Below are 115,343 nucleotides of genomic sequence, written 5' to 3' on the forward strand. Positions count from 1 at the left end.
TCCCGGGTCACACTGCTGGCGGGCACCACGGCGGCGGTCGTGGTGCTCATCGCGACACGCGGCCGGCTGGGTCACCGACCCGCCGGAGACCCCTGACGAGGAAATGAAGGCCCAGCCCCTGTGGCGCCGCCCCCGACGCCGGGAGGTGCTCGCCCACGGCCGCTCAGCGCTCAACGCGCTCGAACACGTCGTCCTTTCGCGCGGTGAAACGGACCTTAAGAACGGCCCCGGGGTGAAGGGTGCACGGGTGATCGACAGGCGCAGCCTGTCGGACATACGCCGATCGGGTGTTGATCACGCCCTCGTACTGGGCTGTCATGAGTCGGCGGCCTCGTATCACCTGGTCGGCACACTTGATCGGTCCGCCCCGGCAAGAACCGTCAGGTCGAGGTCTCGGATTCCCCCGGGTCGTCAGGGCCGTACCGCAACGCCTTCGATTGGAGGACCCATGAATCGGCTCCGAACCTGCACCACCGCTGCCGCGGCCATCATCGCCCTGGTGGGCATCACATCCACCGGGACGGCGAACACAGCGAGGGCATCCCTCTCCCAACCTGGGAGCGGAATTCCGTAGACGGGCACCGAACTGGCCTCGTGAACGTATCGCTCGCGCCGGCATCATGCGCCCTGCCGACTCAGGCGCCGACATACCAGCCGTTCGGGCTAACACCCACCCGAGCCCTTCACATCGGTGATCGTGATCACGCTCACCACTGTCATCACCGTTGTGAGGGCCGCCGGACCGGCCGTCACATTCAGCATGTCCCGCCATGATTTGCGCTGTCGCTCGCACATTTGAAGAGCGCTATCGGAAATGGAGATCATGTCTCTTTTATCGCCCACTATGGGGTCCTGCCCGGCCGTGCGACCACCTTTGCGGAGATGGCGACGCCGGATGGCCGACCTGCTGGCATTGACGCTCGTCGCCGGGCTCCTCGCAATCGTACCGGCGCCGTCCGCCCAGGCGGCCATCGCGCAGGGCGCGATGACCTGGAACCTTCAGGGCAAAGGGCAGAACGCCTGGGAAGTGCCCGATTTGATGGAGACCAATGACGTCACCGTCGCCGCCCTACAGGAAGTGGCCAACGGGCCCTTCATGGGACTCACTCCCACGAATCACAGGGTGAACTACGTCGACCCGGACGGTACGCCGTCGAGCCCGCCAACGTGGCAGGTCGAGCAATACACGCTTTCGGACGACTATGGAACCGCCTTTGTGATCCAGACCGGCTCCAACAATCGACGTTTGGCGATCGTCACCACCTTGGACGTCGCCAACGTCGCCACGGACGTGCATGTCCTCAACGTTCGGGAAGACTGGAAAGGCAAGCAGGGTTTTCCCGCCCTGGGAGTGAAGGTGGACGGCGCCTGGTACTACTCCATCCACGCCACCACGCAGCCGAGACGCGCCGACAACAACGCGAACACGCTGGTCGAGGACATCTCCAGTCTGCACGACAACACCGACAAAGGCGACTGGGCCGCGATGGGCGACTGGAACAGATATCCCAGCGAGGAGTCGGACGCCTACAAGGCTGCGGAGCGGAAACTCACCGGTAGCGCGAAGACCAATTTCCCCGGCCATCAGGCGGCCCTGGACACCGTCACGGACCTCGAAGACGACGAACGCATCATTTGGCAGGGCGCGAGGACCCACGATCACGGTGCCGAACTCGATTACATGGTGGCCAAGGGCGCGGATGACGGCTATGTCGCCACGCGAGCGACGTCCAAGTCGGGCTCCGATCATTGGCCGGTGTTCTTCAATCCTGCGGGCGATGACGATTCCGATACCTGTATGGGCGGTACATCACCGGCTCCGGCGAACGCGCCGCGCGCGGCCGCGTTGGAGGCGTGTCCCATCAACGACCTGCCGACCGCGGCCTTCTCGATGGGAGACAGCTACATCTCCGGTGAGGCGGGGCGCTGGCAGGGCAATGCCAACACCAGCTTGGGGGGTGATTCCTGGGGCACCGACCGGGCCGCCGGCGGCAGCCAGATCTATGAGAAGAACCGCGACGGCAGTGACGCCTGTCACCGCTCGGACGTCGCGGAGATCAAGGGCGCCGAGATCGCCGGGATCCCGCGCGATCGCATGTTCAACATCGCGTGCTCGGGTGCCGAGACCAAGCACCTGCTCTCGGAGTCCTTCAAGGGGGAGGCGCCGCAGATCGAGCAACTCGCCGGCTTCGCCGAAGAACTCGACGTGAACACGATCGCGGTGTCCATCGGCGGAAACGACCTCGGGTTCGCCGACATCGTGGAGAAGTGCGCGAAGGCCTTCATGCTCGGCCAAGGGGCCTGTCGTGACAGCGCCGACAGGTCTCTGCGCGACCAACTCGACGACGTGGGCGACGACGTCGGTCGTGTCCTGGCCGCGATCCGTGACACGATGGCCGAGGCCGGGCAGGACGAGACCTCCTACCGGCTCATCGTCCAGGGCTACCCGGCCCCGTTGCCTCCCGCCGATGAGATGCGGTATCCGGGCGACCACTACGACCGGTACACCCAAGGCGGCTGCCCCTTCTACGACGACGACCTGAGATGGACGCGCGACGGCGCCATCGACGGGATCAGCGCCATGCTGCGGAAGGCGGCCGATGACACGGGCGCGGCCTTCCTGGATCTGAAGGACGCGTTCGCCGGGCACGAACTGTGCGCGAAGACCGCCAGGCAGGCGAAGTCCGGCGAAACGTTGGGCAACCCGATGCCGAAGAACGAGGCCGAATGGGTCAGATTCGTCAACGGTTACACCACGCCGGGCGACAAGGCGGAGGGCATCCATCCGAACGCGCACGGCCAGGCCGCCCTCAGCGGCTGCCTCTCGGACGCCCTCCAGAGGATGGGAGTCTCGGAAGACACGCACCTCTCATGCGCAGGGCGGCGAGACTTTAAGATCCGCTCAATGGCTCTGGGCTCGTCCACCACCTGGGGCCAGGGCAGTTCACACGGCAACGGCTACCGGGAGGTCGCCGGCTTCGGGCTTCAGTGGATCGTCGACCACCAGAGCGGAGGCGGCGGCTCCACCTCTCTGGTGGACTGGGTCGGTTCGGTGAAGGTCGGCACGATGGCCGACCGGGACGTGGAAGGCTGGCGCGGGTTCCGGATCCACGAGATCGCCAAGAAGGCGGAGTGCGCCGTCAAGACCTACCAGCCCAACCTCATCACGTTGATCGCCGGAGGCAACGACGTCACCCAGGACTATGAGATGGGCGGCGCGATCGGGCGGCTGGAGTCGCTGATCGAGCAGATCAGCCGCGACGCTCCCGGCACCGTCGTGCTGGTGGCCGGGATCCAGCCCTACCACGACGCCGCCACCAACGCCCGTGGCAAGGCCTACAGCGCCCAGATCCCCGGCCTGGTGAACCGGCTGGCCGGGCGCGGCCTGCGCGTGGTCTACACCGACATCACCGCCCTGACCGGCACCGACACCGGCCCCGACGGCGTCCATCCCAACGACCAGGGCTATGAGAAGATCGGTGAGGCGTTCGCCAAGGCCGCGGTGGAGGCGAGGGACCGGAACTGGATCCGGCCGCCCAACCCCCAGGCGCCGGACGCCGGTTCCAACCCGTGTGGGTCCTGGGACGACGGCAGCGGCGGTCCGGAGACGGATCCGTACGACCTGGGCCAGTACTGGGAGGGCCGCGGCATCATCCAGTCTCAGGTACGGCCGGACGCGGTCAAGCTGTGGATGGTCGACATCGACCGCGACCGCAAGGCCGAGCAGGTGGTCGTCAAGCGCGACGGGTCATTCAAGTTCTACTGGAACGGCGGCCCCGATGGCGACGACTGGAAGCCGTTCACCGAAGGCGAGCACCCCTTCCGGCCGCACGCCGGCGCCAACGGCGACCTGTTGCGCTTCCCCGACCTGGACGGCGACGGGCACCCCGACTGCGCGTTCGTCAACACCGACGGCACGATGACGGTCTATCGGTGGGACTGGTCCAAACCGAAGGGCCAGCGGATGTGCGCGATCCGCTATGTGGGCGACCCTCACGTCCAGAACGACGGCAAGACGGGCGGCAAACTGACGCCCCCGGCAGGGGTGAAGGTCCGCTTCGCCGACGTCACCGGCGGAGGCCGCGACGACTTCGTGATCATCCGTCCCGACGGCACCACCACCGCGTGGTTCAACGAGAACTTCAAGACCGACCGCACCCTGCCGTACCTGGACTGGCAGCCGCTCAACCGGGTCGCCGCCAGTCGCGGCGAGTCCAGCGAGATCAGGAACGCCGACCTCAACGGCGATGAGCGCGACGACCGGATCCTGATCACCCCCGGTGGCGGCGCCAGAGCCTGGATCAACGAAGGCCCGCGGGGAGGGTTCTCCCACTATCGCGACATCGGCAAGATCGCCGACGATTCCGGAATCTCGCCTTTCGACGTCCACTTCCCCGACGTCGACGGCGACGGCAAGGCCGACTTCGTCCGCATGACCTCCGACGGCAGGATCAGCGCCTGGATCAACAAACTCCCGGCGGACTACTTCGACGCCTTCCACGGTTCGGGCGAACCCATGAACGAGCCGCGCAAACTCGGCCCGCACTGGGATCCCCGCGGTGTCATCCAGCCTGATACGCGTGCTGACGCGGTGAAGCTGTGGATGACCGACATCGACCGGGACCGTAAGGCCGAGCAGGTGGTGGTCAAGCGGGACGGGTCGTTCCAGTTCTACTGGAACAACGGTTCTTCCGGCGGGAACTGGAAGCCGTTCACGCCGGGTGAGCATCCGTTCCGGCCGCATGCCGGTGCCGACGGGGACAAGCTGCGTTTCCCGGACCTGGACGGTGACGGGCACCCAGACTGCGCGTTCGTCGAAACGGACGGCACCATGAAGGTCTACCGATGGGACTGGTCCAAACCCAAGGGCCAGCGGATGTGCGCCATCCCCTACGACGGCGACGCCAACGTCTACAACGAGGGCAAGACAGGAGGCAAGCTGGCACCTCCGCCAGGGTCGAAGGTTCGCTTCGCCGACATCACCGGCAGGGGCCGGGACGACTATCTGATCATCCGGCCGGACGGCACCACCGCCGTCTGGATCAACCAGAACTTCCAGAACAACGGCGAGCTGGCCTGGTTCGAGCCCATGCGCATCTTCGACGGCGGCGATGGCGACCGCGAGATCAGGCACGCCGACCTCAACGGCGACAACCTCGACGACCGGATCCTGGTCACCCCCGGCGGCGGCGCCAGAGCCTGGATCAGCGTACCCGGGGAACTCTTCTCCGCCTTCCGTGACATCGGCAAGATCGCGGAGGACTCCGGCGCCTCCCGCTTCGACGTCCACTTCCCCGACATCGACGGCGACGGCAAGGCCGACTTCGCCCGCATGACCTCCAACGGCCAGGTCACCGCCTGGCTCAACAAACTCCCCGACAACTACTTCGACACGTTCCATCCCTGATCCGCACCCGGCGACAGTAGAACCCTCGGCCCTCGGCGCTCCCCGCGCCGAGGGCCGAGCCCGGTCTGGATTCGCACGCCCTGCTCATCGGTGGAGCGGGTCGATGACGGCGTATCCGATCGGAGCGGGCTCGTCGGACGGACATAGGCCGAGGTCGTCCCCCGCCTCCGGTCGCCGGGGCTATCCGATCGGATGCTCAGGGGTGTCCAGCCAGATCCGCTGCCCGTCCTGGGTCACCATCATGCCGAACCGCTCTCGGCCGGCTCGCCCCATGCCACCCACCGGAAGTAGGCGTCGGTGACCTCGTCCCACACCGCCCGGTCGCCAAGCTGGTACACCTCGAACTCGTCGGCCCCGGTCTGGTAGGTGACCGCCGCCCATCGGCTCGGCGTCTCGGTGTCGACCACCCACAGCCGATACCCGTAGTCGTCCTCGGCGAAGGCGCGAAGCCCGCTGATCGCCGCCCTGGCCAGATCCGCCCCGGCCGGGGCGTCGCCGATGGTTCGGGGGTCGATCCTGGTGGTGGACCGGTGTCCGGTGCGGTCGTCGGCGTGCCAGGCGGGCATGCGCTGGGAGCGTATGGGCATGTAGGAGGCGAAGCCGGGGAACCGGCCGTGTGCGGTGCCGTCGGGCATGACGGTGAGGCGCAGCGCGTGGTCGGTGCCGAACTCCGGGCACCACGGGAGGACGATGATCCCGCCCGGCCGGGTCTGCTCGACCCAGGTGTAAGGGACGCGGCGGATGCCGCAGGTGACATGCACACGGTCGAACAACGCGCGGCCGGGGCAGCCGTCGGCGCCGTCTCCGATGACCAGGTGCGCCTGCCGTACGACGGGCTGGCCTATCTCGGGGGTCTGTGATCTCGGAGGTTCGAGGAAGCCGTGGGTGGGGTGCGGGGCCGGGGCCGCTGGCGACGAACCGGGGGTGAGCGGCCGTGGGCTCGCGATCGTGAAGGAACTCGCAGTGGACTTCGCCCATAACGAGCACCCCGTGACCGGGTACACCGTTTGGGTTCACCTGGACCTCACGGTGGCGCGGATTGGGTCAGACGCCACCGGAGATTGAGGGGCGTGATCGATCGGAGGTGGGTTCCGGAACCAGTGGTCTGTCTTCGGATGTCGGGCTCGTATATCTCTTGAACTGGCCGCTGAGGATGATCCAGGCGCTGAGCGCGGCGAGTGGGGCGGTGACGAGCAGGGTGACCGTGTTGATGTCGATGTTGTACAGAAGCATGCCGGTCAGTAGGAACAGCACCATGTTGTTGCCCGCGTGGGCCAGGCTCGCCGCCCAGATGGTGCCGCTGCGCAGTCGTAGCCAGGCGAGGATGATCTCCTGGAAGAGAAAGGAGATGGTCCAGACGAACAACCCGAGGGGGATGTTCCCGAACTCGATGTAGCCGACGAAGGCCAGCGGGTAGTGCCACACCGCCCAGATGAGCCCGGTGACGGTCACGGACAGAAGCGGGCGGTCGGTGAATACGCGCAACCTGAGATAGCTGGTCCAGCCGAATTCCTCTCCCCAATAGACTGGGATGAGGAGGACGACGACGGCCATCAGCAGGGAAAGCGATGCCCAGGCGGGCAGCCCCGCCACCATGGTGTTCAGTGGCGACAGATCCGGACGCCACAACCCCAAGGCCGCCGCCAGCCCGGCGGTCGCCATGACAAGGAGCAGCGGGCCTGCCCAGGCGGCGAGATAGTACGGCCACCCCGCGCGGAGCCGGAGCGCCAGTCCGGCGTCGCGGAACCCCTCTCTGGTGACCCAACGGCGGACGATGATCGCCGCGATGGCTGGAAAGAACCCCATCGGTAGTTGCACCAGGGGATTTACCAGGGACAGGTCCAAGAGGTATCGGGCCCCGAAGATGTAGGCCCAAGTCGCCCCGAAGCAGATGATAAGAAACGCCGCGATTCCTCTATTTTTCGTGCTCATTCGCAACCCTTTCGGCGCCTGGTATACAACGAGCACAGATCGTTTCAGGGGGGATTGTGTACCCGACTCGGCTTTTCGACCGAGAGTTGTCGGGGATGCATCGACCGTTCGGCCAAGTGTCGTGCCGGTGGCGCGAGCGTCGGGCGCAGCCCGACATAAGAAAGGCTGTCCGAGCGGAGCGAGGGCGATTGCGCGCGGAGCGCGTCCTCCCGCCGTCAGGCGGGGTGGGGGGGACCACAGAGCGTGTGCCTCCGGAGGTATGGCAGAACGCGTCCTCTCCGCCATCAGGTGAGGGAACGGGGAGCCTATCGCCGTCAGACGGGCCGGGAGGTGTGGGCCGCCCCTGGGGTGGGGCGGCCCGGGTGTGGTTGGGGCGGGGGAATCAGCAGTCGCGGGCGGCGAAGGCGAGGAAGCGGGTGGTCTCCGTGGGATCGAAGTTGTCGTCGGAGCCGAGCACCAGGGAGCATTCGCCGCTCGCCAGGCGGGGGCCGAAGGCGAGGGATTCCATGTTCTGCGCGGGCGGGCGGAACCGCGTGAGGTCGAGGACCAGGCGCTTGGTGACCGGCCGGTAGGCGGGACCCGTGGACAGCGAGTCGCGGGCCAGTACGTTGGTCGCGCCGCGCAGGTCGATCTCGTAGAGCCGCGCCGCGTAGCCCGCGCCCTCGATCCAGGAGCGTTCGAGGGCCAGGTAGCGGTGGGAGTCGAGGGCCAGGATCTCCGAGACCCCGGAGTCGCTCAGGCGTGCGGGCGGGACGGGCGCGGCGGGCAGCGGGTCGAGCGGGTAGGCGTACTGGGCGCGCGGGGAGCCGCCGCGGTTCCAGACGGTGATCCGGGCGGGTGCGCCGTGCTCGGCGGTCACCGGCTCGCCGTCCTGGTAGAGAGGGCCCTCGACGATCGCCGCGATGCCGTCAGGTGTGAACGTCAGGCCCTCGAAGCCGAAGTTGCGGCGCGGACCCCGGTCGGTGTCGGTCATGGTCAGATTGCGCGGCACCCGCAGTTCGCCGGCCTCACGGCCGTCCCGGCCCGCCCAGCGCACGGTGAGCCGGGACACCGGCACGGTGGTGCGCTCGTCGGGACGGTCGCCCTCACTGCCCCACAGCACCCGCCCGCTGGCCGGGTCGAAGCGGATCGTCTCCGGGTCGGGTGAGCCGGGCTTGCCGTACTCGGGGTAGGAGGACCCGTCAGGTGGCCGCAGGATGGCGACGCCGGTGAGGCGGACGCCGTCGAACCGGCCGGTCCTGCGATCGATGTCGAGCGCGCCGGTGTAGAAGCGCGGGGGCTGGTAGCGCCAGCGGTCGTCGGAGATGAAGTACCAGGTGCCGGTACGCGGGTCGCGATCGATGCCGGACAGCCCGCCGACGGTGGTGTCCTGGAACGGCATCTTGTGGGGGAGGGTCTGCTCGCCGAGGAACCGGGTGACGCGGAGGGCCGGACGGGTGTCCTCGGCGGGTACGGCCGCGCCGGTGGTCGCCAGCAGTACGGGCAGCAGGGCGAGGACCACTACCCTCCGCTTTGTTGACCGAATTCTCATTCTTCTCCTCGTGTCTTGGGAGACGGCGAAGACGATGAGATCGCACGGTTGGGAAGAAGTCCACGAAGCCATGCCGTCCGTTTGCGGAAATCGGCTCTGGCCTGTGGTTTCGCACCCCCAGAATCCCCGACCTAAAATGAAATAGCCGACAAATCCCATAAATGGGGGATTGTGTCATCCCGTCATTCGTCCGCCACCACCATGCCGGTGCGTACGAGACCGCGGCCCCCAACCGGGCGCGAGCGGCGGGACGCCGCCCGCGTACGCCGGTCATGGCGAGCGACGTCATGAGTGCGGTGATGTCGTTAGTGCGGTGATCGTGATCGGCGGGCGGAGCGGCCGGAGCCGCTGGTGTAGTCGAACGTGGCCACGAAACCGGGATCGACGGCCGGCGGATGCCGCCGGCCGATCTCCTCGGCCAGTTCACGCCCGAGCGCCCGCAGAAGATCCCCTCCGGCTTCGACGCCACCAGAGGGCAGTTCCTCGATGCCGCCCATGAAGTCGTCGGCACTTCGGCGCAGAATGAGCACCCGTCCACCGGAGTGGACGACAGCGCCGACCACGAGTTCGCCGATGCCATCACGGCGGGCATCGTCGATCAACAGCTCCAGCCGGATCACCACCTCACCCTGGTGCGGCAGTGGCGGCTGGTCCGGGGAAACGGTCACTGTGTCGCCGAGCATGGGGTGAATTGGGGCCTTGTTGGCCCTGACAGTGCCGGTTACGATGCGCAAAAGATTAGTAAAGTTTCCTAACGGAAAAGCCCTTTCGCTCTCTGTGAGGCCGCTCCACTCCGCGTTCCCCCTCCCAGGCGGCCTTGCCGTTCGACCAGCGGGTCACGCGATGCCGACCAGGACCTCGGCATGGCGGCGGCCCGGTGGTGCATACGACCCGGCCCGTGGCCGCCCGCCTGTGCACGGGGGGACGGCCGTGCGGGCGGGCATCGGCGCACTCCACCCCCCCTCTCCCAGGGAGTGTCACGTGAGATTACGTGTACTCATCCTCACGGTCCTGGCCGTCCTCGTGACGGGCCTGGGCCCTCCCGCGCCGGCGGAGGCCGACGCGGCACCGCAGACGAGCGTTCAAGGCGCCGCGGTCGAATGGGCGCCCTGGATCGCCTACACCGCCGGCACGATCGTCACCTACAACGGCGTCCAGTACCGGTGCCTGGTCAACCACACCTCCCTGCCCGGCTGGGAACCCCCCAACAACACGGCGATGTGGGAATCCCTCCTGCCCACGGCTCCGGCGAACCCGCGCGTCACCGGTGTCACCGCCGGCAGCGTCTCGCTGGCCTGGGACGCCTCCACCGGCACCGTCACCGGATACCGGGTCTACGAGGGCGGCACGCAGCGGGCGCAGGTCACCGCCACCACCCTCACCGCCACCTTCTCCGGCCTCGGCAAGTGCGAGACCCACAACTACACGATCAAGGCCTACAACGCCTACGGGGAGTCCGTGGGCGGTTACGTGAGCGCCACCACGCTCGGCTGCGTCCGGGTGCCCTGGGATCCCGCGACCGCCTATACCGCCGGGACGGTCGTCATCTACGACGGCGTCGTCTACCAGTGCCAGCTGAGCCACACCTCCATGCCGGGCTGGGAGCCTCCCAACGCCAGTCCGCTGTGGAAGGCCGTCCGCGCCTGGGAGCTCGCGGTCGCCTACGCCGCCGGGACGGTGGTCACCTACAACGGTTTCATCTATCAGGCCCTGCAGAACCACACTTCCGCCCCGGCCGGTAGGCCCGACGCCGAGCCGTCGCTGTGGCAGCGCGTCCCCCACAGCGACGACGTCGATCCCTCGTTCCCGGCGAACCTGCGCGTCACCGGCACCACCTTGAGCAGCGTCTCGCTGGCCTGGGACGCCTCCACCGACAACGTCCGCCTCGCCGGATACGAGGTCTACCGCAATGCCGCACTGGTGACCACCGTGACCGGCACCGGCTACACCGACTCGGGCCTGACCCCCTCCACCGCCTACACCTATATGCTGCGCGCCCGCGACAGCTCCGGTAATCGCTCGGCCGCCTCCTGGCTCACCGCGACCACCGCGCCGGTGGCGCCCGGCCAGCCCGGCAACCCCTGGGCGACCGCGACCGCCACCGGCATCACGCTGAACTGGAGCACGGCCGGCGGCGTCGTGGCCGGGTATCGGGTCTATGAGGGCGCCACGCAGCGCGCGCAGGTCACCGCCACCACCCTCACCGCCACCCTTGCCGGACTCAGCCCGTGTGAGACCCGCAAGTACACGATCAAGGCCTACAACGTCAGCGGGGAGTCGCCGGGCCGTGACTTGAGCGCCATCACGACCGGCTGCACCGGCCCCAACCCGAACCCCGCCAAGCTGCCCGGCGCCCCCTACCTGTCCATGGGCGTGACGTCCCCGTCCTACGTGCCCGCGATCATGGGCACCACCGGCGTCAAGTCGTTCACGATGGCCTTCATCCAGTCCGCGGGCGGCAACTGCTCGCCGGCATGGGACGGCGCGCGCCCGCTGACCGGCGGCCCCGACGCCGCCGCGATCAGCGCGATCACGTCCAGGGGCGGCCGAGTGGAGATCTCCTTCGGCGGCCCGTACGGCAACAAGCTCGGCCCGAACTGCTCGACCCCGACGGCCTATGCCAACGCGGTCCAGCAGGTCATCAGCGTTTTCGGCCCGGCCGTGACCGTGGTCGACTTCGACATGGAAGACATCGAGTGGGGGGACTACCTCGTCCAGGACCTCATCCTCAACGCCCTGAAGATCGTCAAGACGAGGAACCCGAACGTCAAGATCTCCGTCACCATCCCGACGCTCAAGACCGGCCTGCATGTCCAGGGCCTTCGCCTGGTCAACCAGGCCAAGGCGCTGGGCGTTCCGATCGACGTCTACACGATCATGGCGTACGACTTCGGCGGGAAGGACATGTACCAGGACACCGTCAACGCCTCCGAGGGGCTCAAGAGCACTCTGAAGAGCGTGTTCGGCTGGAGCGACGCCGAGGCCTACGCCCACATGGGCATCTCGGGCATGAACACGATGTCCAATAGGGGAGAGCCCACGACCCCGGCCATGTGGACCCAGATCCGCGACTGGGCCAGGGTCAAGGGCCTGGCCCGGCTCAGCTTCTGGGCGGTCCACCGCGAGCCGTCCGGATGGCCGTTCTCCAAGATCACCGCCGACTTCTGACGGCACGACCACACCACGACACGACACCGGGGGGCGGGCACTCACCCGCCCCCCGCCGAGCCGTCAGGGTCCGGTGGGCGGGGAGCGCATCCGCCTGCCGGAAGGCGGGTGTTCGGGGAGCGCGTCATGCCTGCCGGGGGCGACGCGTGTGGGCGCGTGGTGCAACCGGGCGCGGGCGGCGTTCGATTCCCCTACGGTTGGACAACGTGGACATGTCCGAGGGCGCGCTCGAACGGCTCGACGCCTACGCGTACCTCAGCGTGCCCGACCACGCGTCCAGGGCCGCCTACATCGCGATCATGCGCGTGTTCACCTCCAGCCTGCTGGCCGACCTCGCCGCTCCCGAGGTGGCCGCGCGGGTCGCCGAGCGCGGCGTCGTCCTCGACGCCGACGGCGCGGCCGATCGTCTCGCCCAGCTCGCCCGGTGGGGCAACCTCGCGCCCAGCGGCCACGCGGTGCGGGTCACGAGCATCGCGGAGTACCACAGGTCCCGTTCCCGCTACCAGGTGACGCAACTCGGCGAGCGCATCCAGCGGCACGCCGACGAGGTGATGGCCGGGGCCGACGCCGCCCGCGAGGTCAGCAGGGAACTGCTCGGCCTGGTGGCGAGGGGGCTGGCCGAACTGGCCGGGCTGGTCGCCGCCCCGGGCGGCGCGGAGGCCCAGGAGGCGCTTGAGCGGATCTCGACGCTCTTCGCCCAGTTCGCCGGGTTCGCCGACTCGGTGCGCGACTTCTACGCCTACCTTGGCCAGGTGCTGTTCCGGTACGACCTCGACGGCGCCGAGTACATCGGTTTCAAGGAACTGCTGCTCGACTACGTCGAGTCGCTCACCGACGACGTCGGGCACCACGCCCCGCGCATCGCGGCGAGCATCGAGGAGCTGTGGCCCGCCCTGCCCGCGCTGCTGGCCCGGGTCGACGCCGCCGACCGCGGTCTGTCCGGGCTGGCCGAGGCGGGCGGCACGCAGGTGCTGCGCAGCCGGGGACGAGCGCTCGACGACTGGCGGGAGCTGCGCGCCTGGTTCCTGGACGACGGCACGGAGATCAGCCAGGTCGCCCAGCTCCGCGACGCCACCCTCAAGGCCCTGCAGGCGCTGCTGGCCAACGCCAAGCGGATGATCCGCTCCTCGACCGGCGAGCTGTCCCGCAGGAAGGACCTGCTGCGCCTGGCCAGGTGGTTCGACGAGGCCGACGACGCCACCGCGCACGACCTGATGGTGGCCGCGTTCGGCCTGTACGGCTCGCGCCACCTCGGCGTCGTCGGCGACCTCGACGCCCCCGCCACCGCGAGCTGGTGGCACGCCGCCCCGGTAGAGGTCCCCGTCTCGCTGCGCGAACGCGGCAGCCGGGGCGTGCGCGGGCGCACCTCCGGTGTCGAGGACCACTCCCGGCAGAAGGAACGCCTGCGGGCGCGCGCCGAGCAGGAGGCGAACGCGCGCCAGGCCGCCGCCGCCGAGCTGCGGCGGCTGCACTCCGTACGGCTGTCGCCCGCCGCCACCGGACTGCTGCTGGAACTCCTCGCCAAGGCGATGTCCGCCGCGGCTCCCGGCTTCAGCGAGGCCGAGGCGGGCGACCTCGATCTCGACCTGATCCTGCGGCTCCGCCGCGCGGCCCACGACACCACCGTGCCCGGCGCGGACGGCGACCTGGTGCTGCACGACCTGGCCGTCGAAGTGGCCGCGCTGAGCGCCGCCGGTGACACCGGATGAGTGCGGATCATGACGTGGCGCTGGCCGCCGAGCGACGCGCGGCCGTGCGTCTGCTGCTGGCCGAACCACTGGTCACCGCGCGCTCGCATCCGGACCGGTTCCCGCTCGTGCGGCGGCACGCCGAGTGGCTGTCCGCGCAGTTCACCCAGGTGCTCGGCTACCGCCTGGTGGTGGAGGCGGGCTTCGCGCGGCTCTACAAGGCGGGGCTGGGGGCCGGCTCAGGCCGCCGCCTGACCCGGCGCAGCGGCGCGCCGTTCACCCCGCGCGCCTACGCCTACCTGGCGCTCACCCTGTCGGTGCTGGTCACCGCGTCCGAGCAGCTCCTGCTCAGCGAGCTGGTCGCGCGGGTCAGGTCGGCGGCGGCGGAGGCGGGCATCGATCCCGGCGAGCCGAACCGCGCGGCCGAACGGCGTGCGCTGGTCGCGGCGCTGCGCCGTCTCGTCGCCTGGGAGGTGCTGGCCGAGGACGACGGCACCGTCAACTCCTACGCCGACGACGACCGCGCCGAAGCGCTGGTCACCGTGGACCGGGAACTGGCACGCCGGATGGTCGCGGGCCCGATCGGCCGGGCGTCGGGCGCGGCCGGCCTGATCGAGCTGGCCGCCGACCCCGGGTACGGCGAGGCGCGGCACCGCGTGCGCCGCCTGCTCGTGGAGACCCCCGTCGTCTACCAGCACGACCTGACCGAGGCCGAATGGGCCTGGCTGCGCCGCAACCAGCGGCGCGAGGCCACGGTGATGGCGGGCTTCTGCGGGCTGGAGGCGGAGATCCGGGCCGAGGGGGTGGCGCTGGTCGATCCCGAGGAGGAGCTGACCGACGTGGAGTTCCCCGGCGGCGGGACGGTCGCCTGGGCCGCGCTGCTCCTGGCGGGACGCCTGGCCGACGAGCTGCGCCCGCCGTCCGGGGAACCGGTGACCGGGGTGCCGATCCCGCCGGACCTGATCCGGCGGGTGCTGGCCGAACTGACCGCCAGGTACGGCACCGCGTGGAGCGGCGCCCACGTCGGCGACCCCGACCTGCTGGCCCGCGAGACCCTCGACCTGCTCGCCCGGATGCGGCTCGTCGGGCGAGGTGACCCGCCCGTGCTGCTGCCCGCCGCGGCGCGCTACTCACCGAAAGTGGGGGAGAAGCAGTGACCGACCAGCCCGCTGACCGTTCCGAGCCGGCCCCGGCCCAGGGCCGCTACCGGCTCTCCCGGGCGGGCATCCTGAACGTCTGGCAGTACGACCACCAGGAGTTCGAGTTCGGCGGCGGACGGCTGCTGCTGCGCGGCAAGAACGGCGCGGGCAAGTCCAAGGCGCTGGAGATGCTGCTGCCGTACCTGCTGGACGGCGACGCCCGCCGCATCGACGCCGCCGCGACCGGCCGCACCACGCTCAAGTGGCTGATGCTCGACGGCTGGTCCGGCACCAACAAGCTGGGCTACCTGTGGGTCGAGTTCCTCATGGACGGCGGGACGCGGGTGACCCTCGGTGCGGGGATCAAGGCGTCGGCGGCGTCGGGGCAGGCCAAGGCGACGTTCTTCGTCACCGGCAAGGTGGTGGGCACGGACCTCGCGCTGGTGCGCGACGGCCGTCCGCTGCCGCTGGACACGCTGCGGTCCGAGGTCGGCTCCGACAACTGCTTCGACTCCGTCGCCGAGTACCGGGCGCGGGTGGCGAAGGAACTGTTCGGGCTGACCGACGCGGGGCGCTACCGCAACCTCACGCACCTGCTCTACCGGCTGCGCCAGCCGACGATCGGCGACCGCATCGAGGACGGCAGGCTGGAGGCGGTGCTCGCGGACGCGCTGCCCCCGGTGGACGACGACGTGATCGACAAGGTCGCCCGCAACCTGGACGACCTCGACGACGTGCGCGACCAGCTCGGACGCCTGGAACAGACCGACACGGCGCTCGCGGCGTTCCTCACCTCCTATCGCGGCTACCTGCACGGGGTGCTGCGGCGCAGGGCGGGCGTGGTGCGCGAGCACCTGTCGGCGCTGAGCGCGGCCCGGCGGCGGGCGGGCGACGCCGAGCGCGAGCTGACCAGGCGGGCCGAGGAGGAGCGCGAGGCGGAGACGGCCCACGCTGAACTGCTCAGGGGGCGGGAGGAGGCCGAGGCCGACCTGCGCGCCCTGCACGACAGCGCGGCCTATCGGGGGCTCTCCGAGCTGCGCGAGCGCCGCGCGACGGTGCGGGCGCTGTCGGCGGGGGCCAGTGCGGCCTGGGCCACGGCGGCCCTGGCCAGGGACGGCGAGGCCGCCGCCGCGTCGCGCCTGGCGGACGAGACCGAACGCGCCGCCGCCCAGCTCGGCGAACTGCGCGGCCTCCTCCGCGAGACCCGCGCCACCGCCCGCCGCGCGGGCATCGAGGACGCCCACTTCGGCACCGTCCCCGACCCCCTCCCCGCGCAGCACGGCACGGCCGGGAGGCGCGCGAGCGGCGCGACGGCCCCGCCGCCGGCAGACGACCCCACCGACGGCCCGGCGCATGGCTCGGCCGATGGGGCGGATGGTCCGGTCGGTCGGGTGGCCTCCGCGTCTGCGGGCGGGCCCGTAGACCGTGGCGTGCGTAGAGCGGGCGCGGGGATGCGGGGGCGGCGGTTGGTGGACGTCGAGGGGGAGGTGCATGAGTTCGCGGAGCATCCGGTGCGGGCGTTGGACGGCGCGGCCGTGCGGGGTGGGCTGGGGGAATGGCGGCGGGCGCTCGGAGACGCCGGGCGCATCGTCAGGCAGCGCGACCGGCTGGCCGCCGAGCTGGCGGAACTGCTGGGAAAGGCGGCGCGGGCCGAGGCGGACGCCCGCGAGCTGACCGCCGACGCCGAACGGCTGGGCGGCCAGCTCGAAGAGGCCCAGGACCGGCGGCTCGCGCGGGAGGAGGAGGCGTCCACCGCCGCCTCCGCCTACCGTGACGCCGTCCTCACCTGGGCCCTACGGCTGGACGCGATGACCTCCGGCCTGGGCGGCGAGGTGCGGGAGCTGGTCGCCGACGAACCTCCGCGCGACGTCGCCGGGCACGTACGGCGCGCCGCCCGCGCCGCCGTGGACCCCCTGCTGGCCCGGCTCGACCAGGACCGCGACGCCGTCCGCGACCAGGAGCGCCGGCTCGTCGACCAGCTCGCCGGGCTGCGCGCCGAACGCGCCCACATCGAGGCGGTGGCCGACCCCGAGCCGCCCCGCTCGCGCTACTCGACCGCCGCCCGCGACACCGGCGGTCTGCCGTTCTTTCTGGCCGTCGACTTCCAGCCGGGTGTCTCCGACGACCACAGGGCCGGGATCGAGGCCGCACTCGAAGCGTCCGGCCTGCTGTCCGGCTGGCTCACCGCCGAGGGTGTGACGCCCGACCCCGATACCCCTGACCTGCTGGTCGGGGCGGTCCCTGCGGCGGAGCGGGTGGACGGCCCGACGCTGGCGGGCGTGCTGCGCCCGCTGACCCCGGCCGCCGCACGCGTGCTGGAGGCCGTCGGTCTCGGCGAGTCCGACGACGCCGAGGAGCAACTCGCCGTGACCGGTCTGGGCGACCGCACGGTGAACCACGCCGCCCCTGACGTGTCGGTGTGGCCTGCGGGCGGCCCGGCGCGGCGGCCCGCGAGCTGGATGGGCATCGACGGCCGGTGGCGTCTCGGAGTGGCGAGCGGACGGCACGCCAAGCCCGCCGCCGAGTACATCGGCGCGGCGGTGCGGGCCGAGACCCGCCGCAGGCGGCTGGCCGAGCTGGCGGAGCGGATCGCCACCGTGGAGGCCGAGGTCGAGGGGCTGCGCGCCCGCCGTACGTCGGTGGAGCGGCAGCGGGCCGACGCCGCAGAGGCTCTGGCCGCCCAGCCGGACGCCCGGGGCCTGGAGGCGGCTTGGATCCGCCTGGACGAGGCCCTTCAGCAGGCCGTACGCCTGGCCGCCCAAGCCGAGAAGGCCCGTCGCGAGGCCGAGCGGGCCAGGTCAGGGGCGGGGGCGCTGCGGATGCGGGCCGAGGCCGACGCTTCGGCGAACGAGCTGCCCGCCGACGAGGGGCCGCTGCGGGCGTTGCGCGGCCTGCTCGACCGCCTGTCGGGCGCGGTGGGCCTGCTCGACCGTGACGCCGCCCGCACGCTCGCCCAGCTCGACCGGCATGACGCCGAGCTGGCGGCCTTCTCCGCGGCGGTGGAGACCCGCGACCGCAGCGAGGACGCCTATACCGTGGCGCACGGCGAGTTGACCACCGCCGCCAGGGAACTGGACCAGCTTGAGCGAACCGTCGGCGCGGGCGAGCGGGAGCTGCTGGCCCGGGAGGCCGACGCGCGGGGACGCCTGGAGCGCGCCGTGCGCGAGCTGCCCGAGCTGGACCGGCGCACCCGCCGATCGCGTGATGACCGGGTGGCCGCCGTGGTGCTGCGCGACACGCGGATCACCGAGCTGCGCGACCAGGAGCAGGCGGTGATCGCCGGGGGCTCCCAGTTGCGCGACCCGCTCGGCGCGTCCGGTCTGGCGTTGGCGGCGGGGCTGGAAGAGGGCGGCCCAGAAGGCGGCCCAGAAGGCGGCATGGAGTTCGTCGAGGAGTACGACCGGGCGCAGGAGGGCGAGGTCAGGTCGCGGGTGCAGGCGTTGCGGGCGTTGGCCGACGCCGTGGAGGGCAGGCTCGGCAGAGCCGCCGACGACGTCGGCGACACGCTGATCCTGCGGCGGGCAGAGGAACTGCGCGACGGCCTGGCCGGGGGCTACGACGCCGAGGCCGCAGAGCACGACGGGATCAAGCGGTTCACCCTCAACGACGACACCGGCGCGCACGACGTGGCGATCGTGGGCCGCCGGATCCGGGTCGCGGCGGCCGAGGCCCGTGACAAGCTGGCGGTGCGCGAACAGGAGGCGTTCGAGCGGTTCCTGCTGGGCGAGCTGGGCGACCACCTGTCCCGCCAGGTGCTGGCTGCCGAGCAGCTCATCGCGGCGATGAACGACACGCTGCGCGAGGTCCGCACCTCGCACGGGCTGGGCGCGCGGCTGGTGTGGCGGCTGGCCGAGAGCGCGGACGCCGACGTGCGGGTGGCGTCGGAGCTGCTGCGGCGCGCGTCGGCGCTGCGCACGAGGGGGGAGTCGGAGCGGCTCCGCGACGCGCTGCGCCGCCGGATCGAGGACTTCCGCCGCGCCGATCCGACGGCGGGCTACGCCGTCCACCTGAAGGGCGCGCTGGACTACCGGTCGTGGTTCGAGTTCTCCGTCTTCGTGACGGACGCCGCCCACCCGGACCGCGAGCGCAAGCTGGGCCGCCGCACCGCGATGAGCCAGGGCGAGCAGCGGGTGATGGCCTACCTGGTGCTGTTCGCCGCGGCCGCCGCGCACTTCTCCTCGCTCGGCAGGCACGCTCCGCACACCCCCAGGCTGATCCTGCTGGACGACGCGTTCGCCAAGGTGGACGAGCCGACCCACGGGCGGCTGCTCGGCCTGCTCGTCGATCTCGACCTGGACTTCGTGCTGACCAGTGAGCGGCTGTGGGGCTGTTTCGCGACCGTCCCGGCGCTGCACGTCTATGAGGTGCTGCGCGACCCGTCGGCGCGCGGGGTGGCCGCGCTGCACTACCACTGGGACGGCAGGCGCAAGCATCTGATGGGGGAGTGAGCCGGTGGAGCCGCTGGCGTTCCTGGCGCAGCCCGCGTTCGCCAGGATGTGGACGGCGGTGCGCCACCGTCTGGAGCGGGAGGGCCTGGCCGTCCGGGGCAGGGTACGGCTGGCGGACCCGGCCCCCGAGGAGCGGGAGGCGATCGGGCTGCTGCTCGGCCCGGTGCGGCACCGTGGCGACCTTTGGGTGTCGCTGCCCGACCTCGACGCCCGGCTGCGGGTGTCGGCGGCGGGGGCGGGGCTGCTCGATGTGGTGCCGCTGCTGGGCGGCGGCCCGTTGGTCGATCGCCCGGGGCTGCGCGCGGCGAAGGCGTCGGCGCGGGAACAGGCCTGGGCGGAGGTGGAGGCGGCGCTCGCGCCGTCCGGACTGGGGGAGTGGGCCGGGGAGTGGATCGCCGAGGTGCGCCGCGCGGGCGTGGTGGCGAGGCTCACCCCCGAGAACGCCGTGCGGCTGCTCCACCAGGCGGTCGCGGTCCTGGCCGAGCTGGAACTCGCTCAAGACGCCCGGCGGGGGCGGGCGGAGCTGGCCGCACGGTACACGGGCACCGCGCACGGCCTGGACGACGACACCCCGCTGTCACGGGTGGTGCTGCGCGGGCTGGCCGCGCGTGCGGGCCGGGCCGTGCCCACGGGCGCGGCCGAACGGCGGGCGTTGTGGGCGGAGGCGGGCGTGGCGGTGGACGCCGTCTCACAGACCGTGCTGACCTACGGCCTGCGCCCCACCGGCCGGGATCTGCGCTCCCGGCAGCTCGCCGAACGCTCGCGTGCCTGCGCCGAGACCCACCTGACCGCCCGTGACCTGCGCGTCCAGCCGATCGCGCTGCCGCCGGGCACGCTGGTCCGGATCTGCGAGAACCCCAGGGTCGTCGAGGCCGCCGCCGACGCGGCGTGCGCGGCCCCGCTCGTCTGCGTCAACGGCAACCCGGCGACCGTCGTGTTCACCCTGCTCGACGCCCTGGCCGCGACCGGCGCGCTCTTCGCCTACCACGGCGACTTCGACTGGCCGGGCATCGCCATCGCCGCCCGCGTGCTGGCCCGCTACCAGGCCGTACCGTGGCGTTTCCGCGCGCGGGACTACGAGGACGCCGTGGCCGAGGTCCGTGAGCGGGACGCCCCGGAGCGTGCCCTGTCCGGCCCGGCGGCCCCGACCCCCTGGGATCCGGCGCTCGCCACCGCGATGGAGGCGGCCGGGGTCGCCGTCCACGAGGAGTCCGTCCTCGCGACGCTACTCGCCGACCTGGCCGAGGGCGAACGCGAGGGTCTTGGCCGTGCCGACGTCCATGGCCGGTGACTTGGCCACGACCAGGTTCCCCCCGGCGTTTCGGCGGCGGCGGGCGTCAGCGTCAGGCGCTCGGGCGGCCCGCCGTCCTCGGCCCACTCGCACACCACCGACCGCACCCGCGCCGACGCGCGCACCCGCAGCTCGACGTCCTGGCCGTCCATGGGCAGCGCGGGGACGCGCTGGTCGCCGGTCTCGGCGTAGGGATGGCCCGACCCGAACGGGCGGTGCCGGATCATCCGCGTACCCCCAGCTCGGCGGCGAGGATCAGGTACATGCCGTGCGACCAGAGCAGCGGCGTGCCCACCGGCCCCCAGCGCTCCTCCCACTCGGCGATCATGCCGGGGGCGAGCGGCAGGTCGGTCACCTGCTCGGGCAGCTCGCCGTCCGGGGTGGCCTGGGCGGCGATCCAGTCCAGGCAGCGGGCCGCCTCGGCGGCGCGGCCCGCCGCCGCGTGGTTCCAGCCGAGGAACCCGGTCAGCAGCGGCCACCGGCCGCCGCCGTAGAAGGTGTCGGCCGCGTACCGGTAAACGCCGCGGTCCTCGCTCAGCGACTCCTCCACGGCGGCCACCGTGGCCGCGCCCAGCGGGTCGTCCGGCGGGACCATCCCGAACGGCTCGACGCAGGCCAGCAGGCTCGCGTCCACCGCGCCGGAGCCGAGCCACTTGGCCAGGTGGCCGCCTGTCGTGCCCTCGGCGCGGACCAGCTCGCCGATGCCCCGGACGGCCCCGCGCGCGGCCTCGGCCTCCGCCGGGGACAGCGCGCCACTGTCAACGGCGGCGCGCAGCCCCGCGTGCAGCGACCCGAGTGTGGAGACGTGCCGCTGTTCGACGTGCTCCTCCCACCAGTCGTAGCAGGGGGTGTCCCAGAAGGCGGTCAGGTAGCGCGCGGCGACCCGGATCGCCCGGTCCGCGCCGGGCACCGCCTCGCCGTGCCTGGCCGTGTGCGCGGCCAGTGCCCACAGCCAGGTGCCGTAGCCGTCGAGCTGGAAGTCCCACCACTCGTCGCTGCCCTCGGCGCCGTCCAGGGTGAACCTGGTCGGCAGCATGTCCCCTGGCGGGATCGCCTCGCCCCGCCCGGCCCGTTCGACCAGCGCGTCCACCCGGCCCTCGTGACTCGCGATCACGTGGGCGCACCACGCGTGGAACGCGCCCGCCGCACGCGCCTGCCCGTGCCTGCTCACCCCCTCGGCGATGAACGATCCGTCGCGCAGCCAGCAATACCCGCGGTAGGCGGAGAACGTCGGCGACGCCGGATACGCCCCGCTGGGGGACTGGTGGCGGGCGATGAGGTCGATGCTGCGCCGTACCAGCGCGGCGTGGGACATGCTCACAGGGATCCTTCCGTCGTCAGCCGAGCAACTCGTTGACCTTGCGTTCCGCGGCGGCCGGCGCGTCCTTGACGGACTTGCGGACCCCCGCGGCGTTCGCCGGCTCCTCGGTCACCGCGTCCTGCATCTCCTGCTGGCGGGCGATGACCGGGGCAGCGCGATCGACTCCAGCGAGTCGAAGACGGCCTGCCGGTTGGCGGGCTTCGCCTCCTTGAGATATCCGGCGAGCGGGGTCATGGGGTCGCGCCGATCAGGCGGGCGCGGACGAGGCGGCCCTGTTCGCCCGCCGTACCGGCCTCGTCGAACGGGGTGGCCAGCACCAGCGCCGCCGCGCCCTGCGCCCAGCTCGTATCGTCCCAGCTCTCCACCTCGATGGGGATGTCGCGGCGGCCGGGCAGCAGGTGCCGGCGCACGGTGGCGTCGAACCCGGCCCGCCAGTACGGCCAGGCCGCGATGCCCTCGCCGAGCAGCACGACGACCTCCGGGTCCACCACGTTGACCAGCCCGGCGGCGGCCCGCCCCAGGATCTCCCCGGCCTCGGCGAAGATCGCGCGCGCCGTCTCGTCGCCCGAGGCCGCCGCGCGGCGCAGCTCCTCGACGGCCGCCTGCGGGTCCTGCCCGGCCGGGAGGGCGATCTCCGTGGCGCGGGCGGCGGCGAGCAGGCCCGCCGACCCGACCAGCGCCTCCAGGCAGCCGGGGGTGCCGCAGCCGCACACCGGGCCCGCGGGATCGATCGGCGTGTGGCCGAACTCGCCCGCGCCGCCCCTGGCGCCCCGGTAGATGCGCCCGTCGGAGACGATGGCCGCGCCGATGCCGCGCCCGATGGTGACCACCAGGAAGTCGCGGTGGGTGCGGCCGGTGCCGTACAGGCGCTCGGCGGCGGCCAGCGCGTTCACGTCGTTCTCCACCAGCACCGGCAGGCCCAGCCTGCGGCGCAGCCGATCGCCGACGGGCATCGCCTGCCAGCCGAGGGTGGGCGCGTTCACCGTGCCGACGGCCTGGTCGTCGGTGTTGCCGGGGACGCCCACGCCCACGCCGAGCAGCGGCGGGCCGTCGGCGCTCTGCTCGCGCAGCGTGCCCTCGACGGCCGCGCCGAGGTCGCCGAGCGCGTCCGGCGCGGTGGGGTCGAAGGGCCGCTCCCACGACCCGAGGACCTCGCCGTCGAGCCGGACCTCCACGATGACCAGGTGGTCGGCGGTGACCTTGACGCCGATGGCGCGCCCGGCGCCGCCGACCAGGCCGAGCCGCTGCGCGGGCCGTCCGCCCCGGGAGGGGGTGAGGTCCAGCTCCTCCAGCAGCCCGTGCCCGATCAGCTCCTTGGTGAGCTGGGTGACGGTGGCCGGGCTGAGGTCGAGGCGGCGGGCCACCTCGGTACGGCTGAGCGGCCCCACCGTGCCCAGCACGGCGAGGATCGCCGTCCTGGTGAGGTCTCCCCGATCCGTGCCGGCCATGCTCCTACTTTCTTCGGGAATAAAGTTAGTGGTGAAAATATGAGCCGGCGCGGGGCCGTTGTCAACACCCACGAGGCCCCGAGGGCTCCCGGCGCACACGAAGACGGCCGCCGGATGGCGTCCGGCGGCCGTCGAGTCGGTTCCGCGTCACAGCGGGCGCGGGCCCGTCCGCCCTCCCCCAAGGGCGTCCGGGACGATCAGTTGGCAGGTGCGTACGGTGTGCTCCCCTCGGTCAGGATCTCGTGCTGGATGCGGCGGGCGTCCGCGGACGGCTCCAGCCCCAGTTCCCGGTCCAGCAGGCGGCGCAGGTTGTGGAACGCCATCAGCGCCTCGCCCCGCCGCCCGGAGCGGTGCAGCACGTCGATGAGCTGGATGTGGTACCACTCGTTGAGCGGGCTCACCGCGATCAGGCTGCGCAGCTCCGCGACCAGCTCCCGGTGGTTGCCGAGCAGCATGTCGGCCTCCAGCCGCAGCTCGACCGCCCGGTTGCGCAGCTCGTCGAGGTAGGTCAGGTGCCGGGAGAGCACCGGCCCGGGCGACACGTTGGCCAGCGCCCGGCCCCGCCACATGCCCAGGGCCTCACGGAGCACCCGCGCGGACTCGCCGATCCTTCCGGTGTTGAAGAGATCGCGTCCCTCCTCCACCCGGGAGGCGAACTCCGTGGCGTCGAGCTGCCCGGGCTCCAGGCGCAGCATGTAGCCGGTGGACTCGGTGACCAGCATGTCGGCCGCCTTACGGGTGACCTTGTCGGCGGCCAGCGCCGAGCGAAGGTTGTACACGTGGGTGCGGATGGCGCCCACCCCGCTCCGTGAGCGGTTGAGGTCCCAGAGTTCCTCCGCGAGCGTATCGACATCGACCACCTCGTTGGCCCGGAGCAGCAGGAGCGACATGACCTGCCGCGCCTTGGGGCCCTTGAGGGTGCGGGCTCCGGCAGTGGTCCGTAATTCGAGGGAACCGAGAACGCCGAACTGGATCATTACTCCCCCATTTCTTCAATTGTAATAACAATCCAGAAAAGTTGCCCTCCAGCGGCAAATGGTAAGCGGCCTGTTCGCATCCCGTGTCGCGGCACCGGGGGAAGACTGGCCCAAAGCGGTATGTCCATGCCTCTTTTGCGACATTGGGTGCCCTCTTTAGGGGCACGACCTCGTGTCATTGGAGACACGCAACGTCCTACTTTGGCGGGAATGAGCAGGTCGTGCCACGCGACTAGTCTGCCAGGCGAGACCCCCGTCACCAACGCTTGTCGTGCCTGAACGGAGTTGAGATCGTGCGGAATCCCTTACCCGTTCTGGTGGTCGGGGCCGGTCCCACGGGGCTCGCCCTCGCCACCGAACTTCGCCGTCAGGGCGTGGAATGCCGGATAATCGACCAGTCCGGAGGAAGGCCCGCCGATCAGGCGCGGGCGCTCACCCTCTGGCCCGGCGCGCTCGACGTCCTTTCCCGGCAGGGAACGGCGGCGGCCGTGATCGCCGCCGGCGCGCGGATGAGCGCCGCCCGTTACTGGTCCAAGGGCAAGAACGTGGCCACCGTGCGGCTGCCCGAGGAGTGGAACGGCGTGCCCACCATGCTGGGCATCACCCAGCCGGTGGTCGAGGGCATCATGTCGCGGCGGCTCGCCGAACTCGGCGTGGACGTCGGCTGGCACACCCGCCTGGAGTCCGTGGCCGACCACGGCGACCGGGTGACCGCCCGGCTGAGCGGCCCCGGCGGCGACGAGGAGTTCGCCGCGAGCTGGGTCGTCGGCTGCGACGGCGCGCACAGCAGCGTCCGCGAGCTGGCGGGCATCCCGTTCGGCGGGCGCACCTACTCCCGCAGCTTCGTCCTCGGCGACGGCGACGTGGACAGCCCGGTGCCGCTCGGCGAGGCGCACTACCACCTGCACCCGGACGGCGTGCTCGTCCTGGTGTCCCTCCCCGGCGGCGGCCTGCGGGTGTTCGCCGACGCCACCACCGTGGGCTCCCACGACACGGCCCCGACCATGGAGGAGCTGCAGCGGCTCGCCGACGAGCGCGCGCCGTACCCGGTCAGGATCCGCGCGCTTGGGTGGAGCACCCGGTTCCTGGTGCACATGCGCCAGGCCGCCCGCTATCGGTCCGGACGCCTGCTGCTCGCGGGCGACGCCGCCCACGTGCACAGCCCGGCGGGCGGGCAGGGCCTCAACACCGGCATCCAGGACGCCGCCAACCTCGCCTGGAAGCTCGCGCTGATCCAGGCGGGCAGCGCGCACACCGAGCGGCTGCTGGACAGCTACCAGGCCGAGCGGTCGCCGGTGGCCGCCGAGGTGCTGCGCGGCGCGCACACGCAGACCCGCCTGTGGACCATGCGGTCGCAGGTCAGCCGCCTGCTGCGGGACACGCTGCTCGGCGTGCTCGACCGCGCGGGGGCGCTGGAGCGCCGGTTCGTGCCCCCGCTGACCCAGGACGACCTGGACTACCGCCGCAGCCCCGCCGTCGGCCCGCGCGGCGGTCGCCGGGCGCTCGGCCCGCGCGGGATGCCCGACGCCGAGGTCGTCCCGGCCTCGGGCGGCCCGCCGGTCCGCCTGCGCCGCCTGCTGTCCGGGCCGAAGCACACGCTGCTGGTCCTGCCCGGCCCCGGCGACGCCACCCGCGTCGCGGGCGTGCTGTCCGACGTGGCCCCGCTGTCCGACCGGCTGCGCACGCACGTGCTGCTGCCCGCCGACGGCGGGCACTCCGCCGACCGCTACCCCGAGGACGCCCACGTGCTGCCCGCGGGCTGGGCCCCAGGCGGACGGCTCGCCGGATGCACGCTGGTCCTGGTCCGGCCGGACGGCTACGTCGCCGACGCCGCCACCACGTTCGAGGCGGGCCCGCTGGTCGACCTGCTGCGCCCGGCGGCACGCCGCGCCGGGGAGATCCCCGCCGACACCCGAGCGGAAAGCTGAACGGGAGCCCGAGCGATGTGCTCACCTGAAACGATCATGGCGGCCCTGGAGGGCGAACCCGGGCGGCACACGTGCCCGCAGGAGCCGCCGGCCGCGCCGATGGGCCGCAGGCAGGCCGTCCGGGCGGCGCTGGCCGCCGTCGCGGGCGGCCTCGGCGTGGCGGCGTTCCCGGCCGGGCGGGCGGAGGCCGCCGCGGTCGCACCCCCGCCGCACGCCAGTCGCGTGCTCGACCTCACCCACCCGCTCAGCCCGGACTTCCCGGTCTTCCAGCTCTACGTGCGCAGGCCGGAGCGCAGGCAGGTGATGTTCGAGCGGGTCGCCGGGTTCAACACCGCCGAGTGGACCTTCAACGAGCACACCGGCACCCACATGGACGTCCCCGCCCACTCCAGGGCGGGGCTGCGCACCGCCGACCTCATCCCCCCGCAGGACCTGGTGGTCCCGCTGTGCGTGGTCCGCATCGCCGAGCGCGCCGCCCGGGACAACATCACCGAGCTGACGGTCAAGGACATCAAGGACTGGGAACGCCGCCACGGCCCGCTCCCCGAGCGGGCCTTCGTCGCGTCCGACAGCGGCTGGTACAAGCGGGTCGCCGACCCGCGCGCCTACCTGCAGTTCGACCCGCGCGCCCAGGTGATGCGGTTCCCCGGGGTGAGCCCCGAGGCGGCGGAGTTCCTGATCGAGCGGCGGTCCATCGTCGGCTTCGGCACCGACACCAGCAGCCTCGACGTGGGCACCAGGCGCGAGCCGCTGGTGCACCGGATGCTGCTGACCACCGGCCGGTACGGGCTGGAGAACCTGGCCGCGCTGGACACCGTCCCCGAGCGCGGGGCGACCCTGGTGGTCGGCGCGGCCAAGCTGCGCGGCGGGTTCGGCGCCCCGGTGCGGGCGCTCGCCCTGCTCTAGCGGGGATCAGGCGGGGACCAGGACGGGGACGGTGATCACTTCCTCCCCGTCCGTCCCGCGCACCCGCACGGCCAGCTCCCACACCCCGCTCATGCCGAACAGGGCGCCGGTGGCCGTGAACCGGTCCTCGCCCCGGCGCGCGGCGACCTCCGGGGTCACGTGCCCCATCTGCGGCATCCGCCCGGACACCGACACCGAGACGGCCGCGCCCCGCTCGACCCGGACGGCGGCGGTGACCGGACGCGCCGCCGGGTCCTCGATCGTCACCGCGATCGCGTAGAGCCGCCCCGCGCGCCGCTCCTCCACCCGGTCGGGCGCCAGACGGCCCGCGGCGAAGACCGTCACGGCCGCCGCCGCCAGCAGGATCATGATCACGACTCGTCTCATCGCGTGCGGTCCTCCTCGGTCACCGTGACCTCGAACGGCACGGTCTCGATCCGGAAGCCCCTGGCGTACTGCACCCACGCGAGGTAGCGGCCGGGCTTGGGGAAGGCGTAGGTGAACCGCAGCACCGGCGATCCGGTGGCGGTCCCCTCGCCGGGCGGGGGGACGCCCGGCGTAGCCGGGATCATCGAGCCCATCTCGTGCGCGTGGCCGAGCAGCGTCCCCGGCAGGTCGCGCACGACCAGGTGCCCGGCCATGCCGAGCCAGGTCTGGACGCCGCCGCCCGCCGCGAAGGCGAAGGTCGTGGGGCGTCCGGCCACCGGCCGGGCCGGGGTGATCGTCAGCCCAGGGACGGCGGCCGGGGCGTGGACGGGCTCGCCCGCCGTGCCGGTCCGGCCCGCCACGGTGAAGGCGGCCCGAACGCTCTGCCGGCCGGCCCCCTCCCGCTCGATCTCCGCGTACGCCAGGTAGCGGCCGGGGGCCCCGGCCCGCAGCCGCACGGCCAGCCGTCCGGGGGCCGCGCGCAGCGGATGGGCGTGCCGGAAGTACGCGCCGTCCGCGCCGGTCACCACCAGGTGCGCGAGCGCGGCGTGATGGACGGTCAGGTCGTCCGCCGGGAGCCCGGTCGAGCCGTCGAACAGGTCCATCACCAGGGTAAACTCCTGCTCGGGACGCGGGTTCGCGGGCTCGGTGACGGCCAGCGCCGTCACGTAGGGACGGCCCGTCGGCACCGCCGGGCCGACGGGCGGCGCGGCGCCCTCTGCGACGGGCAGGGGCAGCCACGACGACAGCAGCGCGGTGGTGAGCGCCGCGACCCCGAGCACCGCGCCGCTCACCACCGCCACTCCCGAGGGCCGCCTGGACAGCCCACCGGTGAGCAGGCCGCCCACCAGCAGGATCCCCGCCGCGTACAGGCCGCCGTGGATGACGAACTCCCACGGCGACGAGGAGGCCACCAGCACCCGGAACGGCAGCGTCGAGACCTGCCCCCCGGCCCGCAGTTCGAGTTCGTGCGGACCGGCGTGGGAGGCCCGCAGGGCCGTGGCCCGGTACACGCCGGGACGGCCGGGCAGCAGCCGCACCACGTCCCGCGTGACCGCGCCGCTCTCGGCCGACCGCACCGCGAGCGCCAGGTCGAGCCGGGGCACCGGCGCGTAGGCGATCACCTCCACCCCCAGCACCGCGGGCACCCTCGTCGGCGTACTGACCACCACCGTGACGTCCGCGCCGCCGATGCTCTGGGCGAACCTGGCATCCGCCCCGCCCGCGACGGGGTCCGCCGCCGCGGGGGCGGCGGACCCCGTCATGATCAGGAGCAGCAGCAGGGCGGCCAGGAGGCGTGCGACCACGCCGATCAGACCAGGTAGCGCCGCAGGTAGGCGCGCTCGTCGGTGGTGAACCTGCGGGGCCGCTGGGTGTCGAGGTCGAACGCCACGACGGTGGAACGCGCCTCGGCGAACACCTCGTGGTCGTCGCGGATCTCCGCGGCCAGCTCGGTCCGCACGTGGCCGATCTTGGTCACCCAGGACTCGATCCGGACCTCGTCGTGGCGGAACCGGAGCGGCCTGCGGTAGTTCACCTCGTGCCGGGCGATGGCCACGCCGGGCAGCGGGCTTCCCGGGTCGATGTCGCCGTCGGAGTCGCGCACGTAGTCGAAGAAGAACGAGATCCGCGCGTCCTCCAGGTATTCGACGAGACGGACGTTGTTCACGTGGCCCTGGGCGTCGATGTCGGCGAACCGCACCGGCCGGTGGTAGACGTGCCGCCCGGTCACCTGGGGAATCGGGACCGGCTGGGGCAGTTCCGCCGCCGGGGCGGTGGCCGCCGGCTGCGGCAGCGGACGGGGGTACGGCATGGCGGGCGCCGGGGCCGACTGGAACCACGGCCGGGTCACCGCCTCGGCCAGCAGGTCCTTTATGGTCTGGTTGCTCATTGTTCTCCTCGTGACGTTGGGATGGGGACCAGGGCGGCGAGCGCCAGCAGCGCCGTGGCGGCGCACGGCAGCAGCGCGGTGCCCAGTCCGTTACGTGAGAAGTAGCCCGACGCCTCCCACACCGAGGCGGCGAGAATCGGGCCGAGCGTGAATCCGGCGACGCGGGCCGCCTGCACCCGCCAGGCGGCGCCGGCCGCGAGCCCGCGCAGCGCGACTGCCTGCGCCCCGCCGCACGCCAGCCCCAGCCCGGCCCCGGCCACCAGCAACCGGACCGCCACCTCTGGGGCCGACCATCCGCCGGAGACCGGCAGCGTCAGCGACACCCCGGCAGCGGCCACGACCACCCCGCCGAGCGCCGCCCAGCGTGGGTTGAGGCGGTCGGACAGGCGGCCTCCGGCCACGGCCGCGGCCAGCAGGCCGATGGGGAGGGCCACCGCGACCAGGCCGACCAGGGGGAGCGGGGCCTGCTGGACCTCTCCCTGGAACAGGAAGAACGGGTACAGGGTGATGAGCGTCCCCTCGCAGGTGGCGAGGGCGAGGGGGGCGAGCAGCGGGCGGAGCGAGGGGCGGCCGGGGAGGGGACTGGGCAGGAAACGGGGGAGGGCGCGTACGCCCAGGAGGGCGGTCACGGCGACCAAGGGGAGCAGGGCGAGCAGGATGCCGCGCCAGCCCAGTGGGGCGACCAGCCCGCCGCTCGCCAGGGTGCCGGTCAGGCAGCCCAGCGAGCCGCACACGCCCGTGACGGCGAGCGCGGTGGCCGGGCGCCTGCCGTACAGGGCGAGCAGCGGCACCGGCGCGGTCAGCAGCCCGGCGAACGCCCCCTGCACGACCCGCGCGGCGATGAGCGCGGCGATACCCGGCGCGACGGCGGCGAGCCCGGTGGCGACGGCGAACCCCACCGCCCCGGCAAGCACCATCCGCCGCGGGCCGTCCGGCCGCCGCGACATCCAGCGGCCCGCCGGGTAGAGCGCCGCGATCCAGCCGAGCGCGTACCCGAGGACCACCCACCGGCTCGCCCCCGGCCCGGTGCCCAGGCCGCGCTCCACGTCCGGAAGCATCGGATCCGCCACGAAGAGGGCGAGCCCGGTGACGAAGACGGCGAGAGCCGCCGTCACCACCCGCCCGGAACGCGCCTTGACCGGGTCGCCCACCGGCACGGTGGAAGCGGCCCGCACGGTGCCGGTCACGGTGCCGGTCACGGTGCCGGCCACGTCGTCCCCCCGCTCGCGGTGGGGCGGGGGCGGTGCTGGTCGCCGGGGCATGGGGTCAGGCCGCCGGGTGAGGGGTCAGCTCGACGGTGGCCTCGGCGAGGCGGCGGCCGTACTGGTGGAGGCCGAGGTCCACGGAGACACGGCCGTCGGGGGTACGGTCGCCGACCTCGGTGGAGCACTCAAGGAGGCCGCCGAACTCGCCGAATCCGGCGAAGACCGTCGAACACGCGGTCACCGCGGCACGCGGGGACGGCAGCGCCCCGCTCTCCACCGCCGCCACCAGGGACGCCTGCCGGAACCCCTCCACGATGAACGGTCCGGGCACATGGTCATACGCATGGTCGAAGTACGAAGGATGTGTGGTGTCAATGACATACGGGAAACGGTCCCCGGACGGTTCGCCGATCACCACGTTGCGCCGGTCCAGGCGGCCCACCCGGGCCGCGGCCAGCGGCTCGGGGCGCGGCTGCGACGGGTCCGCCGTCGGCTTGGCCGCCTGCTGGTACTCGCGCAGCACCCGGTAGTCGTCGCGGTCGAAGAAGACGACGTCCCCCGAGAGGGTCATCGCCGTGACCCCGCCGATGTCCAGCGTGCCGGTGAGGGTCATGTCGCCGAAGCCCGCGCCCGCCCGCCCCTTGTCCTCCACGCGGTAGCGCAGCACGCCCTGCAGCGGGGTGGCGCGGTCGTCGCGGTAGGCGTCCAGGTCCTCGATCCGGAACCGCCAGCGCAGCAGGCTGAACGGCAGGCCGACCGGCACGTCGAAGTAGCGGTGCAGGACCACGAAGGAACCCTGGCGGGCCGCCTCGGCGGTGGAGAACGTGTCGTGGAACGGCACGTCGCGGTCGTGCCACAGGCTGTGCGCCCGGGGGAGCTGGACGGCCACCAGATAGTCGCCGTCCCTGCCCCTGGCGGAGTCGGTGACGAACACCTCGCCCACCGCCTGCCGATGGGCGATCGCGCGCGGCACGGTCCGCTCGAACTCGACCCGCACGTCCACTTCGACCTTGACCTGTTCGGGGATCAACGCACACCTCCGTAGGTGACATGGGTGGTTCGCCGCCAGATGGCGTCCAGCACTTCCCGTTCGGCCGCCTCCAGGTAGAAGTGGCGGCCGGGGAATCGCTGCCCGGCGAAGTCGGCGGCGGTGTAGCGGGCCCAGCCGTCCAGCTCGGCGGCCGGGACGGTGGGGTCGTCCACGCCGCCGAGCGCCGTGATCGGGCACGGCAGCGGCGGGCCTGGACGGAACTCGTAGGAGATGGCCAGCTCCAGATCCGCCCGCAGGATCGGGGCGAAGTGGGCGACCAGATCGGGGGAGTCCCGGACGATGCCGGGCACGCCCTCGTAGAGGCGGTCCACCGCGTCCAGCAGTTCGCGGTCGCCGTCCGGGAGGAACAGCGGGGACGGCGTGGGCGGCGTGGCCCGTGCCGACACCACCAGGTGTGCGGGCGGCTCGCCCGCCCTGGTCATCCCCCTGGCCACCTCGTAGGCGAGCAGCCCGCCGAGGCTGTGCCCGAACAGCACGACCGGGGGGCGCACCTCGTCCAGCACGGCCCGGGTGACCTCGGCGACCAGGGGGGCCCAGTCGCGGGCGAACGGTTCGTCCGCCCGCGCGGCGCGGCCGGGGAGAGTGACGCCCCAGACCTCGGCGTCGGGGGCCAGCCCGGCCGTCCAGCGGCGGAACATCGCGGGGGTGCCGCCCGAGTGCGGGAAGCAGACCAGTCGCCAGGACGCGGCCCACTGGTCGCCCAGCGGGGCCAGCGCCGCCGACGCGCGTACGGTGCTCACTGGTTCGCCTCCTGCCTCAGCCGCCGGCCACGGCGGTTCGGATCCGTTCGCCCGCCGCCGGTTCCACCCGGCCGGACTCGGCGGCGGCGATGGCCGTCGCCAGGTCGAGCGCGGTGCCGCCGGTGAGCGCGCCCAGCAGGACCTGCAGCGGCACGGTGATCCCCAGCTCGCCCTCCACCTGGTTCTTCAGCTCCACGATCACCAGGGAGTCCAGCGAGAAGTCGCGCAGCGGCCGGTCGGCGGGGACCTCGTCCACGTCGGCGGCGTTCAGCGCGGCGGCGATGCGCTGCCGTACGTACAGGGCCAGGGCCTCCACGCGCTCGCCCTCGTCCGGCAGGGGGACCGCCGACTCCCCAGACGTAGACGCAGACGAGGGCGCGGTCTCGGTCGCGGGCCGTTCGGTGAGGTCCGGCGTGCGGACGGACGGCAGCCAGTGCCGGGCGTGCCGCCACGGGTAGGAGGGCAGCGGCACCTCGCCCGCCGGAGCGCCGAGCACCCCCTCCCACGTGACCTCCACGCCCGCCTGCCACACGTCGCCCAGGGCGCGGTCCAGGCTCTCGGCCAGCGGCCGGTCCCGGCGCGGGCCTCCGGCGGCCACGTGGCGGACGCCCGCCCGCTCCAGGGTCTCGCCGATGTCCCGCAGCAGCACCGGATGCGGGCCAAGCTCCACGAAGACCGTCGCGCCGGTGGCGGCCAGGGCCTCGACGGCGGGCGCGAACAGCACCGCCTCGCGCAGGTTCCGCCCCCAGTGGCCGCCGTCCAGCTCGTGCCCGGCGATCCGCCGCCCGGTCACCGTCGAGACGAGCGGTACGTCGCCGCGCGCGGCGGTGATGTGCCCCACCTCGGCGGCGAGCAGGTCGTCGGATCCGTCGAGCAGCGGGCTGTGGAAGCCGTACCCGACGGGCAGCCGCCTGGTCCGCGCGCCGAGCCGTTCGGCGGCCTCGGCGACGCGATCCACCGACGCCCGCTCGCCGGACACCACGGTGCTCTCGGGGCCGTTGACCGCGCCGATCCCGATGGCCGGGTCGTCGCCGATCAGCTCCTCGACCCGTTCGCGGGGCAGCCCGACACTGCACATGGCGCCGCCGCGCGCACCCCGCTCGGTGAGCCGCGCCCGGCGCAGCAGCAGCTCCAGCGCCTGCTCCCGCGTCAGCGTCCCGGCCGCGCGGGCCGCGGTGATCTCGCCCATGCTGTGCCCGGCGACCGCGTGCGGGCGGACGCCCCAAGACCGCCACAGGGCGTCCAGGGCGAGCTGCACCGAGGCGATGCAGACCTGCGCCACCTCGGTCTCGTGCAGCCGGTCGTCCTCGGCCGTGAGCTGTTCGAGCACCGACCAGCCGGCCAGGTCGCGGACCACGGCGTCGCACGCCTCGATCTCGGCCCGCGCCACCGGCTCGCGCGCCAGTAGCTCCGCGCCCATGCCGGTCCACTGCGAGCCCTGGCCGCCGAACACGAACGCGACGCGCGGCGGGCGCGGCGGTACTGGGCGGGCGCCCGCCGTCCTGGCCTCGCGGAGCCTGCGGACCAGTTCGGACGGCTCGGCGGCGGTGACGCACAGCCGGTGGGACAGGTGGGAGCGCCGGGTCGCGGCGGCCGCCGCGACCCGCGAGACCTGGGCCGCGTCCGCGCCCTCCAGCAGGTCCGCGTACGCGCGGGTCATCGCCTGGAGCGCGGGACCGCCCCTGGCCGAAAGCGGCAGTACCAACCGCCCGCTACCGCCGGAACCCGGCTCGCCGCCGACCGAGATCGGTGCGGTCGCTGGTTCGCCGCCGACGGTGGTCGTGGCCGATTCCGCGCCGGTCGTGGCCGGTTCGGTGGCGGCCTCCACTATTACGTGAACGTTGGCCCCGCCGAATCCGAACGAGCTGACCGCCGCCAGCGGGGGCCCTTCGGAGTCCGGTAGCGGAGCCGGACGGCCGGTCGCCAGGCGCAGCCGGCTCGCGGTGAGGTCGATCTCCGGGTTCGGCTTGCGCAGCAGCGGGTTGGGCGGGACCTCCCGGTGCTCCACCACCAGCAGCGCCTTGATCAGCCCGGCGATGCCCGCCGCCGCCTCCTGGTGCCCGAAGTTGCTCTTGACCGAGCCGACCTCGCACGGAAGGTCGCCCTCGCCGTAGACCTCGTCCAGGGCCTCCATCTCGATCGGGTCGCCGAGCGGCGTACCGGTGCCGTGCGCCTCGACGTAGGTGACCTCGCCGGGCTTGGCCCCCGCGTCGTCCAGCGCCCGCCGCAGCAGCGCGGCCTGGGCCCGGGGGTTGGGCGCGGTCAGGCCGTTGGTGCGGCCGTCGTGGTTGGCGGCCGTGCCCCGGATGACGCCGCGCCCGCGCCTGCCGGGCGCCAGCTCGGTGGCCAGTGACTCGCGGGTCAGCACCAGCACGCCGCACCCTTCGGCGCGGACGATGCCGTCGGCGGCGGCGTCGAAGCTGCGGCACCGCCCGCCGGGCGCGATCGGCAGCACCTTCCCGGTCACCAGCGTGGACAGCGGCGACAGCACCAGGTTCACCCCGCCGGCCAGCGCGATGTCGCACTCGCCCTGGCGCAGCGCGCGCACCGCGAGGTGCACGGCCATCAGCGAGGAGGAGCAGGCGGTGTCCACGGCCATGCTGGGGCCGTCCAGGTCGAGCAGGTAGGACAGCCGGTTGGCGAGGATGCTGTGCGCGCCGCCCGGCGCGGTGTAGGCGGTGATCGAGCCGGGGTCGGCGAACTGCATGCTCAGGTAGTCGCTGCCGTATACGCCGAGGAACACCCCGGTGCCGCGCCGCTGGAGCAGCGGGAGCGGCAGCCCCGCATCCTCGATGGCCTCCCAGGCGACCTCCAGCGTCAGCCGCTGCTGGGGGTCCATCCGGTCGGCCTCGCCGGAGGAGATGCCCCAGAACCCGGCGTCGAAGCGGTCCACCTCGCGCAGCAGCCCGGCCCAGTGGCCGTCGTGCGGACGGTCGCCCGGCGGCGGGCGGTGGCCGTCGGGCCGGTCGGTCATCGGCGTGACGGCGTCCACGCCGCCGCGCAGCAGCGACCAGTAGGCGTCGAGATCGGTGACGTCCTCACCGCCCGCCGGGTCGCCGGGCAGGCGCACCCCGGCGCCGAGCACGGTGATCGGCTCCCGCAGCGCCCGTTCGGCCCCGGCCAGCCGGGCGCGGGTGTCGCGAAGCTGGCGCAGCGCCTGTTCGAGTAACGCGCGCTGGTCGGTCATGTGTCCATCTCCCGGTGCAGGTCGAGTTCGGCGGACAGCAGCGCGGCGAGTTCCGCGTCGTCCACGTCGTGCAGCGGATCGGCGTCCACCGGCGGAGCCTCCTCGGCCGCCTGGGACGGCCGGGCCCCGCCGATCCGGTCGAGCAGCCCCTCGGCCAGCGCCTCCACGGTGGGGAAGGTGTAGACGACGGTCGCCGACAGCCGGATGTCCAGGCCGGACTCCAGCCGGGTGCGCAGCTCCATCGCCATCAGCGAGTCGAAGCCGAGCTCCTGCAGCGGCACCGAGGTGTCCACCTCGGCGGCGGGCCTGCCCAGGACGGCCGCGGTCTCGCCGAGCAGGAAGGCGCGCAGCGCGTCCAGCCGTTCGGCCCCGGTGGCGGCGGTCAGGACGGCGTGCCGTACGGCGCCGCGCTCGGCGGCCGTGCCGTCCGGCCGGGCGGCGAACCCGCGCACCAGCCGGCGCGCGCCGGAGCCGAGCCCGGCCCCGCCGAACTCCGCCCAGTCGAAGGCCGCCGCCGCCACCTGGGTCTCGCCCGTGGCGAGGGCCGCGTCCAGCAGTTCGACCGCGACGCCAGGATCCAGCGGCGGCATCCCGCGCGCGGCCATCCGGTCGGCCCCGCCGCCGTCGGCCGCCAGGCCGGAACCGGCCCACGTGCCCCAGGCGATGCTCTGCGCGGGCAGCCCCTCGGCCACGCGGGACTCGGCCAGCGCGTCGATGAAGGTGTTGGCCGCCGCGTACGCGCCCTGACCGGGCGCACCGAACAGCCCGGCCAGCGAGGAGAACAGCACGAAGTGCTCGATCGGCCGGTCCAGGGTGAGCCGGTGCAGGTTCCAGGCCCCGGCGGCCTTCCCGGAGAGCGCCCGGCGCAGGGCGTCCTCGTCCAGCGTGCCGATCAGCGCGTCCTCCAGCGTCCCGGCCAGGTGGAACACGCCGGTCAGGTCGGGGGAGGACGCGATCACCTCGGCCAGCCGGTCCGCGTCGGCCACGTCGCCCCGTTCGCCGCGCACCAGCGCGCCCGCCGCGCGCAGCTCGCGCATGGTCCGCTCCGCCGCCGGTCCGGGCGCGCCCCGGCCGAGCAGCAGCAGGCGGCGGGCCCCTCTGGACACCAGCCATCTGGCCACGTGCAGGCCGAGCGCGCCGTGGCCGCCGGTGATCAGGTACTCGCCGTGCGGGCCGATGGGCGTGCCGCCACCGCCGCCGTTCGGGGCGGCGGCGAGCCGGGGTTCGAGCACCGTCCCCGCGCGGATCGAGAACCGGCCGGGTTCGGCGACCGTCCGCAGCGCACGCGCGACGGCGTCGGTCTGGCCCGGCTCGGCGTCGATGACCGAGCAGGCCAGCTCGGGGTGCTCGTTGGCGATCGTCTGGCCGAGCCCCCACAGCACGGACCCGGTCCGTGCGCGGGCGGCGGAGGTGGCCAGCCACAGCCGGGGCGGCTCGGTGGCCCAGTCCCTGCCGGTCAGGGCACGGGCGAGGTCGAGCGCGGCGGCGGCCCGGCCGGACAGGGCGGCGGTGTCCGGTTCGCCGTCGTCCGTCATGGCCCGCAGGTCCACCACGCCGCGCAGCGCGCCGAGCCTCGCCTCGGCCTCCGCGAGCACGGCGCCGTGGCCCCGCGCCAGGGACAGCGCGTCGCCGGAGGCGTCGGGGGCGGCGACCACGCAGGTCTCGCCGTCGGCGGCGAGGCGGGCGGCCAGGTCCCGGCCGGCGCCCTCGTCGGCCGTGACGACCAGCCAGCCACCGGGGGCGTCGCTCTCGGCGGGTGACGGCTCGACCGGATCCCAGCGCACCGCGTACAGGCGGCCCTGCTCGGCCGGACGTCGGGCGACCAGGCCGACCCGCAGCCCGATCACCGAGCACACCGGCTCGCCGCGCTCGTCCAGCACGGTCACGTCGGCGGACAGCTCGCGCGGGCCCGCCGACCTGATGACCGCGTGGCAGTGGCCCTCGCGCAGCGGGGCCGTCCCGGTGCGCGCCCACACCCGGTCGGCCCCGGCGGGCAGCGGCAGCACGCCGTCGCCCAGCCGGTCGCCCGCGGCGGCGGCCACCGTGTGGAAGCACACGTCGAGCAGCGCGGGGTGCAGCGGCGCGCAGCCGGTGTCCAGGCCCCTGGGCAGGCGGATCGCGGCCACCGCCGCGCCTCCGCCGGCGCGCGGCCCGGCCAGGCCGCGGAACCGCTCGCCGTACGTCAGCCCGGCGGTCTCCAGCCGCGCGTACGGCTCGCCGGGCGCGACGGCGGCGAGCGGCGCGGTGGTCAGGTCCTCCACCGACGGGTGCGGCCCGGCGGGACCCCCGTCGGCGACGGCGACGCCGTGCGCGTGGGCCACGGTGCCGCCGCCCCGGTCGGAGGTGATCAGGAACGACGACCGTCCCGGCCCGAGCGGGCGCAGCGCGATCTGCAGGTCCGGGTCAGTGTCGTCCACCACGCTGGGGCGGGCGAACACCACGCCCTCCAGTGCCACCGACCCGGATCCCCGGGCGTCGGGGGAGTCGGCCGCCGCGTCCAGGGCGGCCGACAGCCAGTACGCGCCCGGTACGAGCGGCGTGCCGTCCACCAGGTGGTCGGCCAGCTCCGGGGCGGTGGCCAGGTCGCCGGGCAGCGGCCACAGCCGCACGTCCGCCTCACCGCCGACCCGGATTCGGCGGCCGAGCAGCGTGCCGCGCCACGGGCGGCCCGCGCCCCCGGCCTTTTCGCCGCCCGCCGGGTCCAGCAGCGGAAACCGCCTGCGGTCCCAGCCCTGGGCGGGCACGCCGAGGTGCGGGGCCCGCGGGTACATCGCCGCCCAGGCCACGGAACCGCCCCGCGTGTACAGCTCGGCGAGGGCCAGGAGCAGCCCGCGTGCCTCGTCCTCGTCCCGGCGGACGGAGGAGATCACGGTCGCCGGACGGCCCGTGTGGTCGGCCAGTTCCGCCACCGACCTGGTGAGCACCGGATGCGGGGCCAGCTCGACGAACGTCTCGTAGCCCTCGGCGAGCAGCCGTTCCAGGGTGGGGGAGAACAGTACCGTCTCGCGCACGTTGCGGGCCCAGTAGTCCGGCCCGAGGTCCGTGCCCGCCACGGCCTCCGAGGTGACCGTGGAGTAGATCATGGTATCGGCCGTGCGCGGCTCGATCCCCGCCAGCGCGGCCCGCAGCCTCGGCCGTAGCGGCTCGACGTGCGGGCTGTGCGCGGCGAAGTCCACCGCCACGCGCCGGGCGAACCCGCCGCGCGCCTCCAGCGCGGCCACCACCTCGCCGAGCGCGTCCGGGTCGCCGGACAGCACCGTCGCGCGCGGGCCGTTGACGGCCGCGATCGACAGTTCGTCCTCCCGGCCGCCGATCGCCCTGGACGCCTCTCCCGCGTCCAGCTCGACCAGGGCCAGGCCGCCCCGTCCGGAGATCTCGGTGAGCAGCGCGCTGCGCTCGCACACGACGCGGGCTGCGTCGGCCAGGGACAGCGCCCCGGCGACATGGGCCGCCGCGATCTCGCCCATGCTGTGGCCGATCACCGCGGCGGGCTCCAGGCCGAGCGCCCGCCACGTCTCGGCCAGCGCCACCTGGTAGGCGAACAGCGCGGGCTGCACGTTCGCGGTGCCCTCGGCCACCAGGCCGTCCGCGTCGCTCCACACCGAACGGCCGAGCAGGCGGGAGATCTCGGCGTCGCATCGGCGGATGGCGTCGCGGAACGCGGGGAACGCGTCCGCCAGGCCCTTGCCCATGCCCGCCCACTGCGCGCCCTGCCCGGGGAACACCAGCGCCGGCCGCTGGGCGCGGCGCGCGGCCTCGTGCGGCCCGGACAGTCCGGGCGCGCGGTGGCCCTCGGCGAGGGCGTCCATGGCGGCGGCCAGTTCGGCGGCGTCGGCCACCACGGCGGCGGCCCGGTGCCGGTCATGGTCGGCCCGGCGCGCGGCCGCTGCGGCGGCCCTGGGCAGCCAGGCGGGATCGTCCGCGTTCGCGCGAGCCGCCCGCGCCCATCCCGCCGCCCGCCGCCGCAGCCCGCTCGCCGTCCGCCCCGAGACCGCGAACAGCCAGGGGCCTCGTCCGGCCTCGCTCTCCAGCGCGTCCTCCTCGGGGCGGGAGGTGAGGACGAGGTGGGCGTTGGTGCCGCCGAAGCCGAAGGAGCTGACGCCGGCGGTGGCGAGGGCGGCGTCGGAGCGTTCGGGCCAGGAGGCGGCCTCGGCCTGGACGGCGATCGGCAGGCGGTCCAGGCCGAGCAGCGGGTTGGGCTTCTCGAAGTGGACCGTCGGGGGCAGCTCGCCGTGGTGCAGCGCGAGCGCCGTCTTGATGAGCCCGGACACGCCCGCCGCCGCCTCGGTGTGGCCGATGTTCGACTTGGCCGAGCCGACGCGCAGCGGGCGATCGGGGGAGCGGTCCCGGCCGAGGACGGTCGCCAGCGCGCCCACCTCGATCGGGTCGCCGACCGCTGTGCCCGTGCCGTGCGCCTCGACGTAGTCCACCGTGCCCGGCTCGACCCCGGCGGCGGCGTAGGCGGCGCGGAGCACCGCCTCCTGGGCGGGCCGGTTCGGCGCGGCCAGGCCGTTCGTCCGGCCGTCCTGGTTGACCGCGCCGCCCCGGATCACCGCGTAGACCCGGTCGCCGTCGGCCAGCGCCGCGGGCAGGGGCTTGAGCACCACGACGCCCGCGCCCTCGCTGCGCACGTAGCCGTCGGCCCGGTGGTCGAACGGCTTGCACCGCCCGTCGGGGGCCATCAGCCGCCCCCTGCTGAAGCTCAGCGCGATGCGTGGGCTGGTGATCACGTTGATCCCGCCCGCCAGCGCCAGGTCGGCCTCGCCGTTGCGCAGCGCCTGGCAGGCGTAGTGCACCGCGACCAGCGAGGACGAGCACGCGGTGTCGATGACCAGGCTCGGCCCCCGCAGGTTCAGGCAGTAGGAGAGCCGGTTGGCGATGACGCTCAGCGCCGCCCCGGTCCCGTCGTACGCCTCGGCGGGGACGCCGGAGCCGAGCAGCCCCGCCCCGTGGTCGAAGGTGGACGCGCCGACGAAGACGCCGGTGCGGGAGCCCGACAGTCCGCCGGGCGCGATGCCCGCGTCCTCCAGGGCCTCCCAGGCGACTTCGAGCGCGATCCGCTGCTGCGGGTCCATCCGCGCCGCCTCCCGGGCGGAGATCGCGAAGAAGTCCGCGTCGAAGCCTTCGACGTCGTCCAGGAACCCGCCCCAGCGGGTGTTCATCTTGCCGGGGGCGTCCGGGTCGGGGTCGTACAGGGCCTCGCCGTCCCAGCGGTTGGCGGGGACCTCGCGGATGGCGTCCACGCCCTCGCGCAGCACGTTCCAGAACCGTTCGACGCCGTCGCCGCCGGGCAGCCGGCAGCCGATGCCGACGATCGCGATGGGAGTCGCGGCGGTGACCTCCGGCGTCGCCGGGCGCGTCTCGCCTTTCGTTCCGGTGGCGGGCGGGGCGAGGTGGCGGGCCGCGTCCGTGATCGTCGGATGGTCGTAGGCCAGGGTCGGGGAGATCGGCACGCCCGCCCACCGTTCGAGATAACCGGATAACTCCACGGCCTGCATCGACGAGAGCCCCAGCTCGGTGAACGGCTCGTCGGGGGACAGCGAGCCCGGCTCGACCGCGAGCAGCTCGGCGGTCCGGGAGATCAGCCACTCGGCGATCTCCCGTTCCGAGCGCCGGGGACGGCCGTCCTCGTGCCCCAGGGAATCGCCGCCGCTCATCGGACCGCCTCCGCCTCTCGCGCGGACGCCGGGGTCAGCTCGCCGCGCTCCCAGGCGGCGGCGCACGCGCGGCGCTGGAGCTTGCCGCTCGACGTCTTGGGGATCGTCCCGGCCTCGGTCAGGAGCAGCTCGCCGACCTGGGCGCCGTGCGCCGCCGCGACGGCCGAGCCCAGCGCCCGCCGGATGGCCGTCAGCTCGCCGGCCGTGGAGACCGGCTTGATCTCGGCCACCACGACCAGCCGTTCCGCGCCCTGGGCGGTGGATCCGAAGGCCACCACGCAGCCCCGCCTGACCAGCGGGTGGGCGGACTCCACGGTGGCCTCGATGTCCTGGGGGTAGTGGTTGCGCCCGCCGACGATGACGAGGTCCTTCAGCCGTCCGACCACGAACAGCTCGCCGTCGTCCAGCACGCCCAGGTCGCCGGTGCGCAGGAACGGGCCCTCGCCGGTGTCCGCGATCCGCGCGCCGAACGTCTGCTCGCTCTCCTGCGGGCGGTTCCAGTAGCCGTCGGCCATGTCGGGGCCCGCCACCCAGATCTCGCCGACCCGGCCCTCGGGCAGGCGGAGCGAGGTCTCCGGGTCGACGATCGCCAGTTTCCGGTGGCCCTCCATGGCGCGGCCCGAGCCGACCGCGCGGTGGTCGCCGCCGTGGACCAGGCGGCCCTCCTGGAGGGCGTCGAGCCGGATGGAACGGACGACGGAGCCGGTGCCGATCGGCGAGCCGGTGGCCATCAGGGTCAGCTCGGCCAGGCCGTAGCAGGGGTAGAGGACCTGCTCGCCGAGGCCGTACGGCCGGTAGGCGTGGGTGAACGCGTCGAGCGTGGCGGCGCGGACCGGCTCGGCCCCGTTGAAGGCCAGGACCAGGCTGCTGAGGTCCAGCCCGGCGCGGTCCTCCGGTGGAATCCGCCGCACGCTCAGCTCGTAGGCGAAGTTGGGGCCGCCGGAGATCGTCGCCCGGTAGCGGCTGATCGCCCGCAGCCACCTGACCGGCCGCTGCACGAACGCCGGCGGCGGCATCAGCACGGCCTGGCACCCGTTGTAGAGGGCGGCCAGCACGTTGCCGATCAGTCCCATGTCGTGGAAGAGCGGCAGCCAGCTCACCACGACCGAGTCGGTGCTGAACCGCCCGACCTGGCGCAGCAGCTCCTCCTGGTGCATCAGCGCGCGGTGGCTGATCATGACGCCCTTGGGCAGCGCGGTGGATCCCGAGGTGTACTGCAGGAACGACAGGTCGTCCGGCGACACCGGGACGGGCTCGAAGCCGTCGCCGTCGTCGCCGGGCTCGGTGGCGTCCAGCCAGTACGGCGCGGCCAGCTCGGGCGTGCGAGCGAGGATCAGCTCCCGGTACTCCTCGGGCGCCGCGTAGATCACCGTGGTGGGCGCGCAGTCCCGGGTGATCGCCCGCAGCGTGTCGCTGTTCCTGCGGGTCTCGAACGGCATCGGCGGGTAGACCGGAACGGCGATGACGCCCGCGTACTGGCACGCCAGGAACGCCCGGATGAAAGCGTCCGCGTCCGGGGCCAGGATGATGGCCCGGTCACCGGGCGAGGTGTGCCGGGCCAGCCGCGCGGCGAGCCCGCGCACCCCGCGCTCCAGTTCGGCGAACGTCAGCGCGTGCGACTCGTTCTCGCCATCGGGAAGAAACCGGTAGGCCACCGAAGAACCGTTCTCGGCAGCCCGCAGCGAGATTGTTTCGGTAAGTGTTGGCGCTAGTGGGATTGTCCGCACCTTACCCGCCTCTGATTGATTGAATAAATAGCCGTCGGAGCCGACGGTGTGGAAATCTATACATCCGATCGAAGCTTGGGCAACCAGTTTGACCTGTGGGTAAGTTCATACTCAGAGCGCCGTTACGCGTCGGTGATATACGGCTGATCAGGGCTGGATCGCAAACTGACAGTACTTTGATCGGGTTGTGCGATGGTGTGAGACGCCGATTATCCGTGAAGCGGGGAGCCGGAAATGATCAAAGCAGTCTGGACTGATTTCGGGGGCGTTCTGACGCCACCGGTGAGCCATACGTTCAGCGCGTTCTGCGAGAAGACCGGGCTGCCGCCCGAGGGGCTGCTCACCGCCGTGGCCGAGGTCACGGCGAGCTACGGCACGGACGACGTGATGCTGCCGCTGGACACCCCGCTCGTCACCGAGGAGGAGTGGATCCGGCAGGTCGCCGACGCGCTTGCGGCGATCCTGGGCCGGAGCGTGCCGATGGTCAGCCTCGCCGACACCTGGTTCGACGGCCGGGAGACCAACCGGCAGTGGGCCGACGAGCTGCGGCGCACCCGCGACCGGGGGGTGTTCGTCGGGCTGCTGACGAACATGCCGCCCGCGTGGGACGCGCACTGGCGGCGGATGGTCCCGCCGGAGGGGCTGTTCGCCGAGGTGGTCTCCTCCGCCGAGGTCGGCTGCCGCAAGCCGGACCCGGAGATCTACGCGCTGGCCGCCGCGCGGGCGGGCGTCCGGCCGGAGGAGTGCGTGCTCGTGGACGACCTGGAGAAGAACTGCGCGGGCGCGGAGCGCGCCGGCTGGCGGGCCGTCCGCTTCACCGACACGGCCGTCGCCATCCAGGAGCTGACCGACCTGCTCGCCGGCCGCCCCGCCAGTGGGGCCACCAATCGGGCCGCCGACGGCATCACAAACAGGGCCGCCGACGGGGCCGAGGCGGGAACGGCCGGCGCGCCTGCCCCGGCGGCCTAGCCGGGGGCGGTCAGTCCGTGTCCTGGGCGGAGGGCTCGGGGGCGGGCGCGGAGGCGCCGTAGGCGACGTCCTCGTGGGCGAATCTGCGCAGGGCGCTGAAGACGCTGTCGCCGAGCGCCGTCCAGACCACCGCCGTCTCCAGCAGGGCGTCCTGGTCGGGTTCCTGGACCAGCAGGGCCAGTTCGGCCTCGGCGACCCGGCGGGCCGCCCTGGCGTACTCTTCGAGCAACTGGAGCTGCCCGGTCTGGCCGAGCCGGTAGAGGGTGGCCAGTGCGGAGGTCAGGGTGCGCCTGGCCGGGTTGGTCTCGCGGATGTGCCAGCCGAGCCGTTCGAGCAGCGCCTCGGTCTCGCGGCAGCCCGCCTCCCACGCGGCGTCCTCGACCACCGGGCGCGGGGTGACCATGGCGAACTGGGCCTTGCCCGCCGAGTCGAGCACGCTCATCCCGGGGGCGTACATCTTCTCCAGCACGTCGCGGGTGGCGGCCACGCTCAGGCCGCCCACCTCGACCAGCGCTCTGATCATCCGGAGCCTGCGCACGTGGCCCTCGGTGTACTGGGCCTGATTGTGGCTCGTGCGCTCGCCGGGGGACAGCAGTCCTTCGCGCAGATAGAACTTGATCGTCGGCACCGGCACATCGGTGCGGCGGCTCAGCTCCGCGATCCGCATAGATCCTCCTCGGCGTACCTTGCCACTCTAACAAAGAGATAGTAGAAAGTGCTTGTATCTATTTACACGTGGAGATGATCACGATGGAACTGCGCCTGTTCGGCCGGACAGGAGTCAAGGTGAGCCCGCTCTGTCTGGGCGGGATGATGTTCGGCTGGTGGGGGGAGAACGGCTACGAAGACTCCGCGAAGATCATTCAACGCGCCGTGGACGCCGGGATCAACTTCATCGACACCGCCGATGTGTATTCCAGCGGCGAGTCCGAGGAACTGATCGGCAGATTCCTCGCCGAAAGCGGCCTGCGCGACCAGATCGTGCTGGCCACCAAGGTGCACGGATCGATGGGGGAGGACCCCAACCGGGGCGGCAACAGCCGTCGCTGGATCACCCGCTCGGTCGATGAGAGCCTGCGCCGGCTCCGCACCGACTGGATCGACGTCTACCAGGTCCACCGTCCAGATCCCGCCGTGGACATCGACGAGACCCTGGGCGCGCTCACCGACCTGGTGCGGGCGGGCAAGGTGCGCTACATCGGCACCTCGACCTTCCCCGCGACCCACATCGTGGAGGCCCAGTGGGCGGCCGAGCGCCGGGGCCGGGAGCGGTTCGCGAGCGAGCAGCCGCCGTACTCGATGCTGGTGCGGGGAGCGGAGGCGGAGGTTCTGCCGTCCTGCCAGCGGTACGGCATCGGCGTGCTCTCCTGGAGCCCGCTCGCGGGCGGCTGGCTCAGCGGACGCTACCGCGAGGGCGCCGCCACGCCGGAGAGCAGGCGGTCCGTCATGCTCCCCGCCCGGTACGACATGGCGATGCCGGAGAACCAGCGCAAGCTCTACGCCGCCGAGGCGCTCGCCCGCCTGGCGGAGGAGAGCGGCCTGACGCTGGTCGAGATGGCCCTGGCGTTCGTGATCGGGCACCCGGGGGTGACCTCGGCGATCATCGGGCCGCGCACCATGGAGCACCTGGAGAGCCAGCTCGGGTCCGCGTCCGTGCGCCTGTCCGACGACGTCCTGGACCGGATCGACGAGATCGTGCCGCCCGGCGTGACGATCAACCCGGCCGACGCCGGCTGGCGTCCGTCCGCCCTTACCGACGCCACTCTGCGGCGCAGGGCCGTCTGACCTCGGGGGAGAGTCATGGCGATCAGTGGAATCCTGGACTGGGCCCGGCCCGGCGTGGACGTGGACCGCGGCGAGATCGCCACGGTCCGGGAAGACCTGGTGACGGTGCTGTGCGGCGCGGTGATGATCGCCGGGCTGGCGATCGACGGCTGGGCGCACAAGAACGTCATAACCACCCTTGAGGGATTTTTCACCCCTTATCACGCGGTCATGTACGCCGGCTACGGCCTGACCGCCGTGTGGATCTTCTGGCTGGCGTACCGCAGGCGGCACCGGTTCCCGGTGTGGTGGCGGGACGGCTTCCCGCGCGGCTACCGGCTGGGTGCGCTGGGCGCGCTGATCTTCGCCGTCGGCGGCTTCGGCGACATGATCTGGCACCAGACCATCGGCATCGAGGTCGGCCTGCTGCCGTCGTTCAGCCCCACCCACATCGTCGCCTCCGTCGGCGGGATCATCATCGGCACCAGCCCGCTGCGGTCCTGGTGGGCGTCGGGGGAGGGCGGGGCCCGATCGTTCGCCGGAGTCGTCTCGATGACGTACGCGGCGATGGGCGCGCTGGTGATGCTCAACTACGGGGCGTCCATGATGACGCTCGCGCCCACCCGGCCGTACGAGCCGGTCCTCGGTCGCGACTACGGCGGGATCATCGACACGCCCGACGAGTTCTGGGCGGTCCAGGGCGTGTCCAGCTACATCATCACCACCCTGCTGCTGACCGTCCCGCTGCTGCTGATGCACCGCAGGCGGGCCACACTCGGCGCGGGCACCGCGCTGGTGACGGGCATCGCGGTGCGGCTGATGGTGATCAATGAGTTCCCCGGCGTCTACCTGACGGTCTGCCTGGCCGCGATCGCCGCCGCCGTGCTCGCCGACCTGGCCATCGTACGGCTGGACGCCGTCCGGGGCCCGGACGCGGCGCTGCGCCTGCCGATCGCGGGCGCGCTGTACGCGGGGCTCGTCTGCGCCGGGCAGCTCGCCGGCCTGCACCTGGCGGTCGGCCTGCGCTGGCCGCCCGAGCTGTGGACGGGGGTCGTGGTCCTCGTCGCCGGGCTCGGCGCGATGCTGGGCGGCCTCGCCGCACGACCGGTGTCTTCGGCCACCGGCTCACCCGTTGCTGTTGATAATAGATAGCGGACATCGCTACTATACGTGTACCTGCTCGCCGTTGCCGCGTGATCGGCCGGACGCCGACGGAGAGTGACGTCCGCACCACATCCGGAATTGAAAGCCACTCCTAGGGAGATGGAGATGTTCGCGGCAATTGGGCGATTCACCGCTAGACGTCGTATTTGGGTGTACGTAGCCGCCTTCCTGTTCGTCATTCTCGGCGGCCTGTGGGGTTCGGGCGCGGGCGGCATCCTGGGCGGCGGCGCCGGGCTGGACAACCCCAACGGCGAGTCCGCCGAGGCCAACCGGCTCCTCGCGGGCACCCTCGGCCGCCACGTCGCCGACGTGGTGGTCATCTATGACAGCCCCGACATGACCGTGGACGATCCGCGGTTCCGGCAGAGCGTCGAGCAGACCGTCGCGAAACTGCCCAAGGAGACGTACGCCTGGCTGGAGACCTTCTGGACCACCGATTCGGCGGACTTCGTCTCCAAGGACCGGCACAAGACCTACGTCACCATCCAGTTGCCGGGGGCGGTGGAGGAAGAGCAGGTCGTTGTGTACCGGCAGGTACGCGAACTGCTCGACGCCCCCGGGCTCACCGAGCGTTTCGGCGGCCTGACGGCGGTCGGGGTCGAGTTCAACGAGATCAGCAACCGGGACCTGGCCAGGGCCGAGCTGCTCTCCTTCCCGCTGCTGCTCATCCTGCTGCTACTGGTCTTCCGCAGCGTGGTCGCAGCGCTGCTGCCGCTGACCATCGCGGTGCTCGTCGCGGTGGGCTCGCTCGGCGTGCTGCGCGTCGTCGGCGGCATCGTGGACCTGTCCACCGCGGCCATCAACGTGGTGGTGATCCTGGGGCTGGGGCTGGCGACCGACTACGCGTTGCTCATCGTCAACAGATTCCGGGAGGAACTGGCGGCGGGCCGGGACGTGGAGGACGCGGTGGTGCGCTCCACCGCGACGGCGGGCCGTACGGTGGTGGTCTCCGGCATCACGGTCGCGGTGACCCTCGGCGGCCTGGTGGTGTTCCCCTCCCGCTTCCTCACCTCGCTCGCCTACGCGGGCGTCAGCGTGGTGCTGTTCGCGGTGATCAGCGCGCTCACCGTGCTGCCCGCGCTGCTGCGCACGGTGGGCACCAGGATCGACGCGCTGCGCATCCCGCTGCCCTGGGGACGCAACCGCCAGGAGATGGGATCCCGCTGGTACCGCACCGCCCACGCGGTGATGCGCCGGCCGGTCGCCGTGACGGTGACCATCGGCGCGCTGCTGCTCGCGCTCGGCGCGCCGCTGCTCAGCGCGGTCTGGACGCGGCCCGCGGAGTGGGCGCTGCCGGCCACGGCCGACAGCGTGATGGTCACCAGGCAACTGGCGGCCGAGTTCTCCCACGACCCCACCAAGGTGATCAGCACCGTCGTCCGGATGCCGGGGCCGGCGGACACGCCGGAGGCCAAGGCCGCCCTGGAGGACTTCGCCACCCGCCTGGGGCAGGTCGAGGGCATCGACCGCGCGGCGGTCACCGGCACGGAGGGCGACCTGGCCCGGATCACGCTGGGATACTCCCTCAGCCCGTACGGCCAGGAGATCAGGGACGTGGTGCACAAGATCCGCGATCTCCCGCCGCCACCGGGCGCGACCGCGCTGTTCGCCAACCGCCCGGCGGCGATCGTGGACATGCTCGAAATGTTCGCCCAGGGGCTGCCATGGATGATGCTCATCGTCGCGCTGGTGACGTTCGTGGTCCTCTTCCTGGCGTTCGGCTCGGTCATCCTGCCGATCAAGACGGTGCTGATGAACCTGCTGTCGCTGTCGGCGGCGTTCGGCGCGATGGTGCTGATCTTCCAGGACGGTTTCCTGGCCGGCCCGCTGAACTTCGAGGCGCCGGGGTTCCTGGACGCCAACATGCCCCTCATGATCGCGGCCATCGCCTTCGGCCTGGCGATGGACTACGAGGTGTTCATGCTGGCCAGGATGCGCGAGCACTACGTCCAGACCGGCGACACGGTGGAGTCGGTGGCGGTGGGCGTGCAGCACACGGCCAGGATCGTCACCGCCGCCGCGCTGCTGCTCGGCGTCGTGGTGGGCGCGTTCGTGATCACCAACGTGACGGTGCTGAAGATGATCGGCGTCGGCGTGGTGGTCGCGCTGGTCGTGGACGCCACGGTGGTCCGGGGACTGCTGGTCCCGGCGACCATGCGGCTGCTCGGCCGCTGGGCCTGGTGGTCGCCCGGCCCGCTGGCCAGATGGTGGAGCCGCCACGGGCTGCCGGAGGAGGGCGGCCCCACTCCCGTCGTGCCCAGGGAGGCGCCGAACCCGATCGTGCGGGCTTGACCGCTCCGACTTGACGGGCTCCCTGACAGGCACGCTCGGGGAGAACCGCCCGCCGTGCGGGCCGGCCTGATGCCATTCGCTTGACCGGAGGTTGACTGAGCCCGATTCCCACCCCCACGCAAACCGCAGCCGTGTTGACGGCTGCGGTTTGCGGCATGTATTGGGCCGTCTCGCATGTTGCGCGTTGGTCGGCGAATGTAAAGGGCGATGGACTGTGAGGTTAAATACAGAATAAAGGCAGAATAGAACGTTACAGGATGTCGCGGCCTTTATCATTGTTGCACGTCAGAGGGTTATGGCATGGCCCAATTGATCTGTTCCGGTTATCCAAATAATCGGGTAAATGCGACAGATGGGGCGTTAGTGTATTACCAAAAGTAAGCATTAACGGGTTCTTGGGTAGATTTTCTAGACAACCCCTATTACGATTGAGGTCATTGGCATCCGTGATGCTTTCCGGGGTTCTATCCACAGCCACGCACCACAGATCGGTAACTGGGGCAATCGGGGGCGAAGTGAGTAGAAAGGCCTCTATGACCAAACTGTCGACGAAGGTGATGCCACCGAGGGAGTGGAGGCCCGTCACCGTCTACAAGGGTCATACGCGGGACTGCATCAAGATTCTGGTCGTCGACGAGCACAAGCTGATGCGGGAGGTGCTGTGCGAGGTCCTGCACGCCGAGGACGACTTCTGCGTGCTGGACGACTCCTCGGATCCGAAGTCGATCGTCGAACTGGTGGCCCGGGTCCGGCCGGACATCGTGCTCTTCGACATCGACAAACCGCACAGCGGGCCCATGGACATCGTCCGCCGGGTCCGCGAGGTCTCTCCGGAGACCATCGTGGCCGTGCTCAGCATGTACGACGACATCGAGCAGATCCGCGCCATGCTGCGGGTCGGCGTCCGTTGCTACCTGCACAAGGGCATCAGCAGGCACGACCTGGTGGCCGCGCTGCGCGGGGTCATCGAGGCGGACGGGAGGGTGACGCTGGCCGTCTCCCCCGAGTCGTTCGTCAACGAGGAGGGCCGCCTCTCCGGGCCGCTGTCCGAACGTGAGCAGGAGGTCCTGGCCCTGGTGGCGGAGGCGATGAGCAACCGCCAGATCGCGACCAGGCTCTCCGTTACGGAAGGCACGGTGAAGCGGCACCTGCGCAACATCTTCAACAAGCTGGGCGCGGTCTCCCGGATCGACGCGGTCAACAAGTACAAGGCGATCGCGAATGCCACGGGCGGCGGCTACCGGCGCGAGCTCATCCCCAGGGTTCCGGGCGGCTGAGGGAGACGCATCGGCACGCGTCCGTGACAGGACCGAATGTCGGCCACGAGGGATAGCAACGCTTATCACTATCCATTTCCCATCGGTACGGCGGGGGGGGGGGGCCCCCCCCCCCCCCCCCCCCCGCGAGGAGGCGTCCGTGCGAACGAAGGCCACGTTCCTGATCACCGGCGCGGCCGCCTTCATGGCCGCGCTCGACACACTCGTCGTCACCACCGCGCTGCCCACCATCCGGGCCGGCCTGGGCGCGTCCCTGGAAAGCCTGGAATGGACGGTGAACGCCTACACCCTCGTCTACGCCGTCTTCCTGCTCGCCGCGGCGGCGCTCGGCGACCGGTTCGGCCGCCGCCGCGTCTTCGTGGCCGGGCTCACCGTGTTCACGCTCGCCTCGGCCGCCGCCGCGCTGGCCGGTTCGGCGAGCGCCCTCATCGTGGCCAGGACCATCCAGGGCCTGGGCGCGTCGGTGATCGTCCCGCTGGCCCTCACGCTCGTCGTGGTGACCAGCCCGGCACGGCTGCGCGGCCGGGTCATCGCCGGGTTCGGCGGCATGATCGGCCTGGGCATCGCGCTCGGCCCGTGGATCGGCGGCGCGGTGATCAGGCTGGGGAACTGGGAGGCGGTCTTCTGGATCAACGTCCCGGTGGGCCTGCTGCTCATCCCGCTCGCCGTGTGGTTCCTGCCGGAGAGCCGGGGCCCGTACGGCGGGCTCGACGTGCGCGGGCTGGCGCTCGTCGTGACCGGCCTGTTCGGCGTCGTCTTCGGCCTGATCCGGGGCACGTCACTGAGCTGGACGCATCCCCAGGCGCTCGGCCCGCTGCTGGCCGGGGCGCTGGTGCTGGCCTGCTTCGCCCGGTGGGAACGCCGGGCCGCCCACCCGGTGCTGCCGCCGCACCTGTTCCGCGACCGGGGCTTCGCGCTGTCGAACCTGCTCGCCATGTTCGTCCAGGGCGGGGTGATGGGCGCGGTGTTCCTGCTCACCCAGTTCCTGCAGAACGTACTCGGCTACCAGCCGCTGGAGGCCGGGGTGCGCACCCTGCCGTGGACCCTCATGCCCGTGCTCGTGGCGCCGCTGGCCGGGGTGCTCGGTGACCGGATGGGGGTGCGCCGCCTGATGACGGCGGGCGCCCTGCTCCAAGGCATCGCGCTGGCCTGGTTCGCCGTCGTCGCCTCGCCTTCGGTGGGGTATCCGGTGCTGCTGCCCGCGATGCTGGTCGCCGGGATCGGGATGGGCGTGTTCTTCGGCCTGGCCGCCCGGCAGGCCATGGACTTCGTCTCCGCCTCTGAGGAGGGCGTCGCCTCCGGGGTCAACAACGCCATGCGCCAGGTCGGCATCGTGCTCGGCGTGGCCGTGCTGTCCAGCGTGTTCGCCGCCGCGGGCGGCTACGGCTCGCCCGCGGCGTTCGTCTCCGGGCTGCGCCCGGCGCTGTGGACCGCGACGGGCGTGCTGGCCGTCGCCGTGGTCGTCGCCCTGCTCGTGCCCGCCAGGCCGGCGACCGGCGGCTCACCCGGGACGAGAGACGCGGCGGACGGCGAGCAGCAGCGCCAGCACCCCGATGAGGGCGGTCACGGCCATCTCGCGGGCGACCGTCGAGCCCGCCGCTGACAGGCTCGCCCGCGTCTCCAGATAGGGGGCGATCGTCTGGCGCAGCGGCTCGACCACGTAGGTCAGCGGGTCGGCCCGCGCCGGCGCGGCCAGCCACGACGGCAGCCCGGACATTGGGAACAGCGCCCCGGAAAGGAAGATCATCGGGGTCAGCGTGAGCCCCAGGGCGGCGTGCAGCGTCTGCGCGCGGGTGACCGTCACCGCCAGGAGGGTCACCAGCGCGGTCATGGTGAACGCGATCAACCCCAGTTCGATCACCAGCTTGGCCAGCAGCGCCGGATGGTAGGGGACGTCCGCCACGCCCGCCAGGGCGAGCACCATCGCGCCCTGGCAGGTGGCGATGGTGGCGCCCCCGGCGATGCGCCCGGACAGCAGCGCCGCGCGATGCACCGGTGCGACCAGCATCTCGCGGAGCACGCCCGCCTCGCGGTCGCCCGCGAGCGACGCCCCGGCCGCCGCGGCCGGCACGGACAGCGCGATCACCAGTACCCCCGGGAACAGGTAGGTGCGGTAGTCGCCCGCCCCCGGCGAACTCGGGATGAGCGCTCCGAGCCCGGTGCCCAGGACCGTCAGGTAGAGCACGGGCTGCGCGACGAGCAGCAGCAGCCGTGCGGGGTCGCGCAGGAAGTGGAGCAGCTCCCGGCGCCACATCGCGACGGCGGCGCGGGCCTCCCAGGCCAGCCGCCGCCTGGCCGCCGTGTGGAACGCGATCTGGCTCATGTCCGCGCACTCCCCGCCGCCCGGCCCGTGTAGTGCAGGAAGACGTCGTCCATGCTCGGCCGCCTGACCTCGATGGACAGCACGGGGACGCGCAGCTCCGCGCACAGGCGTGGGATGGTGCCCGCGGCGTCGGGCACCCGAAGGTGCAGGCCGTCGGGGCCGCGGGTGGCCGACAGCCCCATCCGCTGGGCCAGCATCATCGCGGCGGTGCGGTCGTCGGCGGTGCGCAGGTGGACGCGGTCGGCGCCGAGCACCGTCTTCAGCGCGGCCGGGCTGTCGTGGGCGATGAGCCGCCCCCGGTCGAGGATGCCGACGCGGTCGCAGTGCTCGGCCTCCTCCAGGTGCCGGGTGGTGAGGAAGACGGTGACCGCGCGGCGGCTGCGCAACTGGAGCAGGTGGTCCCAGATCCGGCCGCGCGCGGTGGGGTCGAGGCCGAGGCTGGGTTCGTCCAGGAAGAGCACCTGCGGATTGGTGAGCAGGCCCCGGGCGAGCGCCAGCCCGCGCCGCTGACCTGCCGACAGCCGCCGCGCCCGCGTGTCGCGCTCGTCGTACAGGCCGGTGAGGTCGAGGGCCTCGGCGACGCGGCGGCGGGCGTCGTGGCGGCCCATGCCGTACATGGTGGCGTGCAGGCGGAGGTTCTCGGTGACGGTGAGGTCGCCGTCGGCGGCGGAGTCCTGGAAGACCACGCCGATCCGGCGGCGCACCCCGGCGGGGTCGGCGAGGACGTCGACCCCCGCCACCCGCGCCTGGCCCGCCGTGGGGCGCAGCAGTGTGCACAGCATCGCGATGGCGGTGCTCTTGCCCGCGCCGTTCGGGCCGAGGAACGCGAACAGCTCCCCGGCCTCGACGGTAAGGTCCATTCCGGCCACGGCGGGCACGCCGCGATACGACTTGGCCAGCGCGCGGGTGTGGATCGCGGGCGACGCCCCCCAGGGGGCGTTGCGCCGGTGCAGCCCGGTTCGCCGGTGATGCGTGGTGTCGGCGGCCATCACGCCCCCGGCCGGGTAGGAATGATCATGGTGGGCTGGTAGTAGCCGGGCGGGAACGGCTCGCCGATCGGGCGGCCGTCCACCTGGACCCAGGCGTGCGCGCGGAACGGATCGGTGCGCACGCCGGTGCACCAGGTCGGCCAGGCACCGTGCAACCGGCACAGCAGCGCGGGGGCCCAGCGCCGCAGCGGCGGCCGGTGCCGTCGTTCCGGGGTCATCGGATGGCTCATGCGGCCACCGGCCTTCGGCACGGCCGGGCGCTTGGGTCGATCGGCTGGTTCATGGTGTGGTCACTGGTTCCAGGATTCGTGCGAGCGGGGGTTCGTTCGGTGGCCGTGGCGTCCGTCAGGTGTGCGGGCCGGGGGAGGAGGTCACGGCGAGGCCACCAGGCGGGCGGTGCGCAGGTCGGCCAGCAGGTTCTCGACGTCGCCGCCGGCGCGCTCGCGGGTCAGGCCCGGGTGCCGGCGGACCAGGCGCCTGGCCGCCTCCTCGGGCGTGTCGCCGTCGAGCAGCGCGCGCAGGATCAGCGCGCCGGTGGCGTTGAGCTGCCGGTAGCGCCCGGCCCGCTCGTCGAGCAGCACGGTGCCGCCTGGGGCGTGGCTGAGCGACACGCCCCCGCACAGGATGACGGCCATCAGTATCCTCCGTTCGCCATCGCGGGCATGCGTTCCCGGCCCGCCAGCGAGCGCAGCCAGACCTCGCAGGCCAGGGTCTGCGACAGCGGCGCCATGGCGTGCGGCCGGGGATGCGGCCCGACCAGGACGGCCCGCATCGCGCCGGTGTCGATCAGCCCGAGCCTGCCGAGCAGCGACGAGCCGAACAGTTCGAGCAGCTCCGCCCGGTGACGGCGCAGCCCCGCGTAGAAGTCGGCGTCGTACTCGCCCTTCGTGGAGCGGGCCAGGATCGTGCGCGGCACGACGTCGGTCATCGCCGCCCCGAGCAGCGGCTTGTAGCGCTCCGGCGTGCCCCGTTCGTGCGGGCGCACCGACAGCACGGCCTCGACCACGGCGTCGTCCAGGTAGGGCGCGGCGTGGGGCAGGCCGAGCCGGGAGGTGGCCTGGTCGATCTGGCGCAGGCCCGCCCCGGCGGTGCGCGCGCGCAGCAGCGCGGCGTGCTGGGCGCGATGCCCGGCCAGCGGCGGGGGATCGCCGGCGGCGACCTCGGCGAGCACGCTCTTGGCCGCGCGCACCGCGTCGGGCGTGGCCCAGGCGGGCATGCGCGGCGACGGCCCCCAGGCCATGGAGTACGGCGGGCCGTCGGCCTGGCCGGCGCTCAGCCCGCCCGCGCACCTGGCCAGCCACGCGCCGTGCGTGTCGCGGTCGGCGAGCGCGCGCAGCACCGGCCACCACGGGCGCCGCCACCGGGCCCGGCGGGCCCGCAGGTGCGCCAGCGCGGTCAGCGGGTGCCGCCGGATCAGGTCGTGCAGATATGACGGCTGGACGGTGAACAGCTCGTCGCCCCCCACGCCCGTCAGGTGCAGATGCGACCCGGCGGCGATCAGCCGGTCGGTGAGGTAGGCCATCCGGGCGGTGTCGCGGACCCAGCCGGAGGGCTCCTCGATGGCGTGGCGCGGTTCGGCCAGGCCGCCGAACCACAGCGGGATCTCGTCGCGGTCGACCGACAGGTGCCGGGCGTTGGGCAGCGCCGCCGCGGCACTGCGCGCCCACGCGGAGTCGTCGTTGCCGGGGTCGATGCCCTGGCAGTGCAGGGTGACCAGGCGGGCCGGGCCGTGCCCGGCCAGGAAGCACAGCGCGGTGGAGTCGAGCCCGCCTGAGAGGTCGGCGCTGATGGTGTCGCCGTGGTGGGCGCCGCCCTTGGCGCAGGAACCCACCGCGGCGGCCAGCGTGTCGCGCAGGATCTCCGCGCCCTCGGCCAGCGGCAGCGCGGGCTCGGGCGGCGACCACCAGCGGCGCAGGACCGGCGTGCCGTCGGGTTCGAGGATCAGGCAGTGGTCGGGGGGCACGCCCTGCACCCCGCGCCAGACCGAGAGCTCCTGCAAGGGGTAGGCGGTGCCGCGGGGCAGCAGGCGCGCGGCGAGGACGCGTTCGTCCACGGTCGCGCCGATCGCCGTGGCCAGCACGTCGGAACGGCTGGCGGCGACGGTCGCGCCCGCGAGACGGGCGTGGAAGACGCGCCGCACGGCCGAGGCCGCGCCGCGGATCCGCACCCGGCCGCCGACCGAGGCGATCAGGTGGAAGCTGCCGGGCAGCCCGGCCACCACGCGTTCGACGTCGTCGAGGTCGCGTATCCGGTCGAGCCGCCTGGCCAGGTCGGCGGCGGACACCGGGCACCGCCCGATCACCGCCACCTGCGCCGTGCCCGCCCGGGCATGGCGGATCTGGTCGCCGGGCCACTCGCCGACCAGCCACGGCCGGCCCGAGGCGTGGTCGATCACCCCGCCCGCCCACGGGCGCAGCGAGCCTGCGGCGGCGAGACCGGCCTCGCCGTCGGGCAGGACGGCGAACCACAGCTCGCCTCGCACGGGTTGCTCGCCGCCCGTCAGGCTTGGTGGGAGCAGAACGGGAACGGCCGTGGCGGCCGGCCGGGGACGTCACCTGGAGGGGCGCCGAGCGTCAGATCGGCGTAGCCCCCCACCTCGGCAAGCGCCGGCGGCTCGTACACCTCTGTCGCGTTCATGGACCGCACTCCTCTCAGCGATAGACCTCCGGTCACCCGCCATGTCTATCGATCAGATGGCGATCACCAAAAGTATCCGAACGGTTACGCTCCGCAAACAATCTTGGCATGCGGTCGTGCTCGCGCCGGGTATCGACAGAGTTCGGGCGTGTGGGCTTCGCTAGGAGGCGGCGTTCCTCAGGGGTTCGCCGGGGGGGGGTTCGCCAGGGGGCTCGTCAGGGGGTGAGCCAGCCGGCGGTGGGCCAGGTCTCCTTGCGCCAGGCGCTGTCCCAGAACATCCACTCGTACTCTGCGGCGCGGACGTACGCGCTGGTCATCTCCACACGGGTCGCCGCGCCGGCGGTCTCCGCGAGCCGGTCGGCGATGTCCCTGGCCTGCCTGACCGACTCGGCGAACCCGGGGGCGGCGTAGGTGGAGATCCATGCGCGGTACGGGTGGTCTCTGACGCCCGCCGTCCGCGCGAGGAGCGCGGTGCCGACGTCCTGATAGATCCAGAAGCACGGCAGCACCGCCGCGGCCAGCACCGGGTACGGCGCGGCCAGCGCCGCCGCCTGGAGGAAGGACGAGTACCCGAGGCAGGTCGGGGAGGTCTCGATGGCCGCCAGGTCCTCCTCGGTCAGCCCATAGTCCTTGACGTAGCCTGCGTGCAGCGCGCTCTCCGCCTCCAGGGCGGTGTGCGCGCTCAGGGCGTAGAAGGCGGCGTCGCCCGGGTCGTCCGCCCGCGCCGAGGCGGTGGCCAGCACTTTGGAGTACGCCCGCAGATATCGGGCGTCCTGCACGATGTAGAAGGAGAACCGGTCGCGGTCGAGCGTGCCGTCGCCGAGCGCGGTGTTGAACGGGTGGTCGTGTACGGCGCGGACGAGCCGCGCGGTGCGGTCCCAGACCTCGTCACAGAACGTGCGACGCTCACTCAAGGTGACGTCCCTTCGCTAGTCCGAACTAGAGCAGGTTCTTCGGGTGTGATCTCAGCCCGGAACAATTCGGGCACCCCGCGTCGCGGTCACCATAGCAGACGGGCTCCGGGCGTCCGGGTGGTGGGAGCCGGTCAGGAATTCCCGTTTTTCGGGCATCGTTCACAGACCTAAACCGAGGGGGCCCGAAGAAGGGGCTCGAAACGAAAACAAAACAAAGTTCGTTTCGGGGGAGGCGCGGGAAACGTTTTCCGCCCTTGCCGGAGAGGGGCGCCACGCGGCCGGGCGATGCGGCGCCCGGGGCAGCGGGGGCGCGGGAGGCGCCGCGCGGACGGCCCGCGTAGGGAGCCGCGGGCCGGGGTCGGGCCCGCGGAGTCAGGCTCAGGCCCCGGCCACCTGGTCACAGCGCTCTACGGCCGCCAGGCGCACGTCCCACGGGGTCTTGGACTTGGCCGAGATCATCATCCCGATGGCGGAGGGGTTCAGCCGCTCGGCGAACGCGAGGGCGGCGGCCAGGTCGAGCGGGGTGCGGTCCCAGCGGTTGTGGCAGATCGAGGTGTTGGACGGCGGGCGCTCGGCGGTCGCGCCGACGATCTCGTCCACGTAGACGCCGTAAAGGATGAACTCCGATATGTGGAGCTGGGCGTTGAAGGCGTCCATCCACGGCCGCCCGGTCACCTCCGTGATGCGCTGCTGCATCGCCCGCACGACGGCCGGGTCCCAGAAGTTGAGCGAGCTGACGTAGTCGTCCAGCGGCAACTCGGTGACGGGAGGCAGGCCAAGAAGGTCGCGGGCCACCTGGTGCCAGCGGACGTGCCGTTCCATTCCGGCGTGCACGCCGTCGGCGACCCGGTAAAGGCACAGTTTTCCGTCGGAGGTGAAACTCTTCACGTCGGTCGGCCGGACCAGTACGACGTCGGAGTCGAGTAGCAGCACCACGTCGGCGTCCACGATTCCGGCCGCCGCGATTTTCAGCGCCTGCTGGATGACCCACCCGCGGACAGGCGGCCACGGCCTGCGCAGGTTCACCCACAGTCCGGTACCAGGAATGCGTGCGTAGCGCCCTGAAAGGAGTTCCGGCTCGGTCCAGATTCGGCATCTGGGACTTTCGAATCGGCTGAAGACCGTCTTGTCGGCGGTCGGCACTATGACGTGGTGAACGGTGTCGTCTGAGGTGTGGCGGAGCACGGACCGGTGGAGTTCGGTGAAAAGCTCCGAGTCCGGTCCGTAGCTCGGCGTGATGACGGCTAATTTACTCACGGTGACACGCTCCATCCCTTGCCCGAGGATCCGAATAACCCCCGAATCACTGCCGCCACTCCTTCTACCGCCTGCGAGAGTTTTCGGCAATGGCCTTCTTGGAACGTGACACCCTTTTGCGCTTCCCGCGCGGTTTTCAGGCCTTCGCGGAGTACCGGCTGGGCGGACGATCGAGCCCGTAGTGCTCACGGAGAGTGCTGCCTGAGCGAGTATTCCGGGGCAGCACCTTCACCTGGTCGGGGTCGCGGCCCTCGGCCTTGACCCTGGACTTGATGTCGGCGTAGAAGTCGCGGGCGTCGCCGAGGGTCTGGTGCGCGGTGAAGATCGCCTCGGCGTACGCGGCGGCGAAGGACCTGCCGTCCTGGGAGGACCGGCCTGCACGTATACCGGGCGGCCCTGCGGGCCGCGCGGGGTGTTCAGCGGGCCGCGCACGCGTAGCCGCTCGCCCTCGTGGTCGATGGGATGGATCTTCTCGGTGTCGGCGAAGACACCGCTCGCCGGATCGATGACCAGCGCGCCGTCCGCGAGGAAGATCGCGTCCAGCTTCGCCGCCTCCGCCCGGCGGGCCAGCTCCTGGTAATAGGTGATGTCGAGAACGCGTCGCGGCGCGGAGCCGGAATACCGCCACGCCGCCTCGTGGTGGCCGCCCGGATAGATGAAGAGGTTCAGGTTCAACCGGCGGCCGGCCGGGGCGCTCATGCCTTGTCCGCTTTCGTGTCCGTTTCCGTCGTCACGCCCAGCGCGGCCAGCAACGCGGACCGGATCTCGGCGAACCTCGGGTCGGCGGAGTCCCTCGGCTGGTCGATGTCGATGTCCCGCTCGGCCGCGATCCGCCCCTCGGCGAGCACCAGCACCCGGTCGGCGAGCACGATCGCCTCGTCCACGTCGTGGGTGACCAGCAGGACGGCGGGCCGGTGCCGGTCGCACAGGCGGCGCAGCAGCTCGTGCATCCGGATCCTGGTGAGCGCGTCGAGCGCCCCGAACGGCTCGTCGGCCAGCAGCAGCTCCGGCTCGCGGACCAGCGATCTGGCCAGCGCCACGCGCTGCTGCTCCCCGCCGGAGAGCTGGTTCGGCCAGGCCGGCTCGCGACCGGCCAGCCCTACCTCGCTCAGGCTGGCCATGCCGTGCTCGGCCTGGTCGCCGGGCAGCCCGAGGGTCACGTTGGCGAGCACCCGCTGCCAGGGCAGCAGGCGCGCGTCCTGGAAGACCACCGAGACCTTGGCAGGCACGCTCACCCGGCCCTCGCCGTCCACGTCCTGGTCGAGCCCGGCCAGGGCGCGCAGCAGGGTGCTCTTGCCCGAGCCGCTCTGCCCGAGCAGCGCGACGAACTCGCCGGGGGCGATGTCGAGGTCGAGATCGTGCAACACGGTGCGCTCGCCGTAGACCCGCCGCAGGCCGGAGACCCGTACGGCAGGCGCGAGCGCCGTCACCCCGCCAGCGTACGTCGCCACTGCAGGGCCCTCCTTTCCACGAGCCGGACGGTGGCGTCGGAGAACAGGCCGAGCAGCCCGTACAGGACGATGCCGACGATGATGATGTCGGTCTGCCCGTACGTGCGCGCCAGGTCCATCATGTAGCCGATGCCACTGGTGGAGTTGATCAGTTCGGCCACCACGAGGTGCAGCCACGAGACGGTGACCGCGAACCTCATGCCGAGCAGGAAGCCGGGCAGCGCGCCCGGCAGCACGACCTGCCGGATGAACGCCGCGCGCCCCAGCCCGACCGTGGAGGCCAGCTCCACGTAGCGGCTGTCGATGGCGCGCAGCCCGTTGTGGGTGTGCACGTAGATCGGTACCAGCACGCCGAGCGCGATCACGGAGACCTTCATGACCTCGCCGATGCCGAGCCAGAGGATCAGCAGCGGCATCAGCGCCAGCGCGGGGATCGCCCGCTTGATCTGGACGGGGCCGTCGATCAGCGCCTCGCCGAACCTGCTGAGGCCGGACAGCAGGGCGAGGAGCACGCCGCCGGGCACGCCGATGGCCAGGCCCAGGGCGACCCGCTGGACCGAGGCCAGCAGGTTCTCCTGGAGCCGGCCGCTCTCGATCAGCTCGGCGGTGGTGGTGACGACGGTCCAGGGGGCCGACAGGGTGCGGGGGTCCAGCAGGCCGGTGGCCGATCCGGCGCTCCAGAGCGCCAGCAGGGCCAGCGGGCCGATGAGGAAGCCGAACTTGATGCGGGGGCCGGGGCCGAGCCGTCGTCCGGCCGTCCGGCGGTGGGGCGCCGGTCGCGCGGCGGCCGGGGCGGGCTGGGTGGTGGTGATCAGCGAGGTGGCCATCGGATCAGGCCCCTTCCTTCAGCGCGTCCGCGCCCACCGGCTGGTAGCGCGGGTCGTAGAGATCCTTCGCGTTCAGCACCTTGTTGCCGGTGTCGGCGGCGAGCAGTTCGATCGTCTCCTGGTGGCGGGCGATGGCCTCGGTCCAGTCGGCCGGGATCTCCGGCTCTCCGGCCTGCTTGACCAGGTAGCGGCCGTCGGCCGGGGTGAGGCCCTGATCCTTGACGTAGTAGCCCGCGACCCACTCCTCGGGGTGCTCATAGATCCAGCGCTGGGCCTTCGCCCAGGCCGCGACGTACTCCCGGATGGCCGCGGCCTTGCCGGGGTCGTGCAGGGTCTCGGTCCGGACGTACAGGTGCGAGGGGTCGTCCCGGATGCCGTGCGGGATCGTCGTCGCGCCCTCCCTGCCGAACTTGGCGACGTAGTGCTTGATGTAGACGCCGCCGAGCGGGGCCGCGTCCACCTGCTTGCTGGCGAGCGCGTTGGGGTAGACATCGCCGGTGCTCGGCAGTTCCACCAGCGTGACGTCGTTCTTGGTCAGGCCCGCCTTCCGCAGCACCCGCAGCACCAGCGCGCCCTGCGCCTGGCCGGGGCTGTACGCGATCCGCTTGCCGCGCAGGTCGGTGAGGGCCTTGATGCCCGAGCCCGGCGCGACGCCGATCTCGTAGGTGGGGTGCGCGATCGGGTCCTTGCGGAACTTGGATGCGACGATCTTGACCGGCAGGCCGGTCCAGGTCGCGTGGATGGCCGGGATCTCCGCGACTGCCCCGATGTCGAGCGCGTCGGCGCGGAACGCCTCGGTGGTCTTCGGGCCGCCGCTGATGTTGGCCCACTCGATGGGGAAGGAGAACTTGTCGATCTGCCCGGAGAGCTGGAAGGCCACCTTGCCGACGGGGTCGCCGACGATCAGCTTGGTCCCCTGCGGGACCACGGTTGGCAGCGGGGCGTCCGCGGCGAGCCCGGCGGCGGCCTGCCCGGCCTGGCCGGTCGCGCCGCACCCGGCCACGGCGAGCGTGGCCAGTACGGCTAGGGCCACGGCGGCGAGTCGTCCGCCCCGGGGTCTGGTGGGAGTTGCAGGCATGCGTCATCGCCCTTCGACACACGGATGAACAGGTGGAGAGAGGTCCGGGCACGTCGTCGCGCCCGGCGGACAGGGCCGGAGATCGCTAACGCGGGTGACATTGGGCGCTGGCGACGTGGCAGTTGTCGACGTGCGCGCGACGGGTCAAGCGGATGCCTTGACTCATGTCGTTCACGCTAGGCGCGGCCCGATCTTAAGTCAACATTTCCTACTTGATTTCCATGAAATCTTCCGTGTCCGTAATGACAGAAGGACGCGGTGTGAGCGGTCAGCCGAAAAGCCGCAGCCGGTGGGCGGTCGCGGCGGCCTCGCCACGGGAGGAGACGCCGAGCTTGCCGAGGATGTTGGACACGTGCACGCTGACGGTCTTCACCGAGATGAACAGCTCCCCGGCCAGCTCGCGGTTGCTCATCCCGCCTGCCAGCAGGCGCAGCACCTCCAGCTCGCGGGGCGTCAGGCCGAGCCGGTCGTCCGCCGCGCGGGCCGGGTCGCCGTTCGCCACGCCGACCCGCCGCGCCAGGCGGTCGATCTCCTCGGCCATGGGGAGCGCGCGCAGCTCGCGGGCCAGCTCGGCGGCACGGGCCAGCCGGGCCGCAGCGCCGTCCCGGTCCCCGGCGGCGGCGACCCCTTCGGCGGCACGGACGAGCGCCCCGGCCAACGGGTACGGCTCACCCGTCGCCTCCCACCCCGCCACCGCGGCCTCCCACGCCTCCCGATCATCCGGCGCCGCCTCGGCGTCGACCTCGGCCCGCCGGGCCGCGAAGTACGGCCCATGGGCGGGCAGCTCCCGCGCGATCTCGACCAGAGCGCCCCGCACCTGCCCGGCCCGCTCCCGGGACGGCGGGCGGTCCGCCAGGCCGCAGGCGCGCATCCCGGCCACCAGCAGCGGCCACAGGTACCACGGGTTGGCCGTCGGGCCGAAGCGGGCGAGGGCGGCCTCGGTCTCGTCGAGGGCGCCGCTCGGATCGTCCTCGGCGCCCCGCCACCTGATGAGCAACTGGGCGTGCTCGGCCGCGCCGAACCTGCTCAGCCGCGCCGCCAGCTTCCTGGCCGCCGCGACGAGCCCGGCCGCCACCTGCCGTTCCCCCCTGGCCAGCGCCACCTCGGCCCGATAGGCCAGCAGCGACCCGCGCTGCGGCGGGCTGGGGTTCAGCGTCATGGTCTGCTCGTAGGTGGCGATCATGTCGTCCCAGCGGCCGAGCCGGAACTCCGCCTCGATCTGGTTGAGCGCGATGTACACGCCCCCCGGCCGTGCGTGCCCCAGCCGCCGCGCCAGTGCCACCCCCTCCCGCGCCGTCTCCACCGCCTCCCCGTGACGCGCCTGGAGGATCTGCGCGGCGGACAGGTTGACGAACGCCCGCACCAGCCTGCGGGCCGACCCGCCGCGTTCGGCGGTGCTGCGCGACCCTTCGAGCGCGACATGGGCGGCGGGCAGGTCGCCGGCGAGCGCCGCGGCCAGCCCGCTGGTGGTGAGCGCGTCCGACTCGGCGGAGGCGTCGCCGAGCGTGCGGGCCAGCGCGACCGCCTCCTCGATCATCGCCCGGCCCTGCTCGTTCTCGCCGGTCTCCAGCAGCTCGCCGCCGAGGATGGCGAGCACCGAAGCCCGCACCGGCCCCGGCTCCCGCGCGATGCGCTCGGCGGCCAGCAGGTCGTCCGTCCCGCCCGGCGTTCCGCTGGTGGCGCGCAGGCGGGCCCGCTCCAGATAGGCCAGGGCGGTGCGCTCCGGCTCGGCCGCAGGGTCGAGGGCGGACAGCGCGGCGGTGATCAGCCGCAGCCCCCGGTCGGACTCGCCGCAGGTGTGCGCGCACTCAGCGGCGAGTTCCAGCACGGCGGTGTGGTCGGCGCCGATTCGCGCGGCGGCGTCCGGCACGCGTTCCCACAGTTCCAGGACCAGTTCGAGCATCTGGAACCGCTCGCCGTACGACAGCGCGGCGGCGGCTTCGGCGGCGGCGTCCCAGGCCGCCGCCAGCGCGCGTTCGTTGTCGTGCGCCGCCGCCCAGTGCGCGGCCAGTTCCGCGTTCGGCCGCGCGCTCTCGCTCAGCTCCGGCGAGCGGGTCAGGGCCTCGGCGTAACGGCGGTGCAGCGCCGTCCGCTCGCCGGGCAGCAGGTCGCCGCGCACCGCCTCGCGGATCAGCGCGTGCCGGAAGGCGTAGCCGCGCTCGTCGGGGATGAGCACGTTGGCGGCGACGGCGGGCCGTACGGTCTCCGACAGCGCGTCGTCGTCCAGGCCGGTGGTCTCGGCCAGCAGGGCGTGCCCGACCCGGTCCCCGGCCACGGTCGCCACGAGCAGTGCCCGCTGGGTCCCGTCGGGCAGCCGCTGGACGCTCGCCATCAGCAGGTCGCGCAGCGACTCCGGCAGGTCTCCGGCGGCCGTGCCGTCCGTGCCGAGGACGGCCTCGACGAACAGCGGGATGCCCTCGCTGCGGCTGTGCACCAGCTCCACCAGCGCGGGGTCGGCGGGCCGTCCGAGAATGCCGCCGAGCTGGGTGGCGACCTCCTCCCGGCTCAGCCGGGGCAGGTCCAGCCGGGTCACGATCGGCAGGCGGGACAGCTCGGCCAGCAGCGGGCGCAGCGGGTGGCGGCGGTGCAGGTCGTCGGCGCGGTAGGTGACCACCAGCAGCACGGACGCGCGGCGCAGGTTGCGGGTCAGGAAGGTGAGCAGGTCCCTGGTGGAGTGGTCGGCCCAGTGCGCGTCCTCGACCACGAGGACGGCGGGCCGTCCGGCGGCCAGCCGTTCCAGCAGCGCGAGCACCTGCTCGAACAGCCGCATGTGCGCGAGGTCGGGATCGGCGTCCGGGGCCGGGGCGCCCAGCTCGGGCAGCAGCCGCGCCAGGTCTCCCGCCGCCTCGGGCGGCACCAGCGCGGCGACCTCGGCGGGGTCCCCGTCGGAGACCAGCTCGCGCAGCGCGGCGGTGAACGGCGCGTACGGCAGGCCCGCCGAGCTGAGCTCCAGGCAGCCGCCCACGAGCACCCGCGCCCCGGCCTCCCGGGCGCGCTGGGCGAACTCGCCGATCAGCCGGGTCTTGCCCACCCCCGCCTCGCCCCCCGCCAGGACCACCCGGGGCGTGCCGGCGCGGACCTGGCCGAGCGCGTCGAGGAGCGCGTTCAGCTCATGCTCGCGCCCGGCGAAGACGGGGCTGACGGCTTGTCGGGTCACAAGCCCAAGAATGTCACCAAATTGCGTACTTTTGCGTTAGGTGCAGCCTCTGTGCTGACTACAGCCAGTCTCTCCGCTTGAAGGCCTTGTACAGCACCAGTCCCGTACCGATCAGTACGAGCGTGGACATCCAGAACCCCCACGGCTCGTCCGACCCGGGGTAGGGCACGTTCTGACCATAGAACCCGGTGATCAGCGTCGGCACCGCGATGATCGCGGCCCAGCCCGTCACCCGCTTCATGATGTCGTTGAGCCGGTAGCCCTGGAGCGTCAGGTGCGTCTCGCGGATGTTGCCGACCAGCTCGCGCAGCGACTCGGTCCACTCGCCCACCCGCAGCACGTGATCGTGGACGTCCTGGTAGTAGGGCGCCATCTCCGGTCCCACGATGCGCAGGTCGCAGCGGATCACGCCGCCGATCACCTCCCGCATCGGGATGATCATGCGGCGCAGCGTCACCAGGTTCTTGCGCAGGTCGAACGTACGGCGCTGCAGCTCGTGCCGGTCGGCGACGGGCGTCTCCACGAAGAGCTGGTCCTCCAGATCTTCGACCTCCTCGTCCAGCCGCTCGACGACGGCGAAGTGGCCGTCCACGACGTAGTCGAGCAGCCCGTGCAGCAGGAAGGCGACGCCGTGCCCGGCCCGCTCGACGGTGGCGTCCCAGCGCCTGGCCACCTGGTCGATGTCGAAGTGGTCGTTCTCGCGGACGGTGACCAGCGCGTTCTTGGTGACGAAGATGGAGATCTCGACCAGTTCGAGCTGGCCGTTCGGGATCAGCGTGCCGTACGTGGTCAGGAACAGGTGGCTCGCGTAGGTGTCGATCTTCGGTCGCTGATGCTCGGACAGCACGTCCTCGACGGCCAGCTCGTGCAGCCCCAGTTCCTCGCGGATGATGTGGAGCTCGGCGGGCTCCGGCGCGCAGAGGTCGAACCACACGACGGCCGACGGGTCGGCGAGATGCTCGGACACGTCGGCCACGGGGAACCCCTGGGCCGCCAGCGCGCCGTCGCGATAGAGCCGGGTGTGCGACATATCCGTCAACGATAGTCCCGCCCGGTGAACGTCCCCCCGGTACTCGGCCAGTTTCATAAATCGTGATGATGTGGACACTGTGCGTGATGGAGTCCTGGTGCGGGTACGACGGGGCCGATGTTCCCCCCGCCCCCTGGAGCGCCCCCATGCAGCCGACCGTTCTCGCCGCCGTCACCGAACGCCCCGACGCCGACACCGCGCTCGCCGAACAGCTCCGCCGGGTCCGCGCGGCCATGGAGGGCCTGGGCCTCGCGGTGCGCTGGACCCACCGGACCGAGGACGCGCTGGCCGTCATCGGATCCGACGCCTCACTCGCGGCGGTGCTGGCGGCCTGGGACGCGCCGGAGGCGGACAGCGTGCTCGGCGCGGTCGCCGGACGGTTCCGCGGCCTGCCCGTGTTCCTGATGAGCGACGAGCAGGAACTGCCGCTGTGGGTCTACGAGGTCATCCAGGGATACGTGTTCCCGCTGGAGGACACCCCCGACTTCATCGCGGGCCGGATCGCCCACGCGGCCGAGCACTACTCCGAGCGCATCCTCCCGCCGTTCTTCGCCGCGCTGCGCAGGCTTGAGGACCACCACCGGTACTCCTGGCACACCCCGGCCCACGCCGGAGGGGTCGCCTTCCTGAAATCCCCGGTGGGGCGCGCCTTCTTCGACTTCTACGGCGAGCGGCTGCTGCGCACCGACCTGTCCATCTCCGTCCCCGAACTCGGCTCGCCGCTCGACCACACCGGGCCGATCGGCGAGGCCGAGCGCAACGCCGCCCGCGTGTTCGGCGCCGACCGCACCTTCTTCGTGGTGAACGGCAACTCCACGGCCAACCGCATCGTCGGGCACCACGCGGTGGCCCGCGACGACACGGTGCTAGTGGACCGGAACTGCCACAAGTCGGTCCAGCACGCGCTGACCGTCAGCGGCGCGCGGCCGGTGTACCTGGTGCCCGAGCGCAACGGGCTCGGACTGGCCGGGCCGATCCCGCCCGCCGTCCTCGCACCGGACGCCGTGCGCCGGCGGCTGACCGGCCATCCGCTCGCCGAGGGCGAACCGGCCCTGGCGGTGATCACCAACTCGACCTACGACGGCGTGTGCCACGACGCCGTCCGGGTCGCCGAGTTGCTCGGGGCCACCGCGCCACGGATCCACTTCGACGAGGCGTGGTTCGCCTACGCCCGCTTCAACCCGCTCTACGCCCGCAGATACGCCATGGCGATCGACGAGGACAGCCTGCCGGGGCCCGGCCGTCCCACCGTGTTCGCCACGCAGTCCACCCACAAGCTGCTCGCGGCGCTGTCCCAGGCGGCGATGCTGCACGTCCGTCCCGCCGAGCGGGCCCCCGTCGACTACGACAGGTTCAACGAGACCTACCTGATGCACGCCTCCACCTCGCCGCTCTACCCGATGATCGCCTCGCTCGACGTCGCGGCGGCGATGATGGACGGTCCCTCCGGGCCGTTCCTGACCGGCGAGGCGATCGTCGAGGCGGTGCGGTTCCGGCAGGCGATGGCCCGGCTGGCCGCGCGGGTCCGCGACGACGGCCGCCGCCCCGGCTGGTTCTTCGGCGTCTGGCAGCCGCCCCAGATCACCGATCCGCGCACCGGCCGCGCCACCGCGTTCGCGGACGCCGACCCCGCCGTGCTGTCCGCCGAGCCCGCCTGCTGGACCCTTGAGCCCGGCGCCGCCTGGCACGGCTTCACCGGCCTCACCGACGGATACGCCCTGCTCGACCCGATCAAGGTGACCATCACCTGCCCGGGCGCCGACGCCGTCCGGGGCGCCCTCGACTGGGGCATCCCCGCCCGGATCGTCGCCGCCTACCTGGAACGGCGCGGGATCGTGGTGGAGAAGACCGGCGACCACACGCTGCTCGTGCTGTTCTCGATGGGCATCACCAAGGGCAAGTGGGGCACCCTGATCGACGCGCTCACCGACTTCAAGAACGCCTACGACGACGGCCTGGCGCTGGCCGAACCGCTCCCCGGCTTCGGCCCGCCCGGCGTCACGCTGCGCGACCACTGCGCCCGGGCCCACCGGCGGCTCCGCGATTCCGGCGTGGGAGCCCTGCTCGACGAGATCTTCACGACCCTGCCCGAGCCGGTCATGACCCCCGCCGACGCCTACCAGGCGCTGATCCGCGCCCGCACCGAACGCGTCCCGCTGCGCGACCTGCCTGGCCGGATCGCCGCCGCCACGGTCGTCGTCACCCCACCGGGCATCCCGATGCTGATGCCCGGCGAGTCCACCGGCCCGGCGGGCGGCCCGCTGATGGCGTACCTGCGGGCCCTGGAGGAGTTCGACCTGTCGTTCCCGGAGATGGCGACCGACATCCACGGCGTCCACCGCGACTCCTCCGGCCGCTACCAGGTGGAGGTCATGCTCTAGTTCTCGCGCTTCTCAGCGCGGCTCGTCCATCGGGGCGCGGACGGCCAGCGTCCCGGTGGCCGCCAGGATGACGGCGCTGAGCGCGAACACGCCGAGCACGCTGGTGACCCCCGCGGCGGCCGGGAGGACCACCTGGCCGAGCCGGTTCCCGGTCAGCCGCAGGGCCAGGGCGGTGCCGCGCTCGCCGGGGCGGGCCCGGCCCGCCACCCACGACAGGGTGAGCGGCTGGCCGAGGCCCAGGACGAACCCCATCACCGCGATCACCGGTATGGAGGCGGGCAGGCCGCAGAAGGGGAGCGCGGCCAGCGTCACGGCGGCGGTGAACGTGCTGACCAGCAGGACCGCGGCGCCTGCCGTACCGGATGACGTGCCCGTCCATGATCAGCCTGCTGGCCATGGTGGTGCAAGCCCGCAGCGCCAGGAGCCAGCCCACCGCGACCACGCCCACGTTCCGCTCCTGGCCCCAGGCGGGCAGGTAGGCCACCACGAGATCGACCGTGGTGATCGTCGCGAGGCTGGTCATGACGGACGGTCGCCAGGGTCGCCCTGGTGACTTCGCGGAGGTTCGCCGCTTCGCGACGAACCGTCGAGATACGAGGCGCGGACGCCCGTTTCCGAAAGGCGCCTCGGCCGGCGGCACCTACCTCGCCGGTCCCACTGGAACATCATGCGCGGCGGGTGACAATACCGCCGCCCATACGGAAAGAACACATCAAGGATTCAGGAACTGCTATACATCTTTATATCGTGGACCTTTTGTGGCGCAACGTTCCGCGCATCACCCACAGTGGGTGATCTTCCCGGGAGGAGACCTGCCGAGGGATACCCTATCGGGCCCCGTGTCCGCGAGTGGGCGTCTCCAGGTCAAAAGCCACATCGGGTATAGGCTTTGTTCGCGTGCCCGCCCCGGACAAGCAGAAACCCCCTCCGGTGGGGGAGGGGGTAACCGCTACGTTCTGTTCACCATCGCCGCCCCGGCATCGCCATTACGCTGCCAGGACGGTGTCTTCCAGTGGAGTCGCGGCGTTCGTGCCGAACGCTTTCAACCAGACGCTGCCGGCCGCCCGGTCGCCGGAGCCCGGCGAATCCGCAGGTCCACGGTGAGCGCCGTGGAGCGGCCAGGTAGATCTTGGCGGAAGGCGGTCAGTGTGCCGCTTCGTACTGCTCGACCACGTTGGAGGCGATACGCCCCCGCTCGCTCACCGAGAGTCCGTGCTGCTTGGCCCACTCCCGGATCTCCTTGGACCTCTGCCGGGTCAGCGCGGGAGTGAGGACGCCGCTACCCTTGACCTTGCGCCCCACACGCTCGCGCCGTACCGGCCGCGCCGCGTTGATATAAGGGGCCAGAGCCTTGCGCAGGGTTTCCTCGTTCCGCTCCGACAGGTCGATCTCGTACTCGTCGCCGTCGAGGCCGAACTTTGTCGTACTAGTGGCCTCGCCACCGTCGAGGTCGTCGATGAAGATCTCTTTAATCTGCTTAGCCATGACTACTAACTCCACGGATGTCTGTCTGGTGTCGCGGGTACTATAGCACCCTTGCGATCTGTTGCTCGTTTTTTTGCTCACAGTTGCGCGTGCGACGGTTCCGGTAGGGCCGCGATCCCCTATAGAAGGGTCTCACCCATGCTACGGAACTGTCGATAGAACTGCTTGTCCGATACCGTGCCATTCTGCTCGCGAGCTAATGTGGGAGGTCTTCGTCACAGTTTCGCGCCATTGCGGTCTCACTTGAACGCCGTTCCCCTGTCAACCCCCCACCCCCAACATCACCCATCCATCACCCCCACCCACTCCCTGACCACCCATCTAGCCCCCACCTCGCCCCGCCTCCCGATGGCCACCCACCCTCCCCCTCACCCACTCCACACCGTCGCTTCCGGGCCGCATGGGCCACCTCGCGCTTGGATCAATGAACCTGCGGCAGGACACGGCGAGATTGAGTGGCATTCACCAGAACCCCTGCGGATCGCTCCGTTACGACGAAGGTCTCTATACCCCCACCCGGTATTATGGCGCTCTCCCGTTGTTGTGAACCGATCGGCGGACCCAAGGGGCAGTCCACCGGTGCGCCAGAGGGCCTGCTGCCAGGCGGCCTTCTCGCCGACCCGGCGGAAAGGCGACTGTCGTCCCACTGCCCGCACAAGAGGGGCTTCCACAGCGCTCGTGATCTTCGGCTGGTCACGGGACGCCAGCACGGTCGGCCATCTGGCACCCGCAGGTGTAGAGCACAGCATCGTCATCACAACCCAGGGCGGGTGTTCCGCCGTCGAGGGCATAGCGGTTAAGGACGATACGTTCACGCAGGTCACACCACTCAGCGTCAGCCTCAGTAGAGCCACTGGCACTTGGGTACTGGCGAGCCGACCGAAGCACAGGCCGGCCAAGACGCAGAGACTTCCGCAGTCGTGATACCTCTGGCCACGGTGCCCTCAAAGGTGGGCACGCCCCAGTACTTGACGTCCTCCCACGGCTGGAGCCGACAGGATTCCAACTCTCGCAGGCTGATCCTCCTACTTCACCGGCGACCGCCCACAGCACCCGTAGGTACGCGACCTGGACTTACGTAGCCTCCTCCGGCTTCGCATCCCGCCTGCCCGGCGGTAGGTCCGTCCAGATCAGCTCGGTCATCGCCCGCCCCTTCGAACACTAGAAGGTTCACCGGCAGGGGGCCGAGAGACGAAAAACGCGAGGTCACCGCCCAAGCGGCTGGACTGATCATCCGCAGCCACGTGTGCCTGCCGTCGGTATCCATGCGATCAAGCCGGTGGCGCTGGCGGCGGGCGGGAGTTCGGGGGAGGTGTGGGGGAAAGTTGGAGCCGTCGCGTGGGGGGATCACGCGACGGCTCCTGGGGGTTGGCGCAGGGAATGGTCGTGGCGAGAAAGGTGGTTCTCGGCGTCGTTCGAGACTTTTATCGCCGTCATTTCCAATTTCAGGCTAGAACGTTTCCGATGTCGCCTCGACCCCTAAGCGCCCTTACCGTTCACGCCGTCGCGAGAAGTGCGGGGGCAGGTACGACGATCGCCGTGAGAATGAGGTCGTTGCGTACCAGCCAGCGTCCGGTGAAACCGGTCAGTTTTCCGGTGGAAAGGCGTGGGCCGGCGACCAGTAAGCGGGCCGTGAAGGTGCCGCGGGCCGGGTCTATGGTCACGTGGGCGTCTTCGAAGTCGAGCCAGCGCTTGGCGATCGGGAACCACGCCTTGTAGACGGACTCCTTGGCGCTGAAGAGCATGCGGTCCCAGTGGATGTCGGGGCGGGCCGTCGTGAGCCTGCGCAGGGAGTCGCGCTCTTCGGGCAGGGAGATGGCGGTGAGCACGCCGTTCGCCAGCCCGTCGTTGGGTTCGGCGTCGATGCCCACGGTCATGACCTTGGCGGAGGCGCCGAGGACGGCGGCCCGGTATCCGGCGCAGTGGGTGATGCTGCCGACCACGCCTTGCGGCCACTGTGGTTCGCCGCGCAGGCCGGGCAGGATGGGGACCACGGGCCTGCCCAGTTTCCGTAGGGCGCTGCGCGCGCACACCCGCGCCGTGGTGAATTCCTTGCGCCGTTTGTCGACGGCCTGCAGGATCACCTCTTCCTCCTGCGGGAACAGCTTCGCGTCCGGAGGGTCCTCGAATACGTCGGTGGCGACGACGTAATCCGGAAGAATGGCCTCGATCACGATGCCCCTCCTTCCAGGAGTAATCTCCTACGGCACTGCGGTGAATCGTCCGCGCGGACCACTTCTGCGTTGGCGACGAGGTGTCCGCTTTGCTCGGTGGTCATATGAGGAGGGTATCCGCGGGGCCGATCCGCAGGAATGCGCGGGTCGATTTTCTCGGGGCGGGCGGCTGGTCGGACGGGGCTGGGAAGGGGGTCTCAGGGGTGGGATTCGGCGGGTCCTGGCGGGTACGGCGCAGGGCACGCGCCGCGGGGGCCGTCCCGCGCCGCGCGTCCTGCCGGTACCGGAGGGAGGGCTCGTCCGGAAATGGAGACCAGAAGAGTCCAGAACCGTTCCGGTGCCGGTCACCCCATGGTCCCCGACCGGGGCCCCGCGTACATATCCCTTAGCCACCCCTGTCTCTAGGGGGCCGCTGTTTAGGGGCGAGGGCCGTCAAACGACCGCCGACCAGCGCGAAACCGGCGGCGGACCCCTTTCAGGGCCCGCCGCCGGTCGCCGCCGGTCTCAGCGGAAGCTCCGCAGCCGCAGGCTGTTGCCGACCACGAAGACCGAGGAGAACGCCATCGCCGCGCCCGCGATCATCGGGTTGAGCAGCCCGAGGGCCGCCAGCGGCAGGGCCGCCACGTTGTAGGCGAACGCCCAGAACAGGTTGCCCTTGATGGTCCGCAGCGTGCGCCGGGACAGCCGGATCGCGTCGGCGGCCACCCGCAGGTCGCCCCGGACCAGGGTCAGGTCGGACGCCTCGATGGCGGCGTCGGTGCCGGTGCCCATCGAGAGCCCCAGGTCGGCCTGGGCCAGCGCGGCGGCGTCGTTGACGCCGTCGCCCACCATGGCGACGACCTTGCCCTCGGCCTGGAGTCGCTTGACCACGTCCACCTTGTCGGCGGGCAGCACCTCGGCGATGACCTCGTCGATCCCGACCTCGGTCGCGACCGTCCTGGCGACCGCCTCGTTGTCGCCGGTCAGCAGGATGGGGGTCAGGCCCAGGCCGCGCAGCTCGCGGATCGCCTGCGCGCTGGTCGCCTTGACGGTGTCGGCCACGACCAGTACGGCACGCGCCTTGCCGTCCCACCCCACGGCGACCGCCGTGCGGCCGGCCGCCTGGGCGGCCTCGAACTCCCGCTCCAGCTCCACCGGAAGGTGCTGGGACCACTCGGCGAGCAGCCGGGGCCTTCCGACGAGCACGGCGTGCCCGTCCACGATGCCCTGCACCCCGAGCCCTTCGACGTTGGCGAAGTCCTCGACGACGGCGTCGGACTCGGCGGCGCGGGCGACGGCCTGGGCGATGGGGTGCTCGGAGGCGTTCTCCAGCGCCCCGGCCAGCCGCAGCACCTCGTCGCGGTCCTCGCCTTCGGCGGTGTGGACCTCGGCCAGCGTCATCCGGCCCTCGGTGACGGTGCCGGTCTTGTCCAGCACGATCGTGTCGATCTCGCGGGTGGACTCCAGCGCCTCCGGACCCTTGATCAGGATGCCGAGCTGGGCGCCCCGGCCCGTGCCGACCAGCAGCGCGGTGGGGGTGGCCAGGCCGAGCGCGCAGGGGCAGGCGATGATCAGTACGGCCACCGCCGCGGTGAACGCCGCGCCCACGCCGTCGCCGGTGCCCAGCCAGTAGCCGAGCGTGCCCACGGCCAGCGCGATCACGATCGGTACGAACACGCCCGAGATCCGGTCGGCCAGGCGTTGCACCTGGGCCTTGCCGGTCTGCGCCTCCTCGACCAGGCGGGCCATCTGGGCGAGCCTGGTGTCGTCGCCGACGCGAGTGGCGCGGACGATGAGGCGTCCGCCCGCGTTGACGGTGGCGCCGGTGACGGCGTCGCCGGGCCGTACCTCGACGGGGACCGATTCACCGGTCAGCATCGAGGCGTCCACGGCGGAGGAACCCTCCTCCACCACGCCGTCGGTGGCGATCTTCTCGCCGGGCCGCACCACGAACAGGTCGCCGACCGCGAGGGTGGCGGCGGGCACGCGGGTCTCGACGCCGTCGCGGAGCACCGCGACCTCCTTGGCGCCCAGGTCGAGCAGCGCCCGCAGGGCGGCTCCGGCCCGGCGCTTGGCGCGGGCCTCGAAGTAGCGCCCGGCCAGGATGAACGCGGTCACCCCGGCGGCGGCCTCCAGGTAGATGTTGCCCGACCCGTCGGTGCGCTCGATGGCGAACGAGAACGGGTGGGTCATGCCGGGAGCGCCCGCGGTGCCGAAGAACAGCGCCCACAGCGACCAGCCGAGCGCGGCCAGCGTGCCCATGGACACCAGGGTGTCCATGGTCGCGGTGCCGTGCCGCAGGTTGGTCCAGGCGGCCCGGTGGAACGGCCAGCCCGCGTAGACGACGACGGGGGCGGCGAGCACCAGCGACAGCCACTGCCAGTTGGTGAACTGCAGCGGGGGGACCATCGCCATGGCGATCACCGGTACGGCGAGCACCAGCGAGGTCACCAGCCGCTGGTGCAGCGGGCGCAGCCCGTCGTCCTCCTCGGCCTCGCCGCCGCCGGCCGCCGCCTCCGTGCCCGGGGCGGGCTTGGGGGCGGGGAGGGTCGCGCCGTAACCGGCCTTCTCCACTTCGGCGACCAGTTCGGCGGGCTCGATGCCCGAGGGGAAGCTGACCTTGGCCTTCTCGGTGGCGTAGTTGACCGTGGCGGTCACGCCGTCCATCTTGTTGAGCTTGCGTTCGATCCGGTTGGCGCAGGAGGCGCAGGTCATGCCCGAGATCGAGAGTTCGACGGTGCCACCGGGCAGGTCGCCGCCCACCGGTGTCCTGTCTTCGGTGACGGAGGACATCATGCTCTCCTCTCAGTGGTCATGGCCTGGGGCTCGGTGCTGACCGCCGGGGGCCGATCCTCAGTGTTCATGGCCAGGGGCCTCGGATTCGGCCTGGGGGGTCATGGGCGTGGCCGCCCCGACCACCTGTGCGGTGAAGTCGGCCGTGCGGACCTCGCCTTCGTGCTTGAAGTCTAGGAACAACCGGTAGTCACCGGCGCTCGGCACCTCCGTGTGGAAGGTAATGTCCGGGCCGGGCTTGGCCGACTCGTCGGGGTGGACGTGCAGGTAGGCCAGGTCTCCGTTGCGCAGCGCGACCAGGTGGCCGAACGCGCCGAGGTAGGGTTCGAGGTCGGTGACCGGCTTGCCGTCCTTGGCCACGCTGAGGGTGAAACGGGCGGGCTTGCCGGGTGCCAGGTCACCGTCGAGGGTGACGGTGTAGCCGTCCACCTCGGAGGTGATACCGGCGGGGGGTAGCGGCCTGGGCTGGTAGTCGCCCGGCGCGTGCAGATCGACGCCGAGGGTCAGGCCCTTGTGGCCGGCCGGCGCGAAGTCGGCGAACGCGCGGTACGCCCCGGGCCGCGGCAGGTTCAGCTTGACCGACCATTCGCCATTGCCCGCCTCTACCGGGTGCAGGTGCAGGAAGTCGCCGAGGTCACGGGAGACCACGATGAAGTGCAACTTCTTCTCGTGGCTGACCTCGTAGTCGGTGAGCGGGCGTCCGTCGGGCGCGGTGACGGTGAAGCGGAAGTCGGTCTCCGCGTCGGGCTTCACCGTGGTGGTGACGGGAGTAAGGGTGTATCCGTCCTGAGACACTTGGAGCCCCCCAGGGGTATCGTTCTTCGCCGCCGCCGCCTTTGTCTCGGTCTTCTCGGCGGGGGCGCTGTGGCCGTGTGTCGTTTCGGCGGGCTGTTTGGCTGGCGGTTCGGCCGGTCCGGCGAGGCTCCCGAGTCCGAGAGCCCCGCCGAAGACGACCGCCAGGCCGGCCGCGTAGACGCCGAGCTTGGCGGCGGCGTTCACGGCTGTTCCACCACCGTGTAGCCGGCCTCCTTGACGGCCGCGCCGACGGCCGCCGGGTCCACGGGGCCGTCGCCGGTGACCGTCACCCGGCCGGTGGCCAGATCCACCTCTACTCCGGTGACACCCTGGACGCCCCCGACCTCCTCCTTGACGGAGCTGACGCAGTGGCCGCAGGTCATGCCGGAAACGGTGTAGGTAGCGGTGCTCATATCGGTTCGCTCCTCGCTGAGTGCCACAGTGTGTCTTGCTGTGCGTGTCGGAATTCAGGTGTTCACGAGCGGACGAGGCGGGCGATCGCGTCGGACGCCTCCTTGACCTTGGCCTCCGCCTCCGCGCCGCCTTCGGCGACCGCGTCGGCGACACAGTGCGCCAGGTGCTCGTCCAGCAGTGACAAGGCGAAGGACTGGAGTGCCGAGTTGGCCGCCGACACCTGGGTGAGGATGTCGATGCAGTACTTGTCGTCCTCCACCATCCGGGCCAGGCCGCGAATCTGTCCTTCGATTCGCCGCAGACGCCGGAGATGGTCGTCCTTACGCTCGGTGTATCCGGCCATGTCTCCTCCTCCCGTTCCGTTCGCCCATAACAACACCTTACCCCCCTAGGGTATTCCTCGCGCAAGTCCCATCTTGGGTGTTCCACATCACGATCCCGCCGTGACCGCCGTGACCCCCTTGAGCCGGACGGGCATCGCGGCGACACTCCGGGCATGCAGAGCATCCTGCGCATCGCGCGATCGGCACGATCAACGGCTCTCGTCATCGCGCTTCTCATGATCCCCACACTCGGGGCGGCGGCGGAGGAGGCACGGCCCACCGACCCCTACGAGGTCTGGCTGATCGACCAGTCCGACACCAACGGCGTCGCCTACGGCGGCACCGTGCACATCTACCGGGGCTCGCGGGGCCACCCGGCGGGCACCATCGACCTGGGCGGGGCCACCGCCGAGCTGTGCCTGGCCGGCACCGGCCGCACGCCGGTCCGTCCGCACATGATCGCCTTCAACGGCCGGGAATCGCACGCCGCGATCTCCTTCGTGGCCAGCGGCCACGTGGTCTTCCTGGACGCCCGCGCGCGGCGGCCGGTGGCCTGTCTCAGCACCGAGATCGGCGCGGGAGGCGCCCGCCAGGCGCACGCCATCTGGCCCACCAAGGACGACAGGTACCTGATCGTGGCCAACCAGAACGGCAAGCGGCTGGAACGCGTCCGCACCGACTACGCCACGAACACCTTCGTCCAGGAACCCGCGGCGACCCTCGACCTGGCCGGCTGCACCACGCCGAACGGCGCGCCCTGCCAGAGCACCGAACTGCGCCCGGACAACGCCCCGATCTGCCCGTTCATCGCGGACGACAACGGCCCGGTGTTCGTCAGCCTGCGCGGCGGCGGGATGCTGGTGGCCGACTGGCGCACCACCCCGATGTCGATCGTGGCCGAGTACGACCACCGGGTGATCCCGCCCAACGGCTGCGGCTTCGCGGAGGCCAAGGGGGCGATCTACGGCGACGGCGGTGGCGGCACCACGACGCACATGGACGGCTTCAGCGTGTTCCGGATGCAGAAGTCCGGCTATTCCCCTGCCAACCCCCCGAACCTTCCCCCCGTGCAGCGGCTCTTCGACGACACCTCGCCCGACCGGGACGCGCACGGCACCGCGGTGACGGCCGGTCAGCGCTACGTCTGGTTCGGCGACCGGGACGCCAACGTGATCGAGGTCTTCGACGCGCTGTCCGGCGCGCGGGTGAACACCATCGACCTGGTGTCGCGATTCAGCACCGACCCCACCGTGGACCTCTTCGCGGTATCCCCGGACGCCCGGTGGATCTTCGCCTCCACCCGTGGGCCGAACCCGCTGTCCGGCGACCCGCACTCCTCACAGGGCACCGACCCCGGCCTGCTGATCATCGAGGTCACGGCGGGAGGGCGGTCCGGGAAGGTGCGCGGGCTCGTACCGATAAGCAACGTGGACGCCGGGGGAGTGCAGCGCGCCGACGGCCACGGCATCCGGCTGCGACGCCTCCGCTAGCCCGTTCCCGCGCGATCGCGGGCGGCGATATTCGATGGCGCCCGGATCGGCGGGCCGTTACCGTGGTGGCACGGCACGGATGCGAAGGGAGATGGTGGTGAGCAGGGAGATCGCGCTTTCAGCGGCACCGGCGGCACCGGCGGCGCTGTCCGCACGGTCGGCGGTGTCCTCAGCGTCAGCATCGTCTTTCAGCCGTGCCCCCGGTTTCCGGAGCGGCATCGGGTGAGCCGTCGCGAACCCGCGGCCGCCCGGAAAAGTGGACCACGGGCGGCTTTTCCATGTTTCATCTCTTTCACCTGTTCCACATGTTCCAACCCGGCCGAGTGTCCGGCCTGCCCGACGGGAATGGCGCCCCCCGGGCGGACACGGATGCGGCCATGCCCCGGGCCCGGTCCTACGCCAGGCCGGGCCCAGGGCGTACACCCCTGCCCTGCGCCGATCAGCCGGTTCAGCCCGTTCAGCCGGTTCAGCTCGCGCGCAGCGGCGGGCGCGAGCCCCAGGTGGCCCAGCGCCAGAGCCATTCCAGCGGCCCGAACCGGTAGGCGCGCAGCCACAGCGCCGACCACGCCCACTGCAGGACGAGGACGGCGGCGGCGATCGCCAGTACGGTCCCGTCCGTCCAGGCGTCCGGGGTCCGGCCGATGGCCAGGCCGATCGCCAGGACCAGCGCGCTGGCGGACACGTAGTTGGTGAGGGCCATCCGGCCCAGCGGCGCGAAGACGGCCCGCAGCACCGCCCGCAGCGGGGTCCGCAGCAGGAGCAGCAGCCCGCACACGTAAGCGCCCGCCGTCAGCAGCCCGGCCGTGCCCATGACGCCGGCGAAGCCGGGCGCGGACTCCATCCGCAGTTGCCAGATCGTCACCGGGACGGCCCCGGCCGCGAAAACCACCGCGAGCACGGCGAGCACGGCGGTTCCCCGTCCGGTCGCTTCGAGCCGGGCGATCACGCCGTACCTGGTGAGCGCCGACCCCAGCAGGAACAGGCCGGGCAGCAACGCGAGATGCCCGGCGGAGGTCAGCAGCGCGGCGGCCATGAGGACCACGGCGAGCGCCGCCACCGCCCATCTGGGCAGCCAGGTCGAGGGCAGCAGCACCACCACACCGACGACCGCGTAGAACACCAGGATGTCGCCCTCCCACAGCAGGAAGTGGTGGGCGAGCCCGATGACCAGCAGCACGGCCAGGCGGCGCAGCAGCAGTGGCCGCGCGCGTGCGCCCCGCCGTCCGGCCGACTCCAGCAGGAGCGAGAAGCCGACGCCGAAGAGCAGCGAGAAGATCACGAAGAAGCGCTGGTCGACGAGCAGGTGCGGCCACGGGATCCGCGCGTCCGGCGGCGGGGCGTGCACCACGGGAGGGCCGCCGAGGGCGGAGATCGGCCGGACGTTGGCCACCAGGACCCCGCACAGCGCGAACCCGCGCACGACATCGAGCGCCGCGATCCTAGGCGCGGCGTGATCGGACGTTCGGGAGGAGTGGACTTGGAATGTCATAGGCACATGCTGGGGAAGCGCCATCCGGCCCGGATCAGGCGAAAGCCCGACTCCATCGACGGCGGTCGGTACTTTCGGCCGGTACGGCGGGCCCCTGCCCCTTCCTAGCGTGGAAGGCGTGAACCTTTCCGCCCGTTCCGCCCGGATCGCCGCAGACGCGGCCCTCGCCGTCATGTTCGCGGCGGCGCTCGCACGACGTGGGCGCCCACCACATCACCGGGATCGTGCTCGCCGCGCAGGCGGGGCAGATCCTCAACCGCAAGCGGCCGGAGGAGGTGGGTGATTCCCTGGCCGGGATCGAGGCGGTCGGCTCGGAGGCCCTGGCGGCGACGCGCCGCATGGTCGGGCTGCTGCGCGAGCCGGGCGGGGAGGCGCCGCCCGTCGCTCCCGCCGACCGCCAGGGAGGCGGAGGTGGATGCGGGCCATCGCCAGGGGCCGGGAGAACCAGGAGATCGCCGCAGGGCTGTTCATCTCACTGAGCACCGTCAAGGGCCACGTGGCGAGCGTCATGGCCAGGCTGGAGATGCGCAACCGGGTCGAGATCGCCGCCTGGGCCTGGGAACACGGCCTCCCGCACGAAGCCCCTGACCTCCGGCAGGGGCGTTCAGGCGTGCAGGTCGGTCGCGTCGGCGTCGTGGGCGAGGGTGATGATGCCGAGGCCGGGGGCGGTGGCGGGGATGACGTTCGGGCCCTGGTATGCGACGCCGCCCTGCACGGGGGAGCCGGTGGTCCACAGGCCGGAGTCGAGGTCCTGGGGGGCGGTGGCGGGCCCGAGGGCGGCCGCGAGGGCGGCGGAGGCGGCGACGCCGACGTGGCTTTCCAGCATGCAGCCGATCATCACGCCGACGCCGGAGTCCTCGGCGAGCGCGATCATCCGCCGGGCCTCGGTGAGGCCGCCGGACTTGGCCAGTTTCACGTTGACCCGGTCGGCCGCGCCGTATCGGATGAGCTGGTGCAGGTCGCGGGTGTTCCACACGGACTCGTCGGCCATCACGGGGGTGTCGACCGCGGCGCGGACGGCGGTCAGCCCGTCGATGTCGGCGGCGGGCACCGGCTGCTCCACGAATTCGAGCCCGACGCCCGCCTCCTCCCAGCGCCGGATCGCGGCGATCGCCTCCTCGGAGTTCCACGCCTGGTTGGCGTCGACCCGCAGGCCGATCTCGGATCCGAGTTCGCGCCGCAGCAGTTCGACGCCCGCGATGCCGTCCTCGCCCGGGGCGACCTTGACCTTGAGGGTGCGGAAGCCCTCGGCGACGTGCTCGACGGCCCGGTCCAGCAGTTCGGACGGCGGGCCGGCGGACAGCGTCATGTCGGTCCGCACCGGTTCCTCGTGCCCGCCGAGGAACTCGGCGAGCGACCGGTCGGCCCGCCGCGCCGCGAGGTCCCACAGCGCGCAGTCCACGGCCGAGCGCGCCGCCGGGTTGCCGACCACGCTGCCCACGACGGCCCGGCCCCAGGAGTCGTGGTCGTCGGCGGACAGGCCGGTCACCGCGTCGGCGATCGGGCCGAGGACGGCCGCCGCGACGCTCTGTGGACTCTCCCCGGTGGTCCGCCAGTTCACCGCGGCCTCGCCCCAGCCGCGCCCGCCGTTCTCGCCGGAGACCTCGACCAGCACGGTCCGCAGCCGGTCTGCCCTGCGCACGGCCGTGACGAACGGCCGCACCAGCGGCACGTCCACCTGGATCACCCGCACCCGCTCGATTCGAGCACTCACGCAGGGCCCCTCCCCGGCGAACAGGCGGCCGACACGTACGGTGACGAAAATTCGCGGAAAGCGATGGATCAGCTGGCTGCGGAGCCGAGGTGACGATCCACCTGGCCGGGGGCCAGGACGTGTTCGATGACCGCCAGGGCGTTGCCCGAGATCCCGGCGCGGCGGCCGAGGGAGCTGTTGACGATCTCCAGGTCGCGGGTGGTGTAGGGGAGCGAGCGCCGGTAGATCATCTCCCGCACGCCGGTCAGGTGGTGCTCCCGCGTCTCGGCCATGTCGCCGGCCAGCACCAGCACGCCGGGGTTGAGCAGGCTGACGGCGGTGGCCAGCACGATGCCGAGGGTGCGCCCCGCCTCTTGGACGGCGGCGATGGCGTCGGGGTCGCCCGCCTGGACCAGGCGCACCACGCCGCGGCTGCCGGTCACCTCACGCCCCGGCCGGGACAGGTCGCGGGCGATGGCCCGGCCGCCGGCCAGCGCGGCGACGCAGCCGCGCGAGCCGCACGTGCACACCCGTTCGTCGTCCTCGCGGATCCGCACGTGGCCGATGCTGCCCGCGGCGTTCTCGACGCCCCGGTAGATCCGCCCGTCCAGCACGATGCCCGCGCCGATCGCGGTGGAGACCTTGACCAGCATCAGGGAGCGGGTCGCGCGCCACGAGCCCCACCACTCGCCGAGGGCCATGGCCGTCGCGTCGTTCTCCACCAGGACGGGCACGTCGAACGAGCCGCGCAGAACGTCGGCGATCGGGTAGTCGTCCCAGCCGGGCATCAGGAAGGACCGCAGGACGCGGCCCGAGTCGTGATCGACCGACCCCGGCACCGCGATCCCGACGCCGCACACCTCGGACGGCAGGCGCCCGGCCTTGTCCAGCAGCCGGTGGAACACCTCGCACACCCAGCCCAGCACCCGTTCCGGGCCGCTGCCGATGTCGATCTCGGCGTGCTCCTCCGCGATGGGCTCGGCCCACATGTCGCAGAGCGCGACCGTCGCGTGCTCGGCGCCGAGGTCGGCGACCAGCACGAGCCGGGCGGCCGGGTCGATCTCCAGCACGGACGGCGGGCGCCCGCCGCCGGAGTGGCCGGTGCCGGACTCGCGGATGTAGCGGGCGGCGATGAGCCGGTCCACCCGGTCGCTGATCGTCGAGCGGGACAGGCCGGTGTACTCGATCAGCTCCCGGCGGGTCCGGCATCTGCCGTCCCGGATCAGCCGCAGGATCTGGCCAGGTGACAGCCTCTCTCACCCCTTCTCGGCGCCGGCGGTCAGGCCCTCGGTGAGCAGCCGCTCACCGGCGAAGAACAGAATCACGATCGGGAGGGTCAGCACCACGGACCCCGCCATCAGTACGGTAGTCGGAATCTCGATACTCCCGGCAAGTTGGGACAGACCCAGAGAAACCGTCCAACTCTCCCGCCGCTCCACCAAGAACAGCAGGGCGAACAGGAACTCGTTCCAGGCGATCATGAAGATGTAGAGGGCGGTCGCCATCAGCGCGGGAGTGGACAGCGGGAGCGTCACCCGCCAGATCGTGGCCAGCCGTCCGCACCCGTCGATCGCCGCGGCCTCCTCGACGCTCGCGGGCACCGTCTCGAAGTGAGAGCGCAGCATGTAGACCGTCACCGGCACGGTCTGCGAGATGTATACCAGCACCAGCCCGGGCAGCGACCCGCGCAGCCCGGCCATGGTGAAGAAGACGAACAGCGGGATCGCCGTGACGATCGCCGGGAACAGGTAGACCGCCAGGAACAGGAAGTGCACCTGACGCCGCCCGAAGAACCGCAGCCTGGCCACCGCGTACGCCCCCGGGATCGACACGGCCAGGGTCAGCGCCACCGAGGCCGTCGCGACCAGCGCGCTGTTGCGCATGAACACCAGGAAGCCCTGCCCGCCGGACTCCTCAGGCGTCAGCACCTCGCGGTAGGTGTCCAGGGTGATCCGGGACGGCAGCAGCCGCCCCGGGTTCAGGATCAGGTCCTGGACGTCGCGCACCGAGAGCGTGACCATGTACAGGAACGGGAACGCGGTGGCCAGCACCAGCCCGCCGATCACCACCCACCGCAGCACGCCGAAGACCGCCCGCTCGGCCCGGTCGCGCGTCCACGGACGGCGGCTCGCACTCACGTCTCCTCCCTGGCGAAGAACCGCAGGTAGATCGCGAGGAAGACGACCAGCACCACGGCCAGCACCAGCGCCTGGGCGGCGGCCGCGCCGATGTCGTCGCGCGCGGTGAGCAGGTCGTAGACCCGCACGCTGACCACCTCGGTGCCCGCGCCCCCGCCGGTCAGCAGATAGACGTCGTCGAACTTGTTGAAGGTGAACACGAAGCGCAGCACCGCCAGCAGCGCGATGACCCGCCCCAGTTGCGGCAGGACGACCGAGCGGAACCGCTGGCTGGGCGTCGCGCCGTCCACCAGCGCGGCCTCCTCCAGGTCGCGGGGCAGCGCCTGCAGCCTGGCCAGGATGAACAGGAAGGCGAACGGGAAGTACCGCCACGCCTCGAAGGCGATCACGGTGAGCAGGGCCAGCGGCACGTGCACGCCCAGGAACGTCGCGTCGCCGTCGGTGAGGAACGCGATCGGCTCGCGCCAGCCGAGCAGCCGGGCGCCGAGCGCGTTGGCGATGCCGTACTGCGGGCTGAGCATGACCTCCCACACATAGGTGACGGCGACCACCGGGGCGACGTAAGGGAGCAGCATGGACGCGCGCACCAGGGAGCGCCCGCGGAACGGGCCGCGCAGCGCCAGCGCAGCCACCAGGCCGAGCCCGATGGACAGGAAGGTGCCCGCCACGGTGTAGACCAGCGTGGTGATCAGCGAGGCCCAGAATCCCGGCTCGGAGACCACGTAGGCGAAGTTGTCCAGCGTGTAGTGCCCGAAGATCCCGGTGTAGCGGATGTTGATGAGCCGCGCGCTCTGGAAGGCCAGCATGATCGACCAGGCCAGCGGTACGACCACCACGACCAGCGTGATGACCAGTGTGGGGGAGATCAGGGCCAGGCCCGCCCGCGCCTCCTGCCGCCGCAGCGTGCGGGGACGGCGCGCCGCGCGCCCGCCGGTCGCGCCCGTCATTCCCGCAGGCCCCGTTTGACGGTCTCGACGTCGCGCTGCGCCTGCGCCGCCGCCTGCTCCGGGGTGAGCGTGCCCGCCACCAGGGCGCTGAGCGCCCTGGGCACCGGCAGTTCGCCCATCATCGCGCCGACGAGCCTGCCCTGCCCCTGCGGGATGCCCCACCTGGAGAAGGTGTCGGGACTGGCCATCAGCGCGTCGAGCACGGACTCCGGGTAGAGGTCGGCGAGCGGCCTCTTGGCGTCCACGCCGGTCGGCGCGCGCTTCCACGCCTCCTCGAACCCCTTGCGCACCGGGACCTTGCCCTCGGGGGCCATGCCGAACCAGCGGACGTAGCCGTCGCTCATCATGTAGGAGACGAAGGCGCGGGCGGCCTTGGTGTCCGCCTCCCTGGTGACGGCCCAGGAGACGATCTCGCCGTACTGCGCGGGCCGTCGCGCGTCCGGGCCCTTCAACGCGGTGACCACGCCGGTGTTCGCGGCCAGGAACATCGGGTCGCTCCGGCACCGCGGGCAGCTCGGCAGCGCGTCGCGGCGCAGCCCGGCCAGCTCGTCCAGGATGAAGGACGACCAGATGGTGCACGCGGCCCGCCCGGCGAAGTAGGTCGCCCGCGTGCTGTCCACGTCCTGTTTGCCGGGCACGGAGTACTTTCTGGCCAGGTCGGCGTAGAAGCGGAACGCCCGCACGCACGCGGGGCTGTCCAGCGCCACCCGGCCGGCCCCGTCGATCAGCTCGCAGCCGTTGGCCAGCGCGACGTGCTCGAAGCTCTGCGCGGTGAAGGTGTCGCGGGGGGCGACGGCGAGCGTGATGCCCGCCAGCTCGCCCCGGTCCAGCCTGCTCGCCGCGGCTTGGAGCCGCTCGTAGGTGTCGGGGGGCGCCAGCCCGGCCTGCTTGTAGAGGTCAGAGCGGTAGAGGATCAGTTGGGCCCACGCGTCGCTGGGTACGGCCAGCAGCCTGCCCCCCGAGGTGACCAGCTCCAGCGCCCGCGCCGAGAAGGTGTCCCGGCCCAGGGCCGTCACGACCGCGTCCGGCGTCTCGCGGTCCAGCAGCCCCGCCGCCTCCAGCTCGCGCACCGAGGCCAGCGGGAGCGCGCCGATCACGTCGGGCAGATCACCGGCCGCCGCGGCCGAGGTGACGATCTGGCTGAACTGGTCCTCGGCGATTCCGACGAGGTTCACCCTGACGCCGGTCTTCCTGGTGAAATCGGCGAGGATGGCCCGCTGCGCGGCCATCCGGTCGGGCAGGTTCTCCTCGGTCCACACGGTGATGCCCCCACCGCGGTGCTCGCCGCCGCCGCAGTTCACCAGTGCTCCTGTCAGGACCAGGGAGGCGAGTACGGCGGCCGTCCTTTTCGGCATGGACTCGGTCCTCACGTCGATGTTGTGCGGTAACTACCCCCGGTGGAGAGAGGCGCGCGCCGACGTCTGGAGCTTTCGACTTATGTCTGATTCAAAAGCGAGTATGGTGTTGGTAGAACCAGTAACTCAAGAACTTTTGAGTGATCAGAAAGCATAAGTACCAGTGTGTGACATTTCAGGTGCCGGGAACCGCCTGTGAACCAGGTTGTCAGCGTCAAAGATCCCGGAACCGCCTGCCGGGGCGCCGATCCCCATCTCAGCAGGCGATTAGCCGCCGCGAACGGTCTTTACCAAGAAGGCTCAGGTCGTCCTCCAGTTCCCCTCAAGGAGCCTCGCCACCCATGAGCATGAGAATCACCTGCCAGGAGCAGCTCATCCCCGGCCGCACCCTGCAGGAGAAGCACGCATTTGCGGTGCGGGCGGGCTTCGACGGCATCGAGCTGCGCGGCAAGGGCGGCCGTCACTTCGAGTCCCGGCTGCCGGAGCTGGAGCGCGCCAAGGCCGACGGCGTGGTGATGCCCACGGTCTGCGTGGAGATGGATCACTTCATCGGCGACTTCTCCGCCGAGCGCCGGCGCGACGCGATCGACAACCTCGCCTCCCAGCTCACGGTGATCGCCGAACTCGGCGGTCTCGGCGTGCTGACCCCGGCCTCCTGGGCGCAGTTCTCGCGCCGCCTGCCGCCGTTCGAGCCGCCGCGCTCGCCGGCCGACGACCGCGCGGTGCTGCTCGACGCCCTGACCGAGCTGGGCGAGCACGCCGCCGAACTGGGCGTGCTGATCATGCTGGAGCCGCTCAACCGCTACGAGGACCACATGGTCAACTCGATCGGCCAGGCGGTCGACCTCTGCCGGGCGACCGGGCTCGGCTCCGTGCGCGTGGCCGCCGACACCTACCACATGAACATCGAGGAGGACGACCCCTGCTCCTCGCTGGCGGAGGCGGCCCCTTACCTCGCGCACGTGCAGGTCAGCGAGTCCAATCGGAACCAGCCGGGCACCGGGCACCTCGACTGGCCCGCGCTGCTGGCCACCCTCGACGCCATCGGCCACCAGGGCGACCTGGCCCTGTCCGGCGGGCTGCGCGGCGAGCCGGAGACGGTGCTCCCGCAGACGGCCGCGTTCCTCAGAAAGTTCCTATGATCCCTTAGGAAGCCATGATTCCCCCGGCACACTCCTCCCCTCCCGTTTCGCACGCCTCATTCGTCACCTGTCCCCCTGTCACCTGTCCCCCTGTCACCGGCCCCGCCGTCACCGCCCCCATCGGCGACGACGCCGCGATACGCCGAGACGCCATCCGCGTGCTGCTCGCCAACTGGACGGGCGCGTACACGGTCCCCTCGCGCACGCTCTACCCGCACCAGTGGAGCTGGGACTCCGCGTTCATCGCGATGGGCAACGCCCGCTGGTCGCCGCGCAGGGCCCGGATCGAGCTGCTGACCCTGTTCGGCGCCCAGTGGCGTGACGGCCGGGTGCCGCACATCGTGTTCAACCCGGCCGTCACGGAAGACGCCTACTTCCCCGGCCCGGGGTTCTGGCGGGTGCGGGCGCCGTCGGGGGCGCACACCTCGGGAATCGTGCAGCCGCCCGTGCACGCGCTGGCCGCGTGGCGGGTGCACCTGGCCGAGCCCGACCGGGCGTTCCTCTACCGCATCTACCCCCGGCTCGACGCCCAGCACCGCTACCTGCGCGGATCGCGGCGCATGTCCGGCACCGAGCTGGTCTCGATCGTGCACCCGTGGGAGTCGGGCATGGACAACAGCCCGGCCTGGGACTCCCCGCTCGCCGTCGTGCCCGCGGCGCCGACGGCGCGCGCACGGCGTCCCGACCTCGCCCATGTCTCCGCCGCCGAGCGGCCCACCGACCGTGACTACGCCCGCTACACCGCCATCGCGGCCTCCTACCGCGACGCGGGCTACACCGGCCGCACCGACTTCGTGATCGAGGACCCGCTGTTCAACGCCCTGTACGGCGCGGCCGAGGTGGCGCTCGCCAGGATCGCCGCCGTCGTGGACGCCGACCCCGGGCCACACCTGCGCCGCGCCGAGGAGATCACCCAGGCCGTGCTCGACCGCCTGTGGGACCCGGTGTCCGGCGTGTTCCGCGCCCGCGACGTCCGCACCGGCGAGATGCTGCCGGAGGACAGCGTCGCCGGGCTCGTGCCGCTGATCCTGCCCGGCCTGTCCACCGACGTCGCCGACCGGCTGGTCGCCACCGCCACCCGGCGGTTCGGGCTGAACGACGGCATGCTGCTGCCCAGCTACCCGCCCGGCGGGGCGGCCTTCGAGCCGTCGCGCTACTGGCGCGGCCCGAGCTGGATCAACACGACCTGGCTGATCCTGGAGGGGCTGCGGGCCGCCGATCCCGAGCTGGCTCCCAAGGTCGGGGCGCAGATCCTGCGCGCCGTGCGCGAGGCCGGGTTCCGGGAGTACTTCAACCCGGTGACCGGCGAGGGCCACGGCTGCGGCGACTTCGGCTGGTCCGCCGCGTTGGCCCTCGACGTGCTGGCCGACCCGGCGATGGCCGGACGGCGCATCCGATCAAACCAGGTCAGAGACGTTCGTTAACCGTTTAACGGGGCAGTCGGCTCGGGTTCAGGTATTTCCACCCGATCGGGGAAGACGATGGACCACGAGCTGTCTGTGTACCCCCGGATAGACCTGGAGGGCTGCGCGATGGACGCGTTCGCCCGGGTGCGTCGCTGGGCCCGGCGGCGTACCACCAAGGCCGCCGACTGGCCGCTCGACACGCTCGCCGCGGCCAAGGGGTCACGCAGGGTGAGCGTCATCCTGCCCGCCAGGGATGAGGCGAAGACGGTCGGGCAGATCGTCACCGCCATCAGGAAGGGCCTGGTCCCGCTGGTGGACGAGATCCTGGTGGTGGACTCCCGCTCCGCCGACGACACCGCGCGGATCGCCGCCGACGCGGGCGCGCGGGTGGTCCACCAGGACGCCGTGCTCTCGCACCTGCCCGCCCTCCCCGGCAAGGGCGACGCCCTGTGGAAGGGCCTGGCGGCCACCGACGGCGACTTCGTCGTCTTCGTCGACGCCGACCTGCGCAACTTCGGGGCGCACTTCGTCTCCGGGCTGCTCGGGCCGCTGCTCACCGACGACCGCACCTGCTTCGTCAAGGCGTTCTACGAGCGCCCGCACGTGACCGAGGACGGCGTCGTCCACCCTGGCGAGGGCGGGCGGGTGACCGAACTCGTGGCCCGTCCCTTGCTGAACCTTTACTGGCCGGACCTCTCCGGCTTCGCCCAGCCGCTCGGCGGCGAGTACGCGGGCCGTCGCGAGGTGCTGGAAGGAGTTCCCTTCGTCAGCGGCTACGGGGTGGAACTGGGCCTGCTCGTGGACCTGTTGGAGAGGATCGGCCTGGAATCCATGGCCCAGGTGGACCTCGGCAGCCGGATGCACGCCCACCAGTCCACGTCGGCGCTCGGCCGGATGGCCGGGCAGATCATGCTGACCGCGTGGTCCAGGCTGGAGCGCCAGGGCCGGGTCGTGTCCTCCACGCCGCTGAATCCGTACATGCTGCAGTACGAGACGGGGCGGCCCCGGATCAGCGACGTGAGCGTGGCCGAGCGCCCGCCGCTCGCCACCGTGGCCAAGGCGCTGCGGACGTAGAGTCAACACGCGGGTTCGCGAGGAGTTAGTGTGTCCCGCTGGTAAGAAAGTTTCTTGTTCCAGCGGGGGAACGGTGTTGGCTGAACGCACGGGGGAGCGTTCCGGCGAGGACGGACGACAGGATGGCCGTGCCGGGCGTGTGGTCCGGCGCGAGCTGGGCATCGGCGGCACGGTCGTGGCCGTGGCCTTCCTGTGCGCGTCGCTCTCGCCGTCGCTGCTGCCTCGCCCGTGGACGTTGCAGGGGGTCGTCGCGGGCATCGCCGCAGCCGCCGGATACGGCCTGGGCAGTATCATTTCGGCCGTGCTGCGGCGCGGTTTCGGGCTGACGCCGAGCCCCAGGGCCCGTGATGTCGCCTGGCGGTTGCTGGCCGCACTGGGCACGGTGGTCTCGCTGTCGGTGCTGTGGTTCAGCGCCGACTGGCAGCGCGAGATCCGGATATCCGTGGGCATGAGCCCGGATATCGCCTGGTTCACTCCATTGATCGCGGTGGTGGCCGCCGTCACCTTCGCGGCACTGCTCACGCTGTCCCGTGCCATGCGCCTGGGCACCCGCAAGCTGATCGGGCTGCTCGGCCGGTTCGTCCCGGTGGTGGTCGCCAAGATCGTCGGGCTCGGGGTGGCCGTGTTCCTGGTCCTGGTCTTCGCCAACGACGTGCTGTTCGCCAACTTCGTCGAGGTGATGAACAACACCTCCTCGCTGGCCAACGTCTCGACCTCACCGGGAATCCACCCGCCGTCCTCCGGCCTGCTGTCCGGCGGCCCCGGCTCCCTGGTGTCGTGGAAGTCGCTCGGGCGCACCGGGCGCGACCTCATCGGCACCACTCCCTCCAAGGCGGGGATCAGCGCGTTCGCCGGGCGTCCGGCCAAGGACCCGATCCGGGTCTACGTCGGCCTGCAGTCGGCCGACACCCTTGAGCAGGAGGCCGCGCTGGCCGTGCGCGAGCTGGAGCGCACCGGCGCCTTCGACCGCGAGGTGCTGGCCGTGATGGGCACGACCGGCAGCGGGTGGGTGGACCCGGCGGGGGCCGACTCGCTGGAGTACATGTACGCGGGCGACACCGCGATGGTCGCCATGCAGTACTCCTACCTGCCGAGCTGGCTGTCGTTCGTGGTGGACCGGGGCAAGGCGGCCAGGGCGGGGGAGGCGCTGGTGCGGGCCGTGGAGGCGAAGATGGCCACGCTGCCCGCGGCGGGCCGTCCCAAGCTGCTGGTCTTCGGCGAGAGCCTGGGCGCCTACTTCATCGAGGAGGGGTTCGGCGCCGACCTGCAGACGCTGCTGGCCAGGACCGACGGCGCGCTGCTGGTCGGCCCGCCCAACGCGAACCCGATCTGGCGCGACATCGTCGCGCACCGCGACCCCGGCAGCCCCGAGTGGCGGCCGGTCTACCGGGGCGGCAGGCAGGTCCTGTTCGGGCAGACCCCGGCCGACCTGCTCACTTCCCACCGTCCCGGGCTGGTCTACCTGCAGAACGCCTCCGACCCCGTCGTGTGGTGGAACCCGTCCCTGCTGTGGCGCAAGCCCGCCTGGCTGGACGAACCGCGCGGCCCCGACGTCGCCCCGGCCATGCGCTGGTACCCGGTGGTCACGTTCTGGCAGGTCGTGGTGGACCTCACCATCGCGCTCAACGTCCCCGACGGCCACGGCCACCGGTACGGCCCGAACGTCGTGAACGGCTGGGCCACCGTCGCGCCCCCCGACGGCTGGACCCAGGCCGACACCGACCGGCTGCGCACCTTGATCAGCGTCCGATGATCTGGATTTTCCCGGCGGCGGTCGCATAGCGTCGAGGCGGACCCCGATGATCGGAGGAATGCCCGTGGCCACGGTGAGGGCGCTGCCCGGCTCGGCGAGAATCGTCGTCATCGGCGGGGGAGTGGGCGGTGCCTCCATCGTCTACCACCTCACCGAACTGGGCGAACGCGACGTGGTCCTGCTCGATCGCGACGAACTGACCAGCGGCTCCACCTTCCACTCCGCGGGCCTGGTCGGGCAGCTCCGCGCCGATCCCGCGCTGACCCGGATGAACCGCTACTCCGTCGAGCTGTACCGCAGGCTGGAGCGCGGCGACCACCCGCCGGGGTGGGTGGAGTGCGGCGGCATCCGCCTGGCGTCCAGCCAGGAGCGGATGGCGGAGATCCGCCGCCAGATCGGCTGGGCGCGGGCCTCCGGCCTGCCGCTCTCGGAGATCTCCCCGGCCGAGGCGGCGGAGCTGTTCCCGCTCATCGACACCGAAGGAGTGGTCGGAGGGGCGTACCTGCCGAGCGACGGCCAGGTGGACCCGGCTCGGCTGTGCGACTCGCTGGCCGCCGCCGCCCGCGCGGGCGGGGCGGAGATCCACACCCGCACCCGTGTGCTGGGCGTCGAGGTCGCGGACGGCCGGGTCCGCCGCGTGCGCACCGACCGGGGCGACATCGACTGCGAGATCGTGGTCAACTGCGGTGGCATGTTCGCCGCAGAGATCGGGCGGATGGTGGGGGTACGGGTGCCGATCGTCCCGATGTCCCACCAGTACGTGGTGACCGACGCGTTCCTGCCGCGCCGCGACACCCCGCTGCCCACGCTGCGCGACCCCGACCTGCTGGTCTACTACCGGCAGGAGGTGGACGGGCTGGTCATGGGCGGCTATGAGCGCACCTCAGCCGCCTGGACGGCCGGCCCCCGCGCCTACGACGCCATCCCCGCCGACTTCAACGGCCGCCTGCTCGCCCCCGACTGGGACAGGTTCGCGGAGATCGCCGACAACGCCCGGATCCGGGTGCCCGCCCTGGGCGACCTGGGGGTGCGCAAGCTGATCAACGGGCCGGAGGCGTTCACCCCCGACAACGAGTTCTGCCTGGGCGAGACAGAGGTCGGCGGCTTCTTCGTGGCGGCCGGGTTCTGCGCGCACGGCATCGCCGGGGCGGGCGGGATCGGCCTGGTGATGGCGGAGTGGATCACCACCGGCGAACCGCCGTACGACCTGTGGCACATGGACATCCGCCGGTTCGGAAGGCACTACCGCTCGCCGTCCTACACGCTGGCGCGGACCGCCGAGAACTACGAGACCTACTACGACATCCGGTACCCCGGCCAGGCCCGTACGGCGGGCCGTCCGCTGCGCACCTCCCCGGTCTACCCCTGGCACGCCGCCCACGGCGCCTCGTTCGGGGAGAAGGCGGGCTGGGAACGGGTCGATCACTACGAGAGCAACGCCCGACCCGACCTCCCCGAGCTGGCCGGCCTGCGCCCGGACGGCTGGGCCGGGCGCAACTGGTCCACCGCCGTCCCCGCCGAGCACCTGGCCACCCGCCGCTCGGCCGGCCTGTTCGACGAGACCTCCTTCGCCAAGATCGAGGTCACCGGGCCGCAGGCGGCCGAGTTCCTGTCCTGGGCGTGCGACAACGACGTGGCGCGCGAGGTCGGCGCGGTCACCTACACCCAGGCGCTGAACACGCGCGGCGGCATCGAGTGCGACTTCACCGTGACCCGCCGCGCCGAGGACGACTTCCTGATCGTCACCGGCACCGCGTTCGGCGGCCACGACCTGGCGTTCCTGCGCAGGCAGGCGGCCGTGCGGGGCGCGTCCGTGCGGATCGCCGACGTCACCGGGCAGTTCGCCTGCTTCGCGCTGTGGGGGCCGTCGGCGCGGGCGGTGCTGTCCAGGCTCACCGCCGACGACCTCGGCTTCCCTTTCATGTCGATGCGCGAGCTGACCGTCGGCGACGTGCCGGTCATGGCGCTGCGCGTGACGTTCGTCGGCGAGCACGGCTGGGAGCTGTACTGCTCCACCGAGTACGGCGCCGCGCTCTGGCGCACCCTGTGGGAGGCGGGCCGCGAGCACGACGTGGTCGCCGGCGGCTACCGCGCCATCGACAGCATGCGCCTGGAGAAGGGATACCGGGTGTGGGGCGCCGACGTCGGCCCCGAGACCGACCCCTACGAGGCGGGGCTCGGCTTCTGCGTCAAGCTCGACAAACCCGGCGGCTTCTGCGGCAGGGACGCCCTGGCCGCGGCCCGCGAGCGGGGTCCCGCCCGCAGGCTGCGGTGCCTGGTGCTCGGTGTTCCCGGCGCCGTGGCGCTGGGCAACGAGCCGGTCCGTGTGGGCGACTCAGTGGGTGATTCGGTGGCCGGACGGGTCACCTCGGGGGGATTCGGCTACACCGTCCGGTCGTCGATCGCCTACGCCTACCTGCCCGTCGAGCACGCCGAACCGGGCACGAAGATCTCGGTGGAGGTCTCGGGTACGTGGGTGGACGGCACGGTGGCACGCGAGCCGCTCTTCGACCCGCATGGCGAACGTGTCAGATCCGTTCCCTGGCGCCCCTCGAACCCCGTTTGAACCGTGCTACGCCTCAGATCCTGTCGAACAGGCCGGCCTTCGCCGCCGCCAGGAAGTTCTCCCAGTCGGCGCGGGTGACGGTGAGCACCGGACCGTCACCGTTCTCGCTGTCGCGCACGGCCACGACGTCGCCGTGGCTCGCCACCTCGACGCACCCCCCGTTGTTGCACGCTCTGGTCCATACGGTGGTATTGGTCCAGAGCGGCGCCGATCGCCAGGCCTTCATTCGCATCTCCTCCAGGGAAGGCAGAAACCTGTCAAGGTGCGGACGCTGTCTGGATTTTAACGTATCGGCAACAAAACGATCTTCTCAGTGAACAAATGATTTTCCTGGGACGACCGATGTCTCGCGAGCCCGGTGGGTCGTGGCCGCTCGCCGGCGAGGGCCGTTCTTTTGGTTACGGGTGGCGGTCGAGTTCTCCGCTCTTCACCCGGCTTACCCAGGACCGCCATTCGGCCGGGGTGAATTCGAGGACCGGGCCCGCGGCGTCCTTGCCGTCGCGGAGTGCGACGCCGCCGCCGGGTAGTGCCGCGACTTCCACGCAGTTACCGCCGTTGCAGTGGGAGGAAATCCTCCACCGCAGGTCGGAACGCCGATCGTCGCCGAATTCCGCCATCGAGTCTCCTTTTCGTCGCCGGATTCAACGAGGCCGCCGCGCTCAGGCGAACGACCTGCTTATCTCCGCTATTCGGGCCACCGATCTCGCCGGGTCGAGGCCCGCCGCGCGAAGGCTTTCGAGCGCCTCCCGGTATATTTCGATCTCGCTGGGCTTCTCCAGGTATATGAGGCCCATCAGACCTTCGATGAAAATGGTGTCGGGAACCGCCGGGTCGGAAAGCTGAAGAAAGGTGAACGCGTTGTCCAGGCCCATGTGCGCGCCGACCGTGAACGGCACGACCTGGACCACCACGTGCGGCAGCTCGGCGAGCTCCACGATGCGGTCGAGCTGGGCCCGCATGATCCCCGGGTCGCCGATGTGCCGGTGCAGCACCGACTCGTCGAGGACCGTCCAGTAGCGCGGCGGCGAGTCGCGGAACAGTAGTTCCTGCCGCTTCAGGCGGGTGTCGACGCGTTCCTGCAGGACGTCGGAGCTGATGCGGGGGAGCAGCCCCCTGATCACCGCCCGCGCGTACTCCTCGGTCTGGAAGAGGCCGGGCACCAGGCACGTCTCGTAGACGGTGATGGAGGTGGCGACCTCCTCAAGCCCGATGAAGCTGCGCACGTCGGGGTCGTCGTAGCGCTGCCACCAGCCGGGCTGCTTGGCCTCCTGGGCCATCGTCATCAGGAGCTGGACCTGATCGGGGTCGCCGACGACGTAGATGGCGGCCAGATCGCGGACGTCGCGCAGGCTGGCGCCGCGCTGGGCGGTCTCGATCCGGCTGATCTTCGCGGGCGAGCAGAGCAGCTTCTGCGCCACCTCTTCGATGCTGAGGCCGGCCTCCTTGCGCAGTTCGCGCAGCCGGGCGGCGAGCTGGCGGGGAGCCGCTCAGACCCGGGATCTTCCGGCGGGCTTACCGAGACCCCCGTTTCACCACGTTCGCGTGCTGCCCGGCCTGCGCGGGAACCGGTGAGGCCAAGGCGCCCGCCGTCGCCGCGAAACCCGGCGCGGCGCCGCCCTCGTGCCGGGGGTGCGGGGGATGCGGCCGAGTGGATCAGGCGGTCATGAAAGGCGGCCGGAGGGGGTAGGGGTCACCCCGGTCCCGGACGCATGGGCCTACTACTAAATGGGCATAACCCCACACCGCTGAAGGGCGGTGCGATGACGGAGATCTGGCCGGGCGACCCATATCCGCTCGGTGCCACATATGACGGGGCGGGCACCAACTTCGCGCTGTACTCCGAGGTCGCGGAGAAGGTCGAACTGTGCCTGTTCGACGACGAGGGGAAGGAGACGCGGGTCCCTCTCACCGAGGTCGAGGGATTCGTCTACCACGGATACCTGCCGGGGATCGGCCCCGGCCAGCGCTACGGCTACCGCGTGCACGGGCCCTACGACCCGCGTACCGGACGCCGCTGCAACCCGGCCAAACTCCTGCTCGACCCCTACGCCAAGGCCATCGAAGGCCAGGTGAGGTGGAACGAGGCCGTCTACGGCTACCGGTTCGGATCGCCCGACAGCCGCAACGACGCCGACTCGGCCCCCTACGTGCCGCGCTCGGTGGTGATCAACCCCTTCTTCGGCTGGGGCCACGACCGGCCGCCGGCCACGCCGTACCACGACACGGTGATCTACGAGGCGCACGTGCGCGGGCTCACCGTCGAACATCCCAAGATCCCCGAGCGGATCCGGGGCACCTACGCCGCGCTCGGCCACCCGGAGATCGTCGACCATCTGACCGGACTCGGCGTCACCGCGATCGAGCTGATGCCGGTGCACCAGTTCGTCACCGACCAGGCGCTGGTGGACCGCGACCTGACCAACTACTGGGGCTACAACACCATCGGCTTCTTCGCCCCGCACAACGCCTACTCCTCCACCGGCCAGCGCGGCGGGCAGGTGCTGGAGTTCAAGGCCATGGTCAAGGCGCTGCACGAGGCGGGCATCGAGGTCATCCTCGACGTCGTCTACAACCACACCGCCGAGGGCAGCCACCTCGGCCCCACGCTGAGCATGCGCGGCATCGACAACCTGGGCTACTACCGGCTGGTGGAAGACGACCCGCGCTACTACCTCGACACCACCGGCACCGGCAACAGCATGCTGATGCGCTCCCCCCACGTGCTCCAGCTCATCATGGACTCGCTGCGCTACTGGGTCATCGAGATGCACGTGGACGGCTTCCGCTTCGACCTCGCCGCCACCCTGGCCCGCGAACTGCACGAGGTGGACCGCCTGTCGGCGTTCTTCGACCTGGTGCAGCAGGACCCGGTGCTGTCCCAGGTCAAGCTGATCGCCGAACCCTGGGACGTCGGCCCCGGCGGCTACCAGGTGGGCAACTTCCCGCCCCGCTGGACCGAGTGGAACGGCAGATACCGCGACACCATCCGCGACCTGTGGCGCGGCCAGCCCGCCGCGCTGCCCGAGTTCGCCTCCCGGCTCACCGGCTCCAGCGACCTCTACCAGCTCGACACCCGCCGCCCCGCCGCGTCCATCAACTTCGTCACCTGCCACGACGGGTTCACCCTCCGCGACCTGGTCTCCTACAACCACAAGCACAACGAGGCCAACGGCGAGGGCAACCGCGACGGCACCGACGACAACCGCTCGTGGAACTGCGGGGTGGAGGGCCCCGCCCCGCTGTCCATCGAGTCGCTGCGCGAACAGCAGAAGCGCAACTTCCTGACCACGCTGTTCCTGTCGCAGGGGGTGCCCATGCTCTCCCACGGCGACGAGCTGGGCCGCACCCAGCGGGGCAACAACAACGCCTACTGCCAGGACAACGAGATCTCCTGGGTCGACTGGTCCGACGTCCGGGAGAACTGGCTGCTGCTGGAGTTCACCAAGAGCCTGGCCAGGCTCCGCCGCGAGCACCCGGTGTTCCGCCGCAGGCGCTTCTTCTACGGCAGGCCCGTGCGCGGCGCGGAGGAGGAGGGCCTGAGCGACATCGCCTGGCTCACCCCGGCGGGGGAGAAGATGACCGACGCCGACTGGAACGTCGGCTACGCCCGTTCGCTGGCGGTCTTCCTGAACGGCGACGCCATCACCGAGCCGGACCGCAGGGGCCGCCGGATCTCCGACGACTCCTTCCTGCTGATGTTCAACGCCCACCATGATGTAATCCGGTTCACGATCCCGAAGGACTACGGCGAGATGTGGCTGACCGAGATCGACACGGCGATGCCGATCACTCTCGACACCCGGGCTTGCCGCGCCGGGGAGGACGTGGCCGTGGCCGGCCGTTCCGTGCGGGTGCTCCGGCGTGTCTAGCCCGCCCCCCGGCGCGTCCGCTCCGGCCCCTGGCGTGTCCGGTTCGCTCTCCCGCGTGCCCACGCCGGTCGTCTCGACCTACCGGGTGCAGCTCACCCCCTCGCACGGCTTCGCCGCCGTGGCCGCGCTGGCTCCCTACCTGGCCGACCTCGGGGTCACCCACGTCTACCTGTCGCCGATCCTGCAGTCGGTGCCCGGGTCGCTGCACGGCTACGACGTCACCGACCACTCCCGGATCCGCGCCGAGTTCGGCGGGCCCGACGGCTTTCGCGCGATGTCGCGCGAGCTGGCCGTCCACGGCCTGGGCATCGTCGTCGACATCGTGCCCAACCACATGACCGTCCCGGTACCCGAGTCCGGCAACGCCCCGTTGTGGTCGGTGCTGCGGGAGGGGTCCGCCTCGCCGTACTCCTCCTGGTTCGACATCGACTGGGGTGAAGACGGAAAGGTCGTTCTGCCGGTGCTCGGCGACGACGCCGGGGCGCTGCGGGAAGGGGCCGGGGTGCTGCGCTACCACGACCACGAGTTCCCGCTGCCCGCCGACCACTACCGGCTCGCCTCCTACCGGGAAGGCCCCGGCTACCGCCGGTTCTTCGACGTCTCCTCGCTGATCGGGCTGCGCGTGGAGGACCCCGCCGTGTTCGAGGCCACCCACCGGGTGGTGCTCTCCCTCATCGCCGAGGGCCTGGTGGACGGCCTGCGGGTAGACCATCCCGACGGCCTCGCCGACCCGCGCGGCTATCTGGAAATGCTGCGCGAGCGCTCCGGAGGGGTGTGGACGATCGCCGAGAAGATCCTCATCGGCGAGGAGCGCCTGCCGTCCGACTGGGCCTGCGACGGCACCACCGGCTACGACGCCCTCAACCGGATCACCGGCCTGTTCACCGACCCCGCAGGGGGCGGGCCGCTGGTGGCCGGGTTCGTCCGCCGTACCGGCGGCACCGCCGACTATGAAGCGGTCGTCTACCAGGGCAAACGCGATGTGCTCGACCTGTTCTTCGGCGCCGAGGTCGATCGGCTGACCGCCGCCGTGGGCGGCCCCCGCCTGCGCGCCGCAGTGGTCGAACTGCTGGCCGCGATGCCGGTCTACCGCGCCTACATCGTGCCCGGGGAGCCGGTGCCGCCCGAGGCCGCCCGCCTGGTCGAGGAGGCCGGGCGGACCGCCGCGCGGCGGCTCGGCGACGAAGCGGCGGTCGCCGAGGTGGTCAAGCAGGTCCTGTACGGCACGCCCGAGGCCGTGGTCCGCTTCCAGCAGACCTGCGGCCCCGTCATGGCCAAGGGCGTCGAGGACACCGCCCTCTACCGCTGGTACCCCCTGGCGTGTCTCAACGAGGTCGGCGGCGAACCCGACGACTTCTCCTACCCCCTCGCCGAGTTCCACGAGTACTGCGCCACCCTCCCGCCGCGCACGATGACCACGCTGTCCACGCACGACACCAAACGGTCAGAAGACGTGCGGGCCCGTCTCGCCGTGCTGTCGGAGATCCCCGACGAGTGGGCCCGGGCCGTGGACGGCTGGGCCGCACAGGTCTCCTTCGACCCCGCGCTGGACTACCTCGGGTGGCAGAACCTGCTGGGCGCCTGGCCGATCGGAGCCGACCGCCTCGCCGCCTACCTGCACAAGGCCGCCCGCGAGGCCAAGACCGCCATCTCATGGGTGCGACCCGATCCCGCCTACGAGCGCGGGCTCGACGAGTTCGCCGCCCGCGCCGTCGCCGAGTGCGGAGAGTCGGTCGCCGCCTTCGCCCGGCGGATCGAGCCGTACGCGATGGCCAACTCGCTCGGCCAGAAGATCGTCCAGTTGATGATGCCCGGAGTGCCGGACGTCTACCAGGGCAACGAGATCACCGATTTCTCGCTGGTGGACCCGGACAACCGCAGGCCGGTCCGCTATCCGCCGGAACCGGCCGGCGAATGGGACGCCGCCAAGCTCCTGCTGACCAGGACGGCTTTGCGGCTGCGACGGAGGCTGGGCGCGCCGGGGCGCCTGCCGTACGCGCCGGTCGGTGCCGGAGGGCCCGCCGGGGAACACGTCGTCGCCTTCGCCCGGGGCGGGCGCGCCGTCGCCGTGGCCACCCGACTGCCCGTGGGCCTGGCCCGGCGCGGCGGCTGGGGGAACACCTGGCTCGACCTGCCGCCCGGGCACTGGACGGACCTTTTGACCGGTGGGGCGCACACCGGGCGAATCCCGCTGGCGCACCTGCTGTCCCGGTACCCGATCGCAGTCCTGGAGAGGGATGACGCCGATGAGCTTTGAGGGCTGGACCTTTGACGTATGGGCACCTCGGGCCGGCACCGTGGAGGTCGAGACCGGTGGAAACCGCCATCCGCTGCGGCGCAGAGGCGATCGGGGGTGGTGGTCGGCCATCGTCAACGGCGCCGACCACGGTACCGACTACTCCCTGCACGTGGACGGCGCGGGCCCCTACCCCGACCCGATGTCCCGCAGGCAGCCCGAAGGCGTCTTCGGCCCCAGCCGCGTCTACGACCACGACCGGTTCACCTGGAGCGACCACGACTGGCGGGGCCGCGACCTGCGCGGATCGGTCATCTACGAGCTGCACATCGGCACCTTCACCGCCGCCGGCACCTTCGCCGAGGCCGCCGACCACCTCGACCATTTGGTGGACCTCGGGGTCGACTTCGTCGAGTTACTGCCGGTGGCGCCGGTCCCGGGTCACCACAACTGGGGCTATGACGGCGTGGACCTGTGGGCCGTCACGGAGAACTACGGCGGTCCCGACGGGCTGAAGATCTTCGTGGACGCCTGCCACCACGCCGGGCTCGGCGTGATCCTCGACGTCGTCTACAACCACCTCGGGCCCTCGGGGAACTTCCTGCACCCCTTCGGGCCGTACTTCCACGAATCGCTGGGCAGCTTCTGGGGGCAGGCCGTCAACCTGGACGGACCCGGGTCCGACGAGGTACGCCGCTATTTCATCGGCAACGCGCTGCAGTGGCTGCGCGACTTCCACATCGACGGCCTGCGGCTCGACGCCGTGCACGCGCTGCACGACAAGCGGGCCGTCCACCTGCTTGAGGAACTCGCGGCCGAGGTCGATCTGCTCGCGGTGTCGCTGGGCCGTCCGCTCACCCTGATCGCCGAGTCCGACCTCAACGACCCGCGCCTGGTCACCCCGCGCGAGGCGGGCGGCTACGGCCTCGACGCGGTCTGGGACGACGACGTCCACCACGCCCTGCACGCCGCCCTGACCGGCGAACGGCACGGCTACTACGGCGACTTCGGCTCGATGGCCGTCCTAGCCAAGACGCTCACCTCCGCCTACCTGCACGACGGCACCTACTCCACGTTCAGGGGCCGCCACCACGGACGGCCCGCCCGCCACATTCCCGGCTACCGGTTCGTGTGCGCGCTGCAGAACCACGACCAGATCGGCAACCGCGCCGAAGGCGACCGGATCCCCGCCGAACTGCTGCGGGTCGGCGCCGGGCTGCTGCTCACCTCGCCGTTCACGCCGATGCTGTTCATGGGCGAGGAGTGGGGCGCGCGCACGCCGTTCCTGTTCTTCACCGACCACGTCGAACGCGAACTGGCCGAAGGGGAGGCCGACCGCCGCCGCCAGGAGTTCGTGGACCACGGCTACGACGACTGGGCGGCCAAGGCCCCCGACCCGCAGGACAAGACCACGTTCCTGCGCTCCAAGCTGGACTGGAGCGAGCTGGAGCACGACACCCACCGCTCGCTGCTCAACTGGTACCGCGACCTGATCGCGCTGCGCAAGGCGCTGCCCGAGCTGACCGACCCTCGTCTGGACGCGGTGACGGTGGACTACGACGAGGAGGCCCGCTGGCTCGTGGTCAACCGCTCCGACCTGCGGGTGGCCGCCAACCTCGGGACGGATCCAGCCGAACTGCCCCTCCCACACACCAAGGTGCTGCTCGCCTCGGACGAGGACATCACCCACGATTCCGGTCAGATCACCCTGCCACCCGGCACACTCGCGATCCTCCGCGTGCACTGATCTCCCGGGGCGCCGCGTCATGCCGACCTTCGCGTCATGCCGATCTTCGGGTCCGGCCGATCTTCGGGTCCGGCCGGGACCCGTGTGGCAGGCTGATGCCCGTGAGGACGCGATTATGCGCTGACCCCGCTGGTGGCCGCCACGGCGCGACCACCGGCCAGGGCCCGACATGAACCTCGTCGCAGGCCGTTACCGCCTGGTGGCACAGCTCGGGCAGGGCGGCATGGGCACCGTCTGGCGGGCCGTGGACGAGCTGCTGCGGCAGGAGGTCGCCGTCAAGGAGGTGCGCCTACCGTCCGGCCTCGACCAGGCCGCCCGCGCGGAGCTGATCGAGCGCACCCTGCGCGAGGCCCGGGCCGCGGCGCGGCTGCGCTCCCACCCGTCGATCGTCACCGTTCTCGACGTCATCATGGACGGCGGGCGGCCCTGGATCGTGATGGAGCTGATCAACGGCCGCTCGCTGGACCAGATCCTGCGCCAGGATGGGCCGCTTCCTCCGCCTCGCGCCGCGTGGGTGGGGCAGCACATACTCGACGCGCTGATGGCCGCGCACTCGGTGGGCGTGCTGCACCGCGACGTCAAGCCCGCCAACGTGCTGATCACCGAGGACGGCCGGGTCCAGCTCACCGACTTCGGCATCGCCACCGTCGCCGGGGACGTGGCCCTCACCCAGACGGGCCTGCTCAACGGCTCGCCCGGCTACGTCGCCCCCGAACGGCTGCGCGGCGACCCCGACGGCCCGGCCGCCGACCTGTGGTCGCTCGGAGCCACCCTCTACACGGTGGTGGAGGGCGCCCAGGCGTTCTCCGGCGACAACGCGCACGCGCTGATGGCCGCCGTGCTGATGCGCGAGCCCGCGCCCGCCCGGCGGGCCGGGCCGCTCGCGCCCGTGCTGGCCGCCCTGCTGGAGAAGGACCCGGAGCGGCGCTGCACCGCCGAACAGGCCGCGCTGTGGCTGCGGTCCGCCGCCCGGGGCGACGCCCCCGAGTCGGTGCCAGGGCGTGCAGGCCGGGCATCCGTGGCCAGGCGTGAACGCGGCCGGGCGCGCGTGGCCAGGCGCCGCCGGGCCGTCCTGCTGGGCGGGACCGCCGCCGCGGCGCTGGGGGTGGTCGCCGCCCTGCTGATCTGGGTGAACACGCGGGCCCTGCCCGGCGACCGGCTCGCCAGCCCGACCGCGACCGCCACACCCGTGGTGGCCGCCTCCTCGGCACCCGTCGCCGCACGCCTGTTCCGCACCCAGCCCAAGACCTGCCCGTTGCTGACCAACGCCCAGGCCCGCGCCCTGCTCGGCGGGACGGCGAAGCGCACGTTCCTGGCGTCCACGCGCTGCCAGTGGGTGAGCCCGATCAGAGCGACCATCATGCTCACCACGTACCGCACGCCGACGGTCAAGGGCTGCCAGGCCAACTTCGACGGCATGGTGACCCTGGCGAAGGACGAGAAGCAACGCCACCCCAAGACCCGCCTCCGCGCGGGCCGCACGGCCGGGCACCGCACGTACGCGTACACGCGCGTCGCCCCTGACCATGGGGCGGGGTTCCATCGCTCGCTGTCGGTGTTCTGCGTGACGAACGTCCTGGTATCGGTGGACTACTGGGGCCCCCGACCGGGCTACACCGTCGTAGACCGCACCACCCAACACGTCACCAAGGCCCTGACCGCCCCCCACTGACCCACCATGGCATTACCCCGCCTCCGGCGGTGTCCTCGCTGCGCTCGGTCGTTCTTCTTGGGCCGGGCTCGCGTCCCAGCAGGTCACCTGGACACTCCGCAGGAGTCGCCACGTCACCGCGAAGCCGTCTCACGCGTCCTCGCCGCCTCTAAGACCGACCGTCTCACCCGCGACCAGGAGCGCCGCTCTGTCGGTCCCCGCGCCGGCGTCCTGGGCCGACACCGCGAGCCGTACGCATCGCTCCGTCGTAGCCGCCTGCCGTCCGAGACCTGGGCCCCGGCCCGGCCGCCTGGATCCTCCCCGAGGGGCGCTAGACCACTGTCCTGCCATCTACGCGCCCACCTACCCTGCTACGCCCGCCCAGACCTGCCGCCACGGCGGCCCTCGCTGTCAGCCGTCCAGGTCTCCAAGGGCCGCCACGCCACCAGCCCGAGGTGTCGCCTGCGGAGCGCTGCCCGTCTAGGCCTCGCGCTGCCGTCCCGCCGAATCCGCGATCCGCACGCCTTACCCCGACCGCCTTCGTCCCCGGCGGGGATGCGCAGGACGACGCCTCCGGCAGGTCACATCAGGTCACGCGGTTCGGCGGATGGCAGCGCGCCGTGCGAAATGGTCGTCTACCGTGCATGCGTAGCGTTAGCATATGAACACTCTTAGTGTTCGTGGAGGTCTCATGCCGCTGCTCCCGCGCGGATTGGCCGTGTTGCTCGGTGTCTGTCTCACCGGGGTTGTGGCGGCCTCCGTGCCCGCCGTGGCGGCGCCCGCCGACGCGCCCGATCCGCTCGCCACGTTGCCCACCGCGACCGCGCACGGGCTGCTGTTTCCGGAGGAGGCTCCACCGGGGGCCAACGACTGGGCGTGCCGTCCGTCGTCCGCTCACCCGGAGCCGGTGGTCCTCGTGCACGGCACCTTCGGCAACTCCTACCAGGCGTGGCGTTACATGGCGCCCGAGATCGCCCGCGCCGGGCACTGCGTGTTCACGCTGAACTACGGCGCGGGGCGCGGCGATCCGGTGAAGGGGACCGGTGACATCCGGGCCTCCGCGCGTGAGCTGGCGCGGTTCGTCGATCACGTCCGCGACGTCACCGGCGCGCGACAGGTCTCGATCGTCGGCCACTCCCAGGGCGGCATGATGCCGCGCTGGTATCTCCGCCGCGAGGGCGGCGCAGACCTCGACGACCCGTCGCGCAACAAGGTGGCCCGCCTGGTCTCCCTCGCCGCGACCCACCATGGCACCTCGATCAGCGGTGTCATGACGATCACCTCGGCTCTGGGCGTCGCCCCGGCGGCCGGGGCGCTGCTCGGCGAGGCCGTCGAGCAGCAGGCGGCGGGCTCGTCCTTCATGAACGAGCTGAACCGCGAGGGCGACACCGTGCCGGGCGTTCACTACACCGCCCTGGCCACCCGGTACGACGTGGTCGCCACGCCGTACCAGGGGTCGTTCCTGACGGCCGGCCCCGGCGCGACCGTGCGCAACATCCTGCTTCAGGACGGTTGCCCGCTCGACCTCACCGACCACGTCGCCATCACCTACGACCCGCGCGCCCTCCACTTCGTCCTCAACGCCCTCGATCCGGCCCGTGCCGCGACCCCGGAGGGTCGTGCCGCGCCGTGCCCGCCGTTCGCCCCGGCGGGCGGCGTCCCGCTCACCCAGCTTTAGGGCATCACCGAGTTCTAGGCATCACCGAGTGGATGGAGCATCCCAACCCGGCCGATCACCCACGACCATGGCGACTCGCGATCGTTCCGGGCGGGCGATGATCGTCGTGCTCGGCATCGGCCTGCCGTCCGAGCTGGGGAGGTCAGCTCAGCATGGCCGCCTTGCACAACAGCACTGAGCGTTCGCGCTGGTTGGCGCACAGCCGGGCCGCCAGTTCCAGTTCGGTGCGCGCTTCTGATCGCCGTCCGAGCCGGGCCAGCAGTTCACCGCGTACGGTCGGGATCAGATGCGAACCGGGGAGCCGGTCCAAGGCGATCAGCTCGTCCACGATGGCCAGGGCTTGCGCCGGGCCCGACGCCATGGCAACGGCGACAGCCCGGTTGAGCTCGACCACCGGCGAGGGCGCAACCCGGCCGAGTGCCTCGTAAAGGACCACGATCCGATCCCAATCGGTCGCCTCGACCGAGGGTGCCGACGCATGGGTGGCCGCGATCGCGGCCTGCAGACCGTAGGGGCCGAGACCGCGCGTCGATGCCTTGGCCAGCGCGGCCAGCCCACGACGGATCGCCGAGAAGTCCCACCGCCGCCGGTCCTGCTCCTCCAGCAGGACCGGCGAACCGTCGGGACCGGTCCGGGCCGGGAAACGCGCGGCCGTAAGCTCGCACAACGCCAGCAGTCCGTGCACCTCCGGCTCGTCCGGCAGCAGCGCGGCCAGCGTACGGGCCAGCCGGATCGCCTCGTAGGCGAGGTCGGGGCGCAGCAGCCGGTCGCCCAACGTGGCCGTCGACCCCTCGGTGAAGATCACGTAGATGACGCTGAGCACACCGCCCAGCCGCTCCCGGCGCTCGGCGGCGGACGGCGGTTCGAACGGCACCCCGGCCGCCGCGATCGTCTTCTTGCCCCGAGTGATGCGGGCCTGCACGGTCGGCACGGGCACGAGGAACGCGCGGGCGATCTCCTCGCTGGACAGGCCGCCGACCACGCGCAGCGTCAGTGCCACCCGGGCCTCGGGGGAGAGTACCGGATGGCAGCTGACGAACATCAGCGCCAGCACGTCGTCATCGATCTTGTCGGGATCGATTTCTTCGTCGAACGCCGAGTCGACCGCTGGAGAGCCGGCTGCCAAGTCGGACGCCAGCAGGGCGTATCGGTCCCGCAGGGTGGTCCGGCGGCGGATCGCGTCGATCGCCCGCCGCCGGGCCGTGGCCATCAGCCAGCCGGCCGGATTCATCGGAGAGGCGAGCGACCACGACACCAGCGCCTCGGCCACCGCCTCCTGGGCAGCGTCCTCGGCCAGCCCGAAATCCCCGGTGAACCGGGTCAGCGCGGCGACGATCCGCGCCGACTCGATCCGCCAGACGGCCTCGACATCGGCCTCGACATCGGTCCTGCCCATCAGATCCTGCCGTTGCTCTCGCGCCCAGCCCATTCCTTGATGATCACTCGTTGACCTGCGGGACCTCGTCACTCCCGCGCACCCGCCGGATTTCGATCTTGGACCCGGGGGCCGACGGGACCCGCTTGGCCCACTCGACCGCCTCCTGTTTCGAGGCGACGTCGAGCAGGAAGAAGCCCCCGAACAGTTCCTTGGTCTCGCCGTACGGACCGTCGGTGACCACCGGGGCCTCGCCGCTGAAATCGACCACGACGCCCTGCCCCGGATCGTCGAGCCCTTCCGTCGAAAGGAGAACGCCGGCCTTGACCATCTCCTCGATGATCTGGTGGGTCCTGGCCATCATCTCGTCGATGTCGGCCATCATGGCCGCCTTCGACTCGTCGGTGCATCGCATGATCAGCAGGTACTTCGACATCGCGCTCTCCTCGTCCGGCGGGGCCGCCTCTCGGCCCTCGCACCCACACGTCGAACGAGCGGTTCGCGGATCGACACGGCCCCGGAGAAATTCTCTCGCCGTGGCGCGGCCGATTCCTCCGACCCGGCTTTCGCCCGTCAGAGCGGTCCCTGGGCGGTGGCTGACGGGGATACCCGCTGATCAGAAAGCCTATCGTCGCATCTTCGGATCTTCTGGAGGCGGCCACGCTCACCCGATCCAGAAATTCATTCGGGACGCGCTCAGTGACCACCGCGTAGAGCCTGCGCTGGGCGCACCGGCTTCTCGCTGGAAGGGTTCCGTGAACGTTCATGGGCTGCTCACACCATCGTCCCGGACAAGGGCCGCCGGGTGATCTAGCGTCGCCGGACTGTAGAGCCCGAATGAGTGGAGCCTTCAGTGAAACTTCGCCATGTCCTGGTGAGCCTGGTGATCGTGCCCGCGCTCGCGGTGCCGGCCACCGCGCACGCTTCGGCGACCCGTGATCCCGGTCTACTGCCGCAGAAGACCCATTTCGACCTCCAAGCCCACCGCGGTGGCATCGGCATGACGACAGAGGAGTCGTTGGCGGGTTTCGCCAAAGCCCTGCGTCTTGGGGTGAGCACCCTGGAGCTGGACACCCAGGTCACCAAGGACGAGAAGGTCGTGGTGACCCACGACCGGCGGGTCAGTTCAACGAAATGTCGTGACACCGCACCCGTTACGCCCGGGGACCCGACGTATCCGTACGTCGGTAAGTTCATCAAGGACCTGACCCTGGCCCAGATCAAGACCATGGACTGCGGCTTTCAGCGGCTGCCCGGGTTCCCGGAGCAGGAGGTGATCTCGGGTTTGCGAATGGCCGAGCTCAAGGACGTACTGGACCTTGTCCGGCGCAACCGCGCCCGCCAGGTCAGCCTGAACATCGAGACCAAGGTGGAGGCGGGCGCGCCGCACGAGACCGCGCCGCGTGAGTTGTTCGTCCGCCGGGTATTCGAGGAGATCCAGGCGTCGGGGATCGAGAAGCAGGTCACCATCCAGTCCTTCGACTGGGGCGCGCTCATGGAGATGCACCGCCTGGCGCCCGCCTGGCCGCTGGTCGCGCTGACCAACTACGACTTCCTACAGGTGGGCAGACCCGGCGCGTCCCCGTGGCTCGGCGGGATCGACGCCGACGATTTCGGGGGGGACTTCGTGCGGGCCGCCGCCTCCATCCCGGGCGTCACGGCCCTGTCCCCCGTGTACGGCTTCCCGCAGAACGGGAAGATCGGCGACCCGGGCTTCCGCTTCTACGTCGACACGACGATGGTGGCGGCTGCGCACGCGCGCGGTCTCAAGGTCATCCCGTGGACCTGCGATGACCCCGCCACGATCGAGGCCCTGATCGACATGGGCATCGACGGCATCATCACGGACTACCCGAACTGGGTCCGCGAGATCATGGCCGAGCGCGGCATGCGGCTGCCGAAGGCCTACAAGGCCTCCTGACCGCGAGGGCGAGCTCGCGTCCTTGGCCCCGCCTTGCCCGAGACCACCCAGCTGTGCGGGCTGCTGGACGACAAGGTCACGAGACCGAGATTCGCGCCGCCAGCCCTCAGTCACCACGTGTCCCGTGATGGGGTGATCACGGGATCGTCCGGCGTCCACGAAGGGAGCCGAGCGGGGGATTGACCAAGGATCAACCGCGAGGTTTTCGATCGGCTCTGGGCGGTGGGACCAGACCGGCTTGCGTTGACTCGCGGAGGAGGGAGCGGAGGCGGCTGAGGAGGTCGTCGGTGTTCTCGATGCCGAATGCCGAGTTGATCCGTTGTTGGGCGGCCTCCCAGTGGGCGTGGCCGTCGGCGAGGCGGGTGGCGCCCTGGGGGGAGAGGCGCACCATGCGGCGGCGGCGGTCGCTGCCGGTCTCGGTGGTGAGGAGGCCGGTGCGGACCAGGGCCTCGACTTCGCGTGAGCAGGTGGTGCGGTCCAAGGCCAGGCGGGCGGCGAGGTCGGTGATGGTGAGGGGGCCCTCGGCGTCGACCCGGGAGAGGATCGAGTAGCCGGTGGCACGGAGCCCGGCCGCGCTGAGGGCGCGGTCGTAGAGGCGGACGACTGAGCGGGTGGTCATGCGCAGGGTCGTGCAGACGCAGGGGGTTTCGACCGGTTCCACGAGGGTGAATGTATTTACACGGATCTTCCTTGGTCAATCGGGGCGCGTTCTTCGCTGGAGGTGGTGAGCCCCCGCAACTCCTCGTCGAGGTCGCGGACATGCCGGTTGTCCGCCCATGGCCGCAACCGCGCCCGGCTCTGCTGAATGCGGCGCACCAGCCGGTTTGAACTGTGGGTCGTGGCGATCGTGACGGCTTCGCGAATCTTGAGGCTGGCCTCGCGGATGTCACGCCTGGCGATCAGCGCGTCGGCGTGCACGAGGTGGGCGTAGGCGCGGTCGAGGTTGCGCAGCCCCCGGGAGGCGAGGGTCCGCTGAACCGACGCGATCACGTCGTCCAGCTTTCCCCAGGTGAGCAGGCAGTCGGCGGCGCTGCGGTCCACGGCGCCCGGCGACCACCAGTAGAGATAGGACGGATTCGCCTGCGCGCGAGGTGCGGCGGCGAGCTGGCGCGCGGAGGCGAACATCTGCTCGCTGGACGGGGTGTCGCCGTTCATGGCGAACGCGCGGGCCATGTCCATCGCGCACACCGACCGCACGGCGTGGCTTGGACTGCGACGGCCCCATGTCGTCGCCGCGAAGGCGTGATCGAGGGCTTGGCCGATCTTCGCCTCGTTACGGTAGGCATTGCTGGCGCAGGTATGCAGATAGGCGAGAAGTGTGGGATCGCCGATCGCGTGGGCGGCGGAGATGCCGTCCTGGAAGTGGCGCTGCCCCTCGGCGAACTCCAGCAGGTCCGCGTGCAACCAGCCGGTGAGCTGGCACAGCTCCGCGTAGCAGCGGGTGAGCCGGTCGCGGGTCGCGGGCATCAGCGACCCTCGGTCGAGCAGGTCGGCCACGACCCCGCGCTGGGCGGTCGCGACCGGGAGCACCGACTTGGGGCCGACCGCGTCGTCCAGGCTGCGGCATCGGGCGATCACCTTCTCGATCGCGGTCATCGCCGATCCATCGACGCGCCCGCCCGATCGCGCGACATTCGACAGCCGCTCCTGTTCGTGCGGTGAGAGGTGGCGCAGCAGCGGCACGGCGGGCACTCCACCGAAGACCATGGCCGCCTCGAACAGCAACTCCCGGCGTTTCAAGTCGGCCTCCTCGGCCCTGACGGCACGGAGTAGCTCGACCCCGCCGTCGGAGGACGAAAGAGCGGGCGGCGGAACCGGCCTCTGGTGCATACCCGTCGTGTAGGGGGTGGAATCGCATCGTCCATGGACGGCGCGGTCGATCAGTTCTCGGTCGCCGGGGCGGTAGGTGGCATAGACCTCGTCGGTGAGCAGGTTGCGGGCGGCGGTCTGGTAGATGCGCGCGAAGATGGCCAGGCTTCGCGCGGGCGGTCTGCGGCCCGTCCGCGGCCATCCCTCGTAGTCGTACAGACGGCCGACCCGCAGGGTCGCCGTACCGGCCGGGTCGAGCACGTTGTGCGCGGAGGTGACCTCGGCGGCCGTGTGACCGTGGACGTAGCGATAGAGCCGCAGCGGGCTGACCTGGTGGTCGAGCGCCAGCACCGCGGCGATCTGATCGACGCCGAAGCCCTGGGCGCGCAGTCGCTCGCCGCGCCGGCGGCATTCGCCGAGCACGCGGATGCTCTCACCGCTCATCACCGCTCTCCGTTCGTTCTCGAACTCAGTGTCGCATACATAGAGTAGTCGAGCAAACGCAAAGAGTGGAATCGGTTTCCGGGTCTGGAGTCATCTCCTCCAATCGGCATGGTCAAGCCGCAGGTCATCGCAGGAGTCATCACCCTGTGAGGGGCGGGGGGCCGATCGCGTCGCGCGATGGGTCACCGTGGTGATCCCCATCACGAGGAGGTCCCATTGACCCCTGACGTCCTGCCCCAGCAGATCCGGGAGATGATCCGGCTCTGCCCGGGCGGCATGACCTGGCGGCGCACATTCCCTGGACGGCTGGATCAGGTCGCTTCGGCGCGCGTGTTCGTCGGCTTCCTGCTCGCCGACTCCGCGTGCCGGGAGGACGCCGAGCTGATCGCGTCCGAACTTGCCGCGAACGCGGTGCGCCACACCGGCAGCGGCGAGCCGCGCGGAACGTTCATCGTCGAGGTCGCCCGCTCGGTCGGATCCCTGCGGATCGCGGTCTACGACTGCGGGCGTGGGGGAGCGCCGGTCTGGCCCGATCGCGACTCGCCCGGGTGGTCCGGCCACCGGGGCCTCGCGATCGTGTCGGTTCTCGCCCACCGCTTCGGGCATCGCGGTGATGACGAGCGCGGCCACATGGTGTGGGCCCGCCTCCCCGACGGATGATCCGACGGATGAGAGGCGACGGTCAGGCGGTGACGCGGGCGTCCCAGTCGATGTGGTGACGCTGCTCGGGGCCGAGCGTGCGCTCCGGCGTGAGGAACGTCTTGGTGGCGAGTGGCATCATCAGGCGCATCATCGTACGGCCCACGGGACCGAGGGCCTTGCTGTTGTTGATCTTGGTGGCCCGTTCGGCGACGGACTCGACCCGGTCGCGCCGGAGCCGTTCGTACGCCGCGAACGCGCTCGGCACGTCGGGCAGGTCGCGCAGGCAGCGGGCCAGCTCCACCGCGCCCTCCGCCGCCAGTGACGCGCCCTGGCCCGAGCTGGGGGAGGGGGCGTGCGCGGAGTCGCCGACCAGCGCCATCCGGCCCCGATACCAGTGCGGCAGCCTCGGCATGATCTCGACCGTGCCGAGCACCACCAGCTCGTCGGGGTCGGTGTGCCGTACGAGGTCGCGGCCGGGGGTGTCGTCGGCGTAGACCTCGGCCAGACGGCGCAGCCACTCGGCGGACGGCACGGCGCGCGCCTGCGCCGAGGTCATCGGCTGCTCATGCGGGAGATTGCTGAACCAGGCGGTACGCCCGTCGGCCTGTGGCCAGTAGCCGAGGAAGGCCCGGCTGCCGAACGCGAAGTACGTGGTGGCGGGGTCGTCGGCGACGGCGATGTCCGCCGCCGCGCCGAAGTTGAGCAGCGGGACGTGCTTCGGCGCGGGAGCCCGCGGGTCGATGAGCGTGCGGACCGTGGAGCGGATGCCGTCCGCGCCGATCAGCACGTCGGCGGTCGCAGACGTGCCGTCGGCGAAGCGGGCCGTGATGCCGGCGCGCGTCTCCTCGGCGTCCACGACGCGCTTGCCGTACTCGATGCGCACCTCCTCGGCGAGCGCGTGGTCGTGCATCGCGCGGTAGAGCGCCGAACGCCACAGCGCCTGGCTGGGCGGCAGATCGCTCAGGCCGCGCAACACGCCGATCGGCCTGCCCGCGCCGTCGGAGATGACCGTGCGCGTCATCGGACGGCCGATGGCCTCGACGGGCTTGTCCGCGCCGACGACACGTAATGCGTCCAGTCCGTTCGGCGCGATGGCCAGGGGAGCGCCGAGGCCGTCGGCGCTGTTCGGATACGCTTCGTAAACGGTTGATTCGATGCCCGCCCGGCGCAGCGCCATCGCGGTCACGGGCCCCGCGATGCCGCCGCCGATGACGAGCGCCGTCCTTGCTGCTGTCATGTCCTGCTCCCGAACTCCTGCTTCCAGGTTTCGATGTAGTCGGGCCGCCGTAGCGACTCGATGAGACGGGTGATGAAGCGCTGCTCGGCGTCGAGCACCGCGAGCCGGTACTCGTCCTCCACCAGGAAGACCCAGGCGACCCCGTCACGGGTGGCCCCCTCGACGGTGGCCCGGATCTCGGCGGCCTCGGCGTCCAGTGCCGTGAGTCGCTGCCCGAGCAGATCCGCCGCTTCTTCGGGGTGCAGCACGCTCAGCAACGACAGCGCGACGCCGAACTGCGGATACTCCTCCCGAGGCACGGCCACCAGCTCGCGCATCCAGTCGTAGAGCTCGGTCCGCCCGGCGTCGGTCAAGGCGTAAACGGTCCGCTCGGGCCGCTGCGTATCCCGCACCGTCTGCCGCTCGACCACGAACCCGGCCTTACCGAGCTGTTCGACCACCATGTAGAGCGACCCCCGGTTGTACTTGATGTGGCGGTCCTGCCCACTCTCCTTCAACCGTTTGCCCAGCTCATAGGGGTGCATCGGCTCCATCAGCAACCATGCCAGCACGGCCAGCGCCAACGGATTCGACACCTTGCGGCGCTTCTCCACTCCATCTCCTCTTATTTGGTTGATATCAACTATCAAGCATCAATTAGTCAGTGTCAACTATCCGGCGATCGGGTTATCCACAGGGGGAAGTTGTCCACAGAACGTGGTTCGGGGGGAGCGGGGGTGGGAAAACGCGCGGATCCTTGCGCTATCGCTGGTGCGAAGGGAGCACGACGTGCAGATCACATTTCCGCTGCCGGGGGAGACGAGATCGGTGTTCGTGGTCGCGGCGGGCAGGGTTCCGCGCACTCTGGGGCCGATGGTTCCGTGGCGGATGCGTGGGTTGTACCGCCGGGCGGCGGTCGAGGCGTTGGGGGCCTCGCGGCTGTCGATCCGGGTCTGGCGGGTAGGGGCGTCGCCGTGGCGAGGGTTAGGGACCTGGCTTTCGGACGGGGAGGAGCCGGAGCAGGCCCGCGTACGGCGGGCGCGGCGTCACGTGGTGGTGGCCGGTTCGGCTCCGCTCGCGGCCCAGCCGGGTGCGGCCCAGATGGCCAGGGCGACGGCCCGCGCGGTCGCGGGCATGTGCGACGGCGTGCTCATCGACCCGCTCACCGCCTCCACCATCTTCAACTGTGACGACTGCCCCGGAGAGCGATCGTCCTTCGCGCTCGCCGACGACTGGCTGACCTGGCGTCACGCCGGGCCGTCCTGTCTGTGCGCCTTCGCCGCTGAAGACGCCGGTTGTCCTCACGTGGTCAGCCGGGGCCTGCGCAGGTTCGGCCTCCCGGAGATCGTCGCGGAGGGCGCGGCGTGCTCGCACGCCCTGTGCACATCTGATTTCCTCCGCTCGGTCGCCGAGATCCTGCTCCACCAGCACTTCGACTGGCTACGCCGACATCCGGCCGCCGCCAGCTGTACGATCGGCGACCGGCTTCTGGTCGACGACATGGTCATCCGCCTGTCCTGGCTCGGGCCGCGCGGGAGTGTGCGCGGGCGGCTGCAGGTCGATGTCGTCCCCTCCGTCGCGCAGTGCGTCATGGTCGGCGACACCTCGCCGTTCGCCGTCCGGCCGTTGCGGCTCTACGGCACCTGAGACGAAGTGACCTGGGGTGACGGCTCCGCCGCCACCGGCCGAAGGGAGATCAGCCTGTGCAGTCCGAGCAGCGCGTAGCCCAGCGCGGCGAAGCCGAATCCGAAGAAGACCACCTGCACCGCCAGGCCGTCATAGCCGATGACGTCCACGTTGACGAACGGGTACGGATAGCGCTTGGGCGTTCCCGGGGCGAGCAGCGCGCCCCTGATCAACACGAAGATCACATAGAGCGCCGGGTAGGCCAGCCACAGCAGGGGCGCGCTCCAGCGCGGTCGCTGGTCTCGATCCGTGGTCACCCAGTCGGCCAGGGCCATGGCCGGGGTCGCATAGTGCAGCAGCAGGTTCCCCAGGTCGCGCATGTCGCCGGCGTCGCCGTCCGGGATCAGGCGCAGCGGGCTCGCCCCGTTGCCGAGGATGAAGTGCGCCACCAGTGCGGTGATCACCAGGTACAACACGATCGCGCCGCGCAGCGTGCCGCCGTCGTCCCGATGGCCGGACAGTCGCCAGGCGTAATGGGCGGTGAACGCGATATTGCTCTGCACGGTGAAGTAGATCGGCGGATCGAGCGGATGCACGGCCCCGAGCCAGGTGAACACCAGCCCGGCGATCGCCGTCGCCACAAGCAGCCCTCGCCAGAGCAATCGCATGCCCTAGACGGTACCGACGGCACCCGCCCACGCCTCCCGGCAAAACCTGCCACGCTGCCACCCGCCGTCGGGCAACACTCACCGCCGACTTGATAGGCAAGTCGCCACTTGCCTATTGTGGGCGGTGTGGTGGAAGATGTCTTCAAGGCGCTCGCCGACCCCACTCGCCGACGCATCCTCGATGAGCTGGCGGAACGGGACGGCCAGACGCTGTTCGAGATTTGCGGGCGGCTGCTGTCCGAGCACGGCCTGGATCTCACGCGCCAGGCGATCAGTCAGCACCTGGCCGTCCTGGAATCCGCGGATCTGGTCCGGTCGCGGCGTCAGGGCCGCTACAAGTTCCACGATCTCAACACCGAACCTCTTCAGCACATCGTGAATCGATGGCTCACACCCAAGACACCGGAGGACACCCCATGAGGATCCATCTGTCCAACGTCTTCGTCGACGACCAGGACAAGGCCCTGTGCTTCTACACCGACGTGCTGGGCTTCGTGAAGAAGACCGAGGTTCCCGTGGGCTCGGACCGGTGGCTGACGGTCGTCTCACCGGAAGACCCCGAAGGAACCGAGCTCCTGCTGGAGCCCGACGGCCACCCGGCCGTCAAGCCGTACAAGCAGGCCCTGGTCGAGGACGGCATCCCGGCCGCCGCCTTCGCCGTGGACGACGTGCCGACTGAGTTCGAGCGGCTGCGCGGGCTGGGGGTGCGCTTCACCCAGGAGCCCCTGGAGATGGGCCCGGTCACCACGGCGGTTCTTGACGACACCTGCGGCAACCTGATCCAGATCGTGCACCACAAGTAGCACCTGCTTGCGGGGGGCTCGCGCAGGCCATCGTGGTCGTCAGTCGGTCGGTCGGCCGTGCGGT

86 protein-coding genes, 3 pseudogenes and 1 riboswitch are annotated in these 115,343 nt (G+C 71.7%); of the genes and pseudogenes, 33 read left to right on the plus strand and 56 right to left on the minus strand.

The annotated features are described in order from the left end of the window. The first annotated feature begins 895 nt into the window (after positions 1 to 895). Positions 896 to 5,407 (plus strand): FG-GAP-like repeat-containing protein, encoded by a 4,512-nt coding sequence (locus tag P3X83_RS07390; RefSeq protein WP_277304122.1) that lies wholly within the window; start codon positions 896 to 898, stop codon positions 5,405 to 5,407. Positions 5,408 to 5,646: 239 nt separating this feature from the next. Here the strand turns inward: P3X83_RS07390 and P3X83_RS07395 are convergent, their stop codons facing one another. The 4 genes from P3X83_RS07395 to P3X83_RS07410 all read right to left on the minus strand — a co-directional run bounded on the left by P3X83_RS07395 (position 5,647) and on the right by P3X83_RS07410 (position 9,490). After that, positions 5,647 to 6,411, minus strand: a complete 765-nt coding sequence (locus P3X83_RS07395; protein ID WP_277304123.1) for a hypothetical protein — start codon at positions 6,409 to 6,411, stop codon at positions 5,647 to 5,649. A 40-nt stretch (positions 6,412 to 6,451) separates the two neighbouring features. Continuing rightward, the gene (locus P3X83_RS07400; protein ID WP_277304124.1) at positions 6,452 to 7,339 is read right to left on the minus strand and encodes a CPBP family intramembrane glutamic endopeptidase; all 888 of its coding nucleotides are present in this window, start codon (positions 7,337 to 7,339) and stop codon (positions 6,452 to 6,454) included. 382 nt (positions 7,340 to 7,721) lie between these two features. Beyond that, entirely contained in the window at positions 7,722 to 8,840 is a 1,119-nt protein-coding gene (locus tag P3X83_RS07405) for an esterase-like activity of phytase family protein (RefSeq protein WP_277304125.1), read from the minus strand. 335 nt (positions 8,841 to 9,175) lie between these two features. Continuing rightward, positions 9,176 to 9,490 carry an NUDIX domain-containing protein gene (locus tag P3X83_RS07410; RefSeq protein ID WP_277304126.1) on the minus strand — a complete coding sequence of 105 codons (315 nt, stop codon included), beginning with the start codon at positions 9,488 to 9,490 and terminating at the stop codon, positions 9,176 to 9,178. A gap of 361 nt (positions 9,491 to 9,851) precedes the next feature. On the opposite strand from P3X83_RS07410, the gene P3X83_RS07415 reads away from it, so the two are divergent. From P3X83_RS07415 to P3X83_RS07435, 5 genes are all read left to right on the plus strand, one after another. Continuing rightward, positions 9,852 to 12,038, plus strand: coding sequence for a carbohydrate-binding protein (locus tag P3X83_RS07415; protein WP_277304127.1), 2,187 nt, complete (start codon positions 9,852 to 9,854; stop codon positions 12,036 to 12,038). A 212-nt stretch (positions 12,039 to 12,250) separates the two neighbouring features. Continuing rightward, positions 12,251 to 13,747, plus strand: coding sequence for a TIGR02677 family protein (locus P3X83_RS07420; protein WP_277304465.1), 1,497 nt, complete (start codon positions 12,251 to 12,253; stop codon positions 13,745 to 13,747). Next, positions 13,744 to 14,883: a TIGR02678 family protein gene (locus tag P3X83_RS07425; protein ID WP_277304128.1), complete on the plus strand. Its 1,140-nt coding sequence runs from the start codon at positions 13,744 to 13,746 to the stop codon at positions 14,881 to 14,883. The genes P3X83_RS07420 and P3X83_RS07425 overlap by 4 nt, the downstream gene beginning before the upstream one ends. Beyond that, positions 14,880 to 19,313 (plus strand): TIGR02680 family protein, encoded by a 4,434-nt coding sequence (locus P3X83_RS07430; RefSeq protein ID WP_277304129.1) that lies wholly within the window; start codon positions 14,880 to 14,882, stop codon positions 19,311 to 19,313. Before P3X83_RS07425 ends, P3X83_RS07430 begins: the two co-directional genes overlap by 4 nt. A 4-nt stretch (positions 19,314 to 19,317) precedes the next feature. Next, positions 19,318 to 20,604: a TIGR02679 family protein gene (locus P3X83_RS07435; RefSeq protein ID WP_277304130.1), complete on the plus strand. Its 1,287-nt coding sequence runs from the start codon at positions 19,318 to 19,320 to the stop codon at positions 20,602 to 20,604. A 223-nt stretch (positions 20,605 to 20,827) separates the two neighbouring features. Here the strand turns inward: P3X83_RS07435 and P3X83_RS07440 are convergent, their stop codons facing one another. The 4 genes from P3X83_RS07440 to P3X83_RS07455 all read right to left on the minus strand — a co-directional run bounded on the left by P3X83_RS07440 (position 20,828) and on the right by P3X83_RS07455 (position 24,350). Continuing rightward, the gene (locus P3X83_RS07440) at positions 20,828 to 21,919 is read right to left on the minus strand and encodes a glycoside hydrolase family 15 protein (protein ID WP_277304466.1); all 1,092 of its coding nucleotides are present in this window, start codon (positions 21,917 to 21,919) and stop codon (positions 20,828 to 20,830) included. A gap of 114 nt (positions 21,920 to 22,033) precedes the next feature. Continuing rightward, positions 22,034 to 22,159, minus strand: a complete 126-nt coding sequence (locus P3X83_RS07445; protein ID WP_277304131.1) for a hypothetical protein — start codon at positions 22,157 to 22,159, stop codon at positions 22,034 to 22,036. After that, positions 22,156 to 23,373, minus strand: coding sequence for an ROK family transcriptional regulator (locus P3X83_RS07450; protein ID WP_277304132.1), 1,218 nt, complete (start codon positions 23,371 to 23,373; stop codon positions 22,156 to 22,158). Before P3X83_RS07450 ends, P3X83_RS07445 begins: the two co-directional genes overlap by 4 nt. A gap of 197 nt (positions 23,374 to 23,570) precedes the next feature. Next, a complete protein-coding gene (locus P3X83_RS07455; protein ID WP_277304133.1) occupies positions 23,571 to 24,350 on the minus strand; it encodes an AfsR/SARP family transcriptional regulator in 780 nt (259 codons plus the stop codon). Between the two features lie 293 nt (positions 24,351 to 24,643). On the opposite strand from P3X83_RS07455, the gene P3X83_RS07460 reads away from it, so the two are divergent. Then, positions 24,644 to 26,278, plus strand: a complete 1,635-nt coding sequence (locus P3X83_RS07460) for an FAD-dependent monooxygenase (RefSeq protein ID WP_277304134.1) — start codon at positions 24,644 to 24,646, stop codon at positions 26,276 to 26,278. A gap of 15 nt (positions 26,279 to 26,293) precedes the next feature. Further along, positions 26,294 to 27,184 carry a cyclase family protein gene (locus P3X83_RS07465; RefSeq protein WP_277304135.1) on the plus strand — a complete coding sequence of 297 codons (891 nt, stop codon included), beginning with the start codon at positions 26,294 to 26,296 and terminating at the stop codon, positions 27,182 to 27,184. A gap of 6 nt (positions 27,185 to 27,190) precedes the next feature. Here the strand turns inward: P3X83_RS07465 and P3X83_RS07470 are convergent, their stop codons facing one another. From P3X83_RS07470 to P3X83_RS07510, 9 genes are read right to left on the minus strand one after another with little or no spacing between them, the layout of a single operon-like run. Then, the gene (locus P3X83_RS07470) at positions 27,191 to 27,571 is read right to left on the minus strand and encodes a hypothetical protein (RefSeq protein ID WP_277304136.1); all 381 of its coding nucleotides are present in this window, start codon (positions 27,569 to 27,571) and stop codon (positions 27,191 to 27,193) included. After that, on the minus strand, positions 27,568 to 28,917 hold the full coding sequence (locus P3X83_RS07475) for a hypothetical protein (protein WP_277304137.1): 1,350 nt from the start codon (positions 28,915 to 28,917) through the stop codon (positions 27,568 to 27,570). The genes P3X83_RS07470 and P3X83_RS07475 overlap by 4 nt, the downstream gene beginning before the upstream one ends. Before the next feature lie 5 nt (positions 28,918 to 28,922). Next, complete coding sequence (locus P3X83_RS07480) at positions 28,923 to 29,501, minus strand: thioesterase family protein (RefSeq protein WP_346742689.1); 579 nt, start codon at positions 29,499 to 29,501, stop codon at positions 28,923 to 28,925. Then, on the minus strand, positions 29,498 to 30,712 hold the full coding sequence (locus P3X83_RS07485) for an MFS transporter (RefSeq protein ID WP_277304138.1): 1,215 nt from the start codon (positions 30,710 to 30,712) through the stop codon (positions 29,498 to 29,500). Before P3X83_RS07485 ends, P3X83_RS07480 begins: the two co-directional genes overlap by 4 nt. Before the next feature lie 55 nt (positions 30,713 to 30,767). After that, positions 30,768 to 31,736 carry an AfsA-related hotdog domain-containing protein gene (locus tag P3X83_RS07490; protein ID WP_277304139.1) on the minus strand — a complete coding sequence of 323 codons (969 nt, stop codon included), beginning with the start codon at positions 31,734 to 31,736 and terminating at the stop codon, positions 30,768 to 30,770. Beyond that, positions 31,733 to 32,497: an alpha/beta fold hydrolase gene (locus tag P3X83_RS07495; RefSeq protein WP_277304140.1), complete on the minus strand. Its 765-nt coding sequence runs from the start codon at positions 32,495 to 32,497 to the stop codon at positions 31,733 to 31,735. Before P3X83_RS07495 ends, P3X83_RS07490 begins: the two co-directional genes overlap by 4 nt. A gap of 16 nt (positions 32,498 to 32,513) precedes the next feature. Next, positions 32,514 to 35,684 (minus strand): type I polyketide synthase, encoded by a 3,171-nt coding sequence (locus tag P3X83_RS07500; RefSeq protein ID WP_277304141.1) that lies wholly within the window; start codon positions 35,682 to 35,684, stop codon positions 32,514 to 32,516. Further along, positions 35,681 to 41,341: a type I polyketide synthase gene (locus P3X83_RS07505; protein WP_277304142.1), complete on the minus strand. Its 5,661-nt coding sequence runs from the start codon at positions 41,339 to 41,341 to the stop codon at positions 35,681 to 35,683. Before P3X83_RS07505 ends, P3X83_RS07500 begins: the two co-directional genes overlap by 4 nt. Next, positions 41,338 to 43,068: a fatty acyl-AMP ligase gene (locus P3X83_RS07510; RefSeq protein ID WP_277304143.1), complete on the minus strand. Its 1,731-nt coding sequence runs from the start codon at positions 43,066 to 43,068 to the stop codon at positions 41,338 to 41,340. The genes P3X83_RS07505 and P3X83_RS07510 overlap by 4 nt, the downstream gene beginning before the upstream one ends. A 234-nt stretch (positions 43,069 to 43,302) precedes the next feature. Here P3X83_RS07510 and P3X83_RS07515 point away from each other — a divergent pair, with 234 nt between their 5' ends. Then, on the plus strand, positions 43,303 to 44,037 hold the full coding sequence (locus P3X83_RS07515; RefSeq protein ID WP_346742690.1) for an HAD family phosphatase: 735 nt from the start codon (positions 43,303 to 43,305) through the stop codon (positions 44,035 to 44,037). A gap of 10 nt (positions 44,038 to 44,047) precedes the next feature. Here the strand turns inward: P3X83_RS07515 and P3X83_RS07520 are convergent, their stop codons facing one another. Then, a complete protein-coding gene (locus P3X83_RS07520; protein WP_277304145.1) occupies positions 44,048 to 44,704 on the minus strand; it encodes a MerR family transcriptional regulator in 657 nt (218 codons plus the stop codon). Between the two features lie 74 nt (positions 44,705 to 44,778). On the opposite strand from P3X83_RS07520, the gene P3X83_RS07525 reads away from it, so the two are divergent. The 5 genes from P3X83_RS07525 to P3X83_RS07545 all read left to right on the plus strand — a co-directional run bounded on the left by P3X83_RS07525 (position 44,779) and on the right by P3X83_RS07545 (position 52,137). Continuing rightward, positions 44,779 to 45,822, plus strand: a complete 1,044-nt coding sequence (locus tag P3X83_RS07525; RefSeq protein WP_277304468.1) for an aldo/keto reductase — start codon at positions 44,779 to 44,781, stop codon at positions 45,820 to 45,822. Between the two features lie 15 nt (positions 45,823 to 45,837). Next, positions 45,838 to 46,953 (plus strand): hypothetical protein, encoded by a 1,116-nt coding sequence (locus tag P3X83_RS07530; protein ID WP_277304146.1) that lies wholly within the window; start codon positions 45,838 to 45,840, stop codon positions 46,951 to 46,953. A gap of 162 nt (positions 46,954 to 47,115) precedes the next feature. After that, positions 47,116 to 49,257 (plus strand): MMPL family transporter, encoded by a 2,142-nt coding sequence (locus tag P3X83_RS07535; RefSeq protein ID WP_277304147.1) that lies wholly within the window; start codon positions 47,116 to 47,118, stop codon positions 49,255 to 49,257. 533 nt (positions 49,258 to 49,790) lie between these two features. Further along, entirely contained in the window at positions 49,791 to 50,534 is a 744-nt protein-coding gene (locus P3X83_RS07540; protein WP_277304148.1) for a response regulator transcription factor, read from the plus strand. 139 nt (positions 50,535 to 50,673) lie between these two features. After that, positions 50,674 to 52,137 carry a DHA2 family efflux MFS transporter permease subunit gene (locus P3X83_RS07545; protein ID WP_277304149.1) on the plus strand — a complete coding sequence of 488 codons (1,464 nt, stop codon included), beginning with the start codon at positions 50,674 to 50,676 and terminating at the stop codon, positions 52,135 to 52,137. Here P3X83_RS07545 and P3X83_RS07550 read toward each other — a convergent pair. From P3X83_RS07550 to P3X83_RS07615, 14 genes are all read right to left on the minus strand, one after another. Beyond that, on the minus strand, positions 52,036 to 52,857 hold the full coding sequence (locus P3X83_RS07550) for an ABC transporter permease (protein ID WP_277304150.1): 822 nt from the start codon (positions 52,855 to 52,857) through the stop codon (positions 52,036 to 52,038). The genes P3X83_RS07545 and P3X83_RS07550 overlap by 102 nt on opposite strands. Beyond that, positions 52,854 to 53,846: an ATP-binding cassette domain-containing protein gene (locus tag P3X83_RS07555; protein ID WP_277304151.1), complete on the minus strand. Its 993-nt coding sequence runs from the start codon at positions 53,844 to 53,846 to the stop codon at positions 52,854 to 52,856. Before P3X83_RS07555 ends, P3X83_RS07550 begins: the two co-directional genes overlap by 4 nt. Beyond that, entirely contained in the window at positions 53,846 to 54,076 is a 231-nt protein-coding gene (locus tag P3X83_RS07560; RefSeq protein WP_277304152.1) for a lasso peptide biosynthesis B2 protein, read from the minus strand. Before P3X83_RS07560 ends, P3X83_RS07555 begins: the two co-directional genes overlap by 1 nt. Positions 54,077 to 54,217: 141 nt before the next feature. After that, entirely contained in the window at positions 54,218 to 54,481 is a 264-nt protein-coding gene (locus tag P3X83_RS07565; RefSeq protein WP_277304153.1) for a lasso peptide biosynthesis PqqD family chaperone, read from the minus strand. Next, the gene (locus P3X83_RS07570) at positions 54,481 to 56,328 is read right to left on the minus strand and encodes an asparagine synthase-related protein (protein ID WP_277304154.1); all 1,848 of its coding nucleotides are present in this window, start codon (positions 56,326 to 56,328) and stop codon (positions 54,481 to 54,483) included. The genes P3X83_RS07565 and P3X83_RS07570 overlap by 1 nt, the downstream gene beginning before the upstream one ends. Before the next feature lie 17 nt (positions 56,329 to 56,345). Continuing rightward, positions 56,346 to 56,483 carry a lasso RiPP family leader peptide-containing protein gene (locus P3X83_RS07575; RefSeq protein WP_277304155.1) on the minus strand — a complete coding sequence of 46 codons (138 nt, stop codon included), beginning with the start codon at positions 56,481 to 56,483 and terminating at the stop codon, positions 56,346 to 56,348. A 215-nt stretch (positions 56,484 to 56,698) separates the two neighbouring features. Beyond that, on the minus strand, positions 56,699 to 57,397 hold the full coding sequence (gene tenA / locus P3X83_RS07580; RefSeq protein ID WP_277304156.1) for a thiaminase II: 699 nt from the start codon (positions 57,395 to 57,397) through the stop codon (positions 56,699 to 56,701). Beyond that, positions 57,388 to 57,485, minus strand: a riboswitch (TPP riboswitch). It overlaps the preceding gene by 10 nt. Before the next feature lie 290 nt (positions 57,486 to 57,775). Then, complete coding sequence (locus tag P3X83_RS07585; RefSeq protein WP_277304157.1) at positions 57,776 to 58,669, minus strand: DUF6492 family protein; 894 nt, start codon at positions 58,667 to 58,669, stop codon at positions 57,776 to 57,778. A 213-nt stretch (positions 58,670 to 58,882) separates the two neighbouring features. Further along, positions 58,883 to 59,353 (minus strand): hypothetical protein, encoded by a 471-nt coding sequence (locus P3X83_RS07590; RefSeq protein ID WP_277304158.1) that lies wholly within the window; start codon positions 59,351 to 59,353, stop codon positions 58,883 to 58,885. Continuing rightward, entirely contained in the window at positions 59,350 to 60,105 is a 756-nt protein-coding gene (locus P3X83_RS07595) for an ABC transporter ATP-binding protein (protein WP_277304159.1), read from the minus strand. The genes P3X83_RS07590 and P3X83_RS07595 overlap by 4 nt, the downstream gene beginning before the upstream one ends. Next, positions 60,081 to 60,932 carry an ABC transporter permease gene (locus tag P3X83_RS07600; protein WP_277304160.1) on the minus strand — a complete coding sequence of 284 codons (852 nt, stop codon included), beginning with the start codon at positions 60,930 to 60,932 and terminating at the stop codon, positions 60,081 to 60,083. The genes P3X83_RS07595 and P3X83_RS07600 overlap by 25 nt, the downstream gene beginning before the upstream one ends. A 4-nt stretch (positions 60,933 to 60,936) precedes the next feature. After that, positions 60,937 to 62,010 (minus strand): ABC transporter substrate-binding protein, encoded by a 1,074-nt coding sequence (locus tag P3X83_RS07605; protein ID WP_277304161.1) that lies wholly within the window; start codon positions 62,008 to 62,010, stop codon positions 60,937 to 60,939. Between the two features lie 268 nt (positions 62,011 to 62,278). After that, a complete protein-coding gene (locus P3X83_RS07610; protein ID WP_277304162.1) occupies positions 62,279 to 65,167 on the minus strand; it encodes a helix-turn-helix transcriptional regulator in 2,889 nt (962 codons plus the stop codon). Between the two features lie 58 nt (positions 65,168 to 65,225). After that, the gene (locus tag P3X83_RS07615) at positions 65,226 to 66,197 is read right to left on the minus strand and encodes a magnesium transporter CorA family protein (RefSeq protein ID WP_277304163.1); all 972 of its coding nucleotides are present in this window, start codon (positions 66,195 to 66,197) and stop codon (positions 65,226 to 65,228) included. Positions 66,198 to 66,343: 146 nt separating this feature from the next. On the opposite strand from P3X83_RS07615, the gene P3X83_RS07620 reads away from it, so the two are divergent. Beyond that, the gene (locus tag P3X83_RS07620; RefSeq protein ID WP_277304164.1) at positions 66,344 to 68,578 is read left to right on the plus strand and encodes an Orn/Lys/Arg decarboxylase N-terminal domain-containing protein; all 2,235 of its coding nucleotides are present in this window, start codon (positions 66,344 to 66,346) and stop codon (positions 68,576 to 68,578) included. Between the two features lie 12 nt (positions 68,579 to 68,590). On the opposite strand, the gene P3X83_RS07625 is transcribed toward P3X83_RS07620, so the two are convergent. The 7 genes from P3X83_RS07625 to P3X83_RS07655 form a co-directional block, all read right to left on the minus strand. Next, positions 68,591 to 68,890: a hypothetical protein gene (locus tag P3X83_RS07625; protein WP_277304165.1), complete on the minus strand. Its 300-nt coding sequence runs from the start codon at positions 68,888 to 68,890 to the stop codon at positions 68,591 to 68,593. An 831-nt stretch (positions 68,891 to 69,721) separates the two neighbouring features. After that, entirely contained in the window at positions 69,722 to 70,063 is a 342-nt protein-coding gene (locus tag P3X83_RS07630; protein WP_277304166.1) for an Lsr2 family protein, read from the minus strand. A 1,496-nt stretch (positions 70,064 to 71,559) separates the two neighbouring features. Further along, positions 71,560 to 72,237 carry a 4'-phosphopantetheinyl transferase superfamily protein gene (locus P3X83_RS07635; protein ID WP_277304167.1) on the minus strand — a complete coding sequence of 226 codons (678 nt, stop codon included), beginning with the start codon at positions 72,235 to 72,237 and terminating at the stop codon, positions 71,560 to 71,562. A gap of 504 nt (positions 72,238 to 72,741) precedes the next feature. Continuing rightward, positions 72,742 to 75,009, minus strand: a complete 2,268-nt coding sequence (locus P3X83_RS07640; protein ID WP_277304168.1) for a heavy metal translocating P-type ATPase — start codon at positions 75,007 to 75,009, stop codon at positions 72,742 to 72,744. Positions 75,010 to 75,069: 60 nt separating this feature from the next. Next, the gene (locus P3X83_RS07645) at positions 75,070 to 76,008 is read right to left on the minus strand and encodes a hypothetical protein (RefSeq protein ID WP_277304169.1); all 939 of its coding nucleotides are present in this window, start codon (positions 76,006 to 76,008) and stop codon (positions 75,070 to 75,072) included. Beyond that, positions 76,005 to 76,217 carry a heavy-metal-associated domain-containing protein gene (locus P3X83_RS07650; protein WP_277304170.1) on the minus strand — a complete coding sequence of 71 codons (213 nt, stop codon included), beginning with the start codon at positions 76,215 to 76,217 and terminating at the stop codon, positions 76,005 to 76,007. Before P3X83_RS07650 ends, P3X83_RS07645 begins: the two co-directional genes overlap by 4 nt. Positions 76,218 to 76,279: 62 nt before the next feature. Beyond that, positions 76,280 to 76,561 (minus strand): metal-sensitive transcriptional regulator, encoded by a 282-nt coding sequence (locus P3X83_RS07655; protein WP_277304171.1) that lies wholly within the window; start codon positions 76,559 to 76,561, stop codon positions 76,280 to 76,282. A gap of 216 nt (positions 76,562 to 76,777) precedes the next feature. Between P3X83_RS07655 and P3X83_RS07660 the strand changes: the two genes are divergently transcribed. Next, positions 76,778 to 78,031: a hypothetical protein gene (locus P3X83_RS07660; protein WP_277304172.1), complete on the plus strand. Its 1,254-nt coding sequence runs from the start codon at positions 76,778 to 76,780 to the stop codon at positions 78,029 to 78,031. A 466-nt stretch (positions 78,032 to 78,497) separates the two neighbouring features. Here the strand turns inward: P3X83_RS07660 and P3X83_RS07665 are convergent, their stop codons facing one another. Continuing rightward, entirely contained in the window at positions 78,498 to 79,520 is a 1,023-nt protein-coding gene (locus tag P3X83_RS07665) for a DUF418 domain-containing protein (protein ID WP_277304173.1), read from the minus strand. Positions 79,521 to 79,744: 224 nt separating this feature from the next. Here P3X83_RS07665 and P3X83_RS07670 point away from each other — a divergent pair, with 224 nt between their 5' ends. Together P3X83_RS07670 and P3X83_RS07675 are read left to right on the plus strand one after the other, a co-directional pair. Then, complete coding sequence (locus tag P3X83_RS07670; protein ID WP_277304469.1) at positions 79,745 to 79,999, plus strand: hypothetical protein; 255 nt, start codon at positions 79,745 to 79,747, stop codon at positions 79,997 to 79,999. Then, positions 79,936 to 80,091, plus strand: a pseudogene (locus tag P3X83_RS07675) (LuxR C-terminal-related transcriptional regulator); the annotation flags it as partial. The gene P3X83_RS07670 and the pseudogene P3X83_RS07675, both read left to right, overlap by 64 nt. A gap of 33 nt (positions 80,092 to 80,124) precedes the next feature. Here the strand turns inward: P3X83_RS07675 and P3X83_RS07680 are convergent. The 5 genes from P3X83_RS07680 to P3X83_RS07700 all read right to left on the minus strand — a co-directional run bounded on the left by P3X83_RS07680 (position 80,125) and on the right by P3X83_RS07700 (position 85,653). Beyond that, positions 80,125 to 81,234: a dipeptide epimerase gene (locus P3X83_RS07680; protein WP_277304174.1), complete on the minus strand. Its 1,110-nt coding sequence runs from the start codon at positions 81,232 to 81,234 to the stop codon at positions 80,125 to 80,127. Between the two features lie 68 nt (positions 81,235 to 81,302). Next, the gene (locus tag P3X83_RS07685; RefSeq protein WP_346742694.1) at positions 81,303 to 82,463 is read right to left on the minus strand and encodes an ROK family transcriptional regulator; all 1,161 of its coding nucleotides are present in this window, start codon (positions 82,461 to 82,463) and stop codon (positions 81,303 to 81,305) included. Positions 82,464 to 82,469: 6 nt separating this feature from the next. Beyond that, positions 82,470 to 83,351 (minus strand): carbohydrate ABC transporter permease, encoded by an 882-nt coding sequence (locus P3X83_RS07690; protein ID WP_277304175.1) that lies wholly within the window; start codon positions 83,349 to 83,351, stop codon positions 82,470 to 82,472. Then, complete coding sequence (locus tag P3X83_RS07695) at positions 83,348 to 84,298, minus strand: sugar ABC transporter permease (RefSeq protein WP_277304176.1); 951 nt, start codon at positions 84,296 to 84,298, stop codon at positions 83,348 to 83,350. Before P3X83_RS07695 ends, P3X83_RS07690 begins: the two co-directional genes overlap by 4 nt. Further along, a complete protein-coding gene (locus P3X83_RS07700) occupies positions 84,295 to 85,653 on the minus strand; it encodes an extracellular solute-binding protein (protein WP_277304177.1) in 1,359 nt (452 codons plus the stop codon). The genes P3X83_RS07695 and P3X83_RS07700 overlap by 4 nt, the downstream gene beginning before the upstream one ends. A gap of 341 nt (positions 85,654 to 85,994) precedes the next feature. Between P3X83_RS07700 and P3X83_RS07705 the strand changes: the two genes are divergently transcribed. From P3X83_RS07705 to P3X83_RS07725, 5 genes are all read left to right on the plus strand, one after another. After that, a complete protein-coding gene (locus tag P3X83_RS07705; protein WP_277304178.1) occupies positions 85,995 to 86,795 on the plus strand; it encodes a sugar phosphate isomerase/epimerase family protein in 801 nt (266 codons plus the stop codon). A gap of 14 nt (positions 86,796 to 86,809) precedes the next feature. Beyond that, positions 86,810 to 88,219 (plus strand): trehalase family glycosidase, encoded by a 1,410-nt coding sequence (locus P3X83_RS07710; RefSeq protein ID WP_277304179.1) that lies wholly within the window; start codon positions 86,810 to 86,812, stop codon positions 88,217 to 88,219. Between the two features lie 108 nt (positions 88,220 to 88,327). After that, complete coding sequence (locus P3X83_RS07715; protein ID WP_277304471.1) at positions 88,328 to 89,275, plus strand: glucosyl-3-phosphoglycerate synthase; 948 nt, start codon at positions 88,328 to 88,330, stop codon at positions 89,273 to 89,275. Positions 89,276 to 89,351: 76 nt separating this feature from the next. After that, a complete protein-coding gene (locus P3X83_RS07720; RefSeq protein WP_277304180.1) occupies positions 89,352 to 91,028 on the plus strand; it encodes an alpha/beta-hydrolase family protein in 1,677 nt (558 codons plus the stop codon). A gap of 64 nt (positions 91,029 to 91,092) precedes the next feature. Further along, a complete protein-coding gene (locus P3X83_RS07725) occupies positions 91,093 to 93,594 on the plus strand; it encodes an FAD-dependent oxidoreductase (protein ID WP_277304181.1) in 2,502 nt (833 codons plus the stop codon). A gap of 13 nt (positions 93,595 to 93,607) precedes the next feature. On the opposite strand, the gene P3X83_RS07730 is transcribed toward P3X83_RS07725, so the two are convergent. The 4 genes and pseudogenes from P3X83_RS07730 to P3X83_RS07745 all read right to left on the minus strand — a co-directional run. Further along, a complete protein-coding gene (locus P3X83_RS07730) occupies positions 93,608 to 93,820 on the minus strand; it encodes a DUF397 domain-containing protein (RefSeq protein ID WP_277304182.1) in 213 nt (70 codons plus the stop codon). A 172-nt stretch (positions 93,821 to 93,992) separates the two neighbouring features. Then, on the minus strand, positions 93,993 to 94,211 hold the full coding sequence (locus P3X83_RS07735; RefSeq protein WP_277304183.1) for a DUF397 domain-containing protein: 219 nt from the start codon (positions 94,209 to 94,211) through the stop codon (positions 93,993 to 93,995). A gap of 42 nt (positions 94,212 to 94,253) precedes the next feature. Beyond that, a complete protein-coding gene (locus P3X83_RS07740) occupies positions 94,254 to 94,877 on the minus strand; it encodes a DUF5753 domain-containing protein (RefSeq protein ID WP_346742695.1) in 624 nt (207 codons plus the stop codon). An 18-nt stretch (positions 94,878 to 94,895) separates the two neighbouring features. After that, a pseudogene (locus P3X83_RS07745) lies at positions 94,896 to 95,057 on the minus strand (helix-turn-helix transcriptional regulator); the annotation flags it as partial. A 297-nt stretch (positions 95,058 to 95,354) separates the two neighbouring features. Here P3X83_RS07745 and glgX point away from each other — a divergent pair. The 5 genes from glgX to P3X83_RS07770 all read left to right on the plus strand — a co-directional run bounded on the left by glgX (position 95,355) and on the right by P3X83_RS07770 (position 104,775). Then, on the plus strand, positions 95,355 to 97,463 hold the full coding sequence (gene glgX / locus P3X83_RS07750) for a glycogen debranching protein GlgX (RefSeq protein ID WP_277304184.1): 2,109 nt from the start codon (positions 95,355 to 95,357) through the stop codon (positions 97,461 to 97,463). Continuing rightward, complete coding sequence (gene treY, locus P3X83_RS07755) at positions 97,456 to 99,720, plus strand: malto-oligosyltrehalose synthase (RefSeq protein ID WP_277304185.1); 2,265 nt, start codon at positions 97,456 to 97,458, stop codon at positions 99,718 to 99,720. Before glgX ends, treY begins: the two co-directional genes overlap by 8 nt. Beyond that, positions 99,710 to 101,446, plus strand: a complete 1,737-nt coding sequence (gene treZ, locus P3X83_RS07760) for a malto-oligosyltrehalose trehalohydrolase (protein ID WP_277304186.1) — start codon at positions 99,710 to 99,712, stop codon at positions 101,444 to 101,446. Before treY ends, treZ begins: the two co-directional genes overlap by 11 nt. 169 nt (positions 101,447 to 101,615) lie before the next feature. Further along, positions 101,616 to 103,118 (plus strand): serine/threonine-protein kinase, encoded by a 1,503-nt coding sequence (locus P3X83_RS07765; protein ID WP_277304187.1) that lies wholly within the window; start codon positions 101,616 to 101,618, stop codon positions 103,116 to 103,118. A 670-nt stretch (positions 103,119 to 103,788) separates the two neighbouring features. Then, on the plus strand, positions 103,789 to 104,775 hold the full coding sequence (locus tag P3X83_RS07770) for an alpha/beta fold hydrolase (protein ID WP_277304188.1): 987 nt from the start codon (positions 103,789 to 103,791) through the stop codon (positions 104,773 to 104,775). A 142-nt stretch (positions 104,776 to 104,917) separates the two neighbouring features. Here the strand turns inward: P3X83_RS07770 and P3X83_RS07775 are convergent, their stop codons facing one another. Continuing rightward, entirely contained in the window at positions 104,918 to 106,171 is a 1,254-nt protein-coding gene (locus tag P3X83_RS07775; protein WP_277304189.1) for a DUF6596 domain-containing protein, read from the minus strand. Next, a pseudogene (locus tag P3X83_RS07780) lies at positions 106,171 to 106,586 on the minus strand (YciI family protein). Before P3X83_RS07780 ends, P3X83_RS07775 begins: the two are co-directional and overlap by 1 nt. Before the next feature lie 417 nt (positions 106,587 to 107,003). Between P3X83_RS07780 and P3X83_RS07785 the strand changes: the two are divergent. Continuing rightward, positions 107,004 to 108,071, plus strand: a complete 1,068-nt coding sequence (locus tag P3X83_RS07785; protein WP_277304191.1) for a glycerophosphodiester phosphodiesterase family protein — start codon at positions 107,004 to 107,006, stop codon at positions 108,069 to 108,071. 190 nt (positions 108,072 to 108,261) lie between these two features. Here the strand turns inward: P3X83_RS07785 and P3X83_RS07790 are convergent, their stop codons facing one another. Together P3X83_RS07790 and P3X83_RS07795 are read right to left on the minus strand one after the other, a co-directional pair. After that, entirely contained in the window at positions 108,262 to 108,732 is a 471-nt protein-coding gene (locus tag P3X83_RS07790; RefSeq protein WP_277304192.1) for a MarR family winged helix-turn-helix transcriptional regulator, read from the minus strand. A 14-nt stretch (positions 108,733 to 108,746) separates the two neighbouring features. Continuing rightward, on the minus strand, positions 108,747 to 110,324 hold the full coding sequence (locus P3X83_RS07795; protein ID WP_277304193.1) for a hypothetical protein: 1,578 nt from the start codon (positions 110,322 to 110,324) through the stop codon (positions 108,747 to 108,749). A gap of 216 nt (positions 110,325 to 110,540) precedes the next feature. Here P3X83_RS07795 and P3X83_RS07800 point away from each other — a divergent pair, with 216 nt between their 5' ends. Next, positions 110,541 to 110,984 (plus strand): ATP-binding protein, encoded by a 444-nt coding sequence (locus P3X83_RS07800; protein ID WP_277304194.1) that lies wholly within the window; start codon positions 110,541 to 110,543, stop codon positions 110,982 to 110,984. A gap of 22 nt (positions 110,985 to 111,006) precedes the next feature. On the opposite strand, the gene P3X83_RS07805 is transcribed toward P3X83_RS07800, so the two are convergent. Both P3X83_RS07805 and P3X83_RS07810 read right to left on the minus strand, forming a co-directional pair. Next, positions 111,007 to 112,203, minus strand: a complete 1,197-nt coding sequence (locus P3X83_RS07805) for an FAD-dependent monooxygenase (protein WP_277304195.1) — start codon at positions 112,201 to 112,203, stop codon at positions 111,007 to 111,009. Further along, positions 112,200 to 112,796 (minus strand): PadR family transcriptional regulator, encoded by a 597-nt coding sequence (locus tag P3X83_RS07810; protein ID WP_277304196.1) that lies wholly within the window; start codon positions 112,794 to 112,796, stop codon positions 112,200 to 112,202. The genes P3X83_RS07805 and P3X83_RS07810 overlap by 4 nt, the downstream gene beginning before the upstream one ends. A 175-nt stretch (positions 112,797 to 112,971) precedes the next feature. Between P3X83_RS07810 and P3X83_RS07815 the strand changes: the two genes are divergently transcribed. Further along, a complete protein-coding gene (locus tag P3X83_RS07815; RefSeq protein ID WP_277304197.1) occupies positions 112,972 to 113,829 on the plus strand; it encodes a hypothetical protein in 858 nt (285 codons plus the stop codon). Here P3X83_RS07815 and P3X83_RS07820 read toward each other — a convergent pair. After that, complete coding sequence (locus P3X83_RS07820) at positions 113,817 to 114,476, minus strand: Pr6Pr family membrane protein (RefSeq protein WP_277304198.1); 660 nt, start codon at positions 114,474 to 114,476, stop codon at positions 113,817 to 113,819. The genes P3X83_RS07815 and P3X83_RS07820 overlap by 13 nt on opposite strands. A 126-nt stretch (positions 114,477 to 114,602) precedes the next feature. On the opposite strand from P3X83_RS07820, the gene P3X83_RS07825 reads away from it, so the two are divergent. Beyond that, on the plus strand, positions 114,603 to 114,896 hold the full coding sequence (locus P3X83_RS07825; RefSeq protein ID WP_277304199.1) for a metalloregulator ArsR/SmtB family transcription factor: 294 nt from the start codon (positions 114,603 to 114,605) through the stop codon (positions 114,894 to 114,896). After that, positions 114,893 to 115,279 carry a VOC family protein gene (locus tag P3X83_RS07830; protein ID WP_277304200.1) on the plus strand — a complete coding sequence of 129 codons (387 nt, stop codon included), beginning with the start codon at positions 114,893 to 114,895 and terminating at the stop codon, positions 115,277 to 115,279. The genes P3X83_RS07825 and P3X83_RS07830 overlap by 4 nt, the downstream gene beginning before the upstream one ends. Positions 115,280 to 115,343: the final 64 nt, after the last annotated feature.

This window comes from Spongiactinospora sp. TRM90649 (assembly GCF_029382225.1).
Lineage (GTDB): Bacteria > Actinomycetota > Actinomycetes > Streptosporangiales > Streptosporangiaceae > Spongiactinospora.

What these genes read in the sequence shown, in the direction of transcription:
- P3X83_RS07390 (WP_277304122.1), top strand. Translation starts at nt 896, where the DNA reads ATGGCCGACCTGCTGGCATTGACGCTCGTCGCCGGGCTCCTCGCAATC.
- P3X83_RS07400 (WP_277304124.1), bottom strand. Translation starts at nt 7,339, where the DNA reads ATGAGCACGAAAAATAGAGGAATCGCGGCGTTTCTTATCATCTGCTTC.
- P3X83_RS07420 (WP_277304465.1), top strand. Translation starts at nt 12,251, where the DNA reads ATGTCCGAGGGCGCGCTCGAACGGCTCGACGCCTACGCGTACCTCAGC.
- P3X83_RS07425 (WP_277304128.1), top strand. Translation starts at nt 13,744, where the DNA reads ATGAGTGCGGATCATGACGTGGCGCTGGCCGCCGAGCGACGCGCGGCC.
- P3X83_RS07440 (WP_277304466.1), bottom strand. Translation starts at nt 21,919, where the DNA reads ATGTCCCACGCCGCGCTGGTACGGCGCAGCATCGACCTCATCGCCCGC.
- P3X83_RS07445 (WP_277304131.1), bottom strand. Translation starts at nt 22,159, where the DNA reads ATGACCCCGCTCGCCGGATATCTCAAGGAGGCGAAGCCCGCCAACCGG.
- P3X83_RS07450 (WP_277304132.1), bottom strand. Translation starts at nt 23,373, where the DNA reads ATGGCCGGCACGGATCGGGGAGACCTCACCAGGACGGCGATCCTCGCC.
- P3X83_RS07455 (WP_277304133.1), bottom strand. Translation starts at nt 24,350, where the DNA reads ATGATCCAGTTCGGCGTTCTCGGTTCCCTCGAATTACGGACCACTGCC.
- P3X83_RS07465 (WP_277304135.1), top strand. Translation starts at nt 26,294, where the DNA reads ATGTGCTCACCTGAAACGATCATGGCGGCCCTGGAGGGCGAACCCGGG.
- P3X83_RS07470 (WP_277304136.1), bottom strand. Translation starts at nt 27,571, where the DNA reads ATGAGACGAGTCGTGATCATGATCCTGCTGGCGGCGGCGGCCGTGACG.
- P3X83_RS07480 (WP_346742689.1), bottom strand. Translation starts at nt 29,501, where the DNA reads ATGAGCAACCAGACCATAAAGGACCTGCTGGCCGAGGCGGTGACCCGG.
- P3X83_RS07500 (WP_277304141.1), bottom strand. Translation starts at nt 35,684, where the DNA reads ATGACCGACCAGCGCGCGTTACTCGAACAGGCGCTGCGCCAGCTTCGC.
- P3X83_RS07505 (WP_277304142.1), bottom strand. Translation starts at nt 41,341, where the DNA reads ATGAGCGGCGGCGATTCCCTGGGGCACGAGGACGGCCGTCCCCGGCGC.
- P3X83_RS07515 (WP_346742690.1), top strand. Translation starts at nt 43,303, where the DNA reads ATGATCAAAGCAGTCTGGACTGATTTCGGGGGCGTTCTGACGCCACCG.
- P3X83_RS07520 (WP_277304145.1), bottom strand. Translation starts at nt 44,704, where the DNA reads ATGCGGATCGCGGAGCTGAGCCGCCGCACCGATGTGCCGGTGCCGACG.
- P3X83_RS07525 (WP_277304468.1), top strand. Translation starts at nt 44,779, where the DNA reads ATGATCACGATGGAACTGCGCCTGTTCGGCCGGACAGGAGTCAAGGTG.
- P3X83_RS07530 (WP_277304146.1), top strand. Translation starts at nt 45,838, where the DNA reads ATGGCGATCAGTGGAATCCTGGACTGGGCCCGGCCCGGCGTGGACGTG.
- P3X83_RS07540 (WP_277304148.1), top strand. Translation starts at nt 49,791, where the DNA reads ATGACCAAACTGTCGACGAAGGTGATGCCACCGAGGGAGTGGAGGCCC.
- P3X83_RS07550 (WP_277304150.1), bottom strand. Translation starts at nt 52,857, where the DNA reads ATGAGCCAGATCGCGTTCCACACGGCGGCCAGGCGGCGGCTGGCCTGG.
- P3X83_RS07555 (WP_277304151.1), bottom strand. Translation starts at nt 53,846, where the DNA reads ATGGCCGCCGACACCACGCATCACCGGCGAACCGGGCTGCACCGGCGC.
- P3X83_RS07560 (WP_277304152.1), bottom strand. Translation starts at nt 54,076, where the DNA reads ATGAGCCATCCGATGACCCCGGAACGACGGCACCGGCCGCCGCTGCGG.
- P3X83_RS07565 (WP_277304153.1), bottom strand. Translation starts at nt 54,481, where the DNA reads ATGGCCGTCATCCTGTGCGGGGGCGTGTCGCTCAGCCACGCCCCAGGC.
- P3X83_RS07575 (WP_277304155.1), bottom strand. Translation starts at nt 56,483, where the DNA reads ATGAACGCGACAGAGGTGTACGAGCCGCCGGCGCTTGCCGAGGTGGGG.
- P3X83_RS07585 (WP_277304157.1), bottom strand. Translation starts at nt 58,669, where the DNA reads ATGGAGCGTGTCACCGTGAGTAAATTAGCCGTCATCACGCCGAGCTAC.
- P3X83_RS07590 (WP_277304158.1), bottom strand. Translation starts at nt 59,353, where the DNA reads ATGAGCGCCCCGGCCGGCCGCCGGTTGAACCTGAACCTCTTCATCTAT.
- P3X83_RS07600 (WP_277304160.1), bottom strand. Translation starts at nt 60,932, where the DNA reads ATGGCCACCTCGCTGATCACCACCACCCAGCCCGCCCCGGCCGCCGCG.
- P3X83_RS07605 (WP_277304161.1), bottom strand. Translation starts at nt 62,010, where the DNA reads ATGCCTGCAACTCCCACCAGACCCCGGGGCGGACGACTCGCCGCCGTG.
- P3X83_RS07615 (WP_277304163.1), bottom strand. Translation starts at nt 66,197, where the DNA reads ATGTCGCACACCCGGCTCTATCGCGACGGCGCGCTGGCGGCCCAGGGG.
- P3X83_RS07620 (WP_277304164.1), top strand. Translation starts at nt 66,344, where the DNA reads ATGCAGCCGACCGTTCTCGCCGCCGTCACCGAACGCCCCGACGCCGAC.
- P3X83_RS07630 (WP_277304166.1), bottom strand. Translation starts at nt 70,063, where the DNA reads ATGGCTAAGCAGATTAAAGAGATCTTCATCGACGACCTCGACGGTGGC.
- P3X83_RS07640 (WP_277304168.1), bottom strand. Translation starts at nt 75,009, where the DNA reads ATGTCCTCCGTCACCGAAGACAGGACACCGGTGGGCGGCGACCTGCCC.
- P3X83_RS07650 (WP_277304170.1), bottom strand. Translation starts at nt 76,217, where the DNA reads ATGAGCACCGCTACCTACACCGTTTCCGGCATGACCTGCGGCCACTGC.
- P3X83_RS07655 (WP_277304171.1), bottom strand. Translation starts at nt 76,561, where the DNA reads ATGGCCGGATACACCGAGCGTAAGGACGACCATCTCCGGCGTCTGCGG.
- P3X83_RS07660 (WP_277304172.1), top strand. Translation starts at nt 76,778, where the DNA reads ATGATCCCCACACTCGGGGCGGCGGCGGAGGAGGCACGGCCCACCGAC.
- P3X83_RS07665 (WP_277304173.1), bottom strand. Translation starts at nt 79,520, where the DNA reads ATGACATTCCAAGTCCACTCCTCCCGAACGTCCGATCACGCCGCGCCT.
- P3X83_RS07695 (WP_277304176.1), bottom strand. Translation starts at nt 84,298, where the DNA reads ATGACGGGCGCGACCGGCGGGCGCGCGGCGCGCCGTCCCCGCACGCTG.
- P3X83_RS07700 (WP_277304177.1), bottom strand. Translation starts at nt 85,653, where the DNA reads ATGCCGAAAAGGACGGCCGCCGTACTCGCCTCCCTGGTCCTGACAGGA.
- P3X83_RS07705 (WP_277304178.1), top strand. Translation starts at nt 85,995, where the DNA reads ATGAGCATGAGAATCACCTGCCAGGAGCAGCTCATCCCCGGCCGCACC.
- P3X83_RS07710 (WP_277304179.1), top strand. Translation starts at nt 86,810, where the DNA reads ATGATTCCCCCGGCACACTCCTCCCCTCCCGTTTCGCACGCCTCATTC.
- P3X83_RS07715 (WP_277304471.1), top strand. Translation starts at nt 88,328, where the DNA reads ATGGACGCGTTCGCCCGGGTGCGTCGCTGGGCCCGGCGGCGTACCACC.
- P3X83_RS07730 (WP_277304182.1), bottom strand. Translation starts at nt 93,820, where the DNA reads ATGAAGGCCTGGCGATCGGCGCCGCTCTGGACCAATACCACCGTATGG.
- P3X83_RS07735 (WP_277304183.1), bottom strand. Translation starts at nt 94,211, where the DNA reads ATGGCGGAATTCGGCGACGATCGGCGTTCCGACCTGCGGTGGAGGATT.
- P3X83_RS07740 (WP_346742695.1), bottom strand. Translation starts at nt 94,877, where the DNA reads ATGACGATGGCCCAGGAGGCCAAGCAGCCCGGCTGGTGGCAGCGCTAC.
- glgX (WP_277304184.1), top strand. Translation starts at nt 95,355, where the DNA reads ATGACGGAGATCTGGCCGGGCGACCCATATCCGCTCGGTGCCACATAT.
- treZ (WP_277304186.1), top strand. Translation starts at nt 99,710, where the DNA reads ATGAGCTTTGAGGGCTGGACCTTTGACGTATGGGCACCTCGGGCCGGC.
- P3X83_RS07765 (WP_277304187.1), top strand. Translation starts at nt 101,616, where the DNA reads ATGAACCTCGTCGCAGGCCGTTACCGCCTGGTGGCACAGCTCGGGCAG.
- P3X83_RS07770 (WP_277304188.1), top strand. Translation starts at nt 103,789, where the DNA reads ATGCCGCTGCTCCCGCGCGGATTGGCCGTGTTGCTCGGTGTCTGTCTC.
- P3X83_RS07775 (WP_277304189.1), bottom strand. Translation starts at nt 106,171, where the DNA reads ATGGGCAGGACCGATGTCGAGGCCGATGTCGAGGCCGTCTGGCGGATC.
- P3X83_RS07795 (WP_277304193.1), bottom strand. Translation starts at nt 110,324, where the DNA reads ATGAGCGGTGAGAGCATCCGCGTGCTCGGCGAATGCCGCCGGCGCGGC.
- P3X83_RS07805 (WP_277304195.1), bottom strand. Translation starts at nt 112,203, where the DNA reads ATGACAGCAGCAAGGACGGCGCTCGTCATCGGCGGCGGCATCGCGGGG.
- P3X83_RS07820 (WP_277304198.1), bottom strand. Translation starts at nt 114,476, where the DNA reads ATGCGATTGCTCTGGCGAGGGCTGCTTGTGGCGACGGCGATCGCCGGG.
- P3X83_RS07830 (WP_277304200.1), top strand. Translation starts at nt 114,893, where the DNA reads ATGAGGATCCATCTGTCCAACGTCTTCGTCGACGACCAGGACAAGGCC.